We start from the raw sequence: 115,343 nt of genomic DNA, 5'->3' as shown, positions 1-115,343 counted from the left end.
GATTATTATTCAAGAAGGCCGCAAGTGCAAGAGCGATTGATTATGCAAATTTTCAACGAATTGAAAACGGTATTAGAAACTGATAGTGTTATCGTTGTCATGGAAGCCAAACATCTTTGCGTGTCCAGTCGCGGTATAAAAGATGAGAGTAGTTTTACTTCCACCATTCAGTATGGCGGGATTTTTAACGAAAAAGAAAACCGCAATGATTTCTTTAACTTAATTCAGCAAGAAAAATAGAGGTTTAGTTCCGTTTATATAATTTTTGGTTTGGAGATCCCGGATTTATTCGGGATTTTCTTTTTTGGAGAATAAAAAACCCAGTCTGCAACTCTTCAAAAGTTTCTTTTCAAAGGCCCAGAAGAAGGTGAACTGACCAAACAAAAAACCATAACTAACCAATAAAACCTGATAAACCGGGAAAATGAGTAGAATATACAAAGGGTAATAAATCCAAGCGGAAACACTTCCTTTTACAATGCCGAATAATGCTAAGATGGGTTTAGAAAGATAAGCTGCTGAAGAACCGGTAACAGCAAATACCACAATAATGACAACCATTTGCCAATTTGATTTGATATTCCAGCGCTGTTTAAAATTTGCCATCAAGAGTAAAGTTCCACAAATCTAATCATTTTTATGGTCTTGGCACAAATCCTGCCAGTTGTTGTTTGTTGGCTATTTGGAAATAAATAAAATAATTGTAAATCAAATAGTTTACTTCATACCCGTAATGAATATTAGGGTCGTAATTTATCTGCATTTCATATAAGTTGGGATTATACCGCTGAGGCTGCATCACCCGATTATTCCACTCGGCTGCATAAATCTGATTTCTGTTTTCTAAGTAGGATTCAGAGTAATAACCTCTGGGGCGTGCTTGGCCTGCCAACCAGGAGTTGAATCCGGGGTCGATAATAATTACTTCGTATTCCAAGGAATCATTGGCAATACGAACAGTGTCAGAAGTTTTTGCCGCCACGATTTTTTTATCTTTCGGGACGATGTTTTTGTCAAAATGGCAAGAAGCTAAAGCTAAGACGATAACCAGAGTAAAAAGCAACTTTTTCATAGCTCATTATTTGATATAAAATTACTAAAAATGAGCTGTTGTTGTCGTTATTTTAACAAATAAAAAACCACGCATAAGCGTGGTTCTCTGTATCAGTGAATGTGTAATTTATTTTAATAAACTACTAATTTGATCTGCGAGTTCCGTTCCAATGCGGTCTTGTGCCTCTAAAGTGGCAGCGCCAATGTGAGGCGTCAGTGAAATTTTGGGATGCATTAAAATTTGAATTTCGGGAGTGGGTTCATTTTCAAAAACATCTAAGCCGGCAAACATCACTTTATCATTGTCGAGGGCTTCTACCAATGCGACTTCATCAATCACACCGCCGCGGGCGCAATTTACTATCCCGACACCGTCTTTCATCAGTTCAAATTCATTTTTACCAATCACATAGCCTTCCTGAGCCGGCACGTGAAGGGTAATAAAATCGGAATGTTTGATTACCTCTTCCAAGGGTTCGGTTTCAAATTCGACATTGATGAATTGCCCGTTGTAGAAATCTACTTTTACTTCGGCTTTGTCTACAAACTTATCGGCGGCAATTACTTTCATTCCTAAACCGAGTGCCATCTTGGCCACAGCTTGTCCGATTCGACCAAAACCAATGATTCCTAAGGTTTTTCCGCGCAGTTCAATACCATTAGCATAGGCTTTTTTCAGACCGTCAAAATTGGTATCACCTTCTAAAGGCATATTTCTGTTGGCGTCCTGTAAAAAACGCACACCGGTAAACAGATGCGCAAATACCAATTCGGCTACACTTTCTGAGGAAGAGGCCGGAGTATTGATGACATGCAATCCTTTGCTGCGTGCATATTCTACGTCAATGTTGTCCATACCTACACCACCGCGACCAATGATTTTCAATCCCGGACAGGCGTCGATAATATCTTTACGCACTTTGGTAGCGCTTCGGACTAAAATTACGGAAACCTCATGGGTGTTGATATAATTGGCTACTTGCTCCTGAGCGACTTTGGTGGTGATTACTTCAAAACCGGCTTTGTGTAAGGCTTCGATTCCGCTTTTTGAAATTCCGTCGTTGGCTAATACTTTCATTATTTTAAATTCTGCATTTTAATTTTTAAATTATTTTCTTTTTAGTGTTGTTGCTATTTGCTGTTCAGTAGGGTACTCCTTTTTTCCATATGCTTTAACATTCGACCGTCATGGTCTAACACTCGACCGTCATGGTTCAACACTGGGCCGTCATGGTCTAACACTCGACCGTCATGGTTCAACACTGGGCCGTCATGGTCTAACACTCGACCGTCATGGTTCAACACTGGGCCGTCATGCTTCAACACTCGACCGTCATGCTTTAACACTGGGCCGTCATGGTCTAACACTCAGTCGTCACGCTTCAACACTCCGCCGTCTTGGTGCCACACGCTATTCGGAAGCCTTGTTATTCCGCCAATTGGGATTGGGCACTGTATAACGTCTCAAATTCCTTCATTACTTCTACTAATGCCTGTACACTTTCCAGTGGTAAGGCATTGTACATAGACGCACGGTATCCGCCCACGGAACGGTGTCCTGTGATGCCTGAAATTCCTGCTTCTTTCCACATTTTGTCAAACGATTCCTGAAACTCCGGATTTTCCAACAGGAAGGTTGCGTTCATGTTGCTTCGGTCAGCTACGGCCGCGGTTCCTTTGAACATGGTATTGCGGTCGATTTCGTTGTAAAGCAAAGCCGCTTTAGCTTCGTTTACTTTTTCGATAGCTGCAATGCCGCCTTGTTTTTTCAACCATTGTAGGGTTAACAAGCAGGTATATACCGCGAAAACTGCCGGCGTGTTGTACATGCTTTCCGCTTTGATGTGTTTTTGGTAATCCAAAATGCTGGGAATGGCTCTGCCTGATTTGCCTAAAATATCTTCTTTTACGACTACCAATGTGGCTCCGGCGGCTCCCATATTTTTCTGAGCTCCGGCATAGATTAGATCAAATTGCGAAAAATCCAAACTTCTTGAAAAGATATCCGAGCTCATGTCACAGACGATAGGAACTGTTGTTTTCGGGAATGATTTCATTTGGGTTCCGAAAATGGTGTTGTTGCTGGTGCAGTGAAAATAATCAGCATCCGTTGGAATCATATAATCCGTTGGGATGTGATTGTAGTTTTCGTCTTTAGAAGAAGCCACTATGACTGTTTCGCCAAACAACTTGGCTTCTTTGATCGCGTTGTTGGCCCAGGTTCCGGTGTCTAAATAGGCAGCTTTGCCGTCAACTTTCATCAAGTTGTAGGGTACCATTAAAAATTGTAAGCTGGCACCACCCTGTAAAAACAACACCTGATATCCTTTGCCCTCCAAATTTAGAAGCTCTAAAACCAAGGCTCTTACTTCGTCCATTACGGCCACAAAATCTTTGCTGCGGTGGGATATTTCTAAAATGGATAAATCCGAATTATTGAAATTTAAAACGGCCTGAGCCGCTTTTTCGAATACTTCCTGGGGCAAGATGCAGGGTCCGGCGCTGTAGTTGTGTTTTTTCATGGTAAGTGTTTGAAAAATAGTGATGCAAATTTCGGAAACACTCCTCTAAAAAGCGATTTGAATTTTGCCATTATTGGGGGATGTTATCAACGAAAACGTTATAGTTTATAACAATCAGCACCAATTAAATCGTCAGATTTGGATGAGAAACTGCAGCGTATCCACATTGTCGGCATAATCCCAAAGTTGCGGTTTTTGTGTTTGTCCGAACGGAATGCTGTTGGCGACAGCCCCTTTGGAAACGATGCATTGGATTTGGTCGGCCTCATTTTCTAACTGTTTTTTGAGTTCGTCAATGTTGTCATAGTATTCATAAAACACGGATGAAATAGGCGAGGCGTAGCTGCTGTCTTCTTTCAACGTTAAGAATTCGTTATCGAGTAACTTGAAGTTGCTCATCAGGAAGACGGCTTTATTGTAATCGTAATTGTTGGAATATTTTTCGTAGAAGATAACGTCTTTGTAGGCGTAAATGGCTTGGAAGAACGGTTGAAAATCGTATCCTTTGGGCACAAAAAGTTTGGACACGTTGCGGCAACCCAAACCAAAATAACGGAAGATGTCTTCACCGAGGTTGACCAAATCGTCATGGGTTTCATCGCCGGTTAAAACGGCTACGGAGTTTCTGTTTTTGCGGATGATGCTGGGTTTGTCTTTGAAATAGAATTCAAAATAACGGGCTGTATTGTTGCTTCCGGTGGCTATAACCGCATCGAAGTTTTCCAGTTTTCCTTCCGTAAAGGTGATGGATTTTTTCAATTCGGGATTTACGGAGATTAGATAATTTGCCAGAAATTTGATTAGGTGTTGGTCGTTAGATGATGTTTTGACTACAACCTTGTGGCCGGTAATGAGTACCGAAAGAAAATCGTGAAAGCCTACCAGAGGAATGTTTCCGGCCAGGATTAGCCCGACTGTTTTGGGTTTTACGGTTGATAAATCATATTGGGAAAGCCATTGATTTAAATTGTCTTCCTGCAAAGCCTCTGCCCAAGACTGCACCGCAAAATACACTTGCTCTGGTGTGAACCAGCCGTTGTGGGATTGTGATAAGTGAATCAAATCTACAAAGTCATCAAAATACAAATCGTTGAGGAGTACCGTTTCGTTTTTTACATTGTTATCCAATGCAAATTGGCTTAAAAAGCGGCCTAATTCCACAAAACATTTTTTTTTATCGATTTGTAACATGAGTAACTTGTTTATGAATGGTTTTGATTGTAATTTTGCGCAAAATTAATTAAAAATAAGCTATGGCAATCATAATAACAGACGAATGTATCAACTGCGGTGCGTGCGAACCGGAATGCCCAAACACGGCTATTTATGAAGGTGCTGATGACTGGCGCTATAAAGATGGTACCAAGTTACACGGTAAAGTAATTTTGCCAGACGGTACCGAAGTGGACGCTGACGCCGCTCAAACTCCGATTTCGGATGATATTTATTATATAGTTCCGAGTAAATGTACTGAATGTAAAGGATTTCACGAGGAGCCACAGTGTGCTGCGGTTTGCCCGGTAGACTGTTGTATTCCGGATGACAATCATGTGGAGAGCGAAGAAACGTTGCTCAACCGTCAATCGTTTTTACATAATGAATAAAAAAAATCCTGAGTAAGTACTCAGGATTTTTTTTGGGATTATCTTTTTATTTAAAATGTAAAATTCAAGCGGGTGTAATAATACGCGCCGCTGTAGCCCATCTGCACGGCATCCCAATACCCTCCGGCTTCGGTATTGCCTGATTCGTCTTGTTTTGTAGGGTAAACATTGAATAGGTTATTGCTTCCCACGCTGAGTTTTAATTGTTTGATTATTTTGAATCCCAAGGTCAAATCGGTTACAATTTTTGGGTCGTATACGTTATCCATTCCGGCATAATCTACCAAAACCACTTTGCTGAAACGGGTAAAAGCCACTCCGGAATCAAACCATTTTTTTGAAAAGTTTAAATTCAGACCGAATTTGCTTTTGGGTGCGGAGGCTTTCAAAAACGCTATTTCACGAGCTCCGAAGAATGTTTCTTGGTCTAAACCGTTGTTTTTTACTTTGGTTACTTCCATTTTGTTCATATTTCCCACTAAGGTGGCTCCGAATTTAGACGTTCCTATGGTTTTCTTCCAAGCCAATACCAAGTCAACTCCCTCGGTGTTGGTGTTTACTCCGTTTACGAAAAATTGTGCCTGGTCCACGCCCAGGTTTAATGATGAAGCATCAAAATAGCCGGTAAGCACAATGCGGTCTTTTACCGAAACAATGTAGCCGTCAATGGTGGCTGTGAAACTTCCGAAGTTGGCCGTAAATCCGGCTGAACCGTTAAAAGATTTCTCTTCTTTTAATTTTTCGATGCCAAAACCTTTGGTCACATCGCTGTCGTTTTGAGCCAATAAAACTTCGCTAGCCCCTTGTGAATTGAAGTTGGTAAAGCTGGTGTTGAAATATTTTTGTGCCAATGATGGTGCTCTGAATCCGGTGCTTAGCGAACTTCTGAAATTGATTTTATCGGTAATTTTAACGCGGTAAGCCAATTTGAAGTTCCAGGTGCTTCCAAAATCGCTGTAGTTTTCATAGCGCAAGGCCGCACTCATGTTGAAGTCTTTGGAAACATCCAATTCCGTATCCACATAAGCCGATTGACTGTTGCGGGTTTTGTTCACTTCATTTTTCGGGCTGAAGCCCGGGAACCCTTGGGAACCTCCGGGTCTTGGGTTGCCTGATACAGGGTCAATCGGTGCTGATTGTGTAGCTGGATTTGTGATTGGAATTCCATTGGTGTCATAGGTAGCGTAAGAGCCTTCTTCACCGGCAAAAATTTGATATTTTTCGATGCGAAACTCTCCTCCAAAGGCAAAGTTTAATCCGTCCAAGACTTTAAAATTTCTTGTGAAATCGAGATTGGTTGTGTTTTGGTCTAAGCTGAACCCACCGGCGTCAAATGAGGTAGGAGACGCAGCTTCCAAACTCGCATTGAGCGTTCCTTTGATGGTATAGTCGAATTTGTTTTTACCGTAGGCATTACTGAGGTCAATTTTCCAACCGTTGTTGGTATGCGCTTTAAATCCGAAAGCCAAAGAATTGTCTACGATTTTGGAAGTGATTCTTGGCGTGTATCCTCCGGGGTATATGTCTTCTACTACGCGTTCTCCGTCATTACGGGTAAAAGCGTAGGCGTCGGTGTTTCGATCATTTCGGCCTCCAAAAGCATATAAATCGATATGGTCTGTCAGCGGAACCGAAAAGTTTCCCATAAAATTAAAGCTGGTGATTCCTGCTTCTCCAAATCCTTTTCGGAAGTCAAATCCGGGGCGTAAGGTTTTTTCTTTATTCAAAAACTCACCGGTAAAATTGGCAAAACCGCCATTTTTACCCACTTTGATTCCATAATTTACAGCTGCTTTGACTGACTGTCCGTCAAAATCTCTTTTCTTTCCATAGGAATTTCCATTCCCGCTTTCATCGAGCTGATAGCCTGGGGTGTTGGGAGTTCCCGGAAGAAAGTCCCCTTCTGCATGGGTGTTGTAAAATCCGTAAGTAACAGCACCGTTTACCTCGTCGACATTGTCATTTAAAACAATATTAATTACTCCGGCTATGGCGTCTGAACCGTATTGCGCAGCTGCACCATCGCGCAGGATTTCTATTCGTTTGATGGCTGCTGCCGGAATGGCGTTTAAATCGGTACCAGTGTTCCCGCGGCCTCGCGTTCCGAACAAATTCACCAAAGAGGATTGGTGTCTTCTTTTTCCGTTGATTAAAACTAGAGTCTGGTCGGGTCCCATACCTCTTAATGTGGCCGGGTCGACGTGGTCAGCACCATCAGAGCCTGATTGTTTGTTGGCATTAAATGAAGGCGCTACGTATTGCAACAATTCGTTGATTTCTATTTTGCCACTTTGCGTCGTGACACTTTTTACATCAATAATGTCAATTGGAACAGCTGACTTGACCACAGTTCGTTTCGTGTTTCTGGAACCAACAATTTGGACTTCTTTTAATTCCTGTGCTTTGGTTGAATCAATTTTTGTTTCATTTTGCGCCAAGAGAACAGAAAATGGAGAGACCAATAGCAATAGTGTAATTTTTTTCATAAAATGCTTGGTTTAGTTAGTAATTAACTGCAATTTAATATTTATTTCTTATTGATTTAACCTGAAAAATAAAATCCTTTCAACAATTTAACGAACATATTGAATGTTTGTTGATTTTTTTTAAATTTGCTCGAACCCAATTTCTATGAAACAAAGCCTTGTTATACTGTTGCTGTTTTTCACTTTCACGGTTTTGTCACAAAACAGTGAAAAAGCCATTAAACTCATAGATGCGGAGACTAATTTACCGGTTGCCGATGCTACTGTATTTGTTTCCAAGACCAAACAAACGTTGTTGAGTAACGAGGAGGGAGCCGTGACTTTTGTCTTGAATGGGGTTTCGAATCTTCAAATTACCCATTCCTCGTATGTTGCTGTTACCATACGATCTACCACTTTGAAGGAGCGTGTTAATGTCATTTATTTAAAGAGTTCTGTTACTGATTTGGATGAAATTATAGTAACCAAGCAGCATCCGCAAAAAATACTCAAAGACCTAGTAGAGAATTCAACTAAAAGATTAACCGTTCCGGCCCGTTTAAAAGTTTACTCCAGGGAATTTTTTAAAAAGAACGGAGACTATTCCTATTACAATGACGGGTTGATGAATTTTCAACTTTTCGGTAACGATAAAAACTTTAAGAGCAATATTTTGGTAGAGCAAAATCGTTCTTACGGTGTTGTTAATGAAGATATAACGTCTGATGTTTTGGGGTATAATCTCAATGATATTATGGAGAATTATTACAATTTCAAGTATCTGAATCCCGTTTTGGAAAGCAAAGCCAAAAAGGAATACGATTTTATCATCAAAGGGTATTCTGCGAATGCGGATTACAACCTAATGTTGATTACTCCGTTGGACAATGCCAAAGGATTATTAGATGATTTTAAAATCATATACGATCGAAAGAAAAAAATTATTATTGAAGTCAGTTCGTCGGTTTCACCTACCGCTTTGTCGGGGGTGAAAGACAAAACTGCCGTGGGTTCCAAAAACATTTACAAATCTTTATTCAAAACCATATATCGGGTAGATAATTCCAATTATTATTTAGTCAGTTCTAAAGAAGAAATTGGTTTTGAGCGCATTGACAAAGATAAAAAGACCGATATTGAAGTGCGCAATTACTTTGTTACCACGAATTTCAGCAATCACAATTTTACCTACAAAGACAGTGAAGTTTTTAAAGACAAAACCCTGTACAATAAAAAAAATGTCATACTGACCGATTACTGGAATGTTTCCGGGCTTACCGCTACAGAGGAAGAGCAGGCTATTATTTTAAAAATGGAAGATAAAGTCAATTAATCGCTTTGATGCTCTTTGTATTAAATCCCTATTTTGAAGCTATTGTTACTTGGTTTTAATACGTTATATTTGCGCACTTTTTATAATAAAAATTCACATGAAAGCAGGAATAGTAGGATTGCCTAACGTTGGGAAATCAACGTTGTTTAATTGTTTGTCTAACGCCAAAGCACAGAGTGCAAACTTTCCGTTTTGTACTATTGAACCGAATATCGGAGTGGTAAACGTTCCTGATCCCAGAATTAACAAATTGGAAGAATTGGTCAAACCGGAGCGTGTACAAATGGCTACGGTGGATATCGTAGATATTGCCGGTTTGGTAAAAGGGGCCAGCAAAGGTGAGGGGTTAGGAAATCAGTTTTTGGCCAACATCAGAGAGTGTAATGCGATTATACACGTGTTGCGTTGTTTTGATAATGATAATATTGTTCACGTTGACGGAAATGTGAACCCCATTCGCGATAAAGAGACGATTGATATTGAGTTGCAGTTAAAAGACTTGGAAACCGTTGAGAAACGATTGGAGAAAGTAAACCGAGCAGCCAAAACAGGGAACAAAGAGGCTCAAACGGAAAAGGCGCTTTTAGATCGAATTCGCGAAGCCTTGTTGCAGGCCAAATCAGCTCGCACGGTTGTTCCTCAAAACAATGATGAAGAAGTGCTGATGGAAGATTTTCAGCTGATTACGACCAAGCCGGTGCTTTATGTTTGTAATGTAGACGAAGGTTCTGCTGCAACGGGAAATGCCTATGTGGAGCAGGTGCGGGAGTTGGTAAAAGATGAGAATGCAGAAGTCATTGTATTGGCCGTGGGTACGGAAGCCGATATTACGGAATTGGAAACCTATGAGGAGCGTCAAATGTTTTTGGAAGATTTGGGATTGAAAGAACCGGGCTCTTCGGTCTTGATTCGTGCGGCTTATAAACTATTAAAGTTACAAACGTATTTTACTGCCGGAGTGAAAGAAGTGCGTGCCTGGACCATTCAGATTGGTGATACTGCGCCAAAAGCGGCAGGAGTTATTCATACTGATTTTGAAAAAGGATTCATTCGTGCCGAAGTTATTGCATATGAAGATTTTGCACAATACGGTTCGGAAGCCAAAGTAAAAGAAGCCGGAAAGCTTCGTGTAGAAGGGAAAGAATACATTGTTAAGGATGGAGATGTGATGCATTTCCGCTTCAATGTCTAATAGGATATAGTTAAAGAATGAAAAAACCGCTAAAGAAATTTAGCGGTTTTTTTTATGAGATGTTGAATTTCTTAAGTTGTAGATTTCGTTATTTTTGATAATAATCTTGTTAATAAAAACAAAATAGATTCTCTATATTTGTAGAAATACTTCGGTTATGCGGTAGAATATATAGCATTGCAGGCTCGAATATTTTTTGTTTTGATTCTAACTATATACGCATGGTAAATAAGATAAAAGCATCCATAGAATTATCAATGTTGGTATTTATAATGTCTTCGTTGATTATTGGTATTGGAGTCTATGGTATAGTAGAAATCAGATTACTGAACAAAACCTCCGAAAAACTCGTCAAGGATAGAATGTTTCCGATGGATCAATTAGGGGATGTTCGGTACTATAGCACCAATATACTTGCTATTGCACAAGAAGCCAATAAAAAGCAACTAACTTATAGCGATGCTTTATCCAAAATTAGTAAAGCGCAAGACAGTATAAATGCGAATTGGAAAGCTTATCTGAAAACCAACCTTACTCCCAAAGAAAAAAGCAAAGTAGCTCTTTCTCTTGCATCTATCAATCAATCCAATGTTGCAATTGAAAAATTAAAATTGGCATTAGCCCATGAAGAAGAGGTAGCTTTAGAAAAAATAGTAGACAAGGAATTGTTTCCTGCCTTAAATCCGGTTTCCGAAAAAATAGCCGTTTTATTGGCTATTCAGGTTGACGAGGCTAAAAAAATGAATAAGGAGAATGCTAAAATATATACAAATTATACCCAAAAATTTTTAGGAATACTGTTAATAGCGCTCCTTTTTGCTATTCCTTTTTCTTATTATCTGATTAAAAAAAATGGAATCATCATCAATAGTTTCAATCTAAACAATGCAAAACTTTTTCTTACGGAAAAAAATTACCGCAATCTCATAGAATATGCCGGCGAAGCCATACTTATCCTAAACGAAGAAACTGAAATCATTGACTTAAACGAGTATGCTACTCAATTGTTAGGCTACACCAGACAGGAAATGCTATTGATGAAAATTTCAGCTTTGGTGGCCCCCGAAGATGTCAAAGTACAAGCAAGGGATATTAATTATATAAAGAAGCATAAGTTCGCAACATTATACCGAAAGATTAGAAAGAAAGACGGTACTTATATTGAAACCGAAATCAGCAACCGTTTGATGGAAGGCAAAGGTTTTTTTGCTATCATCAGAGATATTACCCAACGCAAGAAAATAGAATCGACTATTAAAGAGTCGGAAGAAAAATACCGTTACCTGTTTAACAATAATCCCGCCTACATCATTATTTGGGATTTGGAAACCTTAGCCATTTTGGAGGTAAATGAAGCGGTACTGGAAAAATACGGGTATACCCAAGAAGAATGGACTTCGATGACTGTGTTGGATTATCGACCTGAGGAAGAACATCATAAAATAAAAGAATTTGCCCGTTACATGATGGAGAATGATGAACCTATTGCTAAAAGAAATTGGCGTCATTACAAGAAAACCGGTGAAGAAATGATTATGGAGATTACTTCTCATAAAATAAAATACAACAATCGAAATGCCATTTTGTCTTTGGCCCGTGATGTGACAGATCAGACTATTGCTGAAGCCAAACTTATGGAGCGGGAAGCCCAACTTGATTTATTTATTGAACACAGCCCGGCCTCTTTGGCCATGCTGGATACCGATATGCGATATATAGCCACCAGTCGCCGTTGGATTACCGATTACAATCTGGTAAATCAGGAGATTATAGGGAAGTCCCACTATGAAGTTTTCCCCGAAATCGGAGCCGAATGGAAAGCCATTCATCAGCGTTGTTTACAGGGAATAGTTGATAAGTGTGAAGAAGATTCTTTCCTCAGAGCGGACGGGAGTTTGGAATGGTTGAAATGGGAAATCCGACCGTGGTATAAAGCCACAGGTGAAATAGGAGGTGTTATTATGTTAACTGAAGTAATCACTGAGCGTAAAAAAGCAACAGAATTATTTCAGAAGCAATTTGAAAATTCGCCCGATATCATTTTGTATGTCAATCGTTTTTACAAAATTGAAGCAGTCAACAGAGGGGTTTCTATGGCTAAGGAAGATTTAATCGGATTGGATTGTATATCCGTATTGCCCGAAGAAAGTAAAACCATAGCAGAAGAAGCATTGCAAAAATGTTTTGCCACAGGTGAAAATCAGGAAATTGAGAACACACTAAGTAATGGTAACTGGGTCCGCTCCCGCTTTGTTCCAATTCTGACTAACGGGGAAGTCACCCACGTGATGATTTTTGCTACTGATATGACAGAGCGCAAACAGGCTGAAATCAAATTGCTGCAAAGTGAAGAAAAATACCGGGCGTTAACCGAGAATATCAGTGATGCTATTGTCTTGGTTAATGAGGATTTTGAAATTGAATACCAAAGTAAATCTGCAGAACTGATTGCCGGTTACAGATTTGAAGAATCTCAATCGAAATCAGTATTCGGGTTTATTTATCCCGACGATTTATCTAGTGCAAAAGCCTTTTTTAATCAGGTCTTACATTCTCCTGAGAAGCCTATTAACAATCAGTTCCGGGTGATTCATAAATCAGGACACGTGATTTGGGTAGAAGGGACAGTTTTAAATCTTTTGAATAATGAAAATATCAAAGGCATCATTATCAACTACAGGGATATTACTAATCGAAAACGATATGAAGAACAGCAGGCTTTGATGGCTTCTATCGTTAATTCTTCGGATGATGCCATCATTAGTAAGTCCCTTGAGGGTATTATTACCTCCTGGAACAAAGGAGCCGAAAAGGTTTTAGGGTATACTTCTGATGAAATTATAGGAAAGCACATAACTGTTTTAATTCCTCTTGACTACAGAGAAGAAGAGAAAAGCATCATTGATGCTATGCGGAGAGGGGTAGCTGTGGAGCACTATGAAACCCGAAGAATGAAAAAAAACGGAGAATTAATTTATGTATCCCTTACCATATCTCCAATAATCGATGTCAACGGAACTATTATCGGAGCTTCCAAAATCATGCGTGATATTTCAGAGCGCAAAAAATTTGAAGATGATCTTATTCATTACAATGAAGAACTGAAAAAGACCAATGCAGAGTTAGATCGTTTTGTTTACAGTACTTCGCACGATTTAAGAGCACCGCTTAAGTCTATGTTGGGACTCATCAATATAACCAAAACCGATATTGAAGAAAAAGCACCATCAGCGGAAAATTCCGGACTCATTGAGCGATTGAATATGCTTAATAAAAGTGCTTCCAAACTGGATAATTTTATTGAAGACATTCTTAATTATTCAAGAAATGCACGCTTAGAATCGGTATATGAAGAAATTGATTTTGAAGATTTAGTAAAAGAGGTCAAAGCAAACCTCAAATTCACGGATGAAAAGAAAATTGACTTTACCATTTCGGTAAATTCAAAACAGCCATTTGTGTCTGATTATCAAAGACTGGCTGTGGTTCTAAATAACATTATATCCAACGCCTATAAATATTCGGATACTACTAAGGAAAAATCTTTTATAAATGTTACTTTTGCCGCAGATAAAACCAAGGCCACTATCATTATTGAGGACAACGGAGTAGGGATTCCCGAAAGTGACCAAGAGAAAATATTTGATATGTTTTATCGCTCCACCACACTCTCTACCGGTTCAGGAATTGGATTGTATATAGTTAAAGAAACGATGCACAAACTTGGGGGGACAATCAGAGTAGAGTCGGAAGTGGGGAAAGGCTCGAAATTTTATATTGAAATCCCAAATCAACTCAATAGTTAACCTGCATTTTTATGAAAACGAATCATGTTTTACTCATCGATGACAATGAAATTGATAATTTCATCAGCAATCATGTTATTCAAAAAACTAAAATAGCCGAAAAAATCACAGTCAAAGGATCAGCCGTTGAGGCTTTGGAATATTTGGAAGCTGTTAAAGATGATTCAGACGCTTTCCCGGATTTGATTTTTTTGGACATTGCCATGCCTATCATGGACGGCTTCGGATTCTTAGAAGAAATTGGTAAATTTCCTAAACCTCAGGAGAAAAAATGCGTAGTGGTCATGTTAAGTTCTTCCAACAATAGGAATGATATTGCCAGAGCGATGGATTTTGACGTTGTTATTGACTTTTTTACCAAACCCTTACGAATAGAAATGGTAGAGGATTTGGTTCAAAGAAAAAAAGTGTAAGCACCATTTACAGCTAATTTACCCAGTGTTTTGTTGTCAATATCATTATTGATAACTTCTGATTTTTGTCCTTTTATTTCCCTTCGATTTCTATTATATTAGCACAAAATCGTTAGTTTTAAAATGGCAGAACAAAATCAATATACCGAAGACAATATTCGTTCACTCGACTGGAAAGAACACATCCGTATGCGTCCCGGTATGTATATCGGAAAGCTGGGTGATGGGTCTTCTCCTGATGATGGTATTTATATCCTGCTCAAAGAGGTCATTGACAACTGTATCGATGAATTTGTGATGGGTGCCGGTAAAGTTATTGAAGTTACCATCAAAGATAAAATGGTTACCGTACGCGATTATGGGCGAGGTATTCCCTTGGGGAAAGTGGTTGACGTAGTGTCTAAAATGAACACCGGAGGAAAATACGATTCCAAAGCCTTTAAAAAATCTGTCGGGTTAAACGGGGTCGGTACCAAGGCCGTTAATGCGTTATCTAATTATTTTCGGGTAGAATCGGTTCGTGACAATCAGCAGAAAGCTGCCGAATTCTCTGCCGGAAACTTAACATTGGAAGAAGACGTTCAGGAATCGACCAAACGCAAAGGAACCAAAGTAGCCTTTGTGGCCGATGAAACTATTTTTAAAAATTACAAATACCGTAACGAGTATGTGGTTCGCATGCTCAAAAATTATTGTTATCTCAATACCGGATTGACCATTTATTACAATGGTGAAAAGTATTATTCGGATAACGGTTTAAAGGATTTACTGGAAGAAACCATCACCGAAGAAGACATGCAATATCCAATCATTCACCTCTTGGGGGATGATATTGAAATTGCAATGACCCACAGTAAATCGCAATATTCAGAAGAATACCACTCGTTTGTGAATGGTCAAAATACCACACAGGGAGGAACCCACTTAGGCGCTTTTCGCGAAGCTATTGTGAAAACCATCAAGGAGTTTTATAATAAGCCATTTGAAGCTTCTGATATTCGTAAATCTATCGTTTCCGCTATTTCAGTAAAAGTAGAGGAACCGGTATTCGAATCACAGACCAAAACTAAACTGGGGTCTACCGAAATCGGTCCGAAAGGTCCGTCGGTACGTACGTTTGTAAACGACTTTATCAAAACCAAGCTTGATAATTTTTTGCACAAAAATCCGGAAGTTGCTGATTTGTTATTGCGTAAAATCCTTCAAGCCGAACGTGAGCGTAAAGAATTATCAGGTATTCGTAAGTTGGCCAAAGACCGCGCTAAGAAAGCGAGTTTACACAATAAAAAACTGCGCGATTGCCGCGTGCATTTAACGGATGCTAAAAACCCGAGAAGTTTAGAAAGTACTTTGTTTATCACCGAGGGAGATTCGGCTTCGGGTTCCATCACTAAATCACGTGACGTGAATACACAAGCGGTATTCAGTTTGCGTGGAAAACCGTTGAATTCGTATGGCATGACTAAGAAAATCGTGTATGAAAACGAAGAATTCAATTTGCTGCAAGCGGCATTGGATATTGAAGAGGATATGGGGGATTTACGCTATAATAACATTGTAATTGCTACCGATGCCGATGTGGACGGGATGCACATTCGCTTGCTGTTGATTACCTTCTTTTTGCAGTTTTTCCCGGAATTAATTAAAGACGGCCATTTGTATATTTTGCAAACGCCTTTATTCCGTGTGCGAAACAAAAAGGAAACCATCTATTGTTACAGTGAAGAAGAACGTGTCAATGCTATCGAAAAGCTAAAACCCAAACCCGAAATCACCCGATTTAAAGGACTCGGAGAAATCTCCCCCGATGAGTTCAAACACTTTATAGGAGAAGATATTCGCCTTGACCCGGTGATGTTAGACAAAGCTACTTCTATTGAGACCTTATTGGAATTCTACATGGGTAAAAATACCCCTGACCGACAGGATTTCATTATCAATAACTTGAAGGTTGAATTAGACGTAGTGGAAAAATAATTAACTTAAAGATATAAACAAATCCCGAACCTTTGGGACAGCATACATGAAAGACGAAGAAGAAGACGATATCATTCCAAACGAAGACGAAAACAACGACGACTTGAACGAATCTTCGAATGAGGAAGCAGCAGAAGAAGGTTTTGAAGACATAATTCGTCCTTCAACCGGAAGCCATTTCTACGAAAACGACGAAAATCCGGATGATACCATTACCAAAGTAACCGGGATGTACAAGGATTGGTTCCTGGATTATGCTTCTTATGTAATCCTGGAACGTGCGGTACCGGCCATTGAAGACGGATTCAAACCAGTGCAACGTCGTATCATGCATTCGATGAAAGAACTTGATGACGGACGTTATAACAAAGTAGCCAACATCGTTGGGCACACTATGCAGTATCACCCACACGGAGATGCCAGTATAGGGGACGCTATGGTTCAGATAGGTCAGAAGGACTTGATCATCGACATGCAGGGAAACTGGGGGAATATCCTCACCGGCGACAGTGCAGCAGCTCCGCGTTACATTGAGGCACGTATTTCTAAGTTTGGTCATGATGTGTTGTATTCGCCTAAGATTACGGAATGGGGTGTTTCTTACGACGGTAGAAGAGCCGAGCCTATAAATCTTCCGGTGAAGTTCCCGTTACTGTTAGCCCAAGGAGCGGAAGGGATAGCCGTGGGACTTTCCACTAAGATACTGCCACACAACTTTAACGAGCTGATAGACTGTTCGATTAAAGTATTAAAAAACAAACCATTTACCCTTTTTCCTGACTTTCCAACGGCGGGTATAGCCGATGTTTCGGGGTATAATGACGGGATGCGTGGCGGAAGAGTACGAGTGCGTGCCAAGATTGGTCAGTTGGACAAACAAACCTTAGTCATTACCCAAATTCCGTTTTCAACCAATACATCAACTTTGATTGACAGTATTTTAAAGGCTAATGAAAAAGGAAAAATCAAAGTCAAAAAAATAGAAGACAACACCGCCGCTGAGGTTGAGATTTTAATTCACCTTCCACCGGGTGTTTCTCCGGATAAAACCATTGATGCGCTGTATGCGTTTACGGCCTGCGAAACTTCGGTAGCCCCTTTGGGTTGTGTCATTGAAAATCATAAGCCCCGGTTTATCGGAGTAACGGATATGTTGAAAATATCTACACACCGCACAGTGGATTTGCTCAAACGCGAGTTGGAAATACAGTTGGACGAACTGGAAAACAAATGGCATTTTGCCACGCTTGAAAAGATTTTCATTCGGGAAGAAATGTATATCGATTTTAAATTGTATTCCGATAAGGAATCGCTTTATGTGTATATGTATGATCGCTTCAAGCCTTTCCTGAAGTCGTTTGTACGTGAAATTAACGATGACGATTTGCAAAAACTGACGCAGATTCCGATGATACGTATTACGCGTTTCGATTCGGATAAAGCGGATGAGGCTATTGCCCGACTGGAAGCTGAAATGGAACAGGTCAAACATCATTTGGATCATATCATTGATTTTGCGATTGATTTTTTCCAAAAACTAAAAGACAAATACGGTAAAGGTCGCGAACGGCAAACGGAGCTCAGAAGTTTTGACACTATTGAAGCCACCAAAGTAGTTTTGAGAAATACCAAACTCTACGTAAATAGAGAGGAAGGATTCTTTGGTACCGGTTTAAAGAAAGACGAATACGTAGCAGATTGTTCTGATATTGATGATGTAATTGTCTTCCTGAGGGATGGAAAAATGATGGTGGCCAAAGTGGATGATAAGAAATTCGTAGGCAAAGACATAATTCACATCGCGGTTTTTGACAAGAATGATAAGCGTACCATTTACAATATGATGTATCGTGACGGTAAAAACGGTTCTACGTTTATCAAACGGTTCAACGTGTCCGGAATAACCCGCGATAAGTTTTATGATTTGACCCAGGAAAAACCAGGCTCACAAATCTTGTATTTTTCTGCTAATCCTAATGGGGAAGCAGAAACCGTTACGATTTTGCTGCGTCAGATTGGTAGTGTGAAGAAACTGAAATGGGATGTGGATTTCTCTGATATTGCCATCAAGGGAAGAGCTTCACGAGGCAATACCGTAACCAAATATCCGATTAAGAAAATTGAACTTAAAGAAAAAGGAATCTCCACGTTACGTCCGCGCAAAGTGTGGTTTGATGATACCGTGCAACGATTGAATGTTGACGGAAGAGGGGAGTTGCTGGGCGAATTCAGACCGAATGACCGTTTGTTGATTATCAATCAAAACGGCAAACTGAAAACCATTATACCGGAATTGACCACCCATTTTGAAGAAGGAATGATTGTTTTGGAAAAATGGAATCCGAACAAACCAATATCGGCCATTTACTATGACGGTGAGAAAGAACGTTATTTTGTCAAACGGTTTTTGGTGGAAAACGAAAACAAAGAGGAAACTTTCATTACCGAACACGAAAAATCACAACTGGAAATTGTTTCCACTGATTGGCGCCCGGTGGCGGAGGTAGTTTTTGCCAAAGTTAAAGGTGTACAAAAGGATAATCAGACGATTGATTTAGAACAATTCATTGCGGTAAAAGGGATTAAAGCGCTGGGGAACCAATTGACTACAGACAAGTTAAAACAAGTCAATTTACTGGAGCCGTTGCCTTTTGAAGAGCCACAAGATGAACAGCCGGAAGAGACCGAAGTAAACAGTGAGGACAACATTGCCGAAGACATTCAAACCGAAACCGGAGACGACGGACAAATAACCCTGAGTTTAGAATGATAACTGCTGTGAACTCAATGGTGGTAGCGCTTCAAAAAGCTCCGCATCTTTTTTGAGATACATTTTAGCGGATAAAATTTAAAACTATATGAGATAAAAAAACTCCCAACATTTGGGAGTTTTTTTATTTGTTATCAATTTGTAAAATCGGTATCTTTTAATTCCTTATCCATAATTTCACTATTGTGCAGTTTGACTGCTTTGCTGCGTTTCTTCATTCTCAGGTTAAGGAACTCTACAAAGAGCGAGAAGAAGATAGAGAAATACAAATAGCCTTTCGGAATGCTGTTCACCTCTACATCATTGCCAAAACGGAAATGCGCCAAATGCGACCCTTCGGCCAATAGCATCACTCCGATAAGAATCAGGAATGACAATCCCAGAATTTGTATGGTAGGATGCTCGTTGACAAACTTTGAAACCGGTCCGGCAAAAATCATCATGATGATGATTGAAATGACTACGGAAAGAATCATGATAATCAAAGCACCTTCTTCACCAAATCCCCCTTCAGCAGGTGATTTCATGCTTACCATTCCCACTGCTGTCAGGATGCTATCAAATGAGAATACAATATTGAGCAGGGCAATTTGAAGAATGGCTTGTGCCAAACTTCCACTGGCTTTTCCTTTTTGTCCTTCTTCTTCACCTTCCAATTTATGATGTATTTCGGAAACTGATTTGTACAATAAAAACAGGCCTCCGCCAAAAATAATAATACTTTGTCCGGTAACGCTAGCTTCAAAGAACCCCCAATCAATGTGTAATAAGGTGTCCTGTAAGCTCAGTACCCAGGTAATCCCAAATAACAATATGATTCGGAAAACCATGGCTAACAATAGCCCAATACGACGCGCTTTGGGTTGGTCTTGAGCTTTGAGTTTTCCCGAAACTATGGAAAGAAACACGATGTTGTCAATACCGAGTATAATTTCTAAAAAAGTTAAAGTAAGCAGTGCCATCAGGGCGTTGGGCGTAAATAAAATGTCCATTATAATAAGTTTGGTTTTGCAGTTAAACGTAGTTAATCCAATTTTGTTACAGTGCCGCGTTGTTTTTTGGCATCGCCCACAAATGAGTATTCAAAAGTATAACCTTTCTCATTGGTTGACAATATGGTAATGCTGATTGCTTTGCGCTCATTCATGGTTTTTGGATGTAGCTTGCGCAATACAAATTCACAATCGTTTACCCAGCGCACACTGGCTGTATCCGTTTTACCGTTATAGGTTTCAATCTGCATGCTGTCGGTACGGATTGTAATCGAAGATTGTTTTTTGCCGTCAATCTCCTGCGTGAATTCAAATTTCCCGGTTTTAAAGTCACTACAATTGCGCTCGTGGGTGTTGCACGAAACAATAATCAAAGCGAACAAGAGTAAGGTTAGTTTTTTCATTTTATTTGTTGAAGCTTTTATCCCGCTATCCGCGCTACACGGTAGCTTGCTGCTATCGGTGCTATTTATTTAGTTTATCGAGTTCGTCATCTGTAAAATTCCGGATGCTTTTTTCTTTGGCAAATTTATCCGCATTGTAACTGTTGGATTTGTTTTTCGGGATGGATAGCGAATCCCATTCGCCTTGTTTGAGCATTTTGGCATAAAAAACAATTTGCCCGATGTGGTATGGATAATGTGCCAATTGACGATTTATGGCTTCCTGTACCGTATGTCCCTCGTTGCGAATATAAATGATGGTTTTCAACTCTTCCTCGGTCAACGGATTGAGAGCGTTGAAGAAACAGTCCCAGCCTTGGTTCCAAAGCGCCAATACATCTTCTTTGGTTTTGAGGGTTTGTTCAAACTCACCATCTCGGTTGCGCCAGGATTTTTCCCCGTCAGTAGTCAGGAAGTCAGTCCAGCGCGACAGCATATTGCCGGCTAGGTGTTGTACAATAACAGCAATGGAATTGGTATCCTCATTCACCGAAACAAACCATTGCTCCGGTTCGAGTTGCATCATCGCTTTTTCTCCCAACATTTTATAATAGAGAAACTGCTTTTTGACGCTTTCTAAATAGGAATTATTGATCATGATGAAACAATACGTCGGTTAATGTTTTGATTCCTTTGAACATAAAATACACCGCCAAAAGGCAAAGAGCAATCCCCACGGCTAAAACCAAATAATGCCATGCGTTTTCTTTGTTTTGAAACGCATTGTAAATGACAGCCGGTCCAATAAACATTAGCGGTAAAGCATACAGCATGTACTTGATTCCTTTGTCTAAAAGTGTTTTGTTGCTGGACATTCTTTTGAATTATAAGTTGATTAAACAGTCTACACTCGGTTGTAATTATCCACTGCATTTCTGACACTGCCGTGTTCTTTGAGCAATTCGGCAGCCTTTTCGTAACTCACGGGAATTTCTTCCATAATCATGCGCACGCCACGGTCGACCAATTTGTCGTTGCTCAGTTGCATGTCAACCATTTTATTGCCTTTTACTTTGCCGAGTTGTATCATTGTGGTTGTTGAAATCATATTCAGCACCAGTTTTTGTGCGGTTCCGGCTTTCATACGAGAACTACCGGTTACAAACTCAGGACCTACCACCACCACAACCGGAAATTTTGCCGTCAAAGCTAACGGACTTCCTTCGTTACAGGTGATGCATCCGGTGACTATGTTTTTGGCATTGCATTTTTCTAACCCTCCTATCACATAAGGTGTAGTGCCCGAGGCAGCAATGCCAATTACCACATCCTTTTCGGTAATGCCGTGTTCCTGCAAATCAATCCAAGCCTGCAGACGGTCGTCTTCGGCATTTTCAACTGCGCGCCGAATGGCTTTGTCACCTCCGGCTATGATGCCGTTTACTAAATCAAAAGGAACGCCAAAAGTCGGCGGACACTCGGAGGCATCTACAATGCCCAGTCTTCCCGAAGTACCGGCTCCTATATAGAAAAGGCGCCCACCCAATTTCATTTTATCAACTACTTGAGTAACTAAGGCTTCAATTTGAGGCAAGGCTTTTTCCACTGCCAAAGGAACGGTTTTGTCTTCAGTATTGATGTTGGCTAACAGGTCGGAAACCGACATGTGCTCTAAACCATCATAATGCGAGGATTGTTCGGTGGTTTTGGTGAAGTTCATAGTATTGTTATTGAAGAGACCCATCTGTTGATGGTTCGTTTCTGTTGTAAATTTAAATAAAACACGCCAATAAAATTCCCAAAACAATCATTGAAATTTTGGCAATGTTGAATTTATGGCCTTCGCTGCTTTCAAAAATAATTGTTGAAGAAATATGGAACAGGATTCCGATAACAAATGCGGTAATCCAACTGTAATACTTGTTTAATAAAGGCAAACTGTCAGAAAAAAAAGTCCCAAGAGGGGTCATTACGGCAAAGGTGAGCATAAAGAAAAACAAAGCGGTTTTGTTCAACTCTGCAGTAAGGAAAAAGGTGGTCAGGATGATAGCGATGGGCAAGTGATGGATGGCTATACCGAAAGCTAAATCGTGGTGATGTCCTACAGGAAATCCTTCTAGCAAAGCGTGAATGCACAAACTGATGAACAATAGCCAGGGCATGTGTGTCAGTTTATCATGACCATGGACATGACCATGTTCCGCTCCTTTGGAAAAAAACTCCAAAACAATTTGAAACAAAATTCCACCCATAATAAAAAGACCGATGCTTTTGGGACTGCTTTCATACACTTCGGGCAACAAATGCAACACGGTTAAAGACAATAAAAATGAACCGCTGAATGCCAGCAGCAGTTTTAAATTCTGTTTGCCTTTGGGTTTGATTAGCAAGGCAATAGCGTAGCCAATAAGTACCGATAATAAAGGTAATAAGTAGTTCATTACTTGAAAATCATTATTAATCTTTCGCTGGTGTTTTTATGGAATTTTTTTAATTTATAATCGCCGAAGGTATCCAATAAGTAAATCCCCGTTTCGTTCATCATGCGTTGGAAATCTTCTAAAGTATAAGCTCTTACTTTTTCGGTAAAGTGAAATGCCTGTCCCTGATCTTCAAAGTCAATTTCCTTAATAATAAAACCATCCAGTACAAAACGTTTGATGTGGAAAATAATTCCGTCCACTTCCTTGGTTTCTTCCGGGATTAAATGTTCAATTACTTGCTGGGAATTCATAAAATCAATCACAGCAAAACCGTATTCCGATAAGCTTTCTTTAATAGCTAACAATGTTTTGATATCGTCTTCTTCCTGGTCAAAATAACCAAAACTGGTGAACAGATTGAAAATAGCATCAAACTTTTGTTCAAAAGGTTCCCGCTTGTCATGCACCACAAAATGCAAAGTATCATTGGTATTTTTACTGGCCTCGGCTATACTGTTTTCAGACAAATCGGCTCCCAACACATCATAACCCAACTGGTTTAAATAGATAGAATGACGGCCTTTGCCGCAGGCTAAATCAAGAACCTTGGCTTTCTCCGGTAAATTGAGATAATGAGTCAGGTTGTCCATGAAAACCTGTGCTTCACGATAGTTTCGGTCTTTGTACAGGATGTGATAATAGGGAGTATCAAACCAAGAGACAAACCAATTTTCCGATTTGGAATTTGGAGCTTGGGATTTAGGATTTAAGGAATCTGACATTTATTCTTTTCAAAGGGATTCTGAACGTGCAAATTTAGTGTATTTTTGCCGAAGAATGTCCAAGTTTAAAATTTGAAATGTAAGATTTGAAATTTATTGGAGATTTGGAATTTGTTTATTGGAATTTACAGGAAATGGAGAATTTTAAAATGATTGCCAAAACCTTTTTTGGTTTTGAAGAAATATTAGCTAGAGAATTACAACAACTGGGAGCGCAGGATGTAGAGCAGGGAACCCGCGCGGTAAGTTTTAAAGGTGACAAAGGGTTTATGTACAAAGCTAACTTGTCGTTACGCACAGCCTTGAAAATTTTGAAACCGATTTATCATTTCAGGGCATTTAACGAACAGAGTCTATACAAAGGCATTCAGGGCATTGATTGGTCAAAATACCTCAATGCCAACCAAACTTTTGTGATTGACACCACCATTCATTCCGATCATTTTAAGCATTCACAGTTTGTTTCTCAAAAAGCCAAAGACGCTATAGTAGACCAATTCAGAGCCAAATTTGACCAACGTCCAAGCATCGATAAAGACTTTCCCGATTTGCGCATCAACATTCATATTGACCGTGATCAATGTTCGGTGGCACTGGATACTTCAGGGGCTTCATTACACCACAGAGGATATAGAACAGCTACCAATATTGCCCCGATAAATGAAGTGTTGGCGGCAGGAATGCTCTTGCTCTCCGGATGGGACGGAAACTCTGATTTTCTCGATCCGATGTGTGGTTCGGGGACTATTTTAGCCGAAGCGGCGATGATAGCCTGTAATATTCCGGCCAACATCAACCGTAAAGAATTTGCGTTTGAAAAATGGAACGATTGGGATAACGATTTGTTTGACCAAATTATTGATGCCCTTATGAAGCGAACCAAAGAGTTTCGCTATACCATTACCGGCTATGACAAAGCTCCGAGTGCCGTACAGAAAGCGAAGGACAATTTGCTCAATGCCAATTTGGAAGACTATGTAACCATCAGTCAGGCTAACTTTTTTGACACCAAAAAAGAAACTGCCGGACCACTGCATATGGTTTTCAATCCACCTTATGGCGAGCGCTTGGATATTGATTTAGAACGTTTTTATCGCGAATTGGGCGATACTTTAAAAAACAATTACCCCAATACTAATGCCTGGTTCATTACCGCCAATTTAGAAGCTTTGAAGTTCGTCGGTTTACGACCGTCAAGAAAAATTAAACTGTTCAATGGTAGCTTGGAAGCGCGTTTGGTCAAATACGAAATGTATGAAGGCAGTAAGCGTACTAAGTTTCAACAAAAAACAGAAGAGTAGGGATAAACTATTGTTGTTGATCTTTCCTTTTAAATCTTAGTTGAGCCCAATATAGTAGGCCACCAGACCAAACACGGCACTGACACCAATCCAGGTTATTACCCTTGTTTTGAAACGATACAACGCGATAAAAGAGAGGATAACCCAACCTAAAGAAACACCATCAACCAAATCTAAAGAAACAATTTTCGGAAAGATTACAGCTTTTCCCAGATAAAGTGTCAGGTTGAGTATCACCCCAACCACGGCAGCGGTAACTAAGGCTAATATTTCTTTGATTTTTTTGTTTTGCTGGGTACGCTCAATGATAGGAGCACCTATGAAAATGAAAAGGAAGCATGGCAAAAAAGTATAGAAGGTGGTGGTCAATAATCCTAAAGTTCCCATGCCAATCGAACTCCCAAAGTGATTGTAACCTGCCATAAAACCTACATAGGCCAATACCATAATTAGTGGACCGGGTGTGGTTTCACCCATAGCCAATCCATCAATCATCTGGAGTTTATTTAACCAATGAAATTTTTCTACACTCACTTGCGCGACATACGGTAATACAGCATAGGCACCACCAAAAGTGACCAATGCGGCTTTGGTAAAAAATCCCGCTAATGTTTTCCAAAAAGAAAAGTCTCGGACTAAAAAATAACATGCGGTCAAAGGGATGCACCAAAGAATGACACCTGTACTTATTTGTTTCCAAAAACGCAGTGGTTGAAAACCGGTATCTTTTGGAACGGTATTTTTATTAACGTAATATTCAGACTCATCCGTTTCTTCCGGATTGTATTTTATTCGGTTTTTGGCCAAGAAATCCGGTAGAAAATAGCGTGTTATTGTTGCTGCTGCAAGGGCTCCGAGAATGATAACCGGAAACGGGACATTGAAAAAGAAAATACAAATAAAGGAAGCAAGGGCTACAAAATAATGAAATGATCCTACCAGAGCCTTTTTCCCGATACGAATCAGAGCTACAATAACGATAGCAATAACGGCCGGTTTCAATCCGGAAAAAAGGGCATAGACCCATGGCATATTCCCGAAAGTGACATAAACAGTGCTTAATCCTAACAAAATAAAAAGGGAGGGAAGCACAAATAAAATACCAGCTGCCAAGCCACCCATGGTGCCATGCAAAAGCCATCCGATGTATATGGCCAGTTGCTGCGCTTCGGGACCGGGGAGTATCATGCAATAGTTCAGAGCATGCAAAAACCGGCTGTCGCTAATCCATTTTTTGCGATCCACCAATTCTTCGTGCATGATGGCAATTTGACCCGCTGGTCCGCCAAAACTGATGAATCCCAATTTAAGCCAAAAGAGTAAAGCTGTTTTAAAGGAAGGTTTTTGCATTTAAAATCAAATTACATAGGCTAAGCTATGAAAAAAATAAGTTTAAATATTGAAATTATATAACGAATCGGAAGCATTCTGTAAATTGTTTGTCATCATGTTCTTTTAAATTCACAGTATTAAAATGGAACGGTTATGGAAACGGCAAAAACAATCTATTATTTGGATGATGACTTTGATGATTTAGGTTTCTTCAAGGAAATTGTTGAAGAGTTAGGACATACAGTAAAAATATTTTCAGATGGGAGAAAGTTGCTTTCGGCTTTGGCAAGTCAAGAAGATTATCCGGATATCATTTTTTTAGATGTTCACATGCCGGTGCTCAATGGTGAGGAGATTCTCGAAATCATCATGAAATCAGATGACTTAAAGCATCTTTCCGTTGTGATGGTTTCCGGAGCTCATCCGTATAAAAAGAATCATTATGCCCATAAAGGCATTAAATTTTTAATCAAGAAACACCATTATAAGGAGTTTAAAGAGGCCATAGTGGAGTTGTTGGCTTTTTATACTAAAGTCAGTTATTTTGCAAATGGTTTTAGCAGTAAAAGAATATAAACTTTTTCTAATATAAAGAATGTCCTGATTCTTTAATCAGGACATTCTTTATATTAATGAACAAATATTATTTTTTTGGTAGTTACCTGTTCATTTTGTGTCAGTTGAGCAAAGTAAATACCTTCTGATAAGTTTTCCCGGGTTATAATTATTTGATTACCATAGATGTTATTTATTTTTTTAACTAATTGTCCAACTGAGTTGTAAAGGCTTAATAAGGCATTTTCAAATGGTTGGTCAGACACAATAGTCAACTGGTTTGTAGCTGGGTTTGGTATAAAATTCACTGTATGTAAATTAAAATTATCAGTACTTAATAACATAGAGCAATCAGTTGGTGTTGTTTGGCCATTCGCAATGGCATGATTATATACATTTACTCCATTTTGTGCACTACAGGTGAGGTAAATATATGGGTCTGAAAAAAACATTTCATAAGTGGGCATTAGGGGATGTCGGTTATTTCCAATACCTTCAATCCAAATTTCATTTTCAACAAACATATTGCTACTATGTAAGTAATACTGTTTTCGGGTGCCGCCAATTACATTTATGTTGCTAAGTGTTACTTGATAAGTAATTCCGTTAGCCAAAGTGATATAACTTCCGTTTGTCAAACTAAAATCGTATAGTATTTGATCAACATTGTTTACCATGCGGTATACTTTTTGAGTCGACGTATCTTCTCGAAGATAAACATCTGTATTGAAAAAAGGGTCGTGGATTTTTTTATAGGTATAGGCTCCAATAGTTACATTCACACCAGGTTCAATAATTAAATTGGTATTACCACCAAAATTAGCAACAGTAATATTCCAAGAAGCATTGTTGTCTAGCATCGGAATGTAGTTTTGTGCTAAAGATTTGGGTAGGAAACTCATCAGGGTAATGGAAAGAAGAAGTAATTTTGTTTTCATAGTTAATTTTTTTTTTTGTTACAATTTTCATAGCAAACCTAATAGGGGTTCTGTCGCTAATTTATTGAAAAAAAAACTTATTCTTACAAATTTGATTAAAAAAGTGTAAACAATTGGATACAATTGGATGTGTTAAATAAAATCCTAAATCCTGAATCCTAAATCTTAAATCTTTTATCTTTGCCGACTGATTAAAAGATATCCATGAAATTTGATTTATTAGCAAATGACCCTAATTCGAAAGCCCGTGCTGGTAGTATCACCACAGATCACGGTGTAATTGAAACCCCTATATTCATGCCTGTAGGTACTGTAGCTTCAGTAAAAGGCGTGCATCAGAGAGAATTAAAAGACGATATTAATCCCGATATTATCCTCGGAAACACATATCATTTATACCTTCGTCCACAGACCGGTATTTTAGAAAAAGCAGGAGGACTGCACAAGTTCATGAACTGGGACCGGAATATACTAACCGATAGCGGAGGTTATCAGGTATATTCACTTTCAGCCAACCGAAAGATTAAAGAAGAGGGAGTAAAATTTAAAAGTCACATTGATGGTTCTTACCATGTTTTCACTCCTGAAAATGTGATGGAGATTCAACGTACTATCGGTGCTGATATTATCATGGCTTTTGATGAATGTACGCCTTATCCATGTGACTACAGATATGCACAGCGTTCTATGCACATGACACACCGTTGGCTGGATCGTTGTATCGCCCATTTGGATAAAGTACCATACAAATATGGTTATGAGCAAACCTTTTTTCCAATAGTTCAGGGAAGTACCTATAAAGATTTACGTCAGCAATCAGCGGAATATATAGCCAATGCCGGTGCTCAGGGGAATGCTATCGGTGGTTTATCAGTAGGAGAGCCTGCTGAGGAAATGTATGCTATGACTGAAGTCGTAACTGCTATTTTGCCACAAGACAAACCTCGATATTTAATGGGAGTGGGAACACCCATCAATATTTTGGAAAATATTGCTTTGGGTATTGATATGTTTGATTGTGTGATGCCGACGCGAAATGCAAGAAACGGGATGTTGTTTACGGCACATGGCATTATCAATATTAAAAACAAGAAATGGGAAGCTGATTTTTCACCCATAGATGAAATGGGTCACACCTTTGTAGATACGGAATATACTAAGGCATACCTACGTCACCTGTTTGCTGCGAATGAATATTTAGGAAAACAAATAGCCACTATTCACAATTTAGGATTTTACATGTGGTTGGTTCGTGAAGCCAGAAAGCATATCTTAGCCGGAGATTTCAGAACTTGGAAAGATATGATGGTAAAACAAATGAGCCAAAGACTATAGTTAATTTGTGAATTTGCGGATTCGGTTTTTATAATCGCATTCCCAAATAACCGAGTAACTCAATAAACAAAAGATGCTGACCATAATTGACAAATACATCCTCAAGCGCTACTTAGTAACTTTTACCGTAATGTTACTAATGTTCATTCCCATTGGGATAGTGATTGACGTTTCGGAAAAAGTCAATAAGATGATCGAAAATCACGTGGCATTTTCGGCTATTGCGAAGTATTACCTGGATTTTACCATTTATTTTGCCAATCTTTTATTTCCTATATTTTTGTTCCTTTCGGTGATTTGGTTCACTTCTAAGCTGGCTAACAATACAGAGATTATAGCCGTTTTAAGCTCGGGAATTTCTTTCACACGTTTTATGCGGCCTTACATTATAGGAGCCACAATAGTATCGCTTTTTGCTTTGGTAATGAGTATTTTTTTGGTGCCGAATGCCAGCGCCGGATTTAAGAATTTTAGGTATACTTATTTAATAGGTAATGGTATCAGTGAAATGCGTGACAACACCGATGTGTTTCGTCAAACGAGTAAAGACGAGTATATTTTTGTGAGTAATTTTCAAGAAGTCTCTAAAATGGCCTTCCATTTTTCTATGGAAAAGTTTGAGAACGACAAGCTAAAGTACAAAGTAACTGCAGATCGTATCAAATGGAATCCTAAAGACAGCACGTATACCTTATTCAATTATACCAAAAGAAAAATAGGTCCTTTCGGCGACATTATTCAGTCAATGGAGAAAAAAGATACAGTTTTTAATTTTGAATTAGAAGATTTAACACCGGTGGTTTATATAGCTGAAACGTTGAACTTGGCCGATTTGAACAAGTTTATCGAAAAAGAAAAATCAAGAGGGTCTACCAATATTAATGTGTATTTGGTAGTGTTGTATAAAAAATACAGTATTCCGGTTTCTGCTTTTATTCTCACGATTATTGCTGTAGCGGTTTCCTCTATGAAGCGTCGCGGGGGAATGGGAGTCAATTTGGCAATCGGAATTTTGCTTGCCTTCTCCTTTGTGTTCCTAGACAAAATATTCGGGGTGTTGGCGGAGAAATCTACTGCACCACCCTTATTGGCTGTATGGACTCCTAACATTGTTTTCGGAATTTTAGCCATTTACCTGCTGCGGAATGCCAAGCGATAATGTAAAGAGCTATCTCCATCTCCATTTTATAGTTTTTATTTGGGGATTTACGGCTGTGCTTGGAGCATTGATATCACTTGATGCACTGCCGCTGGTATGGTTTCGTATGTTGTTTGCTATTGGTTTTATCGGGATTTACATTGCTTTCAAAAGGATATCTATCAGGATTTCTACCAAAATGTTGCTGCTGTTTCTCTTATCGGGACTGATAATAGCGTTGCATTGGTTTACTTTTTTTCGGGCCATTAAGATTTCCAACATATCCATTACATTATCTTGTTTATCCACGGGAGCTTTATTTGCCTCGTTGTTGGAGCCGATTTTATATGGTAAAAAGATTGTTTGGTATGAGGTGTTTTTTGGTTGTTTAGTAGTAGTTGGACTTTATATCATCTTTAATGTAGAAGGAAATTACTTTTGGGGAATAGTCACCGCACTGACTTCCGCCTTTCTTTCGGCATTATTTGCTGTAATCAATTCAAAATTCGTTAAGACACATAATCCCACGGTAATTTCATTTTATGAACTTAGCGGTGGTGTATTGTTTTTTACAATATTGTTATTCTTTACACACAGTTTTTCCGGCAACTTTTTTGTGCTTTCTGCCAAAGATTTACTGTATTTGATGATACTCAGTTCTTTTTGTACGGCTTATGCCTTTATAGCTTCTACTTCGGTTATGAAATTTCTAAGCCCGTATACAGTGATGCTAACCATCAATCTCGAGCCTATTTACGGTATCATTTTGGCTGTAATTGTATTTGAAGAAAAAGAAAAAATGAGCGTTCAGTTTTATATTGGCGCCTTAATAATTTTACTCACAGTGCTCTTGAATGCCCTAATCAAAAGTCGCAAAAGACAATTAAATTAGTGTGAATTGAAAGTTAATTTTATTTACAACTAATCCGCAAAAAGTGCTTTTTATCACAACAGAATATTTTATATTTGCTGTTCGATTAAACAAACTATCAATCCTATGGAATATTTAGATTTTGAACTTCCAATCAAAGAATTAGAAGAACAACTCGATAAATGCCAATTAATCGGTGCCGAATCCAATGTTGATGTCACCGCTACCTGCAAACAAATTGAAAAAAAATTAGAGGAAACCAAAAGGAAAATTTATAAAAACCTTACCGCTTGGCAACGTGTACAATTATCGCGTCATCCTAACCGTCCTTATACTTTAGAGCACATTACTAATCTTACCAAAGGTAATTTCCTGGAACTTTTCGGCGATCGGGGTTTCAAAGACGATAAAGCCATGGTAGGTGGTTTAGGTCGAATTGACGGACAATCGTTTATGTTGATTGGTCAGCAAAAAGGAATTAATACCAAAATGCGTCAGTTACGTAATTTCGGTATGGCAAGTCCGGAAGGTTACAGAAAAGCATTGCGCTTGATGAAGATGGCGGAAAAGTTCAATATACCTGTGGTGACCTTAATTGATACTCCCGGAGCTTTCCCCGGTTTAGAAGCTGAAGAACGCGGACAAGGAGAGGCAATCGCCAGAAATATTCTGGAAATGGTACGATTAAAAGTGCCGATTATCTGTGTAATTATCGGCGAAGGTGCTTCAGGTGGAGCATTGGGAATAGGTGTAGGAGACAGAGTATTGATGATGGAGAATACATGGTATTCAGTAATTTCTCCTGAGTCTTGTTCTTCTATTTTATGGAAAAGCTGGGAGTATAAGGAACAAGCTGCCGAAGCGTTGAAACTGACTTCCTCTGATATGAAAAAAATGAAATTAGTTGATGATGTCATTCCTGAACCATTAGGCGGAGCGCATTACGATAAGGAAACCACGTTCAAAACTGTAGAGCAGTATATCATGAAAGCGTTTAACGAACTGAAAGATTTATCAACAGAAGAATTAGTAGCGCAAAGGATGGATAAATACAGTAAAATGGGCGAATTCAAAGAGTAATTTCTTATAAAATATATCTTAATCCGAAGCCCAATGGTTTCGGATTTTTTTTTGGTTATTAACAAAAAAATCAAACTTATAAACATCGGATTTGAATAACTCAATCCCTATAATTTTAGCAAAATAGCTACTTTCGTTTCATGGAAAACCTGAGAAATATAAACCCAATTAAAGTCGATAAAACGACCATCATCAACCTCGAAAAAGGCAAACTACCTCCGCAAGCCATGGATTTGGAAGAGGCGGTATTGGGGGCTATGATGATTGACAAAAAAGGGGTGGATGAGGTAATTGACATCCTTCAACCGGATGCTTTTTACAAAGATGCTCACAAGCATATTTTTGAGGCAATTTTTCAATTGTTTACAGATTCTCAGCCGATTGACTTATTAACGGTTTCCGCCCAACTCAAAAAGAACGGAAAACTGGATTTGGCAGGAGGAGATTTTTACTTGATTCAGCTTACCCAAAAAATATCCTCATCGGCTCATATTGAGTTTCACTCTCGTATTATTTTACAAAAATACATCCAACGCAGCTTAATCAAAATATCTTCTGAAATCATTGAAGAATCTTATGATGAAACGACTGATGTATTTGATTTATTGGATAAAGCAGAATCTAAATTATACGAAGTAACTCAAGGCAATATCAAACGCAGCTCGGAAACCGCACAAAGTTTGGTAATCCAAGCCAAAAAAAGAATCGAAGAAATTGCGAATAAAGAAGGGTTGAGCGGTATTGCCACCGGATTTGAAAAACTGGACAAGGTAACCTCAGGTTGGCAACCTTCTGATTTGATTATTATTGCGGCACGTCCGGGTATGGGTAAAACCGCTTTTGTATTGTCGATGGCCAGAAACATGGCTATTGATTTTGGTGCCCCCGTGGCGTTATTTTCGTTGGAGATGTCTTCAGTACAGTTAATCACACGTTTGATTTCTTCAGAAACCGGTTTGTCCTCTGAAAAGTTAAGAACCGGGAAATTAGAAAAACACGAATGGGAACAGCTCTCCACCAAAGTTAAAGATTTGGAAAAAGCGCCTTTATATATTGACGATACACCTTCGCTTTCTATTTTCGATTTAAGAGCGAAAGCTCGTCGTTTGTCATCGCAACACGGTATCAAAATGATTATTGTCGACTATTTGCAGTTGATGACAGCAGGAGGTGGTGGTAAAGGAGGTGGAAACCGTGAGCAGGAAATCTCCACTATTTCGAGAAATCTAAAGGCTTTGGCCAAAGAGTTGGAAGTACCCGTAATTGCCTTGTCTCAGCTTTCACGTGCCGTAGAAACCCGTGGTTCAAGCAAAAGACCATTGTTGTCTGACTTGCGTGAATCGGGAGCGATTGAGCAGGATGCTGATATTGTATCGTTTATCTATCGTCCGGAATATTACAAAATTGACGAATGGGATGATGATGAGCAAACCCCAACAGCTGGTCAAGCGGAGTTTATTATCGCCAAGCACCGTAACGGTTCCTTAGAGAATATCCGTTTGAAATTCATTGGAAGTCTCGGTAAGTTTGACAACCTTGAGGAATACGGTAGTGCTTTTGATGATTTGCCGTCCAAGATGAACCATGATGACAATCCTTTTATTACGAAGAATTTACCTTCTGCTAATGAAGCTTTTGGCAGTACTATCAATAGAGATGATGACGACAGCGATGTGCCATTCTAATAAAAAACAATCCCGGGAAATCGGGATTTTTTTATGCTTTTCTTCACAGTAAATCTATTATCTTTGAAATAAATTATCATTAAAGCAATGCTTAAAAAGTCACTCTACATTTTTCTTTTGCTGATTTCGTTCTCCATCAGAGCTAATTTTATTTTACTGCCTATGGATGAAACGTCTCAAAAGAACCATCTTAAAGCTTACGGAATTACTTATTGGGCGTTGGATAAAAGTTACAAAGCAAGTTGGTTACTCAACTACCGCGGGGGCTCTTTTTTATTGCCTGATGCTCCTGAAATCCGCAAAGAATGTCAGATACGCGGTGTGAGTTTTGAAATTCTTTCTGATGCTGAAGAGGCTTCTATATTGGCTGATATTTCCAGTCCATCTCAAAACATGGAAACCGTTGTCTTGGAAAAAGCACCCAAAATTGCAGTGTATTCACCACCCGGCAAACAACCATGGGATGATGCGGTGACTATGGTGCTGACCTACGCTGAAATTCCTTTCAAGGTCGTTTATGATGAAGAAGTATTGGGTGATCAGTTATTGCTCTATGATTGGCTACACCTACACCATGAAGATTTTACCGGACAATATGGAAAATTTTACGGTGCTTACAGAAATGCTCCTTGGTACATTGAACAAAAGAAGGATGCAGAAGCTTTGGCGGCCAAGTTAGGTTTTAGTAAAGTTTCTCAGGAGAAATTAGCCGTTGCAAAAAAGATACGTGATTTTGTGATTGGTGGCGGTTTTATGTTTGCCATGTGTTCGGCTACGGATAGCTTTGATATCGCGCTTTCAGCCGAAGGAGTAGATATTTGCGAGCCAATGTTTGATGGAGATGACAGCGAACCCAATTATCAGTCCAAAATTGATTACAGTAAAACGTTTGCTTTCAAGAATTTTATTCTTGACCGAAAGCCCGATCATTATGAGTTCTCTGATATTGATATGACTGAAAAGCGCCGTATTCCGTTTGAAAAAGATTATTTCACCTTAATGGAATTCTCCGCCAAATGGGATGTAATTCCCAGCATGTTATGTCAAAATCATACTCAATTGGTGAAAGGGTTTATGGGACAAACGACCTCGTTTGACAGCGAATTAATCAAATCCAATGTACTGATTTTGGGGAAAAATGAACTGAATGATGAAGCGCGTTATATTCATGGCCAAAAAGGAAAAGGGTTCTTTACTTTTTATGGTGGACATGATCCTGAAGATTACCAGCATAGAGTAGGTGATGAACCTACTGTTTTAGATTTACATCCCAATTCACCCGGTTTCCGATTGATATTGAATAACGTATTATTTCCGGCAGCACGAAAGAAACCGCAAAAGACATAAAAACAAAGAGCCAATCATTTTGATTGGCTCTTTGTTTTATAGAATGATTGTTTTACTTATTGTTGTCAATAACATAATTCAAAACTTTGGTCATCAGATGTACGCGGTCTTTGCCTTGTACATTGTGTTTGTGCATAGGATAAGCAAAGAAGTCCACTTGTTTTTGGGCTTCCACAAATTTCTTAAGTAACATAAAATTATTTTGCATGACTACCACATCATCACTGGTGCCATGAATAAGTAATAGTTTTCCTTTTAAATCTTTTACATAATTCAGAGTGCTGGCTTCGTCAAAACCTTTTTGGTTTTCAGCCGGTGTATCCATATAACGTTCCCCATACATTACTTCGTAATATTTCCAATCGGTTACCGGACCTCCCGCAACACCTACTTTGAACACATCAGGTTTGCGCAACATCATTGAAGTAGTCATGAATCCACCAAAACTCCAACCGTGAACCGCCAAACGATTGCCGTCTACATATGGTAATGATTTCAAATATTCCACACCTTTCATTTGATCTTCCATTTCGTTTACACCTAATCTTCCGTGAATAACGCTTTCAAAAGCAAATCCTCGGTTGTCCGAACCTCTGTTGTCTACAGTGAAAACTAAATAGCCTTGTTCAGCCATCCAATACATCCAAAGATTGGCACCGTCTAGGTATGAATTGGTTATCATTTGGGCATGAGGGCCTCCATATACATATACTAAGACTGGGTATTTTTTAGTTGCATCAAAATTACTTGGTTTGATTAAGCGGGTGTACAAATCGGTTGTTCCGTCAGCCGCTTTGATGGTTTTGATTTCGGCTGTTCCCATCACGTAACCATCGTATTTGTTTTTGCTTACCAAAAGAGTAGTGGCTTTTAAATTCTTGTCATATAATAATGATTTGGAAGGAGTACTATGATTGGAATATTCATCAAAAAACCAATTGCCGTCAGCCGTAGGAATTACGGTGTGAACGCCTTCGTCTTTGGTAATCAGAGTTTGTTTTCCTTTTAAATCCACTTTATATGCCAACATATTGGTTGGGTTGGCTCCAGTTGCTGAGAAATAAATTTCTGTTCCTGAGGTATTGGTCCCTAAAATTTCCCGTGTTGGGAATTTATTGGCGGTTAATTGTTTGATTAACTTTCCGTCAATGGAATAATAGTAAAGGTTTTGAAAACCGTCTTTTTCACTGAACCAAACAAAGTTGTTGGATTTAGCATTCGGGAAGAACGCTTCGTGTTCCGGTTCTACCCAGTTGTCATTTTTTTCATTTAAAATCGTTCTGACATAAGCTCCGGTTGCCGCATCGTATACATTTAGCGACATGTCATTTTGTCTACGATTTAATTCCGCAATCAAAAGGTATTTTTCATCGGGTGTCCAGGAAAGATTAGTTAAATAATCGTCTGAATTGCCTCTGGGTGAAATGAAAATGGTTTTTTTAGTGGCCAAATTGTAAATCCCAACATGTGGTTTTTCACTCTTTTGTCCAATCATCGGGTATTTGATCATGTCCAATTTACCCGGAGTTTCATTAATATCCAACAAAGGATAATCGGCTACTTCAGTTTGGTCTTTTTGATAAAAAGCTAAAAATGTCGCTTTGGGTGACCAAAAAATACCATTATTGATACCGAATTCATTGCGTGCAAAAAACTGTCCTGAAACAATAGCTTCATTGGTTTCTGCTGTTACAGCTACTTTTTCTTTGTTTTTGGTATAATAATATAAATTGTTTTTTTCGGTAAATGCCAGGTTTTCGTGGGCGTTGTCAAAGGTTGCGTTCTCGGCATTTTCGCTTGTGGTTTGAATTAATTTGCCCGTTTTGGTTGTTACATTATAGGTGTAATAATTGGCCGCGTCATTAATAAGTATTGTATTGGCATCGATGAAAGTGACTCCTCCAAAATTTTTCAGTTTGGTCCCCAACTCTTTGTTGATTTCGGCCAGCGTAATGAATTCCGTGGCTTTGATGTCTTTGGTATTCGCGGTCATCATTTTGGCAAAAGTATCCGCATAGTAGACATATTTAGTAGTATTCGGAATCCATTGAAATCCTAATAATTTATCAGCTCTGAAAGTACGATTTTGTTGCATTACGGCTTCGTCTAACGAAATCTTTTTTAATTGCGCCTGAGTGGTCACGGCAAGGAAGAAAGCCAAAGCGGTGAGTATTCTTTTGTTCATAAAGTAAAATTTATTTGTTGCGGTAAATGTATAAAAAAAGGATACTGTTTAGTAGTCAAACAATATCCTTTGTTACAAGAGTATAGGAATTCGTTAGTCGGCTAAACGACGTAACTTGTTTTTGTCAATAATCTTAATTCGTTTTCCTATGAGTTCAATGAGGTTACTTTTGTTGAGTTCGGAAAGCAAACGAATGCAACTTTCCGTGGCAGTACCAATCATACCGGCCAGTTCTTCTCTCGATAATTGCAAGCGAAGTGTTCCGTCAGTTTCAATGCCAAAGTTTTCTTCCAGATAAATTAAGGTTCCGGCCAGTCGCTCCTTAACGTTTTTTTGTGCCATATTTACCATATGCACGTCAGCATCTTTCAAATCGCCGCAAATGGTTTTCATTACGTTCATCGAAAACTCATTGTTTTGTGTAAAAAACTGCATGATTTCTTTTCTCGGAATGAAACATACTTCCATGTCTTCCAGAGCTACAGCACTCAGGTTGGCAGGTTCTTCACTAATCATGGAGCGTTGCCCCAATAATTCTCCCGGTTTTACCAATTTTACAATTTGGTCTTTGCCGTTGGAACTAAGTTTGGAAAGTTTGCAAACACCATCCTTGACGCAATAAATTCCGTTTGTAATTTCGCCTTCTTCAAAAACAGGTTCTCCTTTTTTGATGGTATACGAAGTTTTGCAATCCGCCATTTTGAGCAACTCCTCCTTGTTCAGTGCTTTTAAAGAACTGAATTGGCGTACAATACATTGCTCACATTTACTCATATAATCGCAGGAAATTAATATTAATTATACAAATATATTGAAAGTATGACATATATCATATTTTAAATTGTGCATTTGTTGGAAATTTGCCTCAGGTAAAATGAGCAAATTATGAATGCATCACAGTGTTTCCATTGTGGTAACGAAATTGTCAAGAAAGGCGAAGTGTTTTTTGATGGTAGAAATTTCTGTTGTAATGGTTGTAAAACGGTTTATGAAATTTTCAGTCAAAATGATTTATCGTGTTATTATGATTTCCAGTCGGCACCCGGTGCTACTCCACAAGATATCAAAGGTAAGTATGATTTTTTAGCCAATGAAAGTATTGTTGACAAACTATTGGAATTCAGAGAAAATACAACGGGTATTGTTTCACTCTACATTCCTCATATACACTGTAGTTCGTGTATTTGGATTTTGGAGAATCTACAAAAACTTCAAGCGGGGATAAATGCTTCTCAGGTCAATTTTCCCGAAAAGAAAGTCCGCATCACCTTTAATCCCGAAAAAACTTCGCTGCAGGAAATTGTAGAAATGCTCTGTTCAATAGGGTACGAGCCCTATATCAGTCTGGAAAATTATGATGAAGGTAAAAAGAAAGTCGATCGTTCGTTGATTTATAAAATTGGCGTGGCCTTTTTTTGTTTTGGGAATATCATGTTGTTGTCTTTTCCGGAATATTTTGAAGTGAATGAATTCTGGATTGACCAATACAAGGGATTCTTCCGTTGGCTAATCTTTGCTTTGTCGTTACCTGCTTTTATTTATTCGGCATCAGGATATTATGTGGCTGCCTGGAAAAGTATTAAGCAAGGAATGCTCAATATTGAAATTCCCATTGCTTTGGGAATCGTAGTGATGTTTATTCGAAGTACTGTAGATATCGTTTTTAACTACGGTCAAGGGTTCTTCGACAGTATGTGCGGATTAATATTCTTCATGTTGTTGGGTAAATTATTCCAGCAAAAAACCTATGATTTTCTTTCGTTTGAGCGCGATTACAAATCCTATTTTCCCATTGCTATTACAAAAATTCTTCCCGACGGAAATGAGGTAGCAGTACAGGTTTATGACATTGAGAAAGGGGATAGGCTACTGATTCGAAACCAAGAGCTGATTCCGGTAGACGGTATTTTGATTTCCGATAAAGCTTCTATCGATTATAGTTTTGTAACCGGTGAGGCAGTACCAATAGAAAAGAAATCAGGAGATAAAATTTTCGCCGGAGGCAAACAACTCGGTAAAGTCATTGAAATGGAAGTTTTATTCTCTGTATCACAAAGTTACCTCACGCAGCTTTGGAGTAATGATGTCTTCCAGAAAAAGGTAGAACAGAAACACAAATCCATTACAGATAAAATCAGTCGCTATTTCACGCCGGCGTTGTTGGCTTTATCATTGGTATCGTTTGGCTATTGGATTTTTTTCGATGTGACCACTGCCTTCAACGTATTTACGGCCATCCTGATTGTAGCTTGTCCATGTGCCTTGGCATTGACAGCTCCGTTTACTCTTGGCAACGTTTTGCGAATAATGGGAAAACGAAAACTCTATTTGAAAAATGCGACAGTCATTGAGCAACTGGCCGAGGTAGATACGATAGTGTTTGACAAAACCGGTACAATAACGACCAACAAAAAGACTGCTATTACCTATGAAGGTAAAGCGTTGGATGCTGTTGAATTAAAGTTGTTAAAAAATGCACTCAGAGGTTCCAATCACCCGTTGAGTCACCGACTCTATGATTTTATTCCGCATCAGCAAAAAATGGAAATCAAACATTTTGAAGAGGTTATTGGGAAAGGAATTTTGGCAGAGTTTGCGGAAGGTACGGTTAAATTAGGTTCTTCACAGTTTTTACAGCACATGAGTGAAAACACCCATAAGAAAACCAAAGTACATGTTGAAATTAACGGTGTGTATAAAGGAAGTTATGTCTTCAACAATCAGTACCGAAAAGGATTGGAACAATTATTTGAGCAGTTGGCAAAAAAATACCGCCTCATTGTATTGTCCGGTGATAACGATGGAGAGCAACACATTTTAGAAAAAATGTTGCCCGAGAATACTCATTTGGTATTTAATCAAAAACCGGAGCAGAAATTGGCTTACATCGAAAAACTGCAAAATGAAGGCAGAAACGTTTTGATGATAGGTGACGGATTGAATGATGCGGGTGCATTGGCACAGAGTAATGTGGGAATTTCCATTTCTGAGAATGTGAATGTTTTTTCACCGGCATGTGACGGGATATTGGATGCTTCTCATTTTGAGAAGATTGCATTCTTTTTAGGATACTCAAAAAATGCTATGTGTACGATTTATATGAGTTTTTGTTTATCTTTATTATATAATGTAGTAGGGTTGAGTTTTGCGGTAACCGGCAATCTGTTGCCCATAGTAGCGGCAATCATTATGCCCTTGAGTACCATTACCATAGTGAGTTTTGTAACAATTATGAGTAATTATTTTGCAAGAAAATAAAAATACAGGTATGATATTTATCATATTTTAAGAATAGTCCCAAGAGTAACTTTGCTTACACAAATTAGAGGTATGAGTGTCATTTATTTATTAATCTCCATCAGTATCGTAGTCGCAGCAGTGTTTTTATATGCTTTCTTGAGAGCCGTAAAAACAGGTCAGTACGACGATGATTACACCCCGTCAGTCAGAATGCTTTTTGACGACGAGTTGATTAAAGGAAGCGCTAAAGAAGAGCTTCAGAAATCAAAAAACGAGAATATCAAACCTAGAATAAAAACCAAAACAATTTAAAAATGGAAATGCAACAATTTTATTACGACAACAAAATTGTAAAGAAGTTTCTCTACGCCAGTATCGTATTTGGCTTGGTAGGAATGTTAGTAGGGCTTTTGTTAGCCATTTTCTTTCTGTTCCCCAACTTAACGGATGGTGTATCGTTCCTTAGTTTCGGGCGATTGAGACCTTTACACACTAACGCTGTAATTTTTGCTTTTGTGGGTAACGCCATGTTTGCCGGAGTTTATTACTCTTTGCAACGCTTACTTAAAGCCAGAATGTTCAGTGATTTTTTAAGTAACCTTCATTTCTGGGGTTGGCAGTTAATCATAGTAGCCGCCGCTATCACGTTGCCACTTGGATTTACAACGTCCAAAGAGTATGCGGAGTTAGAATGGCCGATTGATATTGCTATCGCACTCATTTGGGTAGCCTTTGGAATCAATATGATTGGAACAATTATTAAACGTAGAGAACGTCACTTGTATGTAGCCATTTGGTTTTACATTGCTACGTTTGTTACGGTTGCCGTGTTGCATATTTTCAATAGTTTGGAATTACCGGTTTCTGCTTTAAAAAGTTATTCAGTATATGCCGGAGTACAAGATGCCTTAGTACAATGGTGGTACGGACACAATGCTGTGGCATTCTTCTTGACTACACCGTTCTTAGGAATGATGTACTACTTTGTCCCAAAAGCGGCCAACCGTCCGGTATATTCTTATAGATTGTCTATCATCCACTTCTGGTCCTTAATCTTTATTTATATCTGGGCTGGACCTCACCACTTATTGTATTCTTCTTTACCGGATTGGGCTCAAAACTTAGGAGTAGTTTTCTCTGTGATGTTGATTGCACCATCTTGGGGAGGTATGATAAATGGTTTGTTGACACTTAGAGGTGTTTGGGATAAAGTACGTACCGATGCGGTATTGAAATTCTTCGTAGTAGCGATAACCGGTTATGGTATGGCTACGTTTGAAGGTCCAATGTTATCACTTAAAAATGTTAATGCTATTGCGCACTTTACCGATTGGATTATTGCACACGTACACGTAGGTGCTTTAGCTTGGAACGGATTTTTAATTTTTGGTATGATATACTGGCTGATGCCGCGTTTGACCAAAACTACTTTATATTCCGATAAATTGGCAAACTTCCATTTCTGGATAGGAACCTTAGGAATTGTATTATATGCTTTACCAATGTACGTAGCCGGATTTACCCAGGCTTCAATGTGGAAACAATTCAAACCGGACGGAACGTTACAATACGGTAACTTCTTGGAAACCGTTACCCAAATCATCCCGATGTATTGGATGAGAGCTGTTGGAGGTTCCTTGTATTTAGTGGGTATGATTGTATTGATTTACAATGTCGTGAAAACAGTACAACAAGGAAGCAGTGTGGAAGACGAATTAGCAGAAGCTCCTGAATTAGCTAAAATCAGCACAGGAAGATTGAAAGGAGAAAAATTCCACCCATGGTTGGAAAGACGTCCTATTCAATTGACTTTATTGGCTACTGTTGCCATCTTAATAGGAGGTATTATTCAAATTGTACCAACCATTATGGTAAAATCCAACATCCCTACGATAGCTGCTGTAAAACCATACACGCCGCTTGAATTACAAGGTCGTGATTTGTACATCCGCGAAGGTTGTGTGGGTTGTCACTCTCAAATGATTCGTCCGTTCCGTTCTGAAGTGGTTCGTTACGGAGATTATTCTAAATCAGGAGAGTATGTGTATGATCACCCGTTCTTATGGGGTTCTAAACGTACCGGACCGGATCTGCACCGAGAAGGAGGTAAATACAATGATAACTGGCACTTTAATCATATGTGGAGCCCGCAAAGTATTTCTCCGGGTTCTATTATGCCGGCTTACAAATGGTTGTTTGATAATAAAGCCATGGACTACTCAAGTACTGAAACAAAAATGAAAGCCATGAGAACGCTAGGAGTCCCTTATACTGATGCAGATATTGCTAATGCCCAACAAAGTATTAAAGCACAATCTTCAGCCATTGAGAAAAACCTGTACAACGATCCTGACTTTGTAAAATCATACGAAGACAGCAAAGCCAAAGCAGCTGCTAAAGGGGAAGCTTTTGTGCCAATGAAAGACAGAGAAATTGTGGCTTTGATTGCTTATTTGCAACGTTTGGGAACAGATATTAAAGTGAAAAATAATAAATAGAAACACCATGTTAAAGTTTGTTCAGCATAATTTAGAAACCATAGCCGGTGTTGCTATTTATCCAATCATCTCGTTGTTGATTTGTTTTACCTTTTTTGTTGGATTGTTCTTTTGGGTGTATACCTATAAAAAAGATACCATTCAGGAATTAAGCGAAATGCCAATCAAAGACTAATTAATCCAAAAGTTTTACAATCATGAAAAAATTAATTCCAGTATATGTCAGAGTACCGTTGATTTTTGCCAGTGTTTTTGGAGCATTGGAATATTTCATCGACTCAGGTGACCGCCCGGCTTTTGTTAAATATCCGCTAGTGGCGTTGTTCTTAGTAGTGTTTTTGTTCTTACTGATTGCCATTGAAGTGGTCATCAGTGCGGTAGATAATGTAACCTACAGTATGCTTACCGAAGAACAGAAAAAACAATTACAAGAGGCACAATCAGTACCATTTACCGAAAGTGCTTTCTATCAAAATGTTTTGAAAAAATTGACTCGTTCCAAAACGATCGAGCAGGAAGCCGACGTGATGTTAGATCACAATTACGACGGCATTAGAGAGTTAGATAATGTATTGCCGCCTTGGTGGGTATATTTGTTTTACGGTACTATTATTTTTGCCGGAATCTACTTGGTTCGTTTCCATATCATGGGAGATTACAACCAGGATCAGGAATACCAAACCGAAGTCAACGAAGCTAAGATTGCCGTTGACGCCTATATGAAAACAGCTCCGGATATGATGAGCAAAGACAAAGTAACTTTATTAACCGATGCACCAAGTTTAGCCGCCGGTAAAGCTATTTTTCAAACAAATTGTATAGCTTGTCACCGTGCAGATGCAGGTGGACAAATCGGACCAAATCTAACCGATCAATTCTGGATAAATGGAGGTGGAATCAAAAATGTATTCAACACCATTATGGAAGGTGGTCGAGACGGTAAAGGAATGGTGTCATGGAAAGCTACCATCAAACCATCCGATATTCAAAAAGTAGCCAGCTATGTGTTGTCACTTCAAGGGTCAAATCCAAAAGATCCGAAACCAACCGAAGCTGAAGCTAAAGAATGGAAAGAAGATGGTGCTGCGGCAACGCCAGCCGCCGCCGTTGCCACCGACACTACTAAAGTAGCAACTAAGTAATAAAATAAAATAGTCCCCTCATGTCTGATTTACAAGATGAAAGTTTTAGAGATAGTATAAGTACTATTGATGCGAAGGGTAAGAGAGCCTGGATATTTCCGAAAATCCCAAAAGGGAAATTGTACGAACGAAGAAAATGGTTGAGTTATTTTCTGCTGTTATTCTTGTTTGCTGCTCCTTTTGTGAAAGTGAATCATCACCAGTTTATGATGTTCAACGTGTTAGAGCGTCGTTTTAACTTGTTCGGATTTCCTTTTTGGCCTCAGGATTTTCACATCTTCGTAATCATCATGATTATCGGTGTGGTGGGACTAACTTTATTTACGGTTGCTTTTGGACGCATCTTTTGCGGTTGGTTTTGTCCGCAAACCATTTTCATGGAAATGCTGTTCCGTCGTATTGAATTTTGGATTGACGGAGATCGTGGCGCACAAATACGTCTGGACAAGCAAGAATGGAATGCTGAAAAAATCAGAAAACGTTTGCTCAAATGGTTTGTCTTTTTTGTGATTTCCTTTTGGATTGCCAATGTGTTTTTAGCTTACCTAATAAGCAGTGATAAATTAATCCTTTTAATAAAAGAAGGACCGGCCAACAACACCAGTACGCTCATAGCTTTATTGATATTTACCGGAGTATTCTACTTTATATATGCTTGGTTTCGTGAGCAGGTATGTATTATTGCCTGTCCTTACGGACGTATGCAAGGCGTGCTTTTGGATAACAAATCCATCAATGTGGCTTATGATCACGTGCGTGGAGAAAAGGAATTGGGCCGCGCTAAGTTTAATAAAAAAGAAGACAGGGCGGCAAGTGGAAAAGGGGACTGTATTGATTGCAGTTTGTGTGTGCATGTTTGTCCGACCGGAATTGATATTCGTAACGGAATACAATTAGAATGTGTCAACTGTACTGCTTGTATCGATGTTTGTGACAGCATGATGGAAAATGTCGGTTTGCCCAAAGGATTGATTCGCTATGCCAGTGAAGATGAAATTGTAAAAAAAGAAAAGTTTGTTTTTACGACCCGTATGAAAGGATATGTAGCCATACTGACAATTCTTACCGGAGTTTTCATAGGTATGTTGTTTTTAAGAAATGAAGTAGAGGCAACCGTTCTGAGGTTACCGGGACAATTGTTCCAACATAAAGGAAATAATATCAGCAATGTGTACACCTTCAAAATTGTCAACAAAACTTCCGTCAACTTTGATAAAGTACACATAGAATTAGTATCGCCAAAAGGCAAAGTTAAAATGGTGGGGCCGCGTTATTTCAAAGTGCCAAAAGAAGGTATAACTGAAGGAACGTTGTTTATCGAAATCCAACAAGCTTTGTTGGAAAGCGACAAAACTAAATTAATATTAGAAGTATATAATGACAACAAGTTAATCGATAATGAAACGACCAACTTCTTAGGACCGCGAAGTTTCGATTAGCACAAATTTAAAGGTATGAGAAAAATTAATTGGGGAACAGGAATCGTAATAGCGTTTGTGCTGTTTATGAGTTTTATTTTGTTTTTTGTGTTCAGAGTACAATCTGACCATCAATACGACAATGAGTTAGTAACCGAGGAATACTATAAAAAAGAAGCCACGGTACAAAAAGATATTGAATACGAAAACAACGCTAATGCGTTGTCCGTAAAAGTTAAAATAAGTAATACTCCTGAAGGAATAACAGTAAGTTTTCCAAAGGATTTGGATGCTAAAAAAATAAAAGGAAAAGTATCCCTGTACAGACCGTCTAACCAAAAATTAGATTTTGTTATCCCAATTACATTATCTAATTCCGATTTGCTCATACCTAAAAAAAATCTGGTGGGCGGTCTCTGGGATATTACGGTAGAATGGACCTGTGATGGGAAAACATATCTGAATAAAGAAGAGATTTATTTTCAGTAAATCATGCTTTTCACCGCTCTGATATTCGGTTTAATCTCCAGTTTGCATTGCATCGGAATGTGTGGCCCTATTGCCATGATGTTGCCTGTGTCACATACTAATCCAACCAAAAAAGCGTTGCAGATTATGTTGTATCACGTGGGTAGATTAACATCGTATGCTGCTTTGGGCTTCCTCTTTGGGATGCTGGGCAGAGGATTGTATCTGGCCGGAATTCAACAGCGCATCTCTATAACAGTTGGGATTTTAATGATTGTAATGGCTTTGGTACCCGAAAAAGTATTCGCCCGTTATAATTTTTCCCGACCGATATACAGGCTCATTTCAAAAGTTAAAACCAACGTGGGACAGCAGTTCAAAAGAAAGTCACCTGATGCGCTTTTCACTATTGGCTTGTTCAATGGCTTATTGCCCTGCGGATTGGTCTATGCTGCTTTATTTGGAGCGATTGCCATGCAAAATGTAGGATGGAGCATGTTGTATATGTTGCTTTACGGATTAGGAACTGTTCCGTTGATGAGTGGAGTAGTATACATAACTAATTTTTTAAGCTTTCCGTTCAGAAGCAAACTGCAAAAAGTTGTTCCCATAGTAACAGCTGCCATAGGAATACTCTTTGTACTTCGCGGTATGGGATTAGATATTGCATATATTTCGCCAAGCAACCTCCATTTATTTATTCAGGAGACTGCCAATTGCCATAAATAAGATAATCAAACAATACGTAAACCCTATGGAAAAACACGATTTATTACACGAGTTCCCGGAACACAAAGAGAAAATCCACGATTTAAAAATTTCTGATGAGCATTTCAGAAAACTATTTGATGAATATCATGAAATAGAGCATCAAATTCATCGAATCAATATGGGTTCGGAAATTGCTAATGATACTTTTTTGCACGAACTGAAAACCAAATTGCTCTTCATGAAGGACGAAATTTATTCCTATTTGAATAAATAATGGATTTAGTTAATTGGAAGAAAACCACGTTGAAAAGCGTGGTTTTTTTGTTTGGCATTTGGTTATAATTTTTAATGATAAGCAGTTTTGATTTAGATTAGTTTTAATTTCATAATCTGCTTCTGCAGATTCAAAAAATAGGGAAAAGGTAAACAAAAATGTTTACCTTTATACTACACAATATGCCTTGCTAATGACTGATTTAAAAGCACTACACCATCTTTCACAAAACTTCCCGAATACTGATAAAATGCCTGTTTTTTTCTTTGGACATGGAAGTCCTATGAATGCCATTGAGGAAAATGAATTTGTACAAGGTTTTCGCAATTCGGTAGCTTCACTTACTAAGCCAACGGCTATACTATGTATTTCGGCGCACTGGTTTACTAAGGGTACGAAAGTAACGGCTATGAAAATGCCACAAACCATTCACGATTTTGGAGGTTTTCCCAAAGAATTGTTTGACGTACAATATCCTGCACCAGGCAGCCCCGAATTAGCAACAACTACCAAAGAACTATTATTACCCACGGAAGTGCTTTTAGATGAAGAATGGGGTTTGGATCACGGCACCTGGTCGGTAGTGAAACATTTGTATCCTCAGGCTGATGTGCCGGTAATACAGTTGAGTATAGACTATAGCAAACCTGCAGAGTTTCATTACCGATTAGCTAACCAATTGCAATCATTACGTTATAAAGGAGTACTGATTATCGGTAGCGGTAATATTGTACACAATCTGAGATTGGTCGATTTTCACAATTTCAATAAACCCGATTACGGTTATGATTGGGCAATAGAAGCAAGGGATACCATTAACACCTATCTGAAAAATGGGGATTACCAACCTCTGCTGGATTATGACCGCCAAGGTAAGGCTTTTGACTTGGCCATTCCGTCACCGGATCATTATTTGCCTTTATTGTATGTCTTAGGGTTGCAACAAAAAGGAGAAACGCTCTCTTTATTCAATGATAAAATGGTGGCGGGAAGTTTAAGTATGACCTCTGTTAAAATTAGCTAATTTAAAAATAATGCCATGGTAAGTCTTAAAAGTATACAAACCGAAGTTGATGCCAGTTATTTATACAAAGTCCTTGGTGATAACGAGGAAGATGAAAATGTAGCCAATGTGTTTCACCAAATGAGTGCCATAGAGCACAGTCATGCATTGGCTTTTTTAGCCAAAAACAATATGGATGAGAGCCAGCTACCATCACCTTCGGGACGTGCTAAAGTGCTCCATTTCATTGGTAAAACTATCGGGTATGATTACATTCTCGGGGTTTTATTGGATACCGAAAAAAGTATTTCTGCAGGAGTATTAAATGCTCGAAAACAAACCAAAACCAAAGCTTCATTATCCGATACCGCACATGTTACGATATTGAAGAATATCCTGAGCAATGATACCAAAGTGTCCGGACCTAGCTTGGCTCGTTTTGAAAAGAGACATCGTTCCGTGGGGGGAAATGCACTACGGGCAGCCGTATTAGGGGGCAATGATGGCTTGGTATCTAATTTTAGTTTGGTGATGGGTATAGCCGGAGCCACCAGCGGAAAAGAAGAGGTATTGCTAACTGGTATTGCCGGTTTATTGGCAGGTGCTTTGTCTATGGCGTTGGGCGAGTGGGTTTCGGTAAAAAGCTCTCAGGAGTTGTATGAAAACCAAATGCAACTTGAAAAGGAAGAGTTAGAAACCAATCCTGAAGGGGAAGAGAGAGAATTGGCATTAATCTATATGACTAAAGGCATACCGGAAGTACAAGCCAAACAAATGGCACACGACATTATGCAAAATAAAGCAGACGCTCATGAAATGCTCATCAAAGAAGAATTGGGAATCAACCCCGAAGATTTGAAAGGTTCTGCCATGGAAGCAGCCGTAGCATCATTCTTGTTTTTTGCTATGGGGGCTATATTGCCGGTGATTCCGTTTTTCTTTTGGGGTGGGATGAAAGCGGTTGTAATCAGCACGGTGATGAGTGGATTCGGATTGTTTTTGATTGGCTCCAGTATTACTTTGTTTACCGGAAAGAGTGTATGGTATTCGGGATTTCGTCAAGTGCTGTTTGGTTTGATGGCAGCCGGAATCACTTTTGGAATCGGAAAACTGATTGGCGTTTCAATAATGGGATAAAAAAAGGAGGCCTGCTATAGACCTCCCGTTTTGTTGATTTTGATTTATCATAAACTGGTACCTCTTGATACCGTTGCGAATTGAGCTATCTCTGCGATACGTTCAACTGATGAATCAAAATCATGTTTCAAATTTACTAAAGAATTTAATTTCAGCATGTTAAAAAAATAAATTTTAACATAAATGAAAATTAATATTTACCGCTTAAAAGTTCTCCTCCTATGGCTGACTTGGCTTCAATGCCCAGTTTTTTCATCATTTCATAAGTGGTACAAACTGCTGCAGATGTCACCGGAATACCACAGGCTGCCTGTATTAAATCAATGGCTTCTAAAGAAGGCATTTGTACACAAGCCGAAGCCACCAATACATCAACACCGGTTAAATCCAAACGCTTGTAAATTTCCAATAGATTCATCGGGTCTTGTGCCGCTACTTCCAGGTTGTCCGGAATTTCAAGCGCAATGCTGTCTACCACCTCAAATCCTTGATGTTCAATATAATCTACAACCAAGTCAGTTAGTGGCCGCATGTAAGGAGTGATAATAGCCACTTTTTTGGCTCCTAATACTTTCAAACCATTAATCAAAGCTCCGGCCGAAGTCACAATAGGCGTGGGAAAGTCATTGGCTACGGTTTCCCGATGCAGGTTCACTTCGGAAACACAATGATAACCGCGTCCCATACTCATAATGGCGACCAAACAAGCATATCCCATCACATCCACATGGGCATCTGACAATTCTTGAGCACATTTAAGACTCATAGCATCCATGGCTTCGAGTTCTTCTTTGGTCACTTTTTTCATTCTCATTCGGCTCGAATGAAAGGTAAAACGTTCCGGCAAAATCGTTTCCCGGGAACGAAAAATTGCCGGGATTTCGGTTTCCATGGTTACGTTAGACGAAGGTACAATCTGTCCTATTCTGTATTTTTTCATTTTTAAATTTCTTTAACGGTATTCACAATTGTACCAATGCCTTCTACTGTAGCTTCAAGTACATCACCATCATACAACCACTCTTGCGGGTCACGTCCGGCACCCACTCCGGAAGGTGTTCCTGTGGCAATAATATCACCTGGTTCTAAGGTAAACACCGTGCTCAAATCTTCAATCAAATCATTGATGTTGAAGAGTAGAAACTTAGTGTTGGAATTTTGTTTTTCGACCCCATTTACTTTTAATGAAAGGTTGAGGTTATGAGGGTTGGCAATTTCGTCTTTGGTAACCAATATCGGCCCCATGGGAGCAAAAGTATCTTGTCCTTTGGATACAATCCATTGGCCTTCACGTCGACAATCACGGGCGGAAATATCATTAATTACAGTATAACCAAATACATAATCCATAGCCTCTGCTTTGGGAACATATTTCCCTTTTTTGCCAATAATTACAGCCAGTTCCACTTCCCAGTCTAATTGTGAGGTGAGTTTGGTGTTTTTGATTACCTCCGTATTGGGTCCGGTAACTGTTGTTGGCGGTTTGGAAAATATAATTGGTTTTTGAGGCAATTTACCGGTAGTGTCCAGTGTGCGCGCACTTTCGGCAACATGCTCGGTATAGTTTAAACCAATACCAATAATGTTTTTTCGCGGTTTCTGAATAGGAGCCAAGAGGGTTACTTCATCCAAAGTATACGCAATTTCAGAAAAGAAATTCTCAGGTGTTTCGGCTACCATTTCGTTCAGTTCTTCTACGATTTCAATACCCATATCAATCAAATCAAGCATGTCGCTTGGTAAAGGAAAATTAGAAATCTCACCAAAGTCTTCCATGTCGATGACTTGGTTGTTGTGCAAAAAACCCAAACGTGGTTCAGTGTCTTGTGTTTTGTAGGTCAGTAGTTTCATTCGTTAAGTTTCAAAATGACTGAGTTATCGCGTAACAAAGTCTATTATTTGTTTTGTTTGTTATTTTCTAAATCAATTGATGTCCGTTATTCTCAGAATATTCTCTGCCTTGAAACAAACCCAGACCTTCAATGACCGGTAAATCGTTGAAGTTAAACAAGCAGGCATCCTCGGTATCAGAAGCATTGTGATGCTCATGCCAAGCCCAGGACGGTACACAAAAAATATCGCGTTCTTTCCAGTCAAATCGTTTGCCGTTAATGATCGTATAGCCTTTCCCTTTGGCACATTGGTACACAAAAGAACCGGTGTGTTTGTGTGCTTTCCCTTTGAAACCCGCCGGGAGTAATTGCATGGCAGCCCCCATGGTTTGCATGACGTGACCACCCGTTAACGGATTGGAATACTGCATCAAAATACCATCAAACGGATCAGGATGGTTGACCACCAAGGCGTCTAATAAAGCAGGGTAAACTTTGCTCCACGAATATTTGAACAATGGCGAATACGGTTTGTCCCATGTCTTATCGGCCGGAATCAATCCGGCACAACTGTAACTCATAGGTAAATGGTTGATAGGAGCAACCAACGGCTGTTTACCGTCATATACGGCATAATCATTAGCTTCCAACGCATTTACCAGCGGTATATCCAATCCATCCTGCCAAATGCAGGTTTGACCGTCTTCTTCTACACCGTGTTCGTGCCAGGCAGAATTAGGTGTAATTACAAAGTCGTTTACTTCCAACATGATTTTGTTGCCGTCAACTACAGTGTAACCTTTGGCTCCTTCCATAATAAAGCGCAAGGCTGAAGCGCGGTGACGGTGTGCCGAAGTGCTTTCGCCCGGGCGGGTTACCTGTATGCCTGTGTAGAGCCAACCCACAGCGGCAGAAACGTCTTTCCTTTTATCGTTTACCAAATACACCACACGGCGTCCCGCTTGTTCCGGTGTTACAAGTTCCGAGGATTTCAATACCAAACTGCGCAAATCATCATATTTCCACAACATGGGTACCGAATTGGCTCTGGGTTCCCAAGGTTCTATATCATTGGCAACCGTCCATAAGGCTCCGGCACCCAATGTTTCCAATTCTTTATAATAGGCCTCGAGTTCGGGTGTGTCCTGTACCCGGGCGCGGCCAATAACGTCATCTGAGAATTTAGTTTCTTCCATGTCTTTATTTTTTGAGCGAAAGGCTTGGGCTTTTTCAGTTTTCCTTGTTCCTGCTGTCCGTGCTACACGGTAGCTACTGCCATCAGGGCTAGTAAGCCGGCTATTCGCGGGTAATTATTTTTTAGTAAACTCTTCGTGTGTAGCTACAAAGGTAATCTTTCTGGTTGGAGCAATATTGACTCTTAAATCAAAAATATCAAAGCGATTGTAGTGCCCTAGTATGTCGTGCATTTGTTTGGGTTGTATGCATTTTTCCAAATCGATATCGGCGTATACTATCCCTTCCTCGTCAATAAGAGGTGTTCCTATAACGGCACCATTCGGACCTATAAACCCGGAGAAAGCCGAGCTCTTTCGTGACAACAATTCATCTACATTCGGGACGTCAGGACGCAAGGCGTCTTTGATCTCCTGAGAAATGGTTGAGCAGGAAACAATAGTAAACAATTTACCTTCGAATGAATGAGCAGCCGCACGAATCTTGATTGCCTCAGCCATATCGTAATCGGGTGGTGCTACCGGTAATGAGATGTAGTTGGCTATGTGAATCAATTCACCCTGCGACAGCAGCGTAAAACGCGCCAGGGTATTGGTGTTTTCGCCACAAGCCAAGGTGCCTATCGGACCGATTTCGGTATCGTATACTTTTAAAGAAGAACCATCTCCACTGGTCCAGGTAAGTTTTTCGGCCCAAGTGGGTACCAACTTACGATGTTTACCGATTAGGTTGCCTTTGTTGTCAATAATCAGATTGGTGTTGTAAATTTCACCATAACTGTTGCCCCGTTCATTAATCCCGATGACAATGTGTATATTGTTGTCTTTAGCGGCTTGGTAGAGTGGTTGCATTGAAGCATCGTCAACGGCCACTGAGTTTTTATACAATTGCTCATACCATTTGCTGCCTTGCACTGGTGTCATAATCCAGTTCCAATAAGGATAACCGGCTACAAACACTTCTGGGAAGGCGATGAGTTGGGCACCATTACTGCTGGCTTCTTTCACAAACGAAAGGACTTTGTCAATCGTTTTTTCTACGTTGAGAAACACGGGTGACGTTTGTACTGTGGCGGCTTTGAATTTTTTAAACTCCATGTTGATTTAGGAATTAGGTATTAAAAATTGGGATAGTTTTTCTTTCATGTTTTCACCAAAAGGCTCCGCTTTAATATCGTTACGGTTTGCTGTTATGGCTACATTAACCAGTGTGACTTCACCTTCGAGACAGGTTTTTCCTTGTTCGTCTTCAAATCGGAAACCACAGTTTATTGAAGCACTGCCTAATTTAACGACCCATAGTTTTTTGGTCAACACTTCCCCGATGCGCGCGGCCTTTTTGAATTGTACTTTCAAATCTACCGTAGGAATACCATTGGTTTCGTGAATCTTTGAAAACGGCCGGTCTAAGGCTTCTTCAAACCAATCTTCGACTAAGTCATTCAGCATTTCCAGAAAACGCGGATAAAAGACGATACCGGCATAGTCCACATGTTTGAAACGAATTTTTTCTTGTTTTATAAAAGGATGGTTCATGTTATTCTTTTATGAATTTGTGTTGGTACTTATTTCCTTGTGAGAACACCTGAAGGATATACAAACCATTTGCAAGGTTTTGCGTGTTTATGGTGGTAGTGTTTTCAGTTTGTTGAAAGATGGTTTTTCCCATCATATCTGTGATGATGACTTTATCTATTGTTAGGTTGTTTGCACTTTGTAAGTGGAGTTGCGTGGTAGTCGGATTTGGAAAAATTGAAAGGCTGTTCTTTATGAAAACATTATTTTCCAAAGTGTCTGGAGCTAGTTTTAGTATGAAAATATCACTGTTTCCATGATAGTTTGGTACTACATCAAAATCGTTTGAATAGGTTCTGCCTCCGATAATAAAACCATTCGATTCGGTTTGCTGAATGTAACTGGCGTAGTCATTATTGCTACCGCCAATATTTTTTTGCCATTGGGTGTTTCCATTGATATCAATTTTTAAAATCCAAAAATCAGCAAGGCCATGATTGTTAAGTAAATCAACATCCTGCGATTTGGAAATGCCTGCAATAACATAACCTCCTTCAACCGTTTGCTGAATGAAATAGGAATTGTCTTCTGCTGTCCCTCCGTATGATTTTTGCCATTCTATAGTACCGGCGGCATTAAGTTTTACAATCCAAAAATCGCCCAGACCGATTGTTACAGTGATGTCTCCATCGACAGAAGGGGTTGTGCCTGTTACAATATAGCCTCCATCAGAAGTTTGGTGAATATTTCCCGAAAATTCATAGCTTGATCCTCCCAATGTTTTTTGCCATTCGATGATTCCGATACTGTTCGTTTTGAGTATCCAATAATCAGTTCCACCATGATTGCCCAACACATCTCCATTGGTTGAAAAAACATTACCACTAACGATATATCCGCCATCAGAGGTTGGCTCCACACTACTTAGAACATCAAGGCTGCTTCCGCCATAGTTTTTTTGCCATTGGATATCACCACTACTGTCGGTTTTTATTACCCAATAATCAGATTCACCGTTATTACCGGTCACATCACCATTTGTCGAACGCGATATCCCGCCAATAATATACCCTCCATCTGATGTTGGTCTTATACAGTAGCTGTCATCTTGTGCTGTCCCTCCATAGGTTTTCTGCCACTCCAGGTCGCCGTTCGTGTTTAATTTGATTACCCAGGCATCATAAAATCCATGATTGAAAGTAACATCATTGTTTGTGGAAGCGGTAGAACCGCAAAGAATATAACCACCATCAGCCGTTTCATAAATGCTTTTTCCAGAATCCGATCCAGAACCGCCAAAGGTTTTGATCCAAAGAATGCCTCCCAAAGCATTTAGTTTGACAACCAAAACATCATTTCCACCGTGATTACCACTAATATCTCCATCGGTTGAACTGGTAGCACCCACCATGATATACCCGTTGTCGTGTGTGGTTTGAATGATACTGCCCAAATCGTCATAGTTTATTCCGCCAATGATTTTAGTCCATTCAACAGCAGGTGCTTGCCCTAAACAGGGTAGAGTAAATAAAACGAAGAGTAATTTTTTCATTGGCATAAATTTAAAAATGTTCCGCAGCAGCTTTCTTCCAAAAATACAAAAATTCCTTGGGAACAGTACTTTCGTTGAGCAGGCAGCCGGTTTCGATTTCGGGATAGGTTTCGTAATAGGTTTCAATTTTGGTGCTGCTAATGCGGGCACTTACCACAGTGCGGTCAACCTCGTCCGGGTGTTTGATGCCGGCAGAGGCCATGAGTTCCATAGCGCTTTTTACGGTTTCGTGCTGAAAGCGGGCTACCCGAATGCTTTTCTCTTCAGGCACCAGGCCTTTCACCAGTTTGGGGTCCTGCGTAGCAACTCCGGTCGGACAAGTGTTTTTGTGGCACTCCAAGGCTTGGATACAACCCAAGGCAAACATCATTCCACGGGCTGAATTACACACATCAGCTCCTATAGACAAGCATTTGATTATGTCAAAACCGGTGATGACTTTTCCACTGGCGATGATTTTGATTTCGTGTTTAATATTGAAGCCGTTCAAACTATCGTAAACGAAAGCAAGTGCTTCGCGCAATGGCATGCCCACATGATCTGAATATTCCTGTGGCGCAGCCCCCGTACCGCCTTCACCACCGTCAACCGTAATGAAGTCGAAATAGGTTTGGGTGGCTACCATCGCTTTACAGATCGATAAAAACTCGGATTTATTCCCAATACAGATTTTCATGCCAATGGGTTTACCTCCCGAACCTTTGCGCAATACTTTGATAAACTCCATTAACTCTAGCGGGGTAGTAAAAGCGGAATGTCGTGGTGGTGAAACTATGTCGTTGTCTTTTCCGACCAAACGGATGGCCGCAATTTCATCGGTTACTTTTTCTTTGGGCAAAATACCTCCGTGTCCGGGTTTAGCTCCTTGGGAGAACTTGATCTCAATCATTTTTACCGTATCCAAAGTGGCTCGTTTGACAAATTCGTCATAGGAGAACCTGCCTTGTTCATCACGGCAACTAAAGTACCCAGTTCCGATATTCCAAACGACATCACCTCCTCTGAGATGATAAGGAGAGAGGCCTCCTTCTCCGGTGTTGTGATAAAAACCGCCTTCTTTGGCACCATCGTTCAAAGCCATAATAGCGTTTTTGCTCAAAGCTCCGTAACTCATAGCACTGATGTTAAATAAACTCGCCATATACGGTTGTTCACATTGTGAGGAACCTATTTTTACCCTTGGGTTGGCATCCACTTCAGCAAAAGGAATGGCTTTGATGCTGTGATTAATCCATTTGTAGCCGGGTTCGTAAACGTTGAGTTGGGTTCCGAAAGGCATGGTGTCAATCTCTTTTTTGCTGCGTTGGTACACCAAACTTCTTTGTAAACGGTTGAAGGGTTTTCCTTCAGTGTCGGTTTCAATGAAATACTGGCGCATCTCCGGGCCGATGGACTCCAGCAAATACCGCATTCTGCCCAATAACGGAAAATTTCGCTTTATAGTTTGCTTCGACTGATACATATCATGCAATCCCATTAATACTAAAGGGATGAATATGAACAACAAAAAACTGAACTTCCAATTGACATACATCAGAATGGCAGTAATCGAGAGTATCGTGATGCTGAAAACTATAAATGCTTTTCTCATGACTTTAATTTAAAGCGTTGAATTTTTCCGGTTTCGGTTTTAGGCAAAGCCTCGGTAAAATAAATTACTCGAGGATATTTGTAAGGAGCGGCTACTTCTTTGAACCAGTGTTGTATATGGTTCTTCATGTTATCAGTCGCTTTACTTTGATCTTTCAAAACGATGTGGGCACAAACCAGCATGCCGCGTTCGCTGTCGGGTAATCCTACTACGGCACATTCTACGATTTCTTCATGAGTGAGCAACACACTTTCTACTTCAATGGCTCCAATATTATAGCCTGAGGAAATAATCATATCATCGCCCCGTGCTACGAACCAAAAATGCCCGTCTTCATCCTGACGAAAGATATCGCCGGTGAGGTTCCAACCGTTTTCTACGTATTCCTTTTGTTTGTCTGTTCGGTTTAAGTATTTACAACCGGTAATGCCCCGAACGGCTAATCTTCCGGGTTCGTTAAGAGGTACAGTATTACCATTGGCATCAACCACTTTAGCTTCATATCCGGTAATGGCAACACCGGTAGCCCCCGGTTTCATGTTGGTTTCGTTTGAAGAAATAAAGATGTGCAACATTTCGGTAGCTCCAATACCGTCAATGATTTTTAATCCGGTAACATTGTACCAATCTTCCCAAACCTTCAATGGCAACGTTTCACCAGCTGATACACATTTGCGTAAGCTGGAAATATCAAAATCGTTTATTTTGGTGGTTATCACCCGCCAAGCGGTAGGTGCGGTAAAGCAAATGGTTATTTTATAGTCCTGAATGGCTTGTAAGAGCATATCAGGGGTTGGTTTTTCTATCAGGAAAGTAGAAGCCCCAAAATATAAAGGAAACAATACCAATCCACCCAATCCAAAGGTGAATCCCAATGGCGGACTTCCGGTAAAGATGTCATCAGGAGTGGGGTGTAATGAATATTGCGGGAATGCTTCACAAATGTTTAAAATGTCTTTGTGGTAATGCGATGTCATCTTTGGCAAACCCGTTGTTCCCGAAGTGAACCCTATCAAAGCAATACTATCAGATTTACTGTGGTAATTGTTGAATGTTTTAGGTTTGTCCTGCATCAGTGTTTCTAATGATGCATTGCGGTAAAAACAGGTTGTTTTCAGGAATGGCGATTTCACCAAATGCATTTCGTCAGACAATTCACTGTCGCAAAAGGCATGTGAGATTTCCGCACATTCAATGATGGTTGTCAATTCTTTAGCCCGAAGCAACGGCATCGTAGCAACAACAATACCTCCGGCTTTAAGAACGGCAAACCAGCAAGCGACCATCATCGGGTTGTTAGCCGAACGTATCAAGACACGGTTTCCTGATTTTAATCCTAAATCATCAATTAAAACATGTGCTATTTGATTGGCTTTTTCATACAGGTCGTTGTAGGTCCAGGTCGTTTCAAAAGTACGAATGCAGACTGCATTACCCTTTCCGTTCTCAACATGGTAGTCCAGTAGGCGGTGTACACAGTTGAGCATTTCCGGACGATTGAACTGAGGTAAGTCCAGAAACTTGTAGTCGGGTTGTAAGTCTAATCCCGGTAAGTGGTCATGAGCGAAATTATCTTCGTAATGCTTCATTATTCTAGTCCTTTTTGTTGCTTTTTGGTTTTAACGCTTTTTTCATGTTTTCCAATTGTTTCAGTTCGGAGGCTTTTAACGGATAAAGATGTGAGCTTCCGGTTTTGTATTGATTTGGTATGTCGTTGGTTTCAAATTGTTCATAGGCTTGTGCATTTCTGACAAAATTAGCATCGGCCAACAGTGGTCTGCCCAGCGCCACCAAATCAGCCCGTCCGTTAAGAAGTATGGTGTTGACTTGGTCGATATCCTGAATGTAACCCGTGGCAATAGTTGGAATATGAACGGTATTGCGTACCGCATCGGCAAACGGTGTTTGCCACATTCTGCCGGTTTGCGGTTTTTGATGTGCTACTGTATTTCCGGTAGAAACATTAATGATATCGGCTCCGGCTTTTTTGAAGGCCTCGGCTATTGTAATGACTTCTGTTTCTGAAATTCCGTTTGCAGCCCAATCGGATGCCGAAATCCTAACCGACATAGGTTTGTCCTGTGGAAAAGCTTTTCGCATCTCACTGAACACCCGTAACGGAAATTTCATTCGGTTTTCAATGTTTCCGCCAAACGCATCCGTCCGGATGTTGGTTAACGGTGATAGGAAAGAGGCTAATAAAAATCCATGATGGGCTTGTAGTTCTATCAAGTCAAAACCGGCTTCATGAGCATTTTTAGTAGCTTGGACAAACTGATGCGTTACTTCATCCATGTCTTCGGTTGTCATTTCTTTGGGAACAGCAAACTTTTCATTGAAAGCAATGGCAGAGGCGGACAGTAATTCCCATGGCAAGGCCAAAGGTTCTCCGGCGCCTTCCCAAGGCTTTTTTACGGCTCCTTTACGTCCCGAATGCCCCAGTTGGATTCCGATTTTAGTTTTGGTGTTTTGGTGAATGAAATCTGTAATAGGTTTCCAATCCATTAATTGTTCCTGCGTATAAATTCCGGCACAGCCTTCTGTGATGCGACCGGTTTCTGATACGGCAGTCATTTCGGTAATAATCAGTCCTACGCCACCGGTAGCCCTGCTGCCGTAGTGTACCAAATGCCAGTGGTTGACTTTTCCGTTCGTGGCGCTGTATTGTCCCATGGGCGACATGACGATGCGGTTGGTTAATGTCATGTCACGGAGTTTAAATGGCGTAAAGGCAGCCGGATTTCCTTCCGGATTACGGTGTAACGTATTGAATTCATGCAACACTTTATCGGTAAAAGACGAATCACGCAATCGTAGGTTTTCGTAAGTCACTTTTTTAGAACGGGTCATGCAGCCAAACGCAAACTGATAAAACGGGTGCTGTATGTTTCGATCCATATGCTCAAACCAATCCAAAGACACTAAGGCGGCATGTTGAATCATTTCTACAGTATTCCTGCGGGTTTTCTCGTATTGCTCAAAGGCAGCTTGTACATTAACAGGATGAGCAATTACCGCATCCGATAAGCCAATGGCGCAATCCATAGCCAGTTTGGTTCCCGAACCGATAGAGTAGTGGGCTGTAGCTTTGGCATCACCCAGCAACACAATGTTTTTATGATACCATTTTTCATTGGTTACGTGTGGAAATTGACGCCAGTGTGATTTGTTTGAAATTAACGGATGCCCGTCTAGTTCTTCTTTGAAGATTTCCGCAAGCTTGTGTATGGTATCTTCTTCGTTGGTCACCTCAAAGCCTAAGTTTTCCCAGGTTTCGTTACTGCATTCAAAAATCCAGGTACTCATACCGGCTTCGTATTGGTAGGTGTGTGCTACGATGGTTCCGTGAGGTGTGGTTCTGAAAAAATAGGTAAACGCATCCAAGGGTTTGGTTGAACCTAACCATACAAAACGATTTTTCTTTAAGGTAATCTTGGTTCCGAATGCTGCTTCATATTGTGTTCTGATGCTGCTGGCAATCCCATCAGCGGCCAAAATGATATCGGCATCCTGAAAGGTGCTGAGGTCGTCAATGTTTTGTTCAAAGTGCAAACGCACTCCTTCTTCTTCACAGCGCTGGTGCAATAACTTCAGGAGTGTTTTTCGCGAGCAGCCGCAAAAACCATTTCCGGCAATGCTTACCTGCTCTCCGTCTCGGGCCACAATGATATCGTCCCAATAAGCAAATCGGCTTCGGATTAACTCGTAGGACTGCATATCGCGTTTCAGGAATTCGCCCAATGTTTCATCTGAGAATACTACGCCAAAGCCAAAACTATCGTCCGGTTTGTTACGTTCGTATACATCAATTTGGCAATCGGGTAATGCTTTTTTGGTTAGAATGGAAAAGTAGAGTCCACCCGGACCACCACCTATAACGGCTATTTTCATTTGTTTTGGTTTGTTTAAGGCCACAAAGGTTATCCTCTTTTGATGGCAAATAGTTCGCCTAATTTACTGTAATTGGCTCCGGCCAATCGGGCAACAGGCTTGTAGTTTTCTAAATTGATTTTATAATGCTCAAGCAATACCCGGTCATCAAAGTGCATCATTACAATGCGGCCAATGAGAATACAGGCACCACCTTTTTTGTGTTCTTCCAAAAAATAATGATGTACCAATTCGCATTCAAAAGCGATTGGACTTTCTTTAACGCGCATCGGTTTTACTTTGACGGAAGCCACGGGAGTCACACCGGCCAACTCAAATTCATCTACATGCGCGGGTACGGCTTGTGCCGTGATGTTCATGGCTTCTACGATGTCTTCGGTCACCATGTTTACCACAAATTGCTTTGTAGTCAATACATTGTCGAGGGTGTCTTTGTTGAGATGATTGCTTCTGCCGGCGGCAAACATGACATGAGGCGGGTCATCGCCCACAGCGTTAAAATAAGAAAAAGGAGCTAAGTTGTTAATGCCGTTTTCGCTAAGGCTGGATATCCAACCAATAGGTCTGGGAATGACAGCACCCGTTAACAGCTTGTATACTGCGGAATGCTCTAATTCGTCTGGATCAAATTGCATAGTGTTGTTTGTTTACTACAAATTAAAACTATTTTTAGGTATTTTTTTTAATGTAGTCCAAATTAATCAACACAAAAAAAGGGATAATGTATTTTTATCCCTTTATAGTTACAAATTTGTGAATTTTTACTTCTCTCCGTAGATTACCAAAGCGCTCGAATCAATAGCTACCTGTCCCTCCGGATAGCGTTCGTTGATTTTTTCAAAGACTTCTTTTTTAATTTTGGCTTTGGTCGCCTCATCTGTTTTACTTAGCGCTGCTACTATCGGTGCCGCTACTTCGGTCATCATGGTCCAGTAGGTTTCTGTGGTTTGTATTTTCAGTTTGCCCGTTACTTCGGTTTGGGATACGTTTTTCAATCCGGCCTGGGTAAAGAGGTTGGTCATAAAGCCATCACCCGCACAACGAAACATTCCCGGTGCTCCGGGAGGCGGAGGCGGAAGCGTTATGTTTTTTTTGATGGTATCCATGGTAGCGGTTATCCAAAAGTTGTTTTCGGGTCCATTCCAAACCGCAGTGGCTATGCGACCGCCCGGTTTTAAGACTCTTGCCATTTCTTTGGCAGCCATCAGCATATCCGGAAAAAACATAAAACCAAAACGGCAACTGATGGCGTCAAAAGTGTCGTCTTCAAAAGGCAATTCACAAACATCACATGCTTTTGTTTCAATATTGCTGATGCCTTTCAGTAAGGCATTTTCTTTAGCAATCTCAAGCATGTCTTCTGATAGGTCTGTGATGATCACTTTCCCTTTCGGAACAAGTGAGGCAATAGTCAATCCGGGTTCTCCGGTTCCGGCAGCGATGTCTAAGACAGTGTCAGTAGACTTTAGCTGGAGCAATCTGATGATTTCGGCCCCCATAGGATGCAGAAAACCCATCATCAAGGTGTCCCATTTTTTCCAACCCGGCGAAAACTTATCCCATGAGGCTTTTTGTTGTTCCCGGATTTCTTCTAGTTGTGATTCCATACGTATTCCTTTTTAGAAGTTAATAAACAGTGATATTCCAACACGTGGAACGGTCATGTAGCAGGAAGAGAGAGTGGAAGAGAAAGGCAAACACAAATGTACTTAAAATTGCATTGCGAAACTCCGTTTGAAGTCATAAATTTTAAGGGTGGTCCCTACCGATAAATCGTTCTTTTTTTAACAGAAAGCGAATGGCTTTGGCCACGTTTTTCTCTATAGCATCCTCGGTTTTCAGGAACGATATGTATCGTACAATTTCAAGCTTTCTTGAGGGAGGTAGACTATTAAAAACAAGTTTAGCTTCTAAATTGGAATCCAGTGCTTTAATTAGTTTAGTATGTATGGCTACTTCACGTGGATTTGGGTCAAAAGCAATGGTAAAAACGGCTGTGTCCCCCACTTCTTTACCGGCTGCTTTTCGCATGGGTGTGTTGAGATATAACCGCCAGTAGCCACTGTATTTGACCAGCGTTTGTGTAAACGGATGTCCTTCTATAGTTATATTTACCGGAATTTTTCCTTTGTCTTTTCCTGCTTGGACAAATAACAGTTGCAGCACTTCCTCCGGAAGGAATACAAACGGATTGATGCCTATGATTGCGATTTCGGATTCAAAAGCAATTGAAGTTATTTTGTTTGATTCTGAATCCATTGGGTGATAAAATTTAAAGCAACAGGTGAGAAGGTTTGTTCAATGGCAGCATACTCATCAGGCAACCCGGTTTTGCATTCCTGAAACAAATGATTCAGGTTTGGAAACACCTTAGTGGTAACTTTTTGGTTTCCTGCTTTGTGCAAAGCCTTTTCAATGGCATCTAAATTTTCTTGAGGAGCCACTTGCAAATCTTGAGCTCCGTTTATGGCTAACACTGGACATTTTACGTTTGCCAATGCAGTAGTAGGGTCGTATCGCAAAAAGTACAGCATCCACGGATTACAAATTTGGCTTACCTGCATGGCGGCATTATCTTCATCAGCCAAATTCTCCGGTTTTTGTTCTTTGGGAGTGTCTTTCAGTATGCCGGCCAGGTATCGCATCAAATCGGCTTTGAGTACCGCTTCGTCTTTGGCTTTGAGTACCTCATTAAAGCAATAACTGTTCATGATACGGGTATCTTTCAGTTCGGTGGCAGTGGCTCCCGAGGCTTTGCCTATCAGTTCCTGTTGCTGCAATAGCAGTGCGTCCCCCCGGAGGCCCGGTGCGGCTAATAAAGCGATAAAACGGACGTCTTTGGATTCTGCGGCTACCATAGGGGCTATGAGGCCTCCTTCGCTGTGTCCCAGTAAGCCTATCTTCTTCGGATTAATCTCTTTTCGGGTTTTTAAATAATCCAATGCACTTTGCACATCAGAGGCAAAATCAGCGGTGGTAGCGGTTTTGAAGTTTCCTTTGGATTGGGCCACGCCCCGGTCGTCATAACGCAAAACAGCTATACCGTGTCGCGTTAAATCATCAGCAAGTACTAAAAAAGGCTTGTGCCCCAGCAGTTCTTCATCGCGATTCTGAGGACCACTGCCACTGATGAGTATTACTGCGGCGAAGACTCCTTCTTTTTTGGGCAGGCTCAGGGTTCCCGATAAAGTAATGTTATCCGCTTTCGGATTGGTAAAAGTGACTTCCTCTGTGTAATAAGGAAACGGTTCCTGAGGTTCTTGTGGCCTTTTAAAAGTGGTACCCGTCTCGGTTTCCTTGTTGAGAGTCATCGGAAATGCTGCTGTTCCCTGTTGGAACGTTCCCTCTATTTTTTCATTCTTCAGCGTACCATGGTAGGTAATATGAGCGGCTGCAATGCTTAAGGTAATGTTGTCTTGTTCAACGGTTACTACTGTCGGTACGCCTTTGACTCCCTGATCGGGGCTGTCCATAGTAGCCGAGTAACCGGTATGGGTTTTAATCAGATGGAATACAAGGCGCAATTGCACCTCCTGTACCTTGAGTAAGCCGTTCCATTGCCCGGAAAAGTCCTGACCTTGGGCATTGGCCGAAATCCATATCGTGAGCAGTAAAGCAGCAAAGCGTTTCATATTTTTGGAAAGTATTGATTGAGGGACCAAAAATAGTAAAACGGCAACCAATAGGCATCCGAATTAACTTTTTGCATACACTATAATCCAAACCCGTTTAGGTTTTCTTCTTCAAATTATGGATGAACATAGTCAATTCCCGTGTGAAGGTGTCTAAAGAAGTAACGGAATCCTTCACATAGCTCAACATTTGTCCCAGTTCTTCTTTGCTCAGTTCATATTCTAACAAATTTGAAATCCCCATAATTTGTGTAATCGGGTGGCGTACTTTGTGCGAAGTGATGAACATCATCTCCTCCAGGTTGTTGATGTACTCCAGTTTTTCTTTTTCCGCCATTTTAAGCTCGGTAATATCATAACCGGTCAGAATGTATTTTTTATTGCCCTCCAGCGGATGCAGAATGCGGAGCATGTATTTTACTTCTCCGTCCTCGGTGGTGAGTTCGTCAATCCATTCTGCTGTTTCGTTCTTTTTGGCTATTTGAAATGATTCGTGTCTTTTTTCCGCTATGGTAAGATCTAATCCTTTTAGTTTGCAGTAGTCAAAATCGGTTTTGCCGATAATCCAATCCCTGATTTCTTCGCTTTCAATTCCTTTGGGGTTGACATACAAATACTGCTCTTTGCTGTCGTATACAGCTATTTCAGTAGGGATTTTGTTTAAAATATCATCGGTAAATTTCTTTTGTTTGATGATTTCGGCCGTTCTTTTTTCTACCCGTTTTTCCAAACTCAGGTTCATGCGTTTGGTATTCTCTTCTGATTTTTTACGTTCGGTAATGTCTATAAAAGAGCCTATGTAACACAAATTGCCATCTATTTCAATCGTTTCAACCGAAAACAAAACATCAATCATCTCACCATCCATTCGCTTTAATTTCGATTCCATATTGCGTTCTTGTCCACCGCCTGCCGCTACTTTTGATAAAATCCTATCGGCTTCTTCGGTACTGATGGTGTCCAAATCATGTGTGGTTTTACCAATGAGGTTGCTTTTTTCAAAGCCAGACATGGCGCAGAACGAGTCGTTTACGTATATAATGTGTCGGGTTTTGACATCGGAAATGACAATAGACACGGGATTGGACTCTAAGATTTGATAGAATTTTTTGTGTGAGGCCATCAGCTCTTCGGCTGCTTTTTTACGCTCGGAAATGTCGCGCCCTATGGCATACATTAACTCGTTGACCATGGTGACACTCCATTCAATCCATTTGTAGGTGCCGTCTTTGCAACGGTAGCGGTTGACAAAGTCGTGGGTATTGATTCCCCTTGCCAGTTTTTCAACTTCCTGATTGGTTTTTTCAATATCGTCCGGATGGATGTACTCTAAAAAACCTCTGGTCAAAAAATCTTTCTGGGTATACCCCAGTATGTTTTCCACTGCGGGACTGATGCTTTTAAAATACCCGTCCATGGCAGCTATGCCTATCATGTCAATAGACAAGGTAAAAAACAGATTTCTTTCGTCTTCGGCATTTTTCTTCTCTGTGATGTCCCTGAAAATCAAGACTGAACCAATTACATCACCCTCGCTGTTGTGAATGGGAGCCCCGCTGTCGTCAATATATATTTTAGTGCCGTTTTTTTGAACCAGCTGGGTGTTTTTTTCCAACAGCACGATGCGGTTTTCTTTCATGGCTTTGGTGGCTGGGTTGATGGTGTTGCCGGTTACGTTGACATTTACTATGTCAAACACTAAATCGACATGTTTGCCCAACGCATCCTTATAATTCCAACCCGTAATTTGTGCTCCCGATTTGTTAATGAAAGTAATAATTCCATTGGTATCGGTAGTAATAACTCCATCGCCCAAACTCACCATGGTTTGGTTGTACCATTGGTTTTGTACAAACAGTTTTTCTTCCTGTTGGCGGCGTAGTTTGATTTGATTGAATAGTTTTAAAAAGGTAATTAGAAAAATAGCAACGGTAAAGAAACTACCCAAAAGGATGACCACTTTAAAGGTATTGACCGAGCGGGTGGTTTTGGCAATGCGATCGTCTAACAGATTGTTTTCGTGGGCGTTGAACCGATTGAAGTGCAGCCTGATGCTGTCCATTAGTTTTTTGCCGTGACCCTCTGTAATGAGTGCGATTGTTTTTTGCTGGCCCTCAGTTTCCAGTGTAGCCAGTGACCCATAGATAAAATCGTATTTGGCTTTGACCAGTTTTTTTATATGCGTCAACCGTCGTTGTTGTACCGGGCTGTTTTCCGTCAGAGCACTCAGTCGTTCGAAAAGACTGTCTTTGGCGATGACAGAAGCCGTCAACGGTTTTAAAAAATGAGGGTTATGTGTAATGATGTACCCGCGTTGGGCTGACTCCGCATCTTTGAGTGCAGAGAGCAAGTTGTCAGCGGTTTGCATCACCTCATAGGTGTGTTTTACGGAGGCGTTTCTTTTGTTGCTTTTGTCTAAGGTTACAAAAAGTAACAGGCTCAACAACAATAATACTGCCAGAGCGGTAATAAAAGCGGCCAATGCCAGTCGATTTTGTTTTCTCCATCTCATACAGACAATACTAGGGTAGGAGCCAATACGGGCTCTTGTTAATGATTTGCTATAAAAGTTGTGGTATTTACGTAGCTAAAGATACAGAAAATAGCTTAAAAAAACAAATGAAACGCCAGCTTTAACACTAACGGAGAGGCTGTTTTACCGCGAGCCCCATTCCCAAAGGCCAAAGGCTATTTTAGGATCCACCTTGTGTCCGGCCTGTTTGAGGGTCATCATGACCTGCCCCCGGTGGTGAGCTTCGTGGGCCAGCAGGTAGCCGGCAAAGGCAGTAGGGTGGGGTTTGAAGCCTTTTATTTTACCGGTTGCCATTCCGTCTTCAAGGAGCTGAGCTATAGCCTCACCGCTTTGCACTAGGGCTTCGGTCAGAAGGACTTTGGTCAGTGGGTTCCCTTTTTCCAATTTAGCCAATCCTTCCCACAATGGCGCTGCCGCTACCTTGAGCCACATCAGACGCACGTTGTGTAGATGGGCAAACTGTTCTCCAACGTTGCGCCCCTTGGACGCCGAAACGGCAGTCAATTGTTCGTCGGTCAGGGCATCCAGCAAATACAGATTGATACGGTTGTTGATATGCCAGGTATCGGTGAGTGCGTGCATAGCGGTTTTTAGTTTTCGATCCAATAATAAATCAGACCCCACACCAGTATAAAGAAAAGTCCGGCGTAGGCTTCGGTTTTGTACCGATGCAAATCTTTTTTGACGAGCAGGTGGTAGAGGGCCCAGCCGACAAAAAGTACTATAAAAATCAATGGCATATAGAGTCTCATAGTTATCAAGTTTAAGGGTTAGGATATAGTTTTTTGATGTGGGCTACCGACAGTTGAATCATTTGCGTCAACACATCGGTATGAATATCTTCTATTTTTTGAATGTACACACAGGCCTTGGCGCTTTTGTGCTTGCCCAACTGCTGCAACAGCGATTCTCTGTTTTCAAAATGGCTCGAAAGGTACAGCGAGATGTTGGCAGCCCGTGGCGAAAAGCCGGCCAGGGGTGCATCGCCCTCGCGGCCACTGTCATAGCGGTAATGGTAGCTGCCAAAACCAATAATGGCCGGTCCCCACATTTGAGGAGCCAATCCGGTGGCTTGGCTGAACAGGCTTATCAGGGTTTCGCAGTCCTGCCGCTTTTTTTCTGAGGATACTGTCGCCAAAAAGGCACTTACGCTGGCCTCGGTAGGTTTGGTTTTGTTTTCTGCCATAGGAGAGGAGAGTTAGGAAAGTATAAAGATAGCTGTTTTTTTTAAAGATGGTATAGCAAATGTTACCCGGTGACATGCCAGCCGACTTGTCATAGCTGTTCTGTGGAACAGCTTATGCCAGCACATAGGTTGCCAAGACCTTTTGCACGTCATATACATTCACCGACTTGTTGAATTGTTTTTTAATGCTGGGGTTTTGCTCACTGGACACCCATATTTTTAATTCCGCATCCAATTCAAAGGTTCCGGCGGTTTCAATGCTGAATCGGGATATGCTTTTATAGCTAATCGATTTGTATTCTACCTTGCTGCCGGTCATCCCCTGAACATCAATCAAAATCAGTCGTTTGTTGGTGAAAATAAAGGTATCCCGAATGAGTTTGAAGCCCAGTTCAATGTCTTCATTGTCGGTCAGCAGTTTTCCGTATTTGTTCTTTAATTCTTCCACCGTTACGGTGCCGGCGTTTCCTATCAAGGCTGAAAATAGTCCCATGGGTAATTGTATTGGTTAATGATTTGCATGTTATGTGTTGCAATGGTACTAAGTTACTTATTTCTTTTACCTCGTCCATTTTATTTTTACTGCTGAAATGATATCCAGTTCAAGTCTTTCGTTATCCAGTACTTTAAAACCACATTTTTTGTAAAACGCCAACGGGGAAACATAGGGTTCTCCATTCTTTTTTCGGTCATGATGGTGGTCAATTACCCAGCCATGTAAAACCGTTTCCTCTTTTTTGAGGGCATCCAGCATTTTGCGTCCGAATCCCTTTCCTTTTATTTTTTCAGATACCAGGATGGCAAACCACTTTTCATTTTCTCTTTCAAATGTCAAAGCCCACCCCCAAATGCTATTTTCGCGGTTTACCAACAAGTAATGATTCAGGTTGGATAAATGCTGCAAATAACGGTCAAAGGCCGCCAAGCTTTCGTGTGCAAGCTTTTCAGGATACTCGTTATTCCATAAATCAAGAACCTGTTCTTTTGCTTTTTCGTCCAGGGCAGTCGTTTGTATGATTTCTAAAGTATCGGTCATGTTTTTTTTAGTTTTTAATCGGTTGCGCTTGCCACTAACGGGTAGCCATACGCTTGTTGTTATTACTTTTGAGTGGCTGTTATTCCGCACCCCACCATAGCTGAAGCAGTGAAGGGAGAAGTAAACCACTGTGGTAGGCCTTTTTAATTTACATGGTATGTTAGTACGGCAGAATTGTTTGGCGATGCGACCAATTGAATATTTGTTCCTGTAATATCACAAGAATATATTTCGGTTTCACTACTGGTATCGTTATAGGCTTTGAAGAATATCTTTTGCCCGTCGGGAGACAGTCTGGCATCCGCATTTGAGGGAGACACACTAAAATGAAGATTGGAAGGTAATGTAATCGGAATTTGTGTTAGGTTAGTCCCATCATAATTACAGGTCCAAATGGTTTGTGTACCTGAACTGGTTGACGTATAGATAACTTTGTTTTGCGAGGCGGTACTCAGGCTTTGATTGTCTGAATTGGAGCAACTAATTTGAAATAAGATTCCGGCCAAGGCAAAAACAGCCAAGTACAATGTGCTTTTTAATAGGTTCTTCATGTTTTTTAGTTTTAGAGTTATTATTGAAATTGCTTCTTTCGGTTTAGATGGAGAGACGCACCGCAGTGACCGATTCTTTAAATTATTGGATTTAAAGATAATCATTTTTTTAATGCTGTATTTTTTGATGATGACCCGAGGTCTAAAGCCGAACAGGTCAAAACCACCCGAAAGACTGACGTCAACGAACCATCAGTTTAGTAGTTACGAAATCCAGGTTTCCTCAACTTTAACAATCACCCATTCGCCTTTTATTTTCTTAATATAAACCGTATAACCTAAGCCACACTTTCCGCCACACCGATAGCCAACATCTAAACTTCCGGATTCTTTTTTTGTGTCAAACCGTATTCGTGAAAACGACATGACTCCGGCAAACTTTTTTTCGGTTTTCCATTCGGTATATTCTAAATCTTTACCTCTTGGATGTTCACTCAAGTGTCTGAATATAAATTTGGGACTCTTGTATTTGCTTAAGTCCGTTTGCTCCGTAATCATTCCTTTGTTTTCTAATGCGATAATCAGATTCAGCGTATCTTTTTCCAACGCCGCCCTTTTGACTTCACATTCCAAATCTCTTTGATGCTGACCAACAGTATCCAAGCCAATCCATCTTCCTTTTTTGTCGTACATGGGTTTTCCTTGTTCCGGAAAACAGGTATACAGTCTTTGGTCTGTATAGGTTGAATCAACGATTTTGACCAATAATGCATCAAAAACACCTTGTTCGAATTCTTCAGCTGTGATTTTCTTTTCACATCCCAAGAAAACAAAAGCAATCAGGAATAATATGGTTTTTATAATGTGTTTCAAAATAGAGTTGCTAATGTGCCGATGCTCGTCAAGAGCAGTCAACAGTTACGGAATGATTTCTTTTGTTTATCTGTTGCTGGCTGTTGTTCCAAACGCTATTACGCGATGGTTTTCTCACGCTTTTCGTTTTTGAAACAGGATTTATAGATATCTAAAATTATAAAACTGGAAATCGACAAAGAACCAATGGCTAAATAGGCTAAGATGTCATTCTCAAAATCCAGGATTTTTAAAATCATACAAATTAACCAAATAATAAAACTATTCAAATTAAATACTCCGCAAAGAATGTAAATAAAGTTCGATGCTAGTAGATTTATTTTGCATTTTAAATGAAAAATCAGCCTGATAATTAACATAATGCACCCCAATCCCACAGCGTACAAAAGGGTGTAAGCAAAATTGAAAAATAAACTTAAACCGTGAAACATTTTATCCTTTTCAGAAAAATAATCGAAGAATACATATAGCGTCCAAACGTTTAGTAACACCAAACTAATTACGGAATACGATAAGACTTTTTCTTTCATGCTTTTTTCTGTTGAGTTTCTGAAATCTGCTGCATACTTGTCAATACACTTACTCACCCAAACATACAATTTATTTCTTACCAAGCCAAAAAAGAATAACGCTCAGGCCCTTTCTGTTCGAAACCACGCTAAAGAACTTACGTGGTAACGGGGAGTAAAAACCACGAGGCAGGCTATACTAAAAAACCCTTTAGCGTTGAGGCGCTAAAGGGTTTGTTTTAAATCGTAGGGTATTATTTTTTAGTAGTAGCTAAACTGGAAAGTATGCAATACTGATCCAAACATGCTTTGATTTGCCGTTACCGGGTAATTGTTTGCGTTGTAGGTGTATTGGAACTCACCATTTACAAAATTGTGTACACTACCGCCCACAATAGAATCCACCATAATTAAGTTCCCTTGTTTTCCGATAATAGTAGCATAAAGTAATTTATCATATCCCACCACATTTTTGAAGATGCTGTTTTTGGCGTCATAGGTATAATTGTAGTTAACAGTGTCAAACTCTGTTGACATGTGCAATTGAACAATTTCGCCATTTTGTACCGTAATGGTTCCGCTTTTTAGCAATACCGGCGCATCAGTAAGATAATGTTTGTATTGTTCAAAAGTAACGGTATTCCCATTGTAGGTATAGGTGGTAATCATAATAACATCAGAATCGGGAGTAGTGGTTTTAAATTGAACCAATTGATTATTGGCATTGTACTGGAACTCATCTGTAGAAAGAAGGTCATTAGTTTCATCCGGGGTTCCGGCGTTGTATACTCCAAACTTTTCAATTTTGGTGATAACATCACCTGTGTAAGTATAGATGTCCGAAAAGAGGTCGGTATCTGCGGTATGTCTGTTTTCAACAAGCTTATTGCCGTTATAGGTAAAATTAGACTCGTTTCCTCCAAGCAAAACATCGCCTTCAACGATTTTCTTTAATAAGAGGTTTTGGGAAGACGGATTGTCAGGAGAGCTACTGTCACTTGAACTGGAACAAGAAGCCAGGAACAGTAAAGAAACACTGAGTAAACAAAGGATTTTTTTCATTGAATAGGGATTAGAGTTAATAATAATGGGTTAAAAATATAAAAGTAAATGATATAAACCACTGTTTTTGAAATATTTTGAAAAGAAGGCTCTTTTCCCGGTACTGCCACTGCAACGTGTCAAAAGAGAATAACGCTCAGGCACTTTCTTTTAATGACCATGCCTTGATTGTCTCTGTCCGAACCATCGTTTTTACGGGGAATTAGGGTAAGTATCTTGATTTCAACAGGTTAAAATGTTAAAATTCAGAAATAAATGACAGAAATTTTTGTATAGTATTATTTTATTGTATAAATTAGCTTACAAATACTGCTGTTGGTATTGATGTTTAACCTAACCGTAATACTATGAACCGTAAAGACCTGGCAAAGCTGCTCCGGGCTATAGAAGAGCTACGAGACAGCATACAAGCCGAAAAAGCAAAGCTTGACGAAGTGCTGATTAACAGCGACCAAATGGAACGCATTTTAAGATGCAGTCCCTCAACCCTGCAACGGTTTCGCAAGAAAGGCATCGTGCCCTGCACTCAAATAGGGCGTAGGTACTATTACCCCAAACACTTTTTTACCCAAGAAGTCATTAACAGCATCATCAAACCCAACGACCCTTCTAAGGGGTTTGATGATAAAACCTAATCCTCTTGTATGCGCTCCGGACGGCCGCTCTGTTGGATTACTTTTGGCTACCGCCCGGCCCGGCGGCATTGGATTGGCGTAGGGGTGGGGGATTGTATTCCCCATCATTTCTTTTACTCGATGACAAGGATTACTTTGTCAATTCGATACGCTCGATTTCAAATCTGAGCCATCGTGTTTACTTTTTGTTAATTTTAATTATCAATTGAAATAGTAACTTTTCTAATTCTACAGTAGATGTTTCAATTCTTGTTGTTTTCTCAAGGTTGATTCTCTCAATATCTACTTTTACAGAATTAGGTGATTTTGGATTTACTTTTTTTGGAGCATCAGTGAAAAATTCCCAAATTTCAGTAATTTTTTTATTAATATCGACAACTGTTTCGTCAGATTTAATAATAAAATTATGTTCGGTTGCTAGATTTAAAATTGATGAAATTCTAGTTCTAAGTATTTTAAAATTTGAATTAGTTATTGGACTTTCAAAATTTCCTTGTTCAAGTAATTTATTAATTTTATTAGAAAATTCAGATTTATAATCTTTTATATAACCTATAATCAATTCTTTTTCAGTTTTTTCTAAATCGTTTAGTTTAGACAAGTTTCTAGTTATATATATTGCAAGGAAAACATTAATTAATATTGAAAAAATTTCAAGCGGATTTATTTCAAAACCAACTTGACTTTGAATATAAAGGGAAGAATATTTTTTAATTAATAGACTTACGCAAACTCCAATTAAAACTCCAATTATGCATGAAATAATTATCCGACTATGTTTAAGCATCTTTAATATATTCATTTAAATCTTCTATTAAATAAGGTTCTTCATCTGAAATAAATATTATTTTTTCGGAAACTGTTTTTTTTCCATAAATCCTTGCTAAACCGCCAAATACTTCTTCTAACCATGAAGTTCCATAACCTATAGTCCCATCTAAATTCACTATGAGTTTTTCATCAGTTTCAATTATTTCTTTAAACAAAGGCTCTAGATAATCTTCTCTAAATTCTTGACCAGAGTGAGATTTTTTACCTTCATCTCTATATCTTGAACCTGGAGTGATTGAAAAGTCTTTTACATTAATTATTCTAGTACCCATTTTGAATTAACATTATTTGTATTTAGTTCCCAACTGACAAATGTACCACTAAATTCATTTTCTAGTCTGTAGTATATGTTTTTATTAACATTTGCATACACATCATTGCTTATCACGGAAAGACTGCTAATCTGATTTCTTTCATATGCTTCCTTAATTCCCGGTAGTCCTTTTCCTCTGAAATGTTTTCCAGTAACTGTCAAGTGCATTTCACCATCTAATAGTAATTTTAAAACTTCATAATTAAAATTAAAGTTTGACTTAACATTATTATTTAATTTTTCCCACCAACCAAACCATTTATTTTCAGGGGGCTTATTTTTTAGACTTTCAAAAATTCCAATTCCATAATCAACAAATATGAAAGAAACTTTATTATTTACTATGTCATGGTTTACTGATAGCCACCAGTGTTTTTCTCCCTTACTTGAAACAGATGCATGGTTGTTAGTATTTTGCATTAACTCAAGTAAAGTCCTTTGTAAACCTTTACATGTTCTTTTTTCTCTCCAAATAGTTAATGATGCTTCTTCCATCACTAATAATCCCAATTCAGAATTTACTTCTTTGTGAGCTCTAGTGAATATTTGATTTTGTTTTCCAACAGAATATTCAATTTTACTACTAATTTGTTTTTTTAGATTTTTAAAAAAATCTGAATCAATAAGTTTTTTTGCTAAAGCTAAATCATCAGGTAAATTACCATCAAACTTAATGTTTCTTTCTTTAAATGAAAACATTACAGAAACCAATACAGTAACAGCAGAATAATCAAGATATGAAATGTTTTTAATATCAACATAAACTTGTTTTTTTAAAAGATAGCAATCCTCCAGTTTATTTATAAAAATAATTGTTTCTTCAGGATTTTCAATAAGTGAAAATTTATTAGGAGCAGAAATTATTTTAAATTGCTTTAAATATTCTTCAAGAATAATTTCGTCTTTTGACCTATATTTATTTTTAGTGGAATAATTTTTATATTCACCACCTTTATAATTTCCATTGAAAATATTTTTGCCTTTAAATTTGTTTTTATTCAATTTATTATGATTTTTTAATATAAATACAAAAACTTACTACTAACTAATATTATACTTAAGTGTTTACTTTATTTTTTGGTAAGTTCTTAACCAGTAAAACCAAACCTACAAAAAACACGCTAGTAATGCAATCCAAATTTGTAGGTTTTTTTACAAAGTTATCAACATAAAAGCTTACAAATGAGCGGGCAACTCGTTTACTTTTCTCCCACCCATCTTCGCCCTTTCTCCACAGTTTGTTCGCAAAAAGTACCCATTTTGCGAACGAAACCGCAACCAAACCCGAACGACACCGCAACAACGGGCTCAAAATAGGCCATTTGACCGGTCATAAGCAGTCAGTAGCGGTCATAAGTAGTCATAAGCAATCTTTAGCGGTCATAAACTATCTTAAGTAGTCAGACGGTTGCGGGGCCGAAAAAAGGGCTATAGCTTTGTGGGTAATCAGCTGCTTAGAGGGCTGGGAAACACAGTAGTAATCCCTAAAAACAATACACTTATGGGAACATACAACAAGGGCATATTAGGCCCGTTTTCAGGAAAAGTGGGTACCGTCGTGGGTGCCAGTTGGCGCGGTAAGGACGTGATGCGTTCGCTGCCCAAAAAAACCGATCGTACCCCAACCGACACCCAGCTCTTGCAACGCGAGAAATTTACCGCGGTGTCTAATTTTTTAACCCCCATCAGTCCGGTCATCAGCAAGTACTATGGCCCCGGCAGTGGCGAGCTGACCCGCCGCAACCAGGCCATGTCCTACCACATGAAGGACGCGGTGACCTATGTAGACCCCGATTTTGTCATGGACTACATGAAGGTGCAGATTGCCAAAGGCGACCTGCTGGGCGTGCAAAACCCTGCCGTGACCTCGCCCGATCCGCACGGACTGAAATACACCTGGGACGACAACTCCGGGCAGGGTTCGGCTGTGGAGACTGACGTGTTGGTAGTCGTGGTGTATGCGCCCACCACCGGGCTGTACTATTTTACGCTGAACGGAGGCACCCGGGGAACGGGAGCGGCCAACATTACCCTGCCTACTTTTTTCAGCGGGGTAGAGGTACAGAGCTGGATTACCTTTGTGGCTGCCGACGAAAAGAGCTATGCCACCAGCGTGTATATGGGAGCGGTAACGGTGAGTTAACAAGAGGATGCCTCTTGGGCCTGCTAAAACTCCCCGGGATGGGGAGTTTTTTTATTGCCAAAAACTGCTGATAGCATTGAACTGGTCTTCGTTGCTTTCCTGTGCGCTGTATTTGTACAGGTTGTCCCAATACAGGGCGCCACCTATTTTGACCACGATTCTGTAATACCCTTTGGGAAGGTCGGCTATTTCCAGTAGCAAATTACCCGAAGTGGAGTCATGCAGGCTTATATCGGCGTTGGCGGTTAGGGTTTGTTCGGTGTACAAATCAGAATGCAGCACGGTGTTGAAATCGGTACTTTGAAAAATCTTTTGCGGCGTGGCGGGCACTATCCATGCATCGGTGATGGGCTCCTGTGCGACCACCATAACAAATTGAGTGGCGGGATTGGGATACATGACGAATTGGCTTTGGGTAAACACATTCGGGTTGCCGAGTCGCAGCGCAACGTCATCCGCGGTCTGCCGGCAATAGATTCCGGTTACTAAATTCAGAGCGGTGTTTTCGGTACCGCCGCCGGAATCACTGCCACAACTAAGGGCCAAAAAGGAGAGAAGTAGGGATAGTAAAAGTGTTTTTTTCATATGATTAGTAACAAAGGAACACCATGAGGTAATAGGGGTACCGGTTAGCTAGGCTAATATAGTGTTTATTATGACTGCTAAAACCTAAAATGGGAGCAATTTACAGAAGCAGAGTAGATAGTAGTTAAAGTTACTGAGGGGGTACTTTGAATTAAGATTAATCGAAATTATTTTTTTCTAAATCGGGGTTGATTTTAAAAAACATGGCGGAAATGCAAAGGCATAACACATAACAGAGGGGAAAAAAAATACTTTTTAAATTTGAAAAAATAGAAAAATCTAGAATCATGCAGCTAGTTAGAACTCCTAAAAATCCAATAAAGGCAATAGTATATTTTATTCTGTTTTTAGGGATGTCTTCTTTAATCATTTTTCTAAAAACAATAAAAATAATTACAAAGGTTGGGAGTGATAAGACTGATGCTCCCACTACAGAGGCAAAAAGTACCGGGCCAAATTCACTAAAATTTATGAATGAGTTATCATTTATATAGCTATTGATTGGCCAATAAATAAAAGGAGTTACAAAAATGGTTACAAGCCAGATTTTTGAAAGGTAAGTTAAGGATTTTGCATTCACTGATTTGTCTTTTAAAATAGTTCCGGCTAGTCTTGGTTAACCGATACAGTTTCCCAAGTAAGTATTGCTAATATAGAGTTTATGCTGACCAAAACCAAAAAAAGGGTATGCCCGGCATACCCTTTTTCACCATGTAGTTTATTTTGAGTTATTCTGTTTTACGTACCAGCAGTCCGATACCGCTGTCTTCAAGGATAAACAGCGTGTCGCTGTTTTTGCGTTGCAGCTGTATTTTGAGAATGCTGTAGTTGTTTTGCGGCGTGCCTATTTTGATTTCATTGGTGCTGTTGTTCCACTGCCATTGGGCTTTGACCAACTGGCGGGTAAGCATGGTGATGTAAATCGACTTGTCGGCCGTTTTCAGTTCAAAGCTGTGGTCCGCATTGAATACAAAGGTGCTGTTTTTGTATCCGGCCACCACCTTAAGCTGGGTGTCGTTGTTGGGCTTGGTGCTGATGACTTCAGTCACCGTCCAGCGACCCACCAGGTCTTTCTCTGCCGTGCCTTGGGCTCGGGTCATCCGCGGTGCCAATACCAACGGAAGGAACATGAGGTAAAGTATGTGTTTCATTACAGTAGTTTTTAATTAGGACATTCAAAAATACACTTTTTTTGGCTGTCTGTTGTAGTGTATAGTACAATTATAATGCCAAAAAGTTGCCAAGGCTGACTACCGCCACCCGAAAGCCACTCCAAAAAAGGCCAAAACGGTCTTTGGTGTCATAAAGTACGTAGTATGCAATAAAAACCCAATAAAATTAGAGACTCTGTAAATAAATAGTAAAAAAAATAGAGATAGTGTTTTTGTATTGTTGCTAAAATAGTATATTTATGCAAAATTTATATATATGGAGATTTTAGCCTGTCCCAAATGTCAAAGCGACACCATCGTCAAAAGCGGGATTATCAAAGACCGGCAGCGGTATTTGTGCAAAAAGTGCAACTACTTTTTTACGGTGAACAAGATGGGGAAAAAGATAGACAGTTACTATGTGACCAAAGCCCTGCAACTCTATTTGGAAGGGCTGAGTTTTCGCGAAATAGAGCGGATTATCGGGGTGTCGCACGTTACGGTGAGCAATTGGGTGAAGGAATTCAAACTCACCAAACCCAACCATACCGACTACCATCCTACCTATAAGATATACAACCACTTGGAACTGGTGGAATACCTCAAAAACAAAGACCATCTCTCGGGTGCGGGGATGATCATTACCGAGTTGGGCGACAAGTTCATGCTCATTAAATGGGAGCGTTTCAAGGATTAACTATATAGGTTAACAAATATATATATTCAAATTTTTTTCATAACACAAAATGTGGAATTTGGTCTCGTTAAATCAACCAAAACCAATAGTACGATATGAAAAAAATGATTATTACGGCTTCGTTGCTTTTATGTGCGGCCCTGGGGCAGGCGCAAGGCGCTTCCGAGTATGGCAGCGGACTGAAGGTAAACATCAACGAAGATGGTTCTAAGTATTTCAGAATCATCACCTGGGGTCAGTTCTGGGCCCAGCACAACAGTGACAAACCCCTCGATGCCAACGGCAACGAACAGGAGGACTTAACGTTCTCGTTGCGCAGGGTGCGTATGCTCTTATATGCACAAATCAATCCCGACTTTTTAATTGTGACCCATTTTGGACTCAACAGTCTGAATGCGGATAACATGAGTCCGACGGGGACCAAAGACAACTCGCAGTTGTTTTTACACGATGCCTATGTGCAGTACAGCCTGTCTAAAAACCACGCCATGGGAGGCGGTTTGCACTACTGGAACGGGATTTCGCGTTTGAACAGTAGCAGCACGCTCAACATGATGACACTGGACAACGAGCGGCAGACTTGGGCCAATTTAGGTTTATCTGACCAGTTTGGCCGCAGCATGGGAATCTTTGCCAAGGGTACCATCGATAAGTTCCAATACCGTGTGGCCATCAACGATGCGATGACCAACAATTTAGAAGCGGCTACGGTTCCGGTAAACGGCGGCCCGGCCATATATGCAGGGAAACGTTTGTTGGGTTCAAAAGAAGCCGGTAAAACCTATTCGGGTTATTTTGAATACAACTTCCTGGATACCGAGAGCAACTTCCTGCCGTATAAAGTAGGAACCTATTTGGGCAGTAAAAAAGTATTCAACATAGGAGCAGGGTTCTTCTTGCACCCCAGCGGTTCGGTATTGGCCGACACCAACGGGAAACTGGTAGGAGAAGATGTAAAAATCTTTGGGCTCGATGCTTTTTACGATGCTCCGGTAGGGAAAAAAGGCGGTGCCGTGACGGCTTATGCCTTGTACCAAAACAACGATTACGGAAAAGACTATAAGTTTGGCACCACCTACGAAACCGGTTCGATGATTTATGCGCACGCCGGGTATTTGTTGCCGTTAGCCTTCAAAACCAAATGGCAGCCGTATGTGTCCTACACCGACAGAAAGATAGACGCTATTGATGACAATGCCACCCAAATAGGCATAGGAGCCAACATGTTCATGACCGGGCACCACTCCAAACTGTCATTGGAATATAGCACTTTAAAATACGGCAGTGCCGACGCGGTGAATACCGTAACGCTGCAAGCCATGATTTACCTGTAAGCAATTTGACTTTAACCCATTAAACACGTACACAGTATGAGCGATAAATCAACAAAAGGAATCTGGAAAGTCATATCGGCTTCTTCCATGGGTACCATGATTGAATGGTATGATTTTTACATCTTCGGTAGTTTGGCCGTAGTGATTTCCACTAAATTTTTCCCGGCCGACAACCCCACAGCGGCCTTCTTATCTACCTTGGCCACGTTTGCGGCGGGGTTTGTAGTGCGCCCTTTCGGTGCCTTGTTCTTCGGACGCCTGGGCGACCTCATTGGAAGAAAATACACGTTTATGGTTACCCTGCTTTTGATGGGAGGGGCCACGTTCTTAATAGGGTGTATTCCCAGTTATGAAACCATAGGTTTTATGGCGCCTTTATTGGTGTTACTCCTTCGCCTGCTTCAGGGGTTAGCTCTGGGAGGTGAATACGGAGGGGCCGCTACCTATGTGGCCGAGCACGCGCCGAAAGGACAAAAAGGCTACTGGACTTCCTGGATACAAACCACGGCTACCGTAGGGTTGTTCATTTCGCTGATGGTGATTTTGATTACCAAATCGGCTTTGTCCAAAGAAGCGTTTGAAGCCTGGGGATGGAGAGTTCCGTTTTGGGTTTCGATTCTAATGGTGTTGGTATCGTACATCATTCGTAAGAACATGCACGAGTCACCCGTTTTTGCCAAAGCCAAGTCAGAAGGAAAAACCAGTACCAATCCGTTAAAGGAAAGTTTTGGGCACAAATACAACTTAAAATTCGTTTTACTCGCATTATTCGGCGCCACAATGGGGCAGGGGGTAGTGTGGTATACGGGGCAATTCTACGCCATGAATTTCATGAAAACCGTGCAATGTATCGATTCCTCACAAGTAGATACATTGCTGGGAATTGCCTTGCTCATTGGTACACCGTTCTTTATTGTCTTCGGATGGTTGAGTGACAAGGTGGGCCGAAAATACATCATGATGGCCGGAATGTTGTTCGCTATTTTGGCGTACCGCCCGATTTACAAAGCCATGTATGCCACCACTGATTTGACATTGAAAACCGAATTGGCGGACAAGACGGTTACCGTTCCTTCTATGAAAGAAGTGGATGAAACTAAAACGGATTCAATTTATACCACCAACAGAACCTACAGCGACGGGACCACCGTTGAGGAAATCAAAACCAAGCATTTTGAACACAGCATCCTGATGCAGGATGATAGCGGTAAGGATAAAATTGAAACCAAAGTCACCAAAACCATTACGGGTGCTGATAAAATGATGTTGATGTTCCTGGTATTCCTTCAGGTGCTGTTTGTAACGATGGTGTACGGACCAATTGCCGCTTTCTTAGTGGAGATGTTCCCGGTAAAAATCAGATACACTTCGATGTCGTTGCCTTACCACGTGGGGAATGGAATATTCGGTGGGTTGCTGCCGGCTATATCTACCTATTTTGTAACTTCGGCCAAAGATGCCGGTGATCCCGAATTCTATTTGGAAGGCCTTTGGTATCCTATCGCTATAGCCGCCGTTTGTTTTGTAATCGGCATGATATACATTGACAGAAAAATTAATACACTTCACGAATAATACATAGGAATTATGAACGCATTAAAAAGATATTTAGGATATGTATGGTTACTGCTCTCCGCAGCGGTTTCGTACTACAGTATTGGCATTTTCGGCGGGAAGCTCACGTCAGGAAAGCAGGAAGACTTAGTTTTTGGGATTATCATTTTCTTTATTTTGTTACCGCTCATTGTAACAGGATTAGCAATATTTGGTTATTATTGTATAACCGATGAATACGAAGAAGATTACGAGTAACCCAACTATTTTGGTTAGTTTGCAAAAGCTCTTATTTCATAAGGGCTTTTGGTAATTTAGGAAACAATGAAAAAAAGACACCAACAAAAATTAGTCATTCTCTCTCTGGGACTGCTCATAGGGCTCAACATTCCCATAGTATTGCTGTTTGATTCGGCACAATGCCTGTTGGGGTTTCCGGTGATTTATATTTATATTTTTTCGGTGTGGGCCTTCTCCGTGTTATTGTCTTATATCATCATCAAACGATATCATGAATAGTGCCGTATTACTTTTAATCCTTTCGGTTTACCTGGCCATGCTTTTTGTCATTGCCCACTGGGCAGAGAAAAAGGGGAACAGCAAGTGGACGGTCAATCCGTATGTGTATTCGCTGTCCTTGGCGGTGTATTGCACGGCATGGACCTATTATGGCAGTATTGGGCTGGCGGCTGAAAGCGGGCTGAGTTACATCACCATTTACCTGGGGCCTATCATTATCATTCCGTCCTGGATTGTGATTTTGAAAAAGATTATCCGCATTTCAAGAGTGAATAAAATCTCCAGTATTGCCGATTTTATTTCCTTGCGTTACGGCAACAGTCGTTTCCTGGGAGCTATCGTAACGGTGATTTGCCTCACGGGCATACTGCCTTATATTGCCCTGCAGTTAAAAGCCATCGCGGAGACTTTTCACGTGGTGACCAAAACCCAAACCAGCCACTACATTTTTGACGATACCACCACCTATGTGGCCATTGCCTTGGCGCTTTTTGCGTCGTACTATGGCACGCGTTATGTAGACGCTTCTGAAAAACGAAAAGGGATAGTCACCGCAGTAGCCATGGAGAGCATCCTGAAGTTGGTCTTTTTTGTCATCATAGGGGTGTATGTCACCTTCTTTGTTTTTGACGGCTTTGACGACATTTATCAAAAAGCATCGGTATTGGAACATTTCAAGGAAAAGAACACCATCGGCGGATTGCCTCAGGTCATCAATTGGTTCCTGCTTTGTGTGTTGTCGATGTTTGCCATCTTTTTGTTGCCACGACAGTTTCAGGTTTCGGTTATTGAGAACAACCGGGAGAACCACGTCAACAAAGCGATATGGTTGTTTCCGTTGTATCTTTTGCTGTTCAATATTTTTGTGTATCCGATAGCCTGGGGCGGTAATATATTGTTCCAAAAGGCTCAGGTGAATTCCGATTTCTATTCGCTGCTGATACCGCAGTTTTTCAACAACAAGACACTGACGGTATTGGTGTTTTTGGGCGGCTTCTCGGCAGCTATTTCCATGATTGTAGTGTCTTCCATAGGGTTGTCGACCATGATTACCAATAACGTGCTGATTCCGTACAACCTGTTGGGAAAACTGAAAAGCAAAGAACAAACCATCAGTAGTAAGACCATAGTCAACAGCCGAAAGATTGGGATTTTCAGTTTGATTATCGTGGCGTACCTCATTTACCGGTTTTTCGGGTTGGATTACAGTCTGGTGTCAATCGGGTTGATTGCTTTTGTGATTATTGCCCAATTGGCCCCGGCCTTTTTCGGAGCTTTGTTCTGGCGCAGGGGTTCGCGACTCGGAGCCGTTTACGGAATCCTCATAGGATTTGTCATTTGCATTTACACCCTGTTGGGCCCTTACGCCATTGGGTTGACCAACAGCCACAGTACCTTCATCTCTGAAGGGCTGATGGGGTATCATTTGCTCCGGCCGTTTCAGTTGTTTGGACTGGATTACCTTCAGCCGGTACAACATGCCCTGTTTTGGAGTTTGCTGTTCAACACGGTAGTGTATTTTGCGGTTTCGGTGAGTTTCAAAGGCAATTACCGCGAACGCAATTATGCGGAGATGTTTATTGATATCAACAAATACATCACCAACCACGAGAATGCTTTTGTGTGGAAAGGAACGGCCTATACCAGCGATATCGAAAAGGTGTTGATTCGCTTTTTGGGAGAAGAACGAACCAAGCGGGCGATGAACATCTTCAACCTGAAATACAATGTAGATAAAGACCAGGAGCTGGCCGATGCGCGTTTGATTAAGTTTTCGGAAAACCTATTGACGGGGCATATCGGGACGGCTTCCGCCCGAATTTTGATTGCCAGCGTGGTCAAAGAGGAGAAGATTACGCTGCCCGAAGTGTTGAAGATTTTGGAAGAATCCAAAGAAAATATCATCATCAACAAGAAACTGACGGAAACGTCTAACGAGCTCAAAGAAATCACGGCACAGTTGCAAAAGGCCAATGAATCATTGATGGAAAAAGACCAACAGAAAGACGAGTTCCTGGATACGGTCACCCACGAATTGCGCACCCCGATAACGGCCATACGCGCGGCCAGTGAAATTCTGCACGACGATGATGACATACCGGAGGAATTGAGAAAGCAGTTTCTGCAAAACATCATTTCTGAATCCGACCGACTGAACCGACTGATTGATAAAATACTCGATTTAGAGAAGTTTGAAACCGGAAAACAAACGATACATCCGGCCAAACACAATTTGGTTAAAACCATTGAAAATGCGGTTGAGCCGCTGCAACAATTGATTCGGAATAAGAAGATAACCGTTCACATTGAGTCAAAAGACAAGGTAAATGCTTTTTATGACGAAGACCGTATTGTGCAGGTGTTGACCAATTTAATATCGAATGCCATCAAATTCTGTCCCGAAAAAGAAGGACTGATCACCATTCAGGTAGTGGAGAAAGACAATTTTATACATACATTCGTCCACGATAACGGAAAAGGGATTGAACCCAACGATTTTGTGTCTATATTTGACAAATTTTACCAATCGACTAATCAAAATATCAAAAAACCGGTAGGGAGTGGTTTAGGGTTAGCCATTAGTAAACAAATAATTGATCACCACAAAGGAAAAATTTGGGTGCAACCAAGTACCAAAGGCGCTTGTATTGCTTTTACCCTGCCCAAAAAAGCGGAATCAAATCAATAGTTATGAAGAAAGTTTTAATTGTAGATGACGAGCCCAACATTGTAATGTCACTGGAATACACCTTCAAGAAAAATAACTTTGAAGTGTTTATTGCACGCGACGGTCAGGAAGCTTTGGATATTTTAAAAAACAACTTTCCTGATATGATCATCTTAGATGTAATGATGCCGATGGTTGATGGGTATAGCACGTTAGAACAAATTAAGAAAGATGCCAATTTGAAACATACCAAAGTCATTTTCTTATCGGCAAAAAATAAGGAAAAGGACATTGAAAAAGGGTTGGCTCTAGGAGCTGATGCGTATTTAACGAAACCATTTTCCGTTAAAAAATTAGTAGACCAGGTAATGGATTTACTCTCAAAGTAGAATTTTTAATTAACTCAATAAATAATAAACAAACTATGAAAAAAACAATTTTAGCTTTTGCTATTCTTTTAACAACGTCGATTGGTATTGTCTCGTGCAGTAGCAGTAGTGATTCATCTCCTTCAGGCTTAGCCACAGTAACCACAGTGGATGCTACCTCAATCTCGTCTACTTCGGCAACTGTGGGAGGAAATGTAACAGATGACAGCGGTAATACTGTAACAGCGCGCGGTATCTGTTGGTCTACTACTCCCAACCCGACTGTTGAAGACGACTTAACAACAGAAACAGGAACTACAGGGGCTTTTACCAGTAGTTTGACCTCGTTAACTGCCAATACGGTATATTACGCCAGAGCTTATGCTATTAACAGTGCCGGTACCGCTTATGGGAACCAAGTAACATTTACCACTGCGGCGGCTCCTACTACCTTTATATCGTTTAAATATAACAATGTTCAGTACACTTTTGTGGCAGAAACATGGGATAATGACAAAAAAGATATACACGGTTGGGATGGAATTAATATGGATTATAAAGTAATCGATCTTTATATGCCATTAAATCCTACTTTAGGCGCACATCCTATAACTCATTTTGGTGTTACTCCTGATCTTACTACTTACGAAGGTCATTTTCATTTCACGGCTGATTTCCTAACTTTTGACGGAGACACAGGAAACATCACTATTACCACGCTTAACAGTACAACTATAGCCGGTACATTTGAATTCTATGGCGTGGATGATAATGGTGACCCGGTATCAGTAACCAACGGAACTTTTAGTTCAACCCGAAATCAATTATAATAGCAACAAGGTGAGAAGCACCTTTAACTACTTATTTTTAAAAAGACTGGGTGTTTACATTCAGTCTTTTTTTTGTTTTTAAGCCCGGCGTTTTTGTATATACCTATTTAGCAAAAAAAATGAATTGTGTATGCGATAAACCGTTACATTTACTATACTGTTTCATTAATTAAATAGGTATAGTATCAATGAATTACAACTCATTTTATAAAGAAAGCATCGACAATCCGGAAGCCTTCTGGACACAACAAGCTGATGCTATAGAGTGGTATCAAAAACCCAGTACCATACTCTCGCAAGATGCCAACGGATATCCGCTTTGGTACGAAGACGGCATGCTGAACTGCTGTTACCTGGCCTTAGACAAGCACATACAGGATGGTCACGGCGAGCAGATTGCTTACATCTACGACTCACCGGTAACCCAAACCATCAAAAAATATACCTATAACGAAGTAAAGACCGAAGTGGCCAAGTTGGCCGGAGGTTTACTGTCACTGGGATTAAAAAAAGGGGAAACGGCGATTATCTATATGCCGATGATTCCGCAGGCGGCCTTTGCCATGTTGGCTTGTGCTCGCATTGGGGTGACCCATTCGGTGGTTTTTGGAGGCTTTGCACCTCATGAGTTAGCCATTCGTATTGACGATTGCAAGCCACGAGTAGTGCTAACCGCTTCCTCGGGCATTGAAATTGACCGACTGATTGCTTACAAACCACTGGTAGATGAGGCGATTGCATTAGCAACGCACAAACCTAAAAAAGTGGTGGTGCTCAACCGCAAGCTGGGAGCAAGGATTCCGTTTAAAAAATATGATGTCGATTATGATGCCTTAGTTTATGGTTCTGAGGAAACGCCTTGCGTACCGGTTGCGTCTACCCATCCGCTGTATGTATTGTACACATCAGGCACTACCGGAAAACCCAAAGGGATTGTTCGGGATACCGGAGGCTACGCCACGGCACTGAAATTTTCGATGCAAAAGATTTACGGGGTCAATCCGGGTGAGGTTTTTTGGGCGGCTTCCGATGTGGGTTGGGTCGTGGGACACAGTTTCATTGTATACGGCCCGCTGATTAACAGAAACACTTCGGTTTTATTTGAAGGGAAACCCATCAAAACGCCCGATGCCAGTACGTTTTGGAGAATTATTGCCGAGCATAAAGTATGCGCCATGTTTACCGCTCCGACAGCCATTCGTGCTATCAAAAAAGAAGACCCTAACGGCGCGTTTATCAAGCAATACGATTTGAGTTCGCTGCGGACCCAGTTCTTGGCAGGGGAGCGTTGTGATGTCTCTACTTTGGAATGGTACCGAGAACACATTCCGATTCCGGCTATTGATCATTGGTGGCAAACCGAGTCGGGCTGGCCGATGATTGCCAACATGATGGGGGTGGAATACCTACCGATCAAGCCGGGTTCTGCCGGGAAAGCGGTTTGCGGGTATGATATTCAGATATTGGGAGAAAACGGTCAGGAATTGGGGCCTAATGAAGAAGGATATTTGGTCATTAAATTGCCGTTGCCTCCGGGGACTTTACTTGACATTTGGAATGACAATCCGCGTTTTCAAGCCGGCTATCTCCAGCGTTTCCCAGGCTATTATTTTTCGGGAGACGGGGGCTATAAAGACGATGAGGGGTATATCTATGTTACCGGCAGGGTAGATGATGTCATTAATGTGGCGGGCCACCGACTGTCTACTGCCGAGATGGAAGAAATTGTATCCGCCCATCACTCTGTGGCAGAGTGTGCTGTGATTGGCATCAATGATGAGTTGAGAGGGCAGATTCCGTTGGCATTAGTGGTAATGAAATCAGGAGAAACCATTGAGCATTTCCAGCTGCAATATGAAATAGTACAGTTGGTTCGAGAGCAAATAGGTGCTGTGGCTGCTTTGCGCGATGTGATTGTGGTGCAGCGCTTGCCGAAAACCCGTTCGGGAAAAATATTGCGCAAATTGCTGCGTAGTATAGTCGATGGGGAACAGTTCCAAATTCCCTCTACTATCGATGACGAAGCCATCATTGGTGAGATTCAGGAAGAGTTGGAAAAAGCTAAAATAGGAAGCTATAAATAGCTATAGTAATTTAGCAATAAAAATAAATATGGCATACTTAGAATAAGTATATTTACCCATACAAAATGATAATAAAATAAGATTTACAATGAGTTATTACAAGATAGATAATCTGGAGCATTATTTTAAAATGTATAAAAAATCGGTTAGGGAGCCCCGTAAGTTTTGGGACAAAATAGCCGATGAAAATTTTACCTGGTACCAAAAATGGGAGAAGGTTTTTGAATTTGATTTCCAACAAGCCAGCTTCAAATGGTTTTTAGATGCTAAAGTAAACATTACCAAGAACTGTATCGACCGGCATTTGGCCCGTCGCGGTGATAAAACAGCTATTATTTTTGAGCCCAATAATCCTGAGGAAGAAGCCCAGCACATTACCTATAATGAATTGTATGCCCGTGTGTCAAAAATGGCAAATGTATTGCAGGAACAGGGGGTGAAAAAAGGAGACCGTGTATGCATTTACTTGCCCATGATACCCGAATTGGCTGTAGCGGTTTTGGCTTGTGCCCGTATCGGTGCCATCCATTCGGTAGTTTTTGCCGGTTTTTCGGCTTCTGCCGTGGCGGCGCGTATCAATGATTGTGAATGCAAGTTGGTCATTACGTCTGACGGTAGCTACCGTGGGAATAAAGCCATTGATTTGAAAGGGATTGTTGATGAAGCCTTAGAGAAGACCCCTTGTGTAGAAAAAGTATTGGTGGTCAAACGAACTCATACGGATGTACACATGAAGGAAGGGCGTGACATTTGGTTACAACCACTTTTAGATGCTGCAATTCCGAATAACGTGGCGGAGATTATGGATGCTGAAGATCCGTTGTTTATCCTGTATACTTCGGGCTCTACCGGAAAACCTAAAGGAATGGTACATACTACCGCCGGCTACATGGTGTATACGGCTTATACGTTTAAAAACATATTCAATTACGAGGAGAACGATGTGTACTGGTGTACCGCCGACATAGGTTGGATTACCGGACATTCCTATATTCTTTACGGTCCATTATTGAACGGAGCTACTACCGTCATTTTTGAAGGCGTTCCTTCCTATCCTGATTTCAGTCGTTTTTGGGAAGTGATTGAAAAACATAAAGTAACTCAGTTTTATACGGCACCAACAGCCATCAGGGCTTTGGCCAAAGAAAGTTTGGATTATGTGCAACGTTTTCCGTTGAGTTCGTTAAAAGTGATTGGTTCGGTAGGTGAACCTATCAATGAAGAAGCCTGGCACTGGTACAACGACCATGTGGGCGGCAAGCGCTGTCCGTTGGTGGATACTTGGTGGCAAACGGAGACCGGAGGGATTATGATTTCGCCGATACCTTTTGTAACGCCAACCAAACCCACGTATGCCTCATTGCCATTGCCGGGAATTCAGCCGGTGCTGATGGATGAATTGCGCAATGAAATTGAAGGCAATCAGGTAACCGGAAGTTTGTGTATTAAATTCCCGTGGCCTTCTATAGCCCGAACCATTTGGGGTGATCATCAACGGTATAAAGAAACCTATTTCACGGCTTTTCCGGGTAAATATTTTACAGGTGATGGTGCTTTGCGCGATGAGGTGGGGTACTACAGAATTACCGGTAGGGTAGATGACGTCATTATCGTTTCGGGCCATAATTTGGGAACAGCGCCTATTGAAGATGCTATCAATGAGCATCCGGCAGTAGCAGAAAGCGCGATTGTAGGATTCCCACACGATATTAAGGGCAATGCCTTGTACGGTTTCATTATTTTGAAAGAAGTGGGAGAGAGCCGTGATAAAGCCAATTTGGCTAAAGAAATCAACCAATTGATTTCCGACCAAATAGGACCTATTGCCAAACTGGATAAGATTCAGTTTGTATCGGGCTTGCCGAAAACCCGTTCCGGAAAAATCATGCGCCGCATTCTGAGAAAGATTGCTGAGGGCGACTTTAGTAATTTCGGTGATATTTCCACTTTATTGAATCCCGAGATTGTGGATGAGATTAAAGAAGGAAAAGTATAAAAAAAAGCGCCAACATACCGTTGGCGCTTTTTTTTAGAAACAGGATAACTATCCGTTTTCTTTCAGAATGACTTCAATGGCATGAGCCAGGCGGATGTCCTTGGTGGTCACACCCAAGCTGTCATGGGTGTACAACCGTATGATAAGCTTGTTGTATACATTGGTCCATTCCGGATGATGATTCATTTCTTCTGCCACGACGGCAATTTTATTGACGGTAGAGATGGCGTCAGGAAAACTTTTAAAGACAAACTCTTTCCGGATGGCATTATCTTCATACACCCAACCCGGAACATGCGCTAAGGCTTCAGTAAGGATTTCATTGGTTAACAGTGTCATAGTATGTGGTGTTTTGTTAGTAGAGTAAAGTTACGGTATTTAAAATAATTTTCAGCTTAAATAAACACTAATCTTTTTATTTATAACAAGTTGGTGTGTTTCTTTTAATGAGTCTTTTTTTGTTTTTAAAATCAACTTCATTAGGATTTTATTTATCTTTATCCTGAATAAACTTCTTAAACACTATGAAAAAAATCAAACGAGGTATTGGGCTTTTCTTAGCCGCTTTGACTATGGTCAGTTGTAACCCCAATGACGGGACTTCGGGTTTAAATACGAATAACGATACGGCTTTTGCCCAAAACTTTGGCAACACTGCCAACCGTGATTTTATCGGTCAAATTGTAGACAAAGACAATAACCCTATTCAGGGTGCCACAGTAACCATAGGCAGCACAACGGCACAAACGGATGTTAACGGGGTGTTTATGATCAATCACGCTTTGGTACACGAAAAGTTTGCTTATGTTACCGCGACCAAAATAGGATATCTTGACGGTTCCCGTTCTTTGATTCCGACTACCGGAAGAAATAATGTAAAAATCATGTTATTATCCAATGCACCTACGGCAACCGTAGCATCAGATGCAGCCAGCGAGGTGGCTTTGGAGAATGGAACTAAAGTAGCTTTTGACGGTGCTTTTCAGGATGAAAGCGGTGCGGCTTATACCGGAACGGTTTCGGTGACGCTGTTTCACTTATTGCCAAGTAATTCGAATCTGGATGCTTTAATGCCGGGTATGTTATATGCGCAAACGGCTACTAATGAACAAGCCGTATTGCAGACTTTTGGAATGATTAATGTGGAATTACGCGGAGAAGCCGGACAAAAACTAAATCTGGCCGAAGGACATACAGCCGAAATAACCATGAAAATTGATGATACACAATTGGCCACAGCACCAACCAGTATTCCGCTTTGGCATTTTGATGCAGCCAAAGGCTATTGGAAAGAAGACGGTGTAGCCACCAAAGTAGGAAACAATTACATTGGAGAGGTAAGCCATTTTTCCTGGTGGAATTGTGATGCACCGTTTCCGACGGTAACTCTGACGAGTACGGTAACTGATGCTAATGGGCATCCGTTAGTTAATGTTCATGTAGGGCTTTTGGCCGATGGTTTTTCTTATACAACTTACGGGGTAACTAATGTCAATGGACAGGTTGTCGGATTAGTCCCTTCCAATCAAAGCATGACGTTGACGGTATTGGATTCGTGTGGAAATGTAATTTACACTAGTACGGTAGGGCCTTTTACAGCCAATACCATTTTGCCGGCAATTGTGATTCCAACTTCTACCGTTCAGACCACCACAGTAACAGGTACGCTGAATAAATGTGACAACACCCCTGTGACCAATGGCTATGTCGCATTGCATTATGGAACCAATACCTCATTTTCGGCAGTGACTAATGGTGCTTTTAGCATCAACACTTTGGTTTGCAGCACGAACAATGCTTTTTTGTTAGAAGGAGTTGATTATGATAACCTTCAATCCACCAATCAAATTAATTATACCTTTACCACCCCCAACACAACTATTGGGATACTCACAGCTTGTAATACTGTTTCCGAGTTCATTTCCTATCAAATCGATTCTAATACACCAGTAGTTTTTTTAAATAATCTGGAGGGTATCGTTGAAGGAGGAAACTTTTCAGTTTACGGTGAAGTAAATTCAACCCAAAACATTACTATTGGAGGAAATAGTATTCTTCCGGGATTTTATACCCAAAATGATTTTTATATTGGAAATTCTGGGTCTAATTCAATTTTAGGCAATAATAGTAATAACATTAATATTCAGTTTAATTTGAGTACAGTCGGAAATATTGGTGAGTATATTGACATGACTTTCAATGGTACTTATCAAGATAGTAATAATGTTACACATACTCTGACAGGAACGGTTCATGTCCTAAGGGATAATTAATGAAATAGAATAACATAAAAAAAGCCTTCTCAACGAGAAGGCTTTTTTGTTATCCTAATACTTGGCTGACTTCACTTTTCAGATAGGTCAGTGCTACATTGGTAGCCGTTTCGTCCTGAAGTAAGGTGCTCAATATGGTTTCTCTCAACTTGTCGGCATCCGGGATAGAAGCGTCTAAAGTGGTTTTACGAATGTGTTGGATGATCGTATTTTTAGCTGTTATAATCATGGTCCAACAGTCATCGCTAATGTAAATTTGTTGTGCCAGGTTGTGTTCGTATTCCTGTTCAATATGATGAATCAGCAGGTTCTGGTAGGCTACTTTATCGTCATTCAAGGGCGCCACACGAATCAGCAGTTTTGCCGGATTGATGCGTTCCAGAAATAACGCCAAGCGCTCATAGGCCTGCAATCTCAAAGGCAAGGAGTGTTTTTGGTTTTCGCGCATCAGCAAAAAATGACGTTTCTTTTCTTCATTTTGCACAAACATCTGGAAGAAATAATAGGCCACACCACCGGTTATCAAAGCGGGTAAGGTGTAAAATGCTAATTCTAAAAGTTTATCGGTATTCATAACAGTATTACGGTTTTTTTCTTGACAAATATAAAGGATTATACCCAATTAAATAAGGGAAGTTTCTTTTTCAATCATCCAAAAATACCGTACAAAACTCCAAACTTTAGGTCTGAAACCCGAAACTTTGGGTCTGAGACCTAAAATTTCAGGTCTGTTAACCCCAAACTTTAGGTTCTGAACCTAAAAAATGCGGTCTGGGACCAGAAGTTTTAGGTCTGGGACCGGAAACATGCACTTCAAAACCTGAAACCTTCAGTTTTGGAGCAGGAAATATTATTTTGATTTTAGCTGTTGATAATTAGCTGAAATGCTATTGCAATTCCATCACAGGAACCTTAAATTTGTCCAAATCAACGAAAGCACTCAGTACTTAAAAATGCAACAGTATATTTCCCAACTCAACGAAGCCCAACAAGCCCCCGTATACCAAAAAGACGGCCCCATGATTATCATTGCCGGTGCGGGTTCGGGTAAAACCCGCGTGCTCACGATGCGTATTGCGTACCTGATGAGTTTGGGGGTGGATGCCTTTAATATATTGGCTTTGACTTTTACCAACAAAGCTGGCCGCGAAATGAAAAAGCGTATTGCCGACATTGTGGGAAACAACGAGGCTAAAAACCTTTGGATGGGAACGTTCCACTCGGTATTTGCCCGCATTCTTCGCAACGAGGCCGATAAGTTGGGGTATCCGTCTAATTTCACGATTTACGACACCCAAGACAGTGTGCGGCTTATTTCGGCCATTATCAAAGAAATGCAGTTAGACAAAGACATTTACAAACCCAAGCAAGTGCTGGGAAGAATATCCTCGTACAAAAACTCGCTGATTACCGTAAAAGCCTATCTCAACAATCCCGAACTTCAGGAGCAGGATGCCATGAGCAAAAAGCCCCGACTGGGAGAAATTTATGCCAACTATGTAGAGCGTTGTTTTAAGGCAGGTGCCATGGATTTTGATGATTTGTTGCTTAAAACCAATGAACTTTTAAACCGCTTTCCCGATGTGTTGGCCAAATACCAAGACCGTTTTCGTTACATCATGGTAGATGAGTACCAAGATACCAACCATTCACAGTATTTGATTGTCAGAGCGCTATCTGACCGTTTCCAAAACATTTGCGTGGTGGGCGATGATGCACAGAGTATTTATGCATTTCGCGGAGCGAACATCAATAACATTTTGAACTTTCAAAAGGACTATGACAATGTAAAAACCTATCGATTGGAACAAAACTACCGTTCGACCAAGAATATTGTAGAAGCGGCCAACTCGATTATTGATAAAAACAAAACCAAATTAGACAAAGTAGTGTGGACTGCCAATGATTTTGGTCCCAAAATAAAAGTCCACCGCAGCATCACCGACGGAGAAGAAGGCCGTTTTGTAGCCGGAGAAATCTTTGAACAAAAAATGCGCAATCAATTGCACAACGGGCAGTTTGCAATTTTGTACCGCACCAATGCGCAGTCACGCGCCATGGAAGATGCGTTGCGCAAACGCGATATCCCGTATCGTATTTACGGAGGACTGTCGTTTTACCAACGCAAGGAAATAAAAGATGTGTTGTGTTACCTGCGTTTGGTCATTAATCCTAAAGATGAGGAAGCCCTGATTCGGGTAATTAATTACCCCGCGCGTGGTATTGGTGACAGTACTGTTGAAAAGCTTACCGTGGCGGCCAATCATTACAAACGTTCCATTTTTGAAGTAATGGAAAACATTGAACGGATTGATTTAAAACTCAATGCTGGTACCAAAGCCAAGCTGCAGGATTTTGTCATGATGATTAAGAGTTTCCAAGTCATCAATGAGCAACAGGATGCTTTTGTACTGACGGAGCATGTGACCAAGAAAACCGGTTTGGTTCAGGAACTCAAAAAAGACGGAACCCCCGAAGGAATTGCCCGAATAGAAAATATAGAAACACTGTTGGGCGGTATCAAAGATTTCATTGAAGGCCAAAGAGAAATTGACGGAGCCCGTGGCGCCTTATCGGAGTTCTTGGAAGATGTGGCCTTGGCAACTGACTTGGATAAAGATACCGGTGATGATGACCGAGTAGCTTTGATGACCATTCACTTGGCTAAGGGATTAGAGTTTCCGTATGTGTTTGTAGTAGGCATGGAAGAAGATTTGTTTCCGAGTGCCATGAGCTTAAATACGAGAAGTGAGCTTGAGGAAGAACGCCGCCTATTTTATGTGGCACTCACCCGGGCTGAGCATCAGGCGTATTTAACCTATGCCCAGTCACGTTACCGTTGGGGCAAACTTACTGATGCCGAACCTTCGCGTTTTATTGAAGAAATTAAAGACGAGTATTTAGAATACATCAACTCCAATGACATGGGTGGTTATCGTTATAAACCGAGTATTGATTTGGATATTTTTGGCGATATTGATAAATCAAAATTGCGTACTGTAAAACCTGTAGCCGGAACACCGCCAAAAACCTATGGAGAAGAACCGGTCTCTTCGGTAAATATTCGTAAATTGAAACCGGTATCGGGTAATGCACCCAGTGGCAGTACTAATTTATTTGACAGCAAATTAACTATTGGGAATATAGTCATGCACGAACGCTTTGGTAAAGGCGAAGTGCTTAATTTGGAAGGAGTAGGAGCAGATAAAAAAGCAGAAATCAAATTTGAAGTGGGTGGCATTAAGAAACTTTTACTTCGATTTGCCAAACTGGATGTAATTGGCTAAAACGTTTTGCAATACAATCTAAAGATTTAACAATCAATCTAAATTATGGCAGAATTTATCAAAATATACGAAGACAAGCCCAGCGAGGCAGCCATTAAAAGAGTAGTGGAAGTATTGCGTAACGGTGGTTTGATTATTTATCCTACCGATACAGTTTACGGTTTGGGTTGTGATATCACCAATAGCAGGGCATTAGAGCGCATAGCCAAAATCAAAGACATCAAGTTGGAAAAAGCTAACTTTTCATTTGTGTGTAGTGATTTAAGCAATCTGTCTGATTATGTGCGCCAAATAGACACTTCGACCTTTAAAATATTAAAACGGGCTTTACCCGGACCTTATACCTTCATTTTGCCCGGGAATAATGATTTACCCAAAGAGTTCCGCAAGAAAAAAACTGTTGGGATTCGCGTGCCGGACAACAACATTGCTTTGGAAATTGTAAAAATGCTGGGCAATCCTATTGTTTCTACTTCAATTCACGATGATGATGAGGTGTTGGAATACTCTACGGATCCGGAATTGATTTTTGAGAAATGGCAAAATCGCGTGGATATGGTAATTGACGGAGGTTATGGTGATAATGTCGGTTCTACGGTGATAGATTTATCAGGATATGAGCCGATAGTGATTCGTGAAGGTAAAGGAGATCCGGATATTTTTTAGCAAGAGAACTTTGCAAAGTTCAAAGCATAAAAAAACGTCCTGATTTCTCGGGACGTTTTTTATATTATTTAAAGAAATTATTTCTTCTGATTCTTCATTTCTTTTTCAATCATGTCGTAGAACTCGTCAATTTTTGGCATTACCACAATACGGGTTCTTCTGTTTTTAGCTCTGTTGTCAGCGGTGTTGTTATCCACTAATGGAATGAATTCGCTTCTTCCTGCTGCAATCAATTGAGCCGGGCTAACACCAAGATCTTTGGTTAAGACTCTTACGATAGCCGTTGAACGTTTTACACTTAAATCCCAGTTGTCAAGCAAAATGGCATTTCCGGTAAACGGAACGTTATCAGTATGACCTTCTACCATACATTCAAATGTAGGACGACTGTTGATTACTTTAGCTACTTTAGCTAATACTTCTTTAGCTCGGTCACTAACGGTATAGCTTCCGCTTTTGAATAATAATTTATCAGCAATAGAGATGAAAACTACACCTTTCTCTACATTAATTTCAATATCCGGATCAGCAATACCTACGGAGCTTTTTAAGCTGGTTACTAAAGCCAAAGTTACACTGTCTTTTTTGGTTAAGGCATCTTGCAGACGGGAAATTTTAAGATCTTTCTCTTTTAAACTTTCTAATGATTTCTCTAAATTTTGAGCCCCTTTTGTAGTTAAAACAGTCAGTTCTTTCGAATTGTTAATCAAATCGGAATTGTTTTGTTTTAAATAGTCATTTTGTTTGGAAAGCGCATCTTTTTCAGATAAGCATAAGTTCAGTTTAACAGTAGTTGAATTCAATAAGTCTTGACATTCTTTGTTTTGAGCTTCTAAAGCGGCAATTTTTTTCTTTGAGCCACAAGAAGTTAACGTCAGTGCGAATAACGAAAGTGCAAAAATTACTTTTTTCATAAGATAGTGTAATTAAAATTTTAACAAAAGTACGGATTATTTTAGTTTTAGTCAGTTTATTCGAATGATAAACTCTTGTTAAAATCATTACTCAAAAATGGTGCCGTTTTGTACGAAGTAGCGATATACAATGCTCTGTGAACGATAGTAGTTTTCCAGTGATGAACGGTTTCTTTTTTTTAATGTTTTGTTAATCAGGCTGTAAAAAGCAAAATGAGCTCTGATGATTGCCCAACAATGCACAAATTTTCCTTTGAAAATAAATTGAATCCCGGCCAAACCGTCTAAACAAAGTCGAGCAAAAATAATAGGGAACATCTTCTTTTCCGGCAAATTTTTAGCCAGCATTAACAGGGAGTTCCGAAAGTTCAGAAATGTTTTCTTTGGATTGCTCTCATTTAAAGTAGCCCCACCCACATGATAAACCACAGAGGAATGAGTGTATTTGGCTTTGAAACCTAAATTAAACGCACGCCAGCACAAATCAATCTCTTCCTGATGTGCAAAGAAATCATCGTCAAAACCATGTAGTGTTTGATAAATGGCTTTTCTGATAAAAAAACAGGCGCCGCTGGCCCAAAAGATTTCCTGCTCATCATCATATTGACCGTTATCTTTTTCAATAGTGTCAAATACCCGGCCGCGACAGTACGGATAACCGAATTTGTCAATAAAACCACCGGCAGCACCTGCATATTCAAAGTAGTCTTTATTTTTATAGTCTAATATTTTGGGTTGGATGATGCCAATATTAGGTTCGTTGTCAAAAATAGAAAGCGGAGCTTGGAGCCAATTTTCAGTGACTTCAATATCAGAATTTACTAAAGCATAATACTCTTCTTCGACTTGTTGTAAAGCTACATTATAGCCTTTTGCAAAACCAAAATTGCCTTCGTTCTGAATAATCTTTACGGAGGGAAATTGAGCTTTAATCACAGCGACTGAATTGTCAGTGGAAGCATTATCAGCTACGTAGACCGTTGCTTGCTCAGAATAAGCCAACACCGAAGGTAAAAACCGTTCTAATAGTTTTGCTCCGTTCCAATTCAGTATGACAACAGCAATTTTTTTCAAATGATTATAGGGTTAATGGGTTATTTGAAAAATGGGGTAGTTCTTTTAGAAAAATGTAGGTTTCATTTTCAAAGTCCATTTGACAAAAGTAATGATTTAGTCCGTTGGTTACCATCAGATATTCTGCCTTTAGTGTTAAGTTATAACGAGCTATTTGATCAAAGGTTTGTTGCGTGATTTTTACTTCAGGAGCTTTGCATTCAACTAATAAAAATAATCTCCCATCAGGTTGAAAAACAACTACATCATACCTTTTATTTAAATCATTGACTTTGATTAATTTTTCAACGTTGATATAGGATTTTGGATAGCTTTTTTCATGTAACAAAAACTGAACCGTGTGTTGTCTTACCCATTCTTCGGGAGTTAAAATGATAAACTTTTTCCGGATGTCATCAAAAATAGACACTTTATTTTCACTATTTTTGAAGCGAAACGAATAAGCAGGAAAATTGAGTTTTTGCATGCAACAAATCTATTATCAATTAACCGAATAACCAAATTAACTTGTTTTGGACGAAGTAGTAAAAATCATTAATGATATTAAGGCCGGTAACATTAAACCCATTTATTTTCTAATGGGAGAAGAACCTTATTATATTGATAAAATCACGGAATATCTGGAGAATAATTTGTTGACTGAAGAAGAAAAAGGCTTCAATCAAATGGTATTGTACGGAAGAGACGTGACGGTTGAGGATATCGTAGGCAATGCAAAGCGTTATCCGATGATGGCTGAACGTCAAGTAGTTATTGTAAAAGAAGCTCAGGAACTTTCCAGAACTATTGATAAACTCGAATCCTATGCCGAAAATCCCCAACCTACAACGGTTTTGGTGATGGCTTATAAATACAAAACACTTGACAAACGAAAAAAAGTTACCAAAGTATTGGGCAAACACGGTCTGGTTTATGAAAGTAAAAAAATGTATGAAAACCAGGTCGGCGAATGGATTAAACGGGTTTTAAAAGGCAGAGGATACGATATAGAACCAAAGGCTATGGCCATGTTGGTGGAATTTTTAGGAAATGATTTGAGCCGAATTGCCAATGAATTGACCAAACTGGAAATTATTTTGCCAAAAGGAAGTACTATTACTCCAAATCACATTGAAGAAAATATCGGTTTCAGCAAAGATTTCAATGTCTTTGAATTCCGAAAAGCCATAGGCGAAAAAAACCAATTGAAAGCGTACCAAATTGCTGCTTATTTTGCCAATAATACAAAAGATAATCCTTTGGTAGTGACTACCGGACTGGTCTTTAGTTTTTTTTCTTCCTTACTCCAATACCACGGACTTAAAGACAAATCACCGGCTAATGTAGCTAAAGTATTGAAAGTGAATCCTTATTTCTTAAAAGATTATGATGTGGCTTTGCGTCATTATCCGATGAAAAAAGTAAGTGCCATTGTCGGTAAACTTCGCGATATTGATGTGAAAAGCAAAGGAGTAGGAGCTAATGCACTCCCGCATGGCGATTTGTTGAAAGAAATGCTAGTGACTATTTTTAATTGATGCTTTTTCCAAGTAGGGATTTTAGCTGTTCAATTGTTTTCCTTATTGCTCCCTTAGCTGCTTGTTAGAATCCTCTTATGCTGTAGTGCTATTTAACGATAAATTTGGTAGGTTCCCTTAATATCTTGGGAGCTTTATTAAAACCGTTTATCTTTGTTTTCCCTTTTTAAATATGTCATTACCAATTTATTATGAAGCATCTTTTATCCGCAATTACAGTTTTAATTACTGCCTTAACATTTAGTCAAAATAATGATGGTTTATGGAAAAGAACCTCGTTAAAATCATCTGCTGTAGTGATAGAAAATAAGAAAGAAATAAGCAATCCGCAGCTTTATGAGTTAGATGTCACAAAACTGAAACAAATATTAGCGACTGCTCCCAAGCGATTCAGTTCAAATCAACCATCAAATAGTATACTTTCTTTTCCGAATACTGAGGGAAAACTGGAGCAATTCAACATAGAGGAAAATTCCAATATGGATCCTCAATTGGCAGCGAAGTTTCCGGACATCAAATCCTATATCGGTAAAGGGATTGATATCCCCTCATCTACAATTTATTTCAGTGTTTCACCGCTGGGATTGGAAAGTATGCTCATTTCGGCTGACCGTTCCGCCGTTTTTATCGAACCATTTGCAACTGATTTGAGCTCCTATGTGGTTTATAAAAAATCAGATAAAAAGGCAACACTCAATACTTTTGAATGTAAGGTATTGACCGCTGTGCAAAATGATATTACCACTACAGGAATTACAGCCCGCCCAAATGCTGACGATGCTTTAATGAGAACTTATCGTTTGGCCCTTTCGGTTACAGGTGAATATACGGCTTATTTTGGAGGCACAAAGGCTTTGGCTTTAGCAGCGATGAATAATACCATGACCCGCGTAAACGGTGTCTTTGAAATTGATTTTGGTGTGCATATGAATTTGATTGCCAATAATGATGTGTTAATCTATACCAACGCCTCAACAGATCCCTATTCTGCTGCGTCCACCGGGGCAGGAGGGGCTTGGAATACAGAGTTACAAAACAACCTGACGAATACCATTGGAAACGCAGCTTATGATATAGGTCATCTCTTTGGAGCCAGTGGCGGTGGCGGAAATGCCGGTTGTATCGGATGCGTCTGTGTCGATGATACAAGCAGTACTACTGATGAAAATAAAGGGAGCGGATTTACTTCTCCCTCTGATGGAATTCCGTCAGGAGACAATTTTGATATAGACTATGTAGCCCATGAAATGGGACACCAGTTTGGCGCCAATCATACATTTACTCATAGCAATGAAGGTACCGGTGTACAAGTGGAACCGGGTAGCGGTTCTACAATTATGGGTTACGCCGGAATCACCTCTCTTGATGTGCAACCCCATTCTGATGCCTACTTTCATGCTGTAAGTATTCAACAGGTTACAAATTATATTAAAACAACGACTTGTCAAACGAATACTGCTACAGGAAATGCTATTCCAACTGCCAACGCCGGTTTGGATTATACTGTTCCTAAAAGCACGCCGTTCATGTTAACCGGAGCAGGAACCGATGCAAATGGTGATACGCTTACCTATGATTGGGAACAAATGGATTCACAAACGACTTCAGCAGCACCGAGTGCTACAAAAACTTCCGGGGTCAATTTTAGATCATATAACCCCACAACATCGCCCATACGCTATTTTCCTAAAATGTCTTCTGTATTGGCCGGAGCAACCACCACTGCAGGAACTGAAATTACTGTAGAAGCATTACCCTCTGTTGCAAGAACATTGAATTTCAGGCTTACAGTGCGTGACAATCATACCGGAGGACCGGCTAATAATAGTGATGATATGGTTGTTACGGTCAATGCTACCGCGGGACCATTTGCTGTGACTTCTCCCAATACTGTAGTTTCCTATCCAGCGGGAAGTACCCAAACCATAACATGGAATGTGGCCGGTACTACGACCAATGGAGTCAATTGTGCTAATGTAGATATACTGATTTCAACGGATGGAGGGACCACTTGGTCTACATTGTTGGCTGCCACGCCGAACGATGGATCACAAGCTGTAACTTTACCAAGTACTCAAGGGACTACTAACAGAATTATGGTAAAGGGTAGCAGTCATATCTTTTTCGATGTATCCAATACTAATTTTACTATAACCGCGGCTTCATCAGATACAACGCCTCCTTCAGCTCCAACTTTAAGTGCTTCCGGAACAACTGTAAATTCTACTAATTTATCATGGACAACATCAACCGATAATGTTGGAGTTACCGGTTATGATGTGTATCAGGGTGCTGTTTTATTGGGTTCCACTACCACAGCCACTACTTATGCCGTCACAGGCTTAACACCTTCTACGGCTTATTCTTTTACCGTAAAAGCACGTGATAATGCCGGAAATGTTTCTGCTTCCAGCAATACAGTTTCCGTAACCACTTTATCAGACACCACAGCGCCAACAGCACCTACCTTATCTGCTTCGGGTACCACATCCACCGCAACGAATCTTTTCTGGACAGTTGCAGCAGATAATGTTGGGGTAACAGGATATGACGTTTATAAAGACGCTGTTTTATTGGGTTCTACTACTACAGCCACTACTTATGCGGTGACAGGTCTAACAGCAAATACCACCTATGTTTTTACAGTGAAAGCAAAGGATGCTTCCGGAAACACATCCGCTGCCAGTAATTCAGTTAGTGTAACAACTGCTTTGTTTACCTATTGTACTTCTCAGGGAAATAGTGTAGCAGATGAATTAATAGGCAGAGTACAATTGGGCTCTATTGATAATACTTCGACCGGCGGTACAGGTTATACCGATTTTACAGCAATTTCCACTAATATAACACAAGGAACTGCTCAAACCATTACAATAACTCCAACCTGGACATCAACAGCGTACAGCGAAGGTTACGCGGTTTTTATTGATTATAACAAAGACGGTGATTTTGCAGATGCGGGAGAAACAGTTTGGACTAAAGCTGCTTCAACCACAACTCCGGTTTCGGGAACTTTCACTGTTCCGGTAACGGCTACTTTGGGCGCTACGCGCATGAGAGTTTCTTTAAAATACAATGCTATTCCAACGTCGTGTGAAACTTTTTCTTACGGACAAGTTGAGGATTATACTGTAGTGGTTGTGGCAGATACATCAGCCCCATCAACTCCAACCGGATTGACCGCTTCGGGAACTACACAAAGAACTACTAATTTGGCATGGACCGCATCCACAGATAATGTGGCCGTAGCAGGTTATGATATTTATAAAAACGGAGTTTTATTAGGCTCAACTACCACAGTTACAGGCTATGCGGTTTCCGGATTGACCTATGCCACAACTTACTCGTTTACAGTCAAAGCGAAAGATGCCGCCGGAAATGTTTCCAATGCCAGTAATACGGTTAATGTGACTACATTAACACCTCCTACAACTACGGCTACCTCTTGTGGTTCTTACACCTGGGCAGTAAATAATCAAACTTACACCAGTAGTGGAACCTATACCGGAATTAATGCGAGCGGAGATACCGAGTTTTTGAATTTGACAATTACTTCTTGTACATCAGTAGTAAACTTAAAACTTTTTATAGAAGGATATTACAACACAACTACCCACAATATGCGTCCGGTAAAAGCCAATCAGGGTATTGGCAGCAGTACAACTCTTGTTGATGATATTGCGGTTGAGTTGAGAAATTCATCTACAGGGGCTTTAGTTGCTACAACCACAGTGGCATTACAAACAAATGGATCGGCTACAGCCAGTTTCAATACAGCACCAAGTGGTTCCTTTTATTTAGTTGTAAAACATAGAAACACACTGATGACATGGAGTGCAACACCTGTCACTGTGGGGTCAACTCCGCTTACGTATGATTTTTCTAATGCAATTAATAAAGCATACGGCAGTAATATGATTCTTTTGGAAAGTGGGGTTTATGGCTTATATTCAGGAGATATTGTTCAGGATGGCTTTTTGGACCTCTCTGATTTTACAGGTTGGGAAGTCGATTATAATGCTTCACAAACCGGATACTATGCCGCCGATTTGAACGGAGACGGATTTGTAGATCTTTCAGATTTTACCATTTGGGAAGCAAATTACAACAAATCCTTATTTGCCAATTATCCTGCTTTTTAATTTAACATAAAGCGGTAAATAGATTCAAAAGCATTCTGTGAAGAATGCTTTTTTAGTTAAAAAAAATACCGATATTTGCCTCTCCTTTACAATTAAATACCACAAAATATGGGAATGAATAAAAATACAGTCTTAGGCTGGGCCACTTTAATCATGATTATCATGGGGTTAATCCTGATAGCATTAGGCGTTTATCGCTATGCCGATGTAGCCGGTTGGGGATTCGGAGCGGTAGGAGTCGGCTTTTTAGCCAATGCCTGGGTTTTCAGTTCTTTGAAAGGAAGAGTTTAATCATACGTTTAAAAAGTAAATTATATTAAAATGTCAGACGATAAGAAAGTAATATTTTCGATGCAGCGATTGAGTAAATCGTATCAGGGAAGTGACAAACAAGTACTAAAAAACATCTATTTAAGTTTCTTTTACGGAGCTAAAATTGGTATTCTCGGATTGAATGGTTCGGGAAAATCTTCGTTGTTGAAGATTATTGCCGGTGTGGATAAAAATTACCAAGGAGATGTGGTTTTCCAACCGGGTTATACGGTAGGGTATTTAGAACAGGAACCTCAATTAGATGAGAACAAGACCGTTATCGAAGTAGTTCGTGAAGGCGTGGCGGAAACGATGGCGCTTTTAGAAGAGTTCAACCAAATCAACGATATGTTTGGTTTGCCGGAGGTATATGAAGATGCGGATAAGATGGACAAACTGATGGAACGTCAAGGACTATTACAAGATAGAATTGATGCCTGCGGTGCTTGGGAAATTGACAATAAATTAGAAGTAGCCATGGATGCGCTTCGTACACCGGAAGGCGATATGCCCATCAGTGTATTATCCGGAGGAGAGAAACGTCGTGTAGCCTTATGTCGCTTGTTATTGCAACAACCTGATGTATTGCTTTTGGATGAGCCTACCAACCACTTGGATGCAGAAAGCGTACTTTGGTTAGAGCAACATTTGGCACAATACGCCGGAACAGTAATCGCGGTAACGCACGACCGTTATTTCTTGGATAATGTAGCCGGATGGATTTTGGAATTAGACAGAGGAGAAGGCATTCCATGGAAAGGAAACTATTCGTCTTGGCTTGACCAAAAATCGAAACGTATGGAGCAGGAAGAGAAAGTGGCCTCTAAACGCAGAAAAACATTAGAACGCGAGTTAGACTGGGTACGTCAGGGAGCCAAAGGAAGACAAACCAAACAAAAAGCCCGTTTACAGAACTACGACAAACTTTTAAATGAAGACCAAAAAGAGTTGGATGAGAAATTAGAAATCTACATCCCGAATGGTCCGAGATTAGGAACTAATGTCATTGAGGCTAAAGGCGTAGCCAAAGCTTTCGGAGACAAATTATTATACGATAATTTAAACTTTACTTTGCCACAAGCAGGAATTGTTGGAATTATCGGACCGAACGGTGCCGGTAAATCAACAATCTTCCGAATGATTATGGGGGAAGAAAAACCGGATGCCGGAGAATTTATCATAGGAGATACCGTGAAGATTGCTTACGTCGACCAATCCCATGCTAATATCGACCCGAATAAATCCATTTGGGAGAACTTCTGTGACGGTCAAGAATTAATTATGATGGGCGGAAGACAAGTGAATTCGAGAGCGTATTTATCTCGTTTTAACTTCGGTGGAAGTGATCAAAACAAAAAAGTTGCGGCATTATCGGGTGGAGAAAGAAACCGTTTGCATTTGGCCATGACCTTAAAAGAAGAAGGAAACGTGTTATTGCTTGATGAGCCAACGAATGATTTAGATATTAATACGTTACGTGCACTAGAGGAAGGTTTGGAGAACTTTGCCGGCTGTGCTGTAGTTATCAGTCACGACCGTTGGTTCTTAGACAGAATTTGTACCCACATTTTAGCTTTTGAAGGCAATTCAGAAGTATACTATTTTGAAGGTGGGTTCTCCGAATACGAGGAAAACAAAAAGAAACGTTTAGGTACGGATGTGACTCCGAAAAGAATTAAATACAGAAAGTTGGTCAGAAATTAACAATTTACAGATAAAATCCCGAGTAATCGGGATTTTTTTATGGGGGAAATCTTTATATTTGAGGATTCAACAAAAGTGATGATAAGAGCTAAATTTTATAGTTTTTTATTCGTGGCAATTTTCTGTTTAACCACTGCTATGGCTCAAAATCATAAAGCAGAAAAAGCCGTCATAGAAAATTTGCTCAACAGGGCCGTTGCTGAGTTTAACGATGCTGAATATGATGATGCACTCGAGTTTTCCAAACATGCCTTGGTCAATTCTTTCGAAATTAATGATGATTCTTACATCGCTCAATCATACAACACGATTGGCGGTATATACAATGAATGTTCAGAATCAGAAAAAGCCATAGAGTTTTACAATAAAGCGCTTTCTTATGCTAAGAAAGTCAAAAAAGACAAACTTTACAACTGGATTTACGGCAACCTTGGCAGCGTTTACTACTTCAATCAAATAGATGTAAATAAAGGGATTGCTTACTATAAAAAGGCATTGTATTATGCTACTAAAAGTAAAGATATCCCTCAGATAGAATATACTAAAATTAATTTGGCAAGTGCCTACTTTTCGATTGATAAATTTGACGAAGGCAATGAAGTAATTAAAGACATCAAAGACAAGATTTTGACCAGTGGTTCTGATGATGCTAAAATGTCGATGTATCTTTTGTTGGGAATTTACACCACCAATATCAATCAAAAAGCCACTGCCGAAAACTATTATTCTAAAGCTCAAAAAATTGCGGAAACTCAGGGTTTTGATTCCTTTTTAATTAACATTTACGAAAATCAGATACGTCATTACAAGCATTTCCATGAATTAGCCAAAGCCAAATTGTATCAACTGAAACTGGATTCTTTGAGCAAGCAGGTGTATTCCAAGGACAAATTAGACAAAATCAAAAAGGCGGCCACTCAAATCGAATTGGATGAGTATAAAATTCAGTTGGATAAAGTGGAAAAGGCCAATGAGAAACACAAAAAGAGCCTTAAAGAATCCAAGCTGATTGTGATTCTGTTTATTGCAATTCTTATTGTGCTGTTATTGTTTTTACTCACGTTGTACAAGAATATCAAACTGAGAGAACAGGCCAATTTAGAACTGTTACAAGCCAATGAAGCGCTAAAAGCAGCCAAAGAAAAAGCGGAAGAGGCTTCCCAACTCAAATCACAGTTTGTTTCTACCATTACGCACGAATTGAGAACTCCTTTGTATGGGGTTATCGGTATCACCAACATTATATTAGATGAGCATAAGGAACTGGGCAACAGCCCGCATCTGAAATCGCTTAAATTTTCGGCTAAGTATTTATTGTCTTTAGTGAATGATATTCTTCAGATTAATAAAATAGAAGAGAAACGCATCGTTTTGGAAAGCCTGATTTTTAATCTTACCGACGAAATAACCACCATTAAAAACTCAGTAGAGTATATCGCCGACAAGAATAATGATAAGCTTATCATTGAAATTGACACCGCTATTCCGGAATTTCTAATTGGAGATAAGCTGAGGTTGTCTCAAATCATTATGAATTTGGTCAGCAATGCTCTGAAATTTACCAAAAACGGAGAAGTTTCCATCATAGCCGATTTAAAGAAAACAGAAGGCAATATGTATTATATTGAGTTCAAAATCAAGGATACCGGTATTGGTATTGCCAAAGAAGACCAGGAAAAAATCTTCGATAAGTTTGTTCAGATTGAACGCAAGGAAGAAGATTATCAAGGCACGGGCTTAGGCTTGTCAATAGTTTCCCGATTGATAGAACTGTTTGGCAGTGAAATTCACCTGGAAAGCGAAGAAAATGTTGGGACTACGTTCTATTTTACCATCGGATTTGAGTATGATGAAGAAAAATCAAGAGAAATCATCAACAACATTGACGTAGATTTGTCTTCAAGTCATTTGTACAATATATTGGTGGTGGAAGACAATAAAATCAACCAAATGGTAACCAAAAAAATCATCCAAAACAGCAATATGAGCTGCACCATAGTGGATGATGGATATGCTGCTTTAGTAGCTTTGGAACGCGAATCTTTTGATTTGATTTTGATGGATATCAACATGCCGCTAATCAACGGATTTGACACGACTCGTAAGATTCGGGAAAAAGGCATCACTACCCCAATTATCGCCCTGACCGCTTTTGACAAACAGGAAGTCATGGAAGAAGCGTTAGGAGTCGGGATGAATGACATTATGGTGAAACCGTTTGAACCCACTAAGTTGTATCAGGTTATTACCAATCAGGTTAAAAACAGTAACGAAAACGCCGGTTAATACCAGCGTTTTTTGTTTTTCTTAGAAGCGTCTGACTTTCTCGATTTGGATTGTCCGTCAGGTTTCTTTTTATTTCTTAAATCAGGTTTGGCATCCGGATTGGGCTCGGAGTCTTTCCACGGAAACGGATGGTCTTTGATGGTTTTGACATTCACCTTGATGAGTTTCAAAATATCTTTCCAGTACGGTTCCTCGTCTTTGCCGCAAAATGAAATCGAAATACCGCCATTGCCGGCGCGACCGGTTCTACCGATTCGGTGTACATAGGTTTCGGGAATATTCGGCAAATCAAAATTAATGACATAAGGCAAACTTTCAATATCAATCCCTCGGGCCGCGATATCAGTAGCGACCAACACCGAAATTTCTTTGCTTTTAAAATGATCCAGTACCCGTTGTCTTGCGGTCTGCGATTTGTCACCGTGTATGGCCTCGGCATTCACGCCATGCTTTTTCAGGGCTTTGACCACATTGTCGGCACCGTGTTTGGTACGTACAAAAACCAAGACGTTGCTGAGGTTTTCATTGCGAATCAAATGGTATAATAGCCCGCGTTTGTTTTCTTTGTCAACAAAATAAACCTGTTGCTCTATGATTTCAGCAGTTGATGATACCGGGGTTACCGAAACATATTCCGGTTTGTTTAAAAATGTATCCGCCAATTCCCGAATGGCCATCGGCATAGTTGCTGAGAACAAGAGCGTTTGTCGGTTGGTTGGAACTAGTTTTACAATTTTGCGGACATCGTTGATAAAACCCATGTCAAGCATCAAATCCGATTCGTCTAAGACCAAAAAATGCAAATGGTCAAAATCCAAAAAGCCTTGTTTGTGCAAATCCAATAATCTGCCGGGTGTGGCAATTAAAATATCAACCCCTTTTTTCAATTGGTCCACTTGCGGTACTTGTGAAACTCCGCCAAAAATGGTCAATTGTCTCAGGTTGGTATACTTTCCGTAAGTGTCAAAACTTTCGCCAATCTGAACCGCTAATTCTCGGGTAGGCGTTACTACCAAACAACGAATTTGTTTTGTTTTCTTGGAGGACCCCACCATACGGTGCAGGTTGTGAATTATAGGTATAGCAAAAGCGGCTGTTTTTCCGGTTCCGGTTTGAGCACAACCTACTAAATCTTTTCCGGCCAAAATGATGGGAATTGATTTTTCCTGAATAGGGGTTGGGCTGGTGTATCCTTCTTCAAAGACGGCTCTCTGAATACTGTTGGATAATGATAAATCTTCAAATAACATAAATAGGACTTACGTTTAATGTAAGTTGTCGCAAAGATAGGGTTTTTAAATTTGGCATGACAACAGCCGTTGCTGAGAAACGTTAACCTCCTTTTTTCGTGGGGTTACTCCTCATTTAGTTTGGAGAACTACTTCTTTTGTTTGGAGTACCCGTTATTTCATTTAGAGAACTATTTCTTTTGTTCGGGGTACTCGTTATTTAGTTTGGAGTACTGTTTTTTTTGTTTGGAGTACCCGTTATTTCATTTAGAGAACTATTTCTTTTGTTTGGAGTACTCATTATTTAATTTAGAGTACTCGTTATTTAATTTACAGTACTCATCATTTAGTTTTTAGTACTCTTTTACAAAAGTTCTCTTCTCGACTTGATAAAATCGGTTACCAAATAGCCAATTAATTTGCCTATCAGATGGTTGTTTTTTTCTTCTCCTAATTCGGGGGCACCTTCACAAATGTGCAGGTAGGTAGCATTGCGGTGTTTGCCAAAAAAGTTTACAAACTGACGCAATTCTTCTACCGAAAATCCGCTCATCGTCATAGCGCTGCTGGCAATGTTGGGCAAGGAGTCTAAATCAATTTCAATACCGTAAGCTTCATTTTTGATAAACTCCATGGCCGTATTGAGCTCTTGTTGAAAGTTCTTTTGTTGGCGTACCTTGATTTCATCATACGTATTGTAATTTACCCGATCTTCCATTTTTTTCAGGATATCGATGACATTTTTGGAGGTGTAATTTTCGTGTAAACCAAAGATGAAATATTTCTTTAAAAAACCTTCTTCATAAGCATAAGAGAAACCGTTACCACTATGGCGTCCTTCCAGAATTCTGAAATCGGAATGCGCATCAAAGTTGATGGCATTAACGGGTTTTCCTAATCCGAGCGCTGTTCCTTTGATGTTTCCGTAGGCATTATTGTGCCCGCCACCAATAATGATAGGTGTTTTACCGCATTTGATGATGGTAGTAATCACATGTACCACTTCTTTGTCAATTTTTTCAACCAACAGACTCAGTTGTTTTCTATCGGCGGTTTTATGAAAATCCAAATCTTTAGCCAGATTCATTTCTTCCGCCACATCGAGTGTACCCAGAATAATGATTTGACTTCCTTTGCAGAAGCGATTGTGTTGAATATTAGCAATACTGCTGATGGCACTCTTCCAGGCAGAAGCGGCTCCGGGACGGCCAAAATTGGCTCTGACTCCCACATCTTCGGGAATACCGAAAAGGACATATTTGGCTTCGCTGTTTTTGATGAATTCAATAGGATTTCCCTCTTTGGGAATGGTGAGCATTTTTTCGCCAAACTTCACTTCACCACTTCGGTGGTTGGTTACTTTGGCCAAATCAGTGATGGTAAACGGAAGTATATTTTCCATTGAATAAAAATATTTCTTCAAAAATATAATAAAAATGCGTAATTTTCGTTACTAAATTAAATAGTATTAACATTGTTAAATAAAAATTCTAAGACATGGAAAATCAGAACAATAATTCAAAACTAAAAGGAATAATTGGGCTATTGGCGTTACTGTTGGTGATCAGTTTGGTTTATATTTTCAAACTAACTTCAGACGCAAAATCATTGGAAACTACTGTAACCACCACAAAATCAGAAAAGGAAGCGGTATTGAAAGACTTAGCAGCCTTAAAAGCAACGTACGATGCCGCCTTGGAAGAAAATACCTCTATGTCTGACGAGCTCATTGCGGAACGCGACAAAGTAGTAAAGCTGATGGAAGAATTGAAAAAGTCTAAAGGAGACAATGCTTCCCTGCAGAAATATAAAAGTCAATACAAAGCTTTGGAAGTTAAGATGAAAGATATGATGGTTCAGGTGGATAATCTGAAAAAAGAAAATCAAACCTTGACTACTAATCTGGACAGCACCAAAGTGGTATTAGAAGATTCTAAAAAATACAATCAGGTTTTGGTGGGACAAAATGAAGAATTGGCTAAAACTGTTGAAAAAGGACAAAAATTGTCTGTTACCAATTTAAAAACAGCGGCTTATAAACAAAGAAGCTCCGGAAAGCAAATAGAAACTGATAAATCCAGCCGAGCTGATTTGTTGCAAATTAGTTTTACCATAGCCGAAAATAAAATAGCCAAGTCAGGTGATAAAACCTATTATATTCAGGTGATAGACCCTAAAAATAATGTGTTAGGAGATAAAGCCACTACTTCTTTTGGTGATACATCCTTGACATACAGTTTTACCACAACGGTAAAATATGAAAACAAAACGGTAGATGTAAAAGAGCAGTTACCGGGTAAAGATTTTGCCAAAGGAACCTATTTTGTCAATGTATTTGACAAAGGCGAATTGGTTTCTAAAAGCAGTTTCTCGTTGCGATAATAGTGTTAAATACAGCTAATAAAAAAGTCCCGATTTCGGGACTTTTTTTATGCAATAAGAATACCGTTTAACAGTACCGTTTCAATCAGGTTGCTGCCAAAGGCATACGGAATTTCATAAAAGGAATTTAATGGTTTGGTCATAATCAGATTCGCCTTTTTGCCTACGGTTATACTGCCGTGGGTTTCCGAAAGCCCCATAGCATACGCCCCATTGATAGTCGCAGCATTGATGGCTTCCTCGGGAGTCATTTTCATTTTGATACAGGCAGTTGCCACCACAAAGTTCATATTTCCGGAAGGTGTAGTTCCCGGGTTAAAATCAGTGGCCAAGGCCAGTGGTAAACCGGCATTGAGCATTTTTCGGGCAGGAGTATACGGAATACTGATAAAATAAGAACAACTGGGCAAAGCCACCGGCATGGTATCGGATCCTTTGAGCGCTTCAATGTCTTCATCAGTCACAATTTCGAGGTGGTCTACGCTAAGGGCATTGTGCTTCACACAAGTAGCAATTCCGTTAATGGCAGTAAACTGATTTACGTGTATTTTAGAGCGCAGGCCATATTGTTTTCCGGCTTCCATGATTCGTTCGCTTTCCTCTACCGAGAAATATCCGGTTTCCAGAAAAGCATCAATGTAATCGGCCAGATTCTCTTCAGCGATTTTGGGCAGCATCTCGTTAATAATGATATCAATGTAAGCGGCATGGTTTTCTTTGTATTCCAACGGAAAAGCATGAGCACCCAAGAAAGTGGCTTTTATGGCAATAGGATAATCAGCGGCTAATTTTTTTATTACCCGAAGCATTTTCAGTTCGCCTTCTACGGTTAAACCATAACCCGATTTGATTTCAACCGCTCCGGTGCCTTGTTGGATGACTTCTTCCAAGCGTTTTTTGGACTGATTATAGATTTCTTCTTCAGGAGTTTCATTGAGTTTTTTGGCCGAATTTAGAATACCACCGCCGCGATTCGCAATTTCCTCATAGCTCAACCCATTGATGCGGTCTACAAATTCCTGCTCGCGATTTCCGGCATATACAATATGTGTATGGCTGTCACACCAAGATGGTAAAACTATTTTTCCTGTGGCATCAATGATTTTGTCTGCGTTGATTTTCGGGCAATCTTCCATGGGACCGAAAGCGGCAATACTATCATTTTCTATCAGCAAAAAGGCATTTTTGATTGAAGGTAAAACGGCCATGTCCGCTCCGGAAACTTTGTCAACCGGAGTTGTTCTGACTTGCAATAATTCTTTTATGTTGATGAGTAGCGTTTGCATTCGGATGATTTTCGGTAAAAATAGTTTGAAAAAAAGAAATATTCTTAAATTTAAACAAATTTAGAATTCGTGAGAAAAATAAAATACAAGAAAGGTAAAAAAGTGCAACCCACTTTGCTTGAATATACCGGTGTTCACAAGTACACACAAACCGAAATTCAGTTGTTTGTTTATGATGATCCCGACTTGGCGGAGTACCATGAATTTGATGTAAGTGAAATGCAAAAACATATTGATTTTGCTAAAACCAATTGGCTCAATGTTCATGGACTCAATGAAACCGAGGTGATTAAAAGCATTGGTGATTATCTTGGGGTTGATAATTTTATGTTGTCTGATATTTTGAATACTACCAAGAGAACCAAATTGGATGAATACCATGATACCTTGTTTTTCAACGTCAAATCCCTTTTACCCGAGGCAGAGAGTAATGACATCAAAGTAGAACAAATCAGTTTTTTATTGAAGAATGGAATTTTGGTTTCATTTCAGGAAAAAAGAAGTGATTTCTTTACTCACATTCGGGAACGCATCCGCTCACATTCAGGCATTGTCAGAACCAAAAAAGCAGATTATCTCTTATATCTTTTGTTGGATGCCATTATGGAAAACTTCTACATTACAATTGAAACCGAAGAAGACAAAGTGGAAGAACTGATTAATTTATCAAAAACAAATACTAATCTTTCCATTTTAGAACAAATTGAAAAGCATCGCGATAATTACAACTTTTTGAAACGTTCTATTATTCCGTTGCGCGATTCGTTATACTCTATCAAAAGCATTAAGGACGACAATGTTTTCAATGCGATTGAACCCAACAATTTTACTTTTTTTGAACGCTTGCACCAAAAATGCTTGGAGCTTTTGGAGCAAATAGAATACGATTTGACTACTTTAGACAGTGCCGCAAACTTCTTTTTTTCGTCACAGAGTCATAAAATGAATGAAGTAATGAAAACCCTGACGGTGGTTTCGGTTTTCTTTATGCCACTTACTTTTATTGTTGGAGTTTACGGTATGAATTTTGAAAACATGCCCGAGTTGCATTGGCCTTATGGCTATTTCATTATTTTAGGACTCATGTTCCTGCTGCTTTTAGGAATGATTTACTATTTCAAAAAGAAAAAGTGGTACTAGGAAGGTTGCCCTTTTTTCAGTATCAACTTCAAATAAAGTAAACCTACAATTCCGGCTATAAGAGAGGAGAGTAAAATCATGATTTTGGCATTATTGATGTGAGCACTGTCTGAAAAGGCTAGGAGTGTGATGAATATTGACATGGTGAACCCAATACCGCCTAAAAAGCTAACACCTAAAATAGATTTCCAATTTAAATCTTCGGGCAGTTTGACTATTTTTAATTTCACTGAAATGTAACTGAAAAACCAAATACCTAATGGTTTTCCAACGATTAATCCCAAAGCTATTCCTAAGGTATAGCTATAATTTAATGCTTCGTGCCAATTGGAATTCAGGACGATAGCTGTATTGGCTAAGGCAAAAAGCGGCAGGATAATAAAGGCCACCGGTTTATGCAAATAATACTGTAAAATATAAGAAGTTGATTTCTCGTTTCCGTTGCCAAACGGGATGGCAAAGGCTAAAAGTACCCCCGTTATGGTAGCATGAACTCCCGAATTCAACATAAAATACCACATTACAATCCCTCCGAGTATGTATGGAATCAGGTTACGGACTTTCAATCGGTTTAATAAAAGCAAAAAGGCAAATATCCCTAATGCGATTAAAAGGTTACTCCAAAGCAAGGTTTTAGTATAAAAAAGAGCAATGATTAAAATAGCTCCTAAATCGTCAATCACAGCCAACGCGGTTAAAAAGACTTTTAATGAAGTGGGGACTTTATTTCCTAACAGTGACAAAATACCAATAGCAAAAGCAATATCTGTTGCCATGGGAATTCCCGCTCCTGATTGTGTAGTTGTTCCGTGATTTAAACTCAAATACAAAACCGCCGGAACCAGCATACCACCCAAAGCAGCTACGATGGGAAGCAATGCATTTTTTAGGTTTGATAACTCTCCTGCGTAGATTTCTCTTTCTAATTCCAATCCGATTAGCAAAAAGAAAATGGTCATCAACCCATCATTAATCCAATATTCAAGAGGATGATTGTTCATTTGAAAATGCCAAAGATGTAAATAACTTTCGCTCCAATTTGAATTTGCCAGAAGTAATGATAGTAAGGTACAGCCGATTAAAGTGAAGCCACCGGCTTTTTCACTTTTAAAAAAATCATTGAAAAGTTTGCTTATTTGCATAAATTCAAAGAT

Annotated in this window: 104 protein-coding genes (1 of these 104 running past the window's edge); 49 read left to right on the top strand and 55 right to left on the bottom strand. The window is 40.0% G+C overall.

Translation table 11 applies throughout. The features are described 5' to 3' along the window. On the top strand, positions 1 to 240 hold the end of the coding sequence (gene folE, locus ACSVH6_RS11330) for a GTP cyclohydrolase I FolE (RefSeq protein ID WP_438078561.1). Its footprint begins 432 nt before the window's first position; only the last 240 of its 672 coding nucleotides appear in the window; the start codon falls outside the window, past its left edge; its stop codon occupies positions 238 to 240. Between the two features lie 45 nt (positions 241 to 285). Here folE and ACSVH6_RS11325 read toward each other — a convergent pair whose 3' ends face one another. The 5 genes from ACSVH6_RS11325 to ACSVH6_RS11305 form a co-directional block, all read right to left on the bottom strand. Continuing rightward, positions 286 to 606 carry a DUF6787 family protein gene (locus ACSVH6_RS11325; protein WP_438078559.1) on the bottom strand — a complete coding sequence of 107 codons (321 nt, stop codon included), beginning with the start codon at positions 604 to 606 and terminating at the stop codon, positions 286 to 288. A gap of 31 nt (positions 607 to 637) precedes the next feature. Continuing rightward, on the bottom strand, positions 638 to 1,072 hold the full coding sequence (locus ACSVH6_RS11320; protein ID WP_438078558.1) for a DUF6146 family protein: 435 nt from the start codon (positions 1,070 to 1,072) through the stop codon (positions 638 to 640). A gap of 108 nt (positions 1,073 to 1,180) precedes the next feature. Then, positions 1,181 to 2,131 carry a D-2-hydroxyacid dehydrogenase gene (locus ACSVH6_RS11315; RefSeq protein WP_438078556.1) on the bottom strand — a complete coding sequence of 317 codons (951 nt, stop codon included), beginning with the start codon at positions 2,129 to 2,131 and terminating at the stop codon, positions 1,181 to 1,183. 349 nt (positions 2,132 to 2,480) lie between these two features. Further along, positions 2,481 to 3,575: a 3-phosphoserine/phosphohydroxythreonine transaminase gene (gene serC, locus ACSVH6_RS11310; RefSeq protein ID WP_438078554.1), complete on the bottom strand. Its 1,095-nt coding sequence runs from the start codon at positions 3,573 to 3,575 to the stop codon at positions 2,481 to 2,483. A 132-nt stretch (positions 3,576 to 3,707) separates the two neighbouring features. Next, the gene (locus tag ACSVH6_RS11305; RefSeq protein WP_438078552.1) at positions 3,708 to 4,766 is read right to left on the bottom strand and encodes an acyl-CoA reductase; all 1,059 of its coding nucleotides are present in this window, start codon (positions 4,764 to 4,766) and stop codon (positions 3,708 to 3,710) included. Positions 4,767 to 4,828: 62 nt separating this feature from the next. Between ACSVH6_RS11305 and ACSVH6_RS11300 the strand changes: the two genes are divergently transcribed. Further along, on the top strand, positions 4,829 to 5,179 hold the full coding sequence (locus ACSVH6_RS11300) for a 4Fe-4S dicluster domain-containing protein (RefSeq protein WP_438078551.1): 351 nt from the start codon (positions 4,829 to 4,831) through the stop codon (positions 5,177 to 5,179). A gap of 50 nt (positions 5,180 to 5,229) precedes the next feature. Here the strand turns inward: ACSVH6_RS11300 and ACSVH6_RS11295 are convergent, their stop codons facing one another. After that, positions 5,230 to 7,665: a TonB-dependent receptor plug domain-containing protein gene (locus ACSVH6_RS11295; RefSeq protein WP_438078549.1), complete on the bottom strand. Its 2,436-nt coding sequence runs from the start codon at positions 7,663 to 7,665 to the stop codon at positions 5,230 to 5,232. Positions 7,666 to 7,810: 145 nt separating this feature from the next. On the opposite strand from ACSVH6_RS11295, the gene ACSVH6_RS11290 reads away from it, so the two are divergent. The 6 genes from ACSVH6_RS11290 (at position 7,811) to ACSVH6_RS11265 (ending at position 19,135) form a co-directional block, all read left to right on the top strand. After that, complete coding sequence (locus ACSVH6_RS11290) at positions 7,811 to 8,977, top strand: hypothetical protein (RefSeq protein ID WP_438078548.1); 1,167 nt, start codon at positions 7,811 to 7,813, stop codon at positions 8,975 to 8,977. 97 nt (positions 8,978 to 9,074) lie between these two features. Beyond that, positions 9,075 to 10,169 (top strand): redox-regulated ATPase YchF, encoded by a 1,095-nt coding sequence (ychF, locus tag ACSVH6_RS11285; RefSeq protein WP_438078546.1) that lies wholly within the window; start codon positions 9,075 to 9,077, stop codon positions 10,167 to 10,169. A gap of 221 nt (positions 10,170 to 10,390) precedes the next feature. Next, on the top strand, positions 10,391 to 13,975 hold the full coding sequence (locus tag ACSVH6_RS11280; protein ID WP_438078545.1) for a PAS domain S-box protein: 3,585 nt from the start codon (positions 10,391 to 10,393) through the stop codon (positions 13,973 to 13,975). 11 nt (positions 13,976 to 13,986) lie between these two features. Then, entirely contained in the window at positions 13,987 to 14,388 is a 402-nt protein-coding gene (locus ACSVH6_RS11275; protein WP_438078543.1) for a response regulator, read from the top strand. 123 nt (positions 14,389 to 14,511) lie between these two features. Next, complete coding sequence (locus ACSVH6_RS11270) at positions 14,512 to 16,365, top strand: DNA topoisomerase IV subunit B (protein WP_438078541.1); 1,854 nt, start codon at positions 14,512 to 14,514, stop codon at positions 16,363 to 16,365. 46 nt (positions 16,366 to 16,411) lie between these two features. Further along, the gene (locus ACSVH6_RS11265; RefSeq protein WP_438078539.1) at positions 16,412 to 19,135 is read left to right on the top strand and encodes a DNA gyrase/topoisomerase IV subunit A; all 2,724 of its coding nucleotides are present in this window, start codon (positions 16,412 to 16,414) and stop codon (positions 19,133 to 19,135) included. Between the two features lie 134 nt (positions 19,136 to 19,269). Here the strand turns inward: ACSVH6_RS11265 and ACSVH6_RS11260 are convergent, their stop codons facing one another. From ACSVH6_RS11260 to ACSVH6_RS11230, 7 genes are all read right to left on the bottom strand, one after another. Continuing rightward, a complete protein-coding gene (locus tag ACSVH6_RS11260; protein WP_438078537.1) occupies positions 19,270 to 20,127 on the bottom strand; it encodes a TerC family protein in 858 nt (285 codons plus the stop codon). Positions 20,128 to 20,159: 32 nt separating this feature from the next. Beyond that, positions 20,160 to 20,531, bottom strand: a complete 372-nt coding sequence (locus ACSVH6_RS11255) for a DNA topoisomerase IV (protein WP_438078535.1) — start codon at positions 20,529 to 20,531, stop codon at positions 20,160 to 20,162. Between the two features lie 61 nt (positions 20,532 to 20,592). Further along, the gene (locus ACSVH6_RS11250; protein ID WP_438078533.1) at positions 20,593 to 21,168 is read right to left on the bottom strand and encodes a DUF1572 family protein; all 576 of its coding nucleotides are present in this window, start codon (positions 21,166 to 21,168) and stop codon (positions 20,593 to 20,595) included. Beyond that, complete coding sequence (locus ACSVH6_RS11245) at positions 21,158 to 21,385, bottom strand: DUF6095 family protein (RefSeq protein WP_438078531.1); 228 nt, start codon at positions 21,383 to 21,385, stop codon at positions 21,158 to 21,160. Before ACSVH6_RS11245 ends, ACSVH6_RS11250 begins: the two co-directional genes overlap by 11 nt. A 29-nt stretch (positions 21,386 to 21,414) precedes the next feature. Continuing rightward, positions 21,415 to 22,230: an N-acetylmuramic acid 6-phosphate etherase gene (gene murQ / locus ACSVH6_RS11240; RefSeq protein ID WP_438078529.1), complete on the bottom strand. Its 816-nt coding sequence runs from the start codon at positions 22,228 to 22,230 to the stop codon at positions 21,415 to 21,417. A 52-nt stretch (positions 22,231 to 22,282) separates the two neighbouring features. Then, on the bottom strand, positions 22,283 to 22,951 hold the full coding sequence (locus ACSVH6_RS11235) for a ZIP family metal transporter (RefSeq protein WP_438078527.1): 669 nt from the start codon (positions 22,949 to 22,951) through the stop codon (positions 22,283 to 22,285). Next, complete coding sequence (locus tag ACSVH6_RS11230; protein WP_438078525.1) at positions 22,951 to 23,715, bottom strand: class I SAM-dependent methyltransferase; 765 nt, start codon at positions 23,713 to 23,715, stop codon at positions 22,951 to 22,953. Before ACSVH6_RS11230 ends, ACSVH6_RS11235 begins: the two co-directional genes overlap by 1 nt. Before the next feature lie 149 nt (positions 23,716 to 23,864). Between ACSVH6_RS11230 and ACSVH6_RS11225 the strand changes: the two genes are divergently transcribed. Next, complete coding sequence (locus ACSVH6_RS11225; RefSeq protein WP_438078631.1) at positions 23,865 to 25,016, top strand: THUMP domain-containing class I SAM-dependent RNA methyltransferase; 1,152 nt, start codon at positions 23,865 to 23,867, stop codon at positions 25,014 to 25,016. 36 nt (positions 25,017 to 25,052) lie between these two features. On the opposite strand, the gene chrA is transcribed toward ACSVH6_RS11225, so the two are convergent. Beyond that, positions 25,053 to 26,366 carry a chromate efflux transporter gene (chrA, locus tag ACSVH6_RS11220; protein ID WP_438078522.1) on the bottom strand — a complete coding sequence of 438 codons (1,314 nt, stop codon included), beginning with the start codon at positions 26,364 to 26,366 and terminating at the stop codon, positions 25,053 to 25,055. 135 nt (positions 26,367 to 26,501) lie between these two features. Between chrA and ACSVH6_RS11215 the strand changes: the two genes are divergently transcribed. Further along, entirely contained in the window at positions 26,502 to 26,924 is a 423-nt protein-coding gene (locus tag ACSVH6_RS11215) for a response regulator (protein WP_438078520.1), read from the top strand. Between the two features lie 53 nt (positions 26,925 to 26,977). On the opposite strand, the gene ACSVH6_RS11210 is transcribed toward ACSVH6_RS11215, so the two are convergent. Then, positions 26,978 to 27,841: a T9SS type A sorting domain-containing protein gene (locus tag ACSVH6_RS11210; protein ID WP_438078518.1), complete on the bottom strand. Its 864-nt coding sequence runs from the start codon at positions 27,839 to 27,841 to the stop codon at positions 26,978 to 26,980. Between the two features lie 204 nt (positions 27,842 to 28,045). Here ACSVH6_RS11210 and tgt point away from each other — a divergent pair, with 204 nt between their 5' ends. The 6 genes from tgt to ACSVH6_RS11180 all read left to right on the top strand — a co-directional run bounded on the left by tgt (position 28,046) and on the right by ACSVH6_RS11180 (position 35,297). Beyond that, positions 28,046 to 29,176, top strand: coding sequence for a tRNA guanosine(34) transglycosylase Tgt (tgt, locus tag ACSVH6_RS11205; RefSeq protein ID WP_438078516.1), 1,131 nt, complete (start codon positions 28,046 to 28,048; stop codon positions 29,174 to 29,176). Between the two features lie 73 nt (positions 29,177 to 29,249). After that, positions 29,250 to 30,335, top strand: coding sequence for an LptF/LptG family permease (locus ACSVH6_RS11200; RefSeq protein WP_438078514.1), 1,086 nt, complete (start codon positions 29,250 to 29,252; stop codon positions 30,333 to 30,335). Then, positions 30,322 to 31,206: a DMT family transporter gene (locus ACSVH6_RS11195; RefSeq protein ID WP_438078512.1), complete on the top strand. Its 885-nt coding sequence runs from the start codon at positions 30,322 to 30,324 to the stop codon at positions 31,204 to 31,206. The genes ACSVH6_RS11200 and ACSVH6_RS11195 overlap by 14 nt, the downstream gene beginning before the upstream one ends. Positions 31,207 to 31,311: 105 nt before the next feature. After that, on the top strand, positions 31,312 to 32,265 hold the full coding sequence (locus ACSVH6_RS11190; RefSeq protein WP_438078510.1) for an acetyl-CoA carboxylase carboxyltransferase subunit alpha: 954 nt from the start codon (positions 31,312 to 31,314) through the stop codon (positions 32,263 to 32,265). Positions 32,266 to 32,405: 140 nt separating this feature from the next. Continuing rightward, positions 32,406 to 33,950, top strand: coding sequence for a replicative DNA helicase (gene dnaB, locus ACSVH6_RS11185; protein WP_438078508.1), 1,545 nt, complete (start codon positions 32,406 to 32,408; stop codon positions 33,948 to 33,950). Between the two features lie 87 nt (positions 33,951 to 34,037). After that, positions 34,038 to 35,297: an asparagine synthetase B gene (locus ACSVH6_RS11180; RefSeq protein WP_438078505.1), complete on the top strand. Its 1,260-nt coding sequence runs from the start codon at positions 34,038 to 34,040 to the stop codon at positions 35,295 to 35,297. A 52-nt stretch (positions 35,298 to 35,349) separates the two neighbouring features. On the opposite strand, the gene ACSVH6_RS11175 is transcribed toward ACSVH6_RS11180, so the two are convergent. Both ACSVH6_RS11175 and ACSVH6_RS11170 read right to left on the bottom strand, forming a co-directional pair. Continuing rightward, on the bottom strand, positions 35,350 to 37,482 hold the full coding sequence (locus ACSVH6_RS11175; RefSeq protein WP_438078503.1) for a DPP IV N-terminal domain-containing protein: 2,133 nt from the start codon (positions 37,480 to 37,482) through the stop codon (positions 35,350 to 35,352). Between the two features lie 93 nt (positions 37,483 to 37,575). Beyond that, complete coding sequence (locus tag ACSVH6_RS11170) at positions 37,576 to 38,256, bottom strand: Crp/Fnr family transcriptional regulator (RefSeq protein WP_438078501.1); 681 nt, start codon at positions 38,254 to 38,256, stop codon at positions 37,576 to 37,578. Between the two features lie 111 nt (positions 38,257 to 38,367). Between ACSVH6_RS11170 and ACSVH6_RS11165 the strand changes: the two genes are divergently transcribed. From ACSVH6_RS11165 to ACSVH6_RS11115, 11 genes are all read left to right on the top strand, one after another. Beyond that, positions 38,368 to 40,740 carry a heavy metal translocating P-type ATPase gene (locus tag ACSVH6_RS11165; RefSeq protein WP_438078499.1) on the top strand — a complete coding sequence of 791 codons (2,373 nt, stop codon included), beginning with the start codon at positions 38,368 to 38,370 and terminating at the stop codon, positions 40,738 to 40,740. A gap of 72 nt (positions 40,741 to 40,812) precedes the next feature. Further along, a complete protein-coding gene (gene ccoS / locus ACSVH6_RS11160; RefSeq protein ID WP_438078497.1) occupies positions 40,813 to 41,034 on the top strand; it encodes a cbb3-type cytochrome oxidase assembly protein CcoS in 222 nt (73 codons plus the stop codon). A 2-nt stretch (positions 41,035 to 41,036) separates the two neighbouring features. After that, positions 41,037 to 43,220, top strand: a complete 2,184-nt coding sequence (ccoN, locus tag ACSVH6_RS11155; RefSeq protein WP_438078495.1) for a cytochrome-c oxidase, cbb3-type subunit I — start codon at positions 41,037 to 41,039, stop codon at positions 43,218 to 43,220. A gap of 7 nt (positions 43,221 to 43,227) precedes the next feature. Next, entirely contained in the window at positions 43,228 to 43,395 is a 168-nt protein-coding gene (locus tag ACSVH6_RS11150; RefSeq protein WP_438078493.1) for a CcoQ/FixQ family Cbb3-type cytochrome c oxidase assembly chaperone, read from the top strand. 22 nt (positions 43,396 to 43,417) lie between these two features. Then, entirely contained in the window at positions 43,418 to 44,362 is a 945-nt protein-coding gene (locus ACSVH6_RS11145; protein WP_438078491.1) for a cbb3-type cytochrome c oxidase N-terminal domain-containing protein, read from the top strand. 20 nt (positions 44,363 to 44,382) lie between these two features. Beyond that, the gene (ccoG, locus tag ACSVH6_RS11140; RefSeq protein WP_438078490.1) at positions 44,383 to 45,801 is read left to right on the top strand and encodes a cytochrome c oxidase accessory protein CcoG; all 1,419 of its coding nucleotides are present in this window, start codon (positions 44,383 to 44,385) and stop codon (positions 45,799 to 45,801) included. A gap of 15 nt (positions 45,802 to 45,816) precedes the next feature. Continuing rightward, positions 45,817 to 46,269, top strand: coding sequence for a FixH family protein (locus ACSVH6_RS11135; RefSeq protein WP_438078488.1), 453 nt, complete (start codon positions 45,817 to 45,819; stop codon positions 46,267 to 46,269). 3 nt (positions 46,270 to 46,272) lie between these two features. Further along, a complete protein-coding gene (locus ACSVH6_RS11130; protein WP_438078486.1) occupies positions 46,273 to 46,977 on the top strand; it encodes a sulfite exporter TauE/SafE family protein in 705 nt (234 codons plus the stop codon). A 25-nt stretch (positions 46,978 to 47,002) separates the two neighbouring features. Then, positions 47,003 to 47,233 (top strand): YdcH family protein, encoded by a 231-nt coding sequence (locus tag ACSVH6_RS11125; protein WP_438078484.1) that lies wholly within the window; start codon positions 47,003 to 47,005, stop codon positions 47,231 to 47,233. 193 nt (positions 47,234 to 47,426) lie between these two features. Continuing rightward, positions 47,427 to 48,257 carry a 4,5-DOPA dioxygenase extradiol gene (ygiD, locus tag ACSVH6_RS11120; RefSeq protein ID WP_438078482.1) on the top strand — a complete coding sequence of 277 codons (831 nt, stop codon included), beginning with the start codon at positions 47,427 to 47,429 and terminating at the stop codon, positions 48,255 to 48,257. 15 nt (positions 48,258 to 48,272) lie between these two features. Continuing rightward, the gene (locus ACSVH6_RS11115; RefSeq protein ID WP_438078481.1) at positions 48,273 to 49,373 is read left to right on the top strand and encodes a VIT1/CCC1 transporter family protein; all 1,101 of its coding nucleotides are present in this window, start codon (positions 48,273 to 48,275) and stop codon (positions 49,371 to 49,373) included. A 190-nt stretch (positions 49,374 to 49,563) separates the two neighbouring features. On the opposite strand, the gene ACSVH6_RS11110 is transcribed toward ACSVH6_RS11115, so the two are convergent. From ACSVH6_RS11110 to ACSVH6_RS11000, 23 genes are all read right to left on the bottom strand, one after another. After that, positions 49,564 to 50,313 (bottom strand): maleate cis-trans isomerase family protein, encoded by a 750-nt coding sequence (locus ACSVH6_RS11110; protein ID WP_438078479.1) that lies wholly within the window; start codon positions 50,311 to 50,313, stop codon positions 49,564 to 49,566. 2 nt (positions 50,314 to 50,315) lie between these two features. Then, entirely contained in the window at positions 50,316 to 51,224 is a 909-nt protein-coding gene (locus ACSVH6_RS11105; RefSeq protein WP_438078477.1) for a fumarylacetoacetate hydrolase family protein, read from the bottom strand. A gap of 67 nt (positions 51,225 to 51,291) precedes the next feature. Then, entirely contained in the window at positions 51,292 to 52,401 is a 1,110-nt protein-coding gene (locus ACSVH6_RS11100; RefSeq protein WP_438078475.1) for a cupin domain-containing protein, read from the bottom strand. A 114-nt stretch (positions 52,402 to 52,515) separates the two neighbouring features. Next, on the bottom strand, positions 52,516 to 53,496 hold the full coding sequence (locus ACSVH6_RS11095; RefSeq protein WP_438078473.1) for a carbon-nitrogen hydrolase family protein: 981 nt from the start codon (positions 53,494 to 53,496) through the stop codon (positions 52,516 to 52,518). A gap of 6 nt (positions 53,497 to 53,502) precedes the next feature. Then, complete coding sequence (locus tag ACSVH6_RS11090) at positions 53,503 to 53,934, bottom strand: acyl-CoA thioesterase (protein ID WP_438078471.1); 432 nt, start codon at positions 53,932 to 53,934, stop codon at positions 53,503 to 53,505. A gap of 1 nt (position 53,935) precedes the next feature. Beyond that, the gene (locus ACSVH6_RS11085; RefSeq protein WP_438078469.1) at positions 53,936 to 55,465 is read right to left on the bottom strand and encodes a T9SS type A sorting domain-containing protein; all 1,530 of its coding nucleotides are present in this window, start codon (positions 55,463 to 55,465) and stop codon (positions 53,936 to 53,938) included. A 10-nt stretch (positions 55,466 to 55,475) separates the two neighbouring features. Then, entirely contained in the window at positions 55,476 to 57,056 is a 1,581-nt protein-coding gene (locus ACSVH6_RS11080) for an FMN-binding glutamate synthase family protein (protein WP_438078467.1), read from the bottom strand. Continuing rightward, a complete protein-coding gene (locus tag ACSVH6_RS11075; RefSeq protein ID WP_438078465.1) occupies positions 57,053 to 58,645 on the bottom strand; it encodes an AMP-binding protein in 1,593 nt (530 codons plus the stop codon). Before ACSVH6_RS11075 ends, ACSVH6_RS11080 begins: the two co-directional genes overlap by 4 nt. A 4-nt stretch (positions 58,646 to 58,649) precedes the next feature. Next, entirely contained in the window at positions 58,650 to 60,947 is a 2,298-nt protein-coding gene (locus ACSVH6_RS11070; protein WP_438078463.1) for a bifunctional salicylyl-CoA 5-hydroxylase/oxidoreductase, read from the bottom strand. A gap of 29 nt (positions 60,948 to 60,976) precedes the next feature. Next, on the bottom strand, positions 60,977 to 61,582 hold the full coding sequence (locus tag ACSVH6_RS11065) for a flavin reductase family protein (protein ID WP_438078461.1): 606 nt from the start codon (positions 61,580 to 61,582) through the stop codon (positions 60,977 to 60,979). A 126-nt stretch (positions 61,583 to 61,708) separates the two neighbouring features. Next, complete coding sequence (locus ACSVH6_RS11060; RefSeq protein WP_438078459.1) at positions 61,709 to 62,554, bottom strand: class I SAM-dependent methyltransferase; 846 nt, start codon at positions 62,552 to 62,554, stop codon at positions 61,709 to 61,711. Positions 62,555 to 62,696: 142 nt separating this feature from the next. Further along, positions 62,697 to 63,206 (bottom strand): DUF1905 domain-containing protein, encoded by a 510-nt coding sequence (locus ACSVH6_RS11055; protein ID WP_438078457.1) that lies wholly within the window; start codon positions 63,204 to 63,206, stop codon positions 62,697 to 62,699. Next, the gene (locus ACSVH6_RS11050) at positions 63,182 to 64,579 is read right to left on the bottom strand and encodes an alpha/beta hydrolase family protein (RefSeq protein WP_438078455.1); all 1,398 of its coding nucleotides are present in this window, start codon (positions 64,577 to 64,579) and stop codon (positions 63,182 to 63,184) included. Before ACSVH6_RS11050 ends, ACSVH6_RS11055 begins: the two co-directional genes overlap by 25 nt. A gap of 97 nt (positions 64,580 to 64,676) precedes the next feature. After that, entirely contained in the window at positions 64,677 to 67,091 is a 2,415-nt protein-coding gene (locus ACSVH6_RS11045) for a PAS domain S-box protein (protein ID WP_438078453.1), read from the bottom strand. A gap of 144 nt (positions 67,092 to 67,235) precedes the next feature. Continuing rightward, positions 67,236 to 67,694, bottom strand: coding sequence for a DinB family protein (locus ACSVH6_RS11040; protein ID WP_438078451.1), 459 nt, complete (start codon positions 67,692 to 67,694; stop codon positions 67,236 to 67,238). 8 nt (positions 67,695 to 67,702) lie between these two features. After that, on the bottom strand, positions 67,703 to 67,864 hold the full coding sequence (locus ACSVH6_RS11035) for a hypothetical protein (protein ID WP_438078449.1): 162 nt from the start codon (positions 67,862 to 67,864) through the stop codon (positions 67,703 to 67,705). Between the two features lie 11 nt (positions 67,865 to 67,875). After that, the gene (locus ACSVH6_RS11030) at positions 67,876 to 68,298 is read right to left on the bottom strand and encodes a DUF1801 domain-containing protein (RefSeq protein ID WP_438078447.1); all 423 of its coding nucleotides are present in this window, start codon (positions 68,296 to 68,298) and stop codon (positions 67,876 to 67,878) included. Positions 68,299 to 68,410: 112 nt separating this feature from the next. Continuing rightward, a complete protein-coding gene (locus tag ACSVH6_RS11025) occupies positions 68,411 to 68,791 on the bottom strand; it encodes a PH domain-containing protein (RefSeq protein ID WP_438078445.1) in 381 nt (126 codons plus the stop codon). 66 nt (positions 68,792 to 68,857) lie between these two features. Then, positions 68,858 to 69,334 (bottom strand): GNAT family N-acetyltransferase, encoded by a 477-nt coding sequence (locus tag ACSVH6_RS11020; protein ID WP_438078443.1) that lies wholly within the window; start codon positions 69,332 to 69,334, stop codon positions 68,858 to 68,860. A gap of 143 nt (positions 69,335 to 69,477) precedes the next feature. Next, positions 69,478 to 69,885 (bottom strand): TolB family protein, encoded by a 408-nt coding sequence (locus ACSVH6_RS11015; RefSeq protein ID WP_438078441.1) that lies wholly within the window; start codon positions 69,883 to 69,885, stop codon positions 69,478 to 69,480. 204 nt (positions 69,886 to 70,089) lie between these two features. Beyond that, positions 70,090 to 70,698: a hypothetical protein gene (locus ACSVH6_RS11010; RefSeq protein WP_438078439.1), complete on the bottom strand. Its 609-nt coding sequence runs from the start codon at positions 70,696 to 70,698 to the stop codon at positions 70,090 to 70,092. Between the two features lie 98 nt (positions 70,699 to 70,796). Continuing rightward, positions 70,797 to 70,937: a hypothetical protein gene (locus ACSVH6_RS11005; protein WP_438078437.1), complete on the bottom strand. Its 141-nt coding sequence runs from the start codon at positions 70,935 to 70,937 to the stop codon at positions 70,797 to 70,799. 531 nt (positions 70,938 to 71,468) lie between these two features. Continuing rightward, positions 71,469 to 72,269 carry a hypothetical protein gene (locus tag ACSVH6_RS11000; RefSeq protein ID WP_438078435.1) on the bottom strand — a complete coding sequence of 267 codons (801 nt, stop codon included), beginning with the start codon at positions 72,267 to 72,269 and terminating at the stop codon, positions 71,469 to 71,471. Between the two features lie 347 nt (positions 72,270 to 72,616). Between ACSVH6_RS11000 and ACSVH6_RS10995 the strand changes: the two genes are divergently transcribed. After that, a complete protein-coding gene (locus tag ACSVH6_RS10995; RefSeq protein ID WP_438078433.1) occupies positions 72,617 to 72,904 on the top strand; it encodes a helix-turn-helix domain-containing protein in 288 nt (95 codons plus the stop codon). Positions 72,905 to 73,082: 178 nt separating this feature from the next. Here ACSVH6_RS10995 and ACSVH6_RS10990 read toward each other — a convergent pair whose 3' ends face one another. Genes ACSVH6_RS10990 through ACSVH6_RS10980 form a run of 3 tightly spaced genes read right to left on the bottom strand, consistent with a single transcriptional unit; the run spans position 73,083 to position 75,050 of the window. Continuing rightward, positions 73,083 to 73,706 (bottom strand): hypothetical protein, encoded by a 624-nt coding sequence (locus tag ACSVH6_RS10990; RefSeq protein ID WP_438078431.1) that lies wholly within the window; start codon positions 73,704 to 73,706, stop codon positions 73,083 to 73,085. After that, positions 73,684 to 74,007 (bottom strand): STAS-like domain-containing protein, encoded by a 324-nt coding sequence (locus ACSVH6_RS10985; RefSeq protein WP_438078430.1) that lies wholly within the window; start codon positions 74,005 to 74,007, stop codon positions 73,684 to 73,686. Before ACSVH6_RS10985 ends, ACSVH6_RS10990 begins: the two co-directional genes overlap by 23 nt. Beyond that, positions 73,992 to 75,050: a hypothetical protein gene (locus ACSVH6_RS10980; protein WP_438078428.1), complete on the bottom strand. Its 1,059-nt coding sequence runs from the start codon at positions 75,048 to 75,050 to the stop codon at positions 73,992 to 73,994. Before ACSVH6_RS10980 ends, ACSVH6_RS10985 begins: the two co-directional genes overlap by 16 nt. A gap of 499 nt (positions 75,051 to 75,549) precedes the next feature. On the opposite strand from ACSVH6_RS10980, the gene ACSVH6_RS10975 reads away from it, so the two are divergent. Next, a complete protein-coding gene (locus ACSVH6_RS10975; protein ID WP_438078427.1) occupies positions 75,550 to 76,191 on the top strand; it encodes a DUF6266 family protein in 642 nt (213 codons plus the stop codon). Between the two features lie 51 nt (positions 76,192 to 76,242). Here the strand turns inward: ACSVH6_RS10975 and ACSVH6_RS10970 are convergent, their stop codons facing one another. The 3 genes from ACSVH6_RS10970 to ACSVH6_RS10960 form a co-directional block, all read right to left on the bottom strand. Next, the gene (locus tag ACSVH6_RS10970) at positions 76,243 to 76,776 is read right to left on the bottom strand and encodes a hypothetical protein (protein WP_438078425.1); all 534 of its coding nucleotides are present in this window, start codon (positions 76,774 to 76,776) and stop codon (positions 76,243 to 76,245) included. Positions 76,777 to 76,933: 157 nt separating this feature from the next. Then, positions 76,934 to 77,356: a hypothetical protein gene (locus ACSVH6_RS10965; protein ID WP_438078423.1), complete on the bottom strand. Its 423-nt coding sequence runs from the start codon at positions 77,354 to 77,356 to the stop codon at positions 76,934 to 76,936. Between the two features lie 148 nt (positions 77,357 to 77,504). Beyond that, a complete protein-coding gene (locus ACSVH6_RS10960) occupies positions 77,505 to 77,927 on the bottom strand; it encodes a hypothetical protein (protein ID WP_438078421.1) in 423 nt (140 codons plus the stop codon). A gap of 277 nt (positions 77,928 to 78,204) precedes the next feature. Here ACSVH6_RS10960 and ACSVH6_RS10955 point away from each other — a divergent pair, with 277 nt between their 5' ends. From ACSVH6_RS10955 to acs, 10 genes are all read left to right on the top strand, one after another. Beyond that, positions 78,205 to 78,624 carry a transposase-like zinc-binding domain-containing protein gene (locus ACSVH6_RS10955; RefSeq protein ID WP_438078419.1) on the top strand — a complete coding sequence of 140 codons (420 nt, stop codon included), beginning with the start codon at positions 78,205 to 78,207 and terminating at the stop codon, positions 78,622 to 78,624. 95 nt (positions 78,625 to 78,719) lie between these two features. Continuing rightward, positions 78,720 to 79,958, top strand: a complete 1,239-nt coding sequence (locus ACSVH6_RS10950) for a hypothetical protein (RefSeq protein WP_438078417.1) — start codon at positions 78,720 to 78,722, stop codon at positions 79,956 to 79,958. A 36-nt stretch (positions 79,959 to 79,994) separates the two neighbouring features. Beyond that, positions 79,995 to 81,533 (top strand): MFS transporter, encoded by a 1,539-nt coding sequence (locus ACSVH6_RS10945; protein WP_438078415.1) that lies wholly within the window; start codon positions 79,995 to 79,997, stop codon positions 81,531 to 81,533. Positions 81,534 to 81,545: 12 nt separating this feature from the next. After that, entirely contained in the window at positions 81,546 to 81,770 is a 225-nt protein-coding gene (locus tag ACSVH6_RS10940) for a DUF6814 family protein (RefSeq protein ID WP_438078413.1), read from the top strand. A 66-nt stretch (positions 81,771 to 81,836) separates the two neighbouring features. Further along, positions 81,837 to 82,031 carry a hypothetical protein gene (locus ACSVH6_RS10935; protein ID WP_438078411.1) on the top strand — a complete coding sequence of 65 codons (195 nt, stop codon included), beginning with the start codon at positions 81,837 to 81,839 and terminating at the stop codon, positions 82,029 to 82,031. Next, positions 82,024 to 84,720 carry an ATP-binding protein gene (locus tag ACSVH6_RS10930; protein ID WP_438078409.1) on the top strand — a complete coding sequence of 899 codons (2,697 nt, stop codon included), beginning with the start codon at positions 82,024 to 82,026 and terminating at the stop codon, positions 84,718 to 84,720. Before ACSVH6_RS10935 ends, ACSVH6_RS10930 begins: the two co-directional genes overlap by 8 nt. 2 nt (positions 84,721 to 84,722) lie before the next feature. Continuing rightward, on the top strand, positions 84,723 to 85,088 hold the full coding sequence (locus ACSVH6_RS10925; protein WP_438078407.1) for a response regulator transcription factor: 366 nt from the start codon (positions 84,723 to 84,725) through the stop codon (positions 85,086 to 85,088). A 35-nt stretch (positions 85,089 to 85,123) separates the two neighbouring features. After that, a complete protein-coding gene (locus ACSVH6_RS10920) occupies positions 85,124 to 85,897 on the top strand; it encodes a hypothetical protein (protein ID WP_438078405.1) in 774 nt (257 codons plus the stop codon). A 188-nt stretch (positions 85,898 to 86,085) separates the two neighbouring features. Next, positions 86,086 to 87,981 carry an AMP-binding protein gene (locus ACSVH6_RS10915; protein WP_438078403.1) on the top strand — a complete coding sequence of 632 codons (1,896 nt, stop codon included), beginning with the start codon at positions 86,086 to 86,088 and terminating at the stop codon, positions 87,979 to 87,981. A gap of 88 nt (positions 87,982 to 88,069) precedes the next feature. Further along, on the top strand, positions 88,070 to 89,977 hold the full coding sequence (acs, locus tag ACSVH6_RS10910; protein WP_438078401.1) for an acetate--CoA ligase: 1,908 nt from the start codon (positions 88,070 to 88,072) through the stop codon (positions 89,975 to 89,977). A gap of 48 nt (positions 89,978 to 90,025) precedes the next feature. Here the strand turns inward: acs and ACSVH6_RS10905 are convergent, their stop codons facing one another. Further along, complete coding sequence (locus ACSVH6_RS10905) at positions 90,026 to 90,316, bottom strand: 4a-hydroxytetrahydrobiopterin dehydratase (RefSeq protein ID WP_438078399.1); 291 nt, start codon at positions 90,314 to 90,316, stop codon at positions 90,026 to 90,028. 185 nt (positions 90,317 to 90,501) lie between these two features. On the opposite strand from ACSVH6_RS10905, the gene ACSVH6_RS10900 reads away from it, so the two are divergent. Next, positions 90,502 to 92,250: a hypothetical protein gene (locus tag ACSVH6_RS10900; RefSeq protein WP_438078397.1), complete on the top strand. Its 1,749-nt coding sequence runs from the start codon at positions 90,502 to 90,504 to the stop codon at positions 92,248 to 92,250. A 49-nt stretch (positions 92,251 to 92,299) separates the two neighbouring features. On the opposite strand, the gene ACSVH6_RS10895 is transcribed toward ACSVH6_RS10900, so the two are convergent. Further along, a complete protein-coding gene (locus ACSVH6_RS10895) occupies positions 92,300 to 92,824 on the bottom strand; it encodes a hypothetical protein (protein ID WP_438078395.1) in 525 nt (174 codons plus the stop codon). A gap of 379 nt (positions 92,825 to 93,203) precedes the next feature. On the opposite strand from ACSVH6_RS10895, the gene ACSVH6_RS10890 reads away from it, so the two are divergent. Together ACSVH6_RS10890 and ACSVH6_RS10885 are read left to right on the top strand one after the other, a co-directional pair. Next, positions 93,204 to 95,537 (top strand): ATP-dependent helicase, encoded by a 2,334-nt coding sequence (locus ACSVH6_RS10890; protein ID WP_438078393.1) that lies wholly within the window; start codon positions 93,204 to 93,206, stop codon positions 95,535 to 95,537. 45 nt (positions 95,538 to 95,582) lie between these two features. Continuing rightward, positions 95,583 to 96,203 (top strand): L-threonylcarbamoyladenylate synthase, encoded by a 621-nt coding sequence (locus ACSVH6_RS10885; RefSeq protein WP_438078391.1) that lies wholly within the window; start codon positions 95,583 to 95,585, stop codon positions 96,201 to 96,203. 77 nt (positions 96,204 to 96,280) lie between these two features. Here the strand turns inward: ACSVH6_RS10885 and ACSVH6_RS10880 are convergent, their stop codons facing one another. The 3 genes from ACSVH6_RS10880 to ACSVH6_RS10870 form a co-directional block, all read right to left on the bottom strand. Then, the gene (locus tag ACSVH6_RS10880; RefSeq protein WP_438078389.1) at positions 96,281 to 97,117 is read right to left on the bottom strand and encodes an OmpA/MotB family protein; all 837 of its coding nucleotides are present in this window, start codon (positions 97,115 to 97,117) and stop codon (positions 96,281 to 96,283) included. Between the two features lie 87 nt (positions 97,118 to 97,204). Continuing rightward, the gene (locus ACSVH6_RS10875; RefSeq protein WP_438078387.1) at positions 97,205 to 98,191 is read right to left on the bottom strand and encodes a glycosyltransferase family 2 protein; all 987 of its coding nucleotides are present in this window, start codon (positions 98,189 to 98,191) and stop codon (positions 97,205 to 97,207) included. Between the two features lie 4 nt (positions 98,192 to 98,195). Beyond that, positions 98,196 to 98,657 (bottom strand): type I restriction enzyme HsdR N-terminal domain-containing protein, encoded by a 462-nt coding sequence (locus ACSVH6_RS10870; protein WP_438078385.1) that lies wholly within the window; start codon positions 98,655 to 98,657, stop codon positions 98,196 to 98,198. A gap of 46 nt (positions 98,658 to 98,703) precedes the next feature. Between ACSVH6_RS10870 and holA the strand changes: the two genes are divergently transcribed. The 5 genes from holA (at position 98,704) to ACSVH6_RS10845 (ending at position 108,152) form a co-directional block, all read left to right on the top strand. Further along, the gene (gene holA, locus ACSVH6_RS10865; protein WP_438078384.1) at positions 98,704 to 99,708 is read left to right on the top strand and encodes a DNA polymerase III subunit delta; all 1,005 of its coding nucleotides are present in this window, start codon (positions 98,704 to 98,706) and stop codon (positions 99,706 to 99,708) included. 191 nt (positions 99,709 to 99,899) lie between these two features. Continuing rightward, positions 99,900 to 103,850, top strand: coding sequence for a reprolysin-like metallopeptidase (locus tag ACSVH6_RS10860; RefSeq protein ID WP_438078382.1), 3,951 nt, complete (start codon positions 99,900 to 99,902; stop codon positions 103,848 to 103,850). A gap of 108 nt (positions 103,851 to 103,958) precedes the next feature. Next, positions 103,959 to 104,141, top strand: a complete 183-nt coding sequence (locus tag ACSVH6_RS10855) for a CAL67264 family membrane protein (protein WP_438078380.1) — start codon at positions 103,959 to 103,961, stop codon at positions 104,139 to 104,141. 30 nt (positions 104,142 to 104,171) lie between these two features. Then, the gene (gene ettA / locus ACSVH6_RS10850) at positions 104,172 to 105,866 is read left to right on the top strand and encodes an energy-dependent translational throttle protein EttA (protein ID WP_438078378.1); all 1,695 of its coding nucleotides are present in this window, start codon (positions 104,172 to 104,174) and stop codon (positions 105,864 to 105,866) included. A 138-nt stretch (positions 105,867 to 106,004) separates the two neighbouring features. Further along, positions 106,005 to 108,152, top strand: coding sequence for a response regulator (locus ACSVH6_RS10845; RefSeq protein WP_438078376.1), 2,148 nt, complete (start codon positions 106,005 to 106,007; stop codon positions 108,150 to 108,152). Here the strand turns inward: ACSVH6_RS10845 and ACSVH6_RS10840 are convergent. Both ACSVH6_RS10840 and ACSVH6_RS10835 read right to left on the bottom strand, forming a co-directional pair. Continuing rightward, the gene (locus tag ACSVH6_RS10840) at positions 108,149 to 109,402 is read right to left on the bottom strand and encodes a DEAD/DEAH box helicase (protein ID WP_438078374.1); all 1,254 of its coding nucleotides are present in this window, start codon (positions 109,400 to 109,402) and stop codon (positions 108,149 to 108,151) included. The two genes, ACSVH6_RS10845 and ACSVH6_RS10840, sit on opposite strands and share 4 nt — an antisense overlap. A gap of 343 nt (positions 109,403 to 109,745) precedes the next feature. Continuing rightward, the gene (locus tag ACSVH6_RS10835) at positions 109,746 to 110,783 is read right to left on the bottom strand and encodes a formimidoylglutamase (protein WP_438078372.1); all 1,038 of its coding nucleotides are present in this window, start codon (positions 110,781 to 110,783) and stop codon (positions 109,746 to 109,748) included. Positions 110,784 to 110,878: 95 nt separating this feature from the next. On the opposite strand from ACSVH6_RS10835, the gene ACSVH6_RS10830 reads away from it, so the two are divergent. Beyond that, positions 110,879 to 111,763, top strand: coding sequence for a hypothetical protein (locus ACSVH6_RS10830; protein WP_438078370.1), 885 nt, complete (start codon positions 110,879 to 110,881; stop codon positions 111,761 to 111,763). Between the two features lie 47 nt (positions 111,764 to 111,810). On the opposite strand, the gene hutI is transcribed toward ACSVH6_RS10830, so the two are convergent. Next, on the bottom strand, positions 111,811 to 113,049 hold the full coding sequence (hutI, locus tag ACSVH6_RS10825; RefSeq protein WP_438078368.1) for an imidazolonepropionase: 1,239 nt from the start codon (positions 113,047 to 113,049) through the stop codon (positions 111,811 to 111,813). Between the two features lie 69 nt (positions 113,050 to 113,118). On the opposite strand from hutI, the gene corA reads away from it, so the two are divergent. Beyond that, positions 113,119 to 114,189, top strand: coding sequence for a magnesium/cobalt transporter CorA (gene corA, locus ACSVH6_RS10820; protein WP_438078366.1), 1,071 nt, complete (start codon positions 113,119 to 113,121; stop codon positions 114,187 to 114,189). On the opposite strand, the gene nhaA is transcribed toward corA, so the two are convergent. Next, positions 114,186 to 115,331 (bottom strand): Na+/H+ antiporter NhaA, encoded by a 1,146-nt coding sequence (gene nhaA, locus ACSVH6_RS10815; RefSeq protein ID WP_438078629.1) that lies wholly within the window; start codon positions 115,329 to 115,331, stop codon positions 114,186 to 114,188. The two genes, corA and nhaA, sit on opposite strands and share 4 nt — an antisense overlap. Between the last annotated feature and the right edge of the window lie 12 nt (positions 115,332 to 115,343).

It is taken from the genome of Flavobacterium sp. XGLA_31 (assembly GCF_051547105.1).
Lineage (GTDB): Bacteria > Bacteroidota > Bacteroidia > Flavobacteriales > Flavobacteriaceae > Flavobacterium.
The sequence above is the reverse complement of the archived record's forward strand: the minus strand, read 5'-3'. Positions and strand labels throughout refer to the sequence as shown.

Bases quoted from the DNA above. Each gene is read 5' to 3' on its own strand.
- ACSVH6_RS11325 (WP_438078559.1), bottom strand. From the start codon at position 606: ATGGCAAATTTTAAACAGCGCTGGAATATCAAATCAAATTGGCAAATG.
- ACSVH6_RS11320 (WP_438078558.1), bottom strand. From the start codon at position 1,072: ATGAAAAAGTTGCTTTTTACTCTGGTTATCGTCTTAGCTTTAGCTTCT.
- ACSVH6_RS11315 (WP_438078556.1), bottom strand. From the start codon at position 2,131: ATGAAAGTATTAGCCAACGACGGAATTTCAAAAAGCGGAATCGAAGCC.
- serC (WP_438078554.1), bottom strand. From the start codon at position 3,575: ATGAAAAAACACAACTACAGCGCCGGACCCTGCATCTTGCCCCAGGAA.
- ACSVH6_RS11305 (WP_438078552.1), bottom strand. From the start codon at position 4,766: ATGTTACAAATCGATAAAAAAAAATGTTTTGTGGAATTAGGCCGCTTT.
- ACSVH6_RS11300 (WP_438078551.1), top strand. From the start codon at position 4,829: ATGGCAATCATAATAACAGACGAATGTATCAACTGCGGTGCGTGCGAA.
- ACSVH6_RS11295 (WP_438078549.1), bottom strand. From the start codon at position 7,665: ATGAAAAAAATTACACTATTGCTATTGGTCTCTCCATTTTCTGTTCTC.
- ACSVH6_RS11290 (WP_438078548.1), top strand. From the start codon at position 7,811: ATGAAACAAAGCCTTGTTATACTGTTGCTGTTTTTCACTTTCACGGTT.
- ychF (WP_438078546.1), top strand. From the start codon at position 9,075: ATGAAAGCAGGAATAGTAGGATTGCCTAACGTTGGGAAATCAACGTTG.
- ACSVH6_RS11280 (WP_438078545.1), top strand. From the start codon at position 10,391: ATGGTAAATAAGATAAAAGCATCCATAGAATTATCAATGTTGGTATTT.
- ACSVH6_RS11275 (WP_438078543.1), top strand. From the start codon at position 13,987: ATGAAAACGAATCATGTTTTACTCATCGATGACAATGAAATTGATAAT.
- ACSVH6_RS11270 (WP_438078541.1), top strand. From the start codon at position 14,512: ATGGCAGAACAAAATCAATATACCGAAGACAATATTCGTTCACTCGAC.
- ACSVH6_RS11265 (WP_438078539.1), top strand. From the start codon at position 16,412: ATGAAAGACGAAGAAGAAGACGATATCATTCCAAACGAAGACGAAAAC.
- ACSVH6_RS11260 (WP_438078537.1), bottom strand. From the start codon at position 20,127: ATGGACATTTTATTTACGCCCAACGCCCTGATGGCACTGCTTACTTTA.
- ACSVH6_RS11255 (WP_438078535.1), bottom strand. From the start codon at position 20,531: ATGAAAAAACTAACCTTACTCTTGTTCGCTTTGATTATTGTTTCGTGC.
- ACSVH6_RS11250 (WP_438078533.1), bottom strand. From the start codon at position 21,168: ATGATCAATAATTCCTATTTAGAAAGCGTCAAAAAGCAGTTTCTCTAT.
- ACSVH6_RS11245 (WP_438078531.1), bottom strand. From the start codon at position 21,385: ATGTCCAGCAACAAAACACTTTTAGACAAAGGAATCAAGTACATGCTG.
- murQ (WP_438078529.1), bottom strand. From the start codon at position 22,230: ATGAACTTCACCAAAACCACCGAACAATCCTCGCATTATGATGGTTTA.
- ACSVH6_RS11235 (WP_438078527.1), bottom strand. From the start codon at position 22,951: ATGAACTACTTATTACCTTTATTATCGGTACTTATTGGCTACGCTATT.
- ACSVH6_RS11230 (WP_438078525.1), bottom strand. From the start codon at position 23,715: ATGTCAGATTCCTTAAATCCTAAATCCCAAGCTCCAAATTCCAAATCG.
- ACSVH6_RS11225 (WP_438078631.1), top strand. From the start codon at position 23,865: ATGATTGCCAAAACCTTTTTTGGTTTTGAAGAAATATTAGCTAGAGAA.
- chrA (WP_438078522.1), bottom strand. From the start codon at position 26,366: ATGCAAAAACCTTCCTTTAAAACAGCTTTACTCTTTTGGCTTAAATTG.
- ACSVH6_RS11215 (WP_438078520.1), top strand. From the start codon at position 26,502: ATGGAAACGGCAAAAACAATCTATTATTTGGATGATGACTTTGATGAT.
- ACSVH6_RS11210 (WP_438078518.1), bottom strand. From the start codon at position 27,841: ATGAAAACAAAATTACTTCTTCTTTCCATTACCCTGATGAGTTTCCTA.
- tgt (WP_438078516.1), top strand. From the start codon at position 28,046: ATGAAATTTGATTTATTAGCAAATGACCCTAATTCGAAAGCCCGTGCT.
- ACSVH6_RS11200 (WP_438078514.1), top strand. From the start codon at position 29,250: ATGCTGACCATAATTGACAAATACATCCTCAAGCGCTACTTAGTAACT.
- ACSVH6_RS11195 (WP_438078512.1), top strand. From the start codon at position 30,322: ATGCCAAGCGATAATGTAAAGAGCTATCTCCATCTCCATTTTATAGTT.
- ACSVH6_RS11190 (WP_438078510.1), top strand. From the start codon at position 31,312: ATGGAATATTTAGATTTTGAACTTCCAATCAAAGAATTAGAAGAACAA.
- dnaB (WP_438078508.1), top strand. From the start codon at position 32,406: ATGGAAAACCTGAGAAATATAAACCCAATTAAAGTCGATAAAACGACC.
- ACSVH6_RS11180 (WP_438078505.1), top strand. From the start codon at position 34,038: ATGCTTAAAAAGTCACTCTACATTTTTCTTTTGCTGATTTCGTTCTCC.
- ACSVH6_RS11175 (WP_438078503.1), bottom strand. From the start codon at position 37,482: ATGAACAAAAGAATACTCACCGCTTTGGCTTTCTTCCTTGCCGTGACC.
- ACSVH6_RS11170 (WP_438078501.1), bottom strand. From the start codon at position 38,256: ATGAGTAAATGTGAGCAATGTATTGTACGCCAATTCAGTTCTTTAAAA.
- ACSVH6_RS11165 (WP_438078499.1), top strand. From the start codon at position 38,368: ATGAATGCATCACAGTGTTTCCATTGTGGTAACGAAATTGTCAAGAAA.
- ccoS (WP_438078497.1), top strand. From the start codon at position 40,813: ATGAGTGTCATTTATTTATTAATCTCCATCAGTATCGTAGTCGCAGCA.
- ccoN (WP_438078495.1), top strand. From the start codon at position 41,037: ATGGAAATGCAACAATTTTATTACGACAACAAAATTGTAAAGAAGTTT.
- ACSVH6_RS11150 (WP_438078493.1), top strand. From the start codon at position 43,228: ATGTTAAAGTTTGTTCAGCATAATTTAGAAACCATAGCCGGTGTTGCT.
- ACSVH6_RS11145 (WP_438078491.1), top strand. From the start codon at position 43,418: ATGAAAAAATTAATTCCAGTATATGTCAGAGTACCGTTGATTTTTGCC.
- ccoG (WP_438078490.1), top strand. From the start codon at position 44,383: ATGTCTGATTTACAAGATGAAAGTTTTAGAGATAGTATAAGTACTATT.
- ACSVH6_RS11135 (WP_438078488.1), top strand. From the start codon at position 45,817: ATGAGAAAAATTAATTGGGGAACAGGAATCGTAATAGCGTTTGTGCTG.
- ACSVH6_RS11130 (WP_438078486.1), top strand. From the start codon at position 46,273: ATGCTTTTCACCGCTCTGATATTCGGTTTAATCTCCAGTTTGCATTGC.
- ACSVH6_RS11125 (WP_438078484.1), top strand. From the start codon at position 47,003: ATGGAAAAACACGATTTATTACACGAGTTCCCGGAACACAAAGAGAAA.
- ygiD (WP_438078482.1), top strand. From the start codon at position 47,427: ATGACTGATTTAAAAGCACTACACCATCTTTCACAAAACTTCCCGAAT.
- ACSVH6_RS11115 (WP_438078481.1), top strand. From the start codon at position 48,273: ATGGTAAGTCTTAAAAGTATACAAACCGAAGTTGATGCCAGTTATTTA.
- ACSVH6_RS11110 (WP_438078479.1), bottom strand. From the start codon at position 50,313: ATGAAAAAATACAGAATAGGACAGATTGTACCTTCGTCTAACGTAACC.
- ACSVH6_RS11105 (WP_438078477.1), bottom strand. From the start codon at position 51,224: ATGAAACTACTGACCTACAAAACACAAGACACTGAACCACGTTTGGGT.
- ACSVH6_RS11100 (WP_438078475.1), bottom strand. From the start codon at position 52,401: ATGGAAGAAACTAAATTCTCAGATGACGTTATTGGCCGCGCCCGGGTA.
- ACSVH6_RS11095 (WP_438078473.1), bottom strand. From the start codon at position 53,496: ATGGAGTTTAAAAAATTCAAAGCCGCCACAGTACAAACGTCACCCGTG.
- ACSVH6_RS11090 (WP_438078471.1), bottom strand. From the start codon at position 53,934: ATGAACCATCCTTTTATAAAACAAGAAAAAATTCGTTTCAAACATGTG.
- ACSVH6_RS11085 (WP_438078469.1), bottom strand. From the start codon at position 55,465: ATGAAAAAATTACTCTTCGTTTTATTTACTCTACCCTGTTTAGGGCAA.
- ACSVH6_RS11080 (WP_438078467.1), bottom strand. From the start codon at position 57,056: ATGAGAAAAGCATTTATAGTTTTCAGCATCACGATACTCTCGATTACT.
- ACSVH6_RS11075 (WP_438078465.1), bottom strand. From the start codon at position 58,645: ATGAAGCATTACGAAGATAATTTCGCTCATGACCACTTACCGGGATTA.
- ACSVH6_RS11070 (WP_438078463.1), bottom strand. From the start codon at position 60,947: ATGAAAATAGCCGTTATAGGTGGTGGTCCGGGTGGACTCTACTTTTCC.
- ACSVH6_RS11065 (WP_438078461.1), bottom strand. From the start codon at position 61,582: ATGCAATTTGATCCAGACGAATTAGAGCATTCCGCAGTATACAAGCTG.
- ACSVH6_RS11060 (WP_438078459.1), bottom strand. From the start codon at position 62,554: ATGGAATCACAACTAGAAGAAATCCGGGAACAACAAAAAGCCTCATGG.
- ACSVH6_RS11055 (WP_438078457.1), bottom strand. From the start codon at position 63,206: ATGGATTCAGAATCAAACAAAATAACTTCAATTGCTTTTGAATCCGAA.
- ACSVH6_RS11050 (WP_438078455.1), bottom strand. From the start codon at position 64,579: ATGAAACGCTTTGCTGCTTTACTGCTCACGATATGGATTTCGGCCAAT.
- ACSVH6_RS11045 (WP_438078453.1), bottom strand. From the start codon at position 67,091: ATGAGATGGAGAAAACAAAATCGACTGGCATTGGCCGCTTTTATTACC.
- ACSVH6_RS11040 (WP_438078451.1), bottom strand. From the start codon at position 67,694: ATGCACGCACTCACCGATACCTGGCATATCAACAACCGTATCAATCTG.
- ACSVH6_RS11035 (WP_438078449.1), bottom strand. From the start codon at position 67,864: ATGAGACTCTATATGCCATTGATTTTTATAGTACTTTTTGTCGGCTGG.
- ACSVH6_RS11030 (WP_438078447.1), bottom strand. From the start codon at position 68,298: ATGGCAGAAAACAAAACCAAACCTACCGAGGCCAGCGTAAGTGCCTTT.
- ACSVH6_RS11025 (WP_438078445.1), bottom strand. From the start codon at position 68,791: ATGGGACTATTTTCAGCCTTGATAGGAAACGCCGGCACCGTAACGGTG.
- ACSVH6_RS11020 (WP_438078443.1), bottom strand. From the start codon at position 69,334: ATGACCGATACTTTAGAAATCATACAAACGACTGCCCTGGACGAAAAA.
- ACSVH6_RS11015 (WP_438078441.1), bottom strand. From the start codon at position 69,885: ATGAAGAACCTATTAAAAAGCACATTGTACTTGGCTGTTTTTGCCTTG.
- ACSVH6_RS11005 (WP_438078437.1), bottom strand. From the start codon at position 70,937: ATGATTTTAAAAATCCTGGATTTTGAGAATGACATCTTAGCCTATTTA.
- ACSVH6_RS11000 (WP_438078435.1), bottom strand. From the start codon at position 72,269: ATGAAAAAAATCCTTTGTTTACTCAGTGTTTCTTTACTGTTCCTGGCT.
- ACSVH6_RS10995 (WP_438078433.1), top strand. From the start codon at position 72,617: ATGAACCGTAAAGACCTGGCAAAGCTGCTCCGGGCTATAGAAGAGCTA.
- ACSVH6_RS10990 (WP_438078431.1), bottom strand. From the start codon at position 73,706: ATGAATATATTAAAGATGCTTAAACATAGTCGGATAATTATTTCATGC.
- ACSVH6_RS10985 (WP_438078430.1), bottom strand. From the start codon at position 74,007: ATGGGTACTAGAATAATTAATGTAAAAGACTTTTCAATCACTCCAGGT.
- ACSVH6_RS10975 (WP_438078427.1), top strand. From the start codon at position 75,550: ATGGGAACATACAACAAGGGCATATTAGGCCCGTTTTCAGGAAAAGTG.
- ACSVH6_RS10970 (WP_438078425.1), bottom strand. From the start codon at position 76,776: ATGAAAAAAACACTTTTACTATCCCTACTTCTCTCCTTTTTGGCCCTT.
- ACSVH6_RS10960 (WP_438078421.1), bottom strand. From the start codon at position 77,927: ATGAAACACATACTTTACCTCATGTTCCTTCCGTTGGTATTGGCACCG.
- ACSVH6_RS10955 (WP_438078419.1), top strand. From the start codon at position 78,205: ATGGAGATTTTAGCCTGTCCCAAATGTCAAAGCGACACCATCGTCAAA.
- ACSVH6_RS10950 (WP_438078417.1), top strand. From the start codon at position 78,720: ATGAAAAAAATGATTATTACGGCTTCGTTGCTTTTATGTGCGGCCCTG.
- ACSVH6_RS10945 (WP_438078415.1), top strand. From the start codon at position 79,995: ATGAGCGATAAATCAACAAAAGGAATCTGGAAAGTCATATCGGCTTCT.
- ACSVH6_RS10940 (WP_438078413.1), top strand. From the start codon at position 81,546: ATGAACGCATTAAAAAGATATTTAGGATATGTATGGTTACTGCTCTCC.
- ACSVH6_RS10935 (WP_438078411.1), top strand. From the start codon at position 81,837: ATGAAAAAAAGACACCAACAAAAATTAGTCATTCTCTCTCTGGGACTG.
- ACSVH6_RS10930 (WP_438078409.1), top strand. From the start codon at position 82,024: ATGAATAGTGCCGTATTACTTTTAATCCTTTCGGTTTACCTGGCCATG.
- ACSVH6_RS10925 (WP_438078407.1), top strand. From the start codon at position 84,723: ATGAAGAAAGTTTTAATTGTAGATGACGAGCCCAACATTGTAATGTCA.
- ACSVH6_RS10920 (WP_438078405.1), top strand. From the start codon at position 85,124: ATGAAAAAAACAATTTTAGCTTTTGCTATTCTTTTAACAACGTCGATT.
- ACSVH6_RS10915 (WP_438078403.1), top strand. From the start codon at position 86,086: ATGAATTACAACTCATTTTATAAAGAAAGCATCGACAATCCGGAAGCC.
- acs (WP_438078401.1), top strand. From the start codon at position 88,070: ATGAGTTATTACAAGATAGATAATCTGGAGCATTATTTTAAAATGTAT.
- ACSVH6_RS10905 (WP_438078399.1), bottom strand. From the start codon at position 90,316: ATGACACTGTTAACCAATGAAATCCTTACTGAAGCCTTAGCGCATGTT.
- ACSVH6_RS10900 (WP_438078397.1), top strand. From the start codon at position 90,502: ATGAAAAAAATCAAACGAGGTATTGGGCTTTTCTTAGCCGCTTTGACT.
- ACSVH6_RS10895 (WP_438078395.1), bottom strand. From the start codon at position 92,824: ATGAATACCGATAAACTTTTAGAATTAGCATTTTACACCTTACCCGCT.
- ACSVH6_RS10890 (WP_438078393.1), top strand. From the start codon at position 93,204: ATGCAACAGTATATTTCCCAACTCAACGAAGCCCAACAAGCCCCCGTA.
- ACSVH6_RS10885 (WP_438078391.1), top strand. From the start codon at position 95,583: ATGGCAGAATTTATCAAAATATACGAAGACAAGCCCAGCGAGGCAGCC.
- ACSVH6_RS10880 (WP_438078389.1), bottom strand. From the start codon at position 97,117: ATGAAAAAAGTAATTTTTGCACTTTCGTTATTCGCACTGACGTTAACT.
- ACSVH6_RS10870 (WP_438078385.1), bottom strand. From the start codon at position 98,657: ATGCAAAAACTCAATTTTCCTGCTTATTCGTTTCGCTTCAAAAATAGT.
- ACSVH6_RS10860 (WP_438078382.1), top strand. From the start codon at position 99,900: ATGAAGCATCTTTTATCCGCAATTACAGTTTTAATTACTGCCTTAACA.
- ACSVH6_RS10855 (WP_438078380.1), top strand. From the start codon at position 103,959: ATGGGAATGAATAAAAATACAGTCTTAGGCTGGGCCACTTTAATCATG.
- ettA (WP_438078378.1), top strand. From the start codon at position 104,172: ATGTCAGACGATAAGAAAGTAATATTTTCGATGCAGCGATTGAGTAAA.
- ACSVH6_RS10845 (WP_438078376.1), top strand. From the start codon at position 106,005: ATGGCTCAAAATCATAAAGCAGAAAAAGCCGTCATAGAAAATTTGCTC.
- ACSVH6_RS10840 (WP_438078374.1), bottom strand. From the start codon at position 109,402: ATGTTATTTGAAGATTTATCATTATCCAACAGTATTCAGAGAGCCGTC.
- ACSVH6_RS10835 (WP_438078372.1), bottom strand. From the start codon at position 110,783: ATGGAAAATATACTTCCGTTTACCATCACTGATTTGGCCAAAGTAACC.
- ACSVH6_RS10830 (WP_438078370.1), top strand. From the start codon at position 110,879: ATGGAAAATCAGAACAATAATTCAAAACTAAAAGGAATAATTGGGCTA.
- hutI (WP_438078368.1), bottom strand. From the start codon at position 113,049: ATGCAAACGCTACTCATCAACATAAAAGAATTATTGCAAGTCAGAACA.
- nhaA (WP_438078629.1), bottom strand. From the start codon at position 115,331: ATGCAAATAAGCAAACTTTTCAATGATTTTTTTAAAAGTGAAAAAGCC.